At 47.4% G+C, this 115,343-nt stretch carries 118 protein-coding genes, 1 riboswitch and 2 other annotated features (2 of these 121 only partly in view); of the genes, 19 read left to right on the top strand and 99 right to left on the bottom strand.

All coding sequences use genetic code 11. From position 1 onward, the window contains the following. The 5 genes from E8L90_RS12435 to E8L90_RS12455 all read right to left on the bottom strand — a co-directional run. Positions 1-889, bottom strand: the 5' portion of a protein-coding gene (locus E8L90_RS12435) for an alkaline phosphatase family protein (RefSeq protein WP_167497599.1). The gene continues 596 nt to the left of window position 1, outside the view; the window shows 889 of its 1,485 coding nt (coding positions 1-889); it begins with the start codon at positions 887-889; its stop codon lies off the left edge, out of view. Positions 890-1,016: 127 nt separating this feature from the next. Continuing rightward, positions 1,017-2,513 carry a S41 family peptidase gene (locus E8L90_RS12440; protein ID WP_137029666.1) on the bottom strand — a complete coding sequence of 499 codons (1,497 nt, stop codon included), beginning with the start codon at positions 2,511-2,513 and terminating at the stop codon, positions 1,017-1,019. Beyond that, on the bottom strand, positions 2,510-4,510 hold the full coding sequence (locus tag E8L90_RS12445; protein WP_137029667.1) for an S-layer homology domain-containing protein: 2,001 nt from the start codon (positions 4,508-4,510) through the stop codon (positions 2,510-2,512). Before E8L90_RS12445 ends, E8L90_RS12440 begins: the two co-directional genes overlap by 4 nt. 55 nt (positions 4,511-4,565) lie before the next feature. Further along, the gene (locus E8L90_RS12450; RefSeq protein ID WP_137029668.1) at positions 4,566-5,681 is read right to left on the bottom strand and encodes a Nif3-like dinuclear metal center hexameric protein; all 1,116 of its coding nucleotides are present in this window, start codon (positions 5,679-5,681) and stop codon (positions 4,566-4,568) included. Next, complete coding sequence (locus tag E8L90_RS12455) at positions 5,657-6,391, bottom strand: tRNA (adenine(22)-N(1))-methyltransferase (RefSeq protein ID WP_137029669.1); 735 nt, start codon at positions 6,389-6,391, stop codon at positions 5,657-5,659. Before E8L90_RS12455 ends, E8L90_RS12450 begins: the two co-directional genes overlap by 25 nt. 384 nt (positions 6,392-6,775) lie before the next feature. Between E8L90_RS12455 and E8L90_RS12460 the strand changes: the two genes are divergently transcribed. Beyond that, positions 6,776-8,065 (top strand): S8 family peptidase, encoded by a 1,290-nt coding sequence (locus E8L90_RS12460; RefSeq protein WP_137029670.1) that lies wholly within the window; start codon positions 6,776-6,778, stop codon positions 8,063-8,065. 77 nt (positions 8,066-8,142) lie between these two features. On the opposite strand, the gene E8L90_RS12465 is transcribed toward E8L90_RS12460, so the two are convergent. From E8L90_RS12465 to E8L90_RS12580, 24 genes are all read right to left on the bottom strand, one after another. Beyond that, positions 8,143-9,282: an acyl-CoA dehydrogenase family protein gene (locus tag E8L90_RS12465; protein WP_137029671.1), complete on the bottom strand. Its 1,140-nt coding sequence runs from the start codon at positions 9,280-9,282 to the stop codon at positions 8,143-8,145. Positions 9,283-9,660: 378 nt separating this feature from the next. Then, positions 9,661-10,575: a hypothetical protein gene (locus E8L90_RS12470; RefSeq protein WP_137029672.1), complete on the bottom strand. Its 915-nt coding sequence runs from the start codon at positions 10,573-10,575 to the stop codon at positions 9,661-9,663. Positions 10,576-10,666: 91 nt separating this feature from the next. Beyond that, positions 10,667-11,797, bottom strand: coding sequence for an RNA polymerase sigma factor RpoD (rpoD, locus tag E8L90_RS12475; protein ID WP_007727582.1), 1,131 nt, complete (start codon positions 11,795-11,797; stop codon positions 10,667-10,669). Positions 11,798-11,831: 34 nt separating this feature from the next. Beyond that, complete coding sequence (dnaG, locus tag E8L90_RS12480) at positions 11,832-13,706, bottom strand: DNA primase (protein ID WP_137029673.1); 1,875 nt, start codon at positions 13,704-13,706, stop codon at positions 11,832-11,834. A gap of 203 nt (positions 13,707-13,909) precedes the next feature. After that, positions 13,910-14,746 (bottom strand): pyruvate, water dikinase regulatory protein, encoded by an 837-nt coding sequence (locus E8L90_RS12485; protein WP_137029674.1) that lies wholly within the window; start codon positions 14,744-14,746, stop codon positions 13,910-13,912. 11 nt (positions 14,747-14,757) lie between these two features. After that, a complete protein-coding gene (gene ccpN, locus E8L90_RS12490; RefSeq protein WP_137029675.1) occupies positions 14,758-15,402 on the bottom strand; it encodes a transcriptional regulator CcpN in 645 nt (214 codons plus the stop codon). Positions 15,403-15,524: 122 nt separating this feature from the next. Then, the gene (gene glyS / locus E8L90_RS12495; RefSeq protein ID WP_137029676.1) at positions 15,525-17,594 is read right to left on the bottom strand and encodes a glycine--tRNA ligase subunit beta; all 2,070 of its coding nucleotides are present in this window, start codon (positions 17,592-17,594) and stop codon (positions 15,525-15,527) included. Next, the gene (gene glyQ, locus E8L90_RS12500; protein WP_137029677.1) at positions 17,587-18,519 is read right to left on the bottom strand and encodes a glycine--tRNA ligase subunit alpha; all 933 of its coding nucleotides are present in this window, start codon (positions 18,517-18,519) and stop codon (positions 17,587-17,589) included. Before glyQ ends, glyS begins: the two co-directional genes overlap by 8 nt. Positions 18,520-18,605: 86 nt before the next feature. Continuing rightward, positions 18,606-18,781 (bottom strand) — a binding site (T-box leader). Positions 18,782-18,831: 50 nt separating this feature from the next. Further along, positions 18,832-19,605 carry a DNA repair protein RecO gene (recO, locus tag E8L90_RS12505; protein ID WP_137029678.1) on the bottom strand — a complete coding sequence of 258 codons (774 nt, stop codon included), beginning with the start codon at positions 19,603-19,605 and terminating at the stop codon, positions 18,832-18,834. After that, complete coding sequence (locus E8L90_RS12510) at positions 19,596-19,751, bottom strand: YqzL family protein (RefSeq protein ID WP_012685773.1); 156 nt, start codon at positions 19,749-19,751, stop codon at positions 19,596-19,598. Before E8L90_RS12510 ends, recO begins: the two co-directional genes overlap by 10 nt. Positions 19,752-19,855: 104 nt before the next feature. Beyond that, positions 19,856-20,773 (bottom strand): GTPase Era, encoded by a 918-nt coding sequence (era, locus tag E8L90_RS12515; protein WP_137029679.1) that lies wholly within the window; start codon positions 20,771-20,773, stop codon positions 19,856-19,858. Further along, on the bottom strand, positions 20,766-21,164 hold the full coding sequence (locus tag E8L90_RS12520) for a cytidine deaminase (protein WP_064202895.1): 399 nt from the start codon (positions 21,162-21,164) through the stop codon (positions 20,766-20,768). The genes era and E8L90_RS12520 overlap by 8 nt, the downstream gene beginning before the upstream one ends. A 117-nt stretch (positions 21,165-21,281) precedes the next feature. Next, entirely contained in the window at positions 21,282-21,653 is a 372-nt protein-coding gene (locus E8L90_RS12525; protein ID WP_137029680.1) for a diacylglycerol kinase family protein, read from the bottom strand. A 9-nt stretch (positions 21,654-21,662) separates the two neighbouring features. After that, on the bottom strand, positions 21,663-22,142 hold the full coding sequence (ybeY, locus tag E8L90_RS12530; protein WP_137029681.1) for an rRNA maturation RNase YbeY: 480 nt from the start codon (positions 22,140-22,142) through the stop codon (positions 21,663-21,665). Between the two features lie 33 nt (positions 22,143-22,175). After that, the gene (locus tag E8L90_RS12535; RefSeq protein WP_137029682.1) at positions 22,176-23,147 is read right to left on the bottom strand and encodes a PhoH family protein; all 972 of its coding nucleotides are present in this window, start codon (positions 23,145-23,147) and stop codon (positions 22,176-22,178) included. Positions 23,148-23,203: 56 nt separating this feature from the next. Continuing rightward, positions 23,204-24,388, bottom strand: a complete 1,185-nt coding sequence (yqfD, locus tag E8L90_RS12540) for a sporulation protein YqfD (RefSeq protein ID WP_137029683.1) — start codon at positions 24,386-24,388, stop codon at positions 23,204-23,206. Positions 24,389-24,416: 28 nt separating this feature from the next. After that, positions 24,417-24,713, bottom strand: coding sequence for a sporulation protein YqfC (gene yqfC / locus E8L90_RS12545; protein ID WP_137029684.1), 297 nt, complete (start codon positions 24,711-24,713; stop codon positions 24,417-24,419). 207 nt (positions 24,714-24,920) lie between these two features. Then, on the bottom strand, positions 24,921-25,118 hold the full coding sequence (locus E8L90_RS12550; protein WP_137029685.1) for a sigma-70 family RNA polymerase sigma factor: 198 nt from the start codon (positions 25,116-25,118) through the stop codon (positions 24,921-24,923). Positions 25,119-25,284: 166 nt separating this feature from the next. After that, positions 25,285-25,788: a hypothetical protein gene (locus E8L90_RS12555; RefSeq protein ID WP_137029686.1), complete on the bottom strand. Its 504-nt coding sequence runs from the start codon at positions 25,786-25,788 to the stop codon at positions 25,285-25,287. A gap of 11 nt (positions 25,789-25,799) precedes the next feature. Next, positions 25,800-26,804, bottom strand: a complete 1,005-nt coding sequence (floA, locus tag E8L90_RS12560; RefSeq protein WP_137029687.1) for a flotillin-like protein FloA — start codon at positions 26,802-26,804, stop codon at positions 25,800-25,802. Positions 26,805-26,811: 7 nt separating this feature from the next. Beyond that, on the bottom strand, positions 26,812-28,155 hold the full coding sequence (locus E8L90_RS12565) for an NfeD family protein (RefSeq protein ID WP_137029688.1): 1,344 nt from the start codon (positions 28,153-28,155) through the stop codon (positions 26,812-26,814). Positions 28,156-28,321: 166 nt separating this feature from the next. Beyond that, positions 28,322-28,768, bottom strand: a complete 447-nt coding sequence (locus E8L90_RS12570; protein WP_007727628.1) for a GatB/YqeY domain-containing protein — start codon at positions 28,766-28,768, stop codon at positions 28,322-28,324. Positions 28,769-28,785: 17 nt separating this feature from the next. Then, entirely contained in the window at positions 28,786-28,959 is a 174-nt protein-coding gene (gene rpsU / locus E8L90_RS12575; RefSeq protein ID WP_007727630.1) for a 30S ribosomal protein S21, read from the bottom strand. Positions 28,960-29,072: 113 nt separating this feature from the next. Next, positions 29,073-29,396, bottom strand: a complete 324-nt coding sequence (locus E8L90_RS12580) for a histidine triad nucleotide-binding protein (RefSeq protein WP_137029689.1) — start codon at positions 29,394-29,396, stop codon at positions 29,073-29,075. A 149-nt stretch (positions 29,397-29,545) separates the two neighbouring features. On the opposite strand from E8L90_RS12580, the gene E8L90_RS12585 reads away from it, so the two are divergent. Then, positions 29,546-30,928, top strand: a complete 1,383-nt coding sequence (locus E8L90_RS12585; protein ID WP_137029690.1) for a UDP-N-acetylmuramoyl-tripeptide--D-alanyl-D-alanine ligase — start codon at positions 29,546-29,548, stop codon at positions 30,926-30,928. A 49-nt stretch (positions 30,929-30,977) separates the two neighbouring features. On the opposite strand, the gene E8L90_RS12590 is transcribed toward E8L90_RS12585, so the two are convergent. The 9 genes from E8L90_RS12590 to E8L90_RS12630 form a co-directional block, all read right to left on the bottom strand. Beyond that, on the bottom strand, positions 30,978-31,556 hold the full coding sequence (locus tag E8L90_RS12590) for a histidine phosphatase family protein (RefSeq protein ID WP_137029691.1): 579 nt from the start codon (positions 31,554-31,556) through the stop codon (positions 30,978-30,980). Between the two features lie 40 nt (positions 31,557-31,596). Continuing rightward, positions 31,597-32,727 (bottom strand): TolB-like translocation protein, encoded by a 1,131-nt coding sequence (locus E8L90_RS12595; RefSeq protein WP_137029692.1) that lies wholly within the window; start codon positions 32,725-32,727, stop codon positions 31,597-31,599. A gap of 112 nt (positions 32,728-32,839) precedes the next feature. Beyond that, positions 32,840-33,676: a sugar phosphate isomerase/epimerase family protein gene (locus E8L90_RS12600; RefSeq protein WP_137029693.1), complete on the bottom strand. Its 837-nt coding sequence runs from the start codon at positions 33,674-33,676 to the stop codon at positions 32,840-32,842. A gap of 7 nt (positions 33,677-33,683) precedes the next feature. Continuing rightward, on the bottom strand, positions 33,684-34,667 hold the full coding sequence (locus E8L90_RS12605; RefSeq protein WP_137029694.1) for a DUF6005 family protein: 984 nt from the start codon (positions 34,665-34,667) through the stop codon (positions 33,684-33,686). Positions 34,668-34,700: 33 nt separating this feature from the next. Next, a complete protein-coding gene (asbD, locus tag E8L90_RS12610; protein WP_137029695.1) occupies positions 34,701-34,967 on the bottom strand; it encodes a petrobactin biosynthesis protein AsbD in 267 nt (88 codons plus the stop codon). Further along, the gene (locus tag E8L90_RS12615) at positions 34,964-36,208 is read right to left on the bottom strand and encodes an AMP-binding protein (RefSeq protein WP_137029696.1); all 1,245 of its coding nucleotides are present in this window, start codon (positions 36,206-36,208) and stop codon (positions 34,964-34,966) included. The genes asbD and E8L90_RS12615 overlap by 4 nt, the downstream gene beginning before the upstream one ends. Position 36,209: 1 nt before the next feature. Continuing rightward, on the bottom strand, positions 36,210-38,078 hold the full coding sequence (locus E8L90_RS12620; RefSeq protein ID WP_137029697.1) for an IucA/IucC family protein: 1,869 nt from the start codon (positions 38,076-38,078) through the stop codon (positions 36,210-36,212). Between the two features lie 39 nt (positions 38,079-38,117). After that, positions 38,118-39,923 carry an IucA/IucC family protein gene (locus E8L90_RS12625; protein ID WP_137029698.1) on the bottom strand — a complete coding sequence of 602 codons (1,806 nt, stop codon included), beginning with the start codon at positions 39,921-39,923 and terminating at the stop codon, positions 38,118-38,120. Positions 39,924-40,140: 217 nt separating this feature from the next. Continuing rightward, positions 40,141-41,220: a D-alanine--D-alanine ligase gene (locus tag E8L90_RS12630; protein WP_167497644.1), complete on the bottom strand. Its 1,080-nt coding sequence runs from the start codon at positions 41,218-41,220 to the stop codon at positions 40,141-40,143. Positions 41,221-41,454: 234 nt separating this feature from the next. Between E8L90_RS12630 and E8L90_RS12635 the strand changes: the two genes are divergently transcribed. Further along, positions 41,455-41,946, top strand: coding sequence for a hypothetical protein (locus tag E8L90_RS12635; protein WP_137029700.1), 492 nt, complete (start codon positions 41,455-41,457; stop codon positions 41,944-41,946). A gap of 102 nt (positions 41,947-42,048) precedes the next feature. Continuing rightward, positions 42,049-42,237 (top strand): DUF4177 domain-containing protein, encoded by a 189-nt coding sequence (locus tag E8L90_RS12640; RefSeq protein WP_016742618.1) that lies wholly within the window; start codon positions 42,049-42,051, stop codon positions 42,235-42,237. Positions 42,238-42,301: 64 nt separating this feature from the next. Here the strand turns inward: E8L90_RS12640 and E8L90_RS12645 are convergent, their stop codons facing one another. Then, a complete protein-coding gene (locus tag E8L90_RS12645) occupies positions 42,302-43,597 on the bottom strand; it encodes a class I SAM-dependent rRNA methyltransferase (protein WP_137029701.1) in 1,296 nt (431 codons plus the stop codon). Positions 43,598-43,687: 90 nt separating this feature from the next. Here E8L90_RS12645 and E8L90_RS12650 point away from each other — a divergent pair, with 90 nt between their 5' ends. Then, positions 43,688-44,671 carry a Na/Pi cotransporter family protein gene (locus E8L90_RS12650; RefSeq protein WP_137029702.1) on the top strand — a complete coding sequence of 328 codons (984 nt, stop codon included), beginning with the start codon at positions 43,688-43,690 and terminating at the stop codon, positions 44,669-44,671. Here E8L90_RS12650 and E8L90_RS12655 read toward each other — a convergent pair. From E8L90_RS12655 to E8L90_RS12725, 14 genes are all read right to left on the bottom strand, one after another. Further along, positions 44,637-45,302: an LrgB family protein gene (locus E8L90_RS12655; protein WP_137029703.1), complete on the bottom strand. Its 666-nt coding sequence runs from the start codon at positions 45,300-45,302 to the stop codon at positions 44,637-44,639. The genes E8L90_RS12650 and E8L90_RS12655 overlap by 35 nt on opposite strands. Next, positions 45,295-45,690, bottom strand: a complete 396-nt coding sequence (locus tag E8L90_RS12660) for a CidA/LrgA family protein (RefSeq protein ID WP_137029704.1) — start codon at positions 45,688-45,690, stop codon at positions 45,295-45,297. The genes E8L90_RS12655 and E8L90_RS12660 overlap by 8 nt, the downstream gene beginning before the upstream one ends. Positions 45,691-45,792: 102 nt before the next feature. Continuing rightward, complete coding sequence (gene deoC, locus E8L90_RS12665) at positions 45,793-46,458, bottom strand: deoxyribose-phosphate aldolase (RefSeq protein ID WP_012685746.1); 666 nt, start codon at positions 46,456-46,458, stop codon at positions 45,793-45,795. Positions 46,459-46,462: 4 nt separating this feature from the next. Continuing rightward, positions 46,463-46,891, bottom strand: a complete 429-nt coding sequence (locus E8L90_RS12670) for an NUDIX hydrolase (RefSeq protein ID WP_137029705.1) — start codon at positions 46,889-46,891, stop codon at positions 46,463-46,465. Further along, positions 46,888-48,246 carry a tRNA (N(6)-L-threonylcarbamoyladenosine(37)-C(2))-methylthiotransferase MtaB gene (mtaB, locus tag E8L90_RS12675; RefSeq protein WP_137029706.1) on the bottom strand — a complete coding sequence of 453 codons (1,359 nt, stop codon included), beginning with the start codon at positions 48,244-48,246 and terminating at the stop codon, positions 46,888-46,890. Before mtaB ends, E8L90_RS12670 begins: the two co-directional genes overlap by 4 nt. Positions 48,247-48,347: 101 nt before the next feature. Beyond that, complete coding sequence (locus E8L90_RS12680) at positions 48,348-49,106, bottom strand: 16S rRNA (uracil(1498)-N(3))-methyltransferase (protein WP_137029707.1); 759 nt, start codon at positions 49,104-49,106, stop codon at positions 48,348-48,350. 18 nt (positions 49,107-49,124) lie between these two features. Continuing rightward, the gene (prmA, locus tag E8L90_RS12685) at positions 49,125-50,066 is read right to left on the bottom strand and encodes a 50S ribosomal protein L11 methyltransferase (protein ID WP_137029708.1); all 942 of its coding nucleotides are present in this window, start codon (positions 50,064-50,066) and stop codon (positions 49,125-49,127) included. Between the two features lie 99 nt (positions 50,067-50,165). Further along, positions 50,166-51,293 (bottom strand): molecular chaperone DnaJ, encoded by a 1,128-nt coding sequence (dnaJ, locus tag E8L90_RS12690; RefSeq protein WP_137029709.1) that lies wholly within the window; start codon positions 51,291-51,293, stop codon positions 50,166-50,168. Positions 51,294-51,443: 150 nt separating this feature from the next. After that, positions 51,444-53,270: a molecular chaperone DnaK gene (gene dnaK / locus E8L90_RS12695; protein ID WP_137029710.1), complete on the bottom strand. Its 1,827-nt coding sequence runs from the start codon at positions 53,268-53,270 to the stop codon at positions 51,444-51,446. 50 nt (positions 53,271-53,320) lie between these two features. Next, positions 53,321-53,863, bottom strand: a complete 543-nt coding sequence (gene grpE, locus E8L90_RS12700; protein WP_137029711.1) for a nucleotide exchange factor GrpE — start codon at positions 53,861-53,863, stop codon at positions 53,321-53,323. A gap of 58 nt (positions 53,864-53,921) precedes the next feature. Further along, complete coding sequence (gene hrcA / locus E8L90_RS12705; RefSeq protein WP_137029712.1) at positions 53,922-54,947, bottom strand: heat-inducible transcriptional repressor HrcA; 1,026 nt, start codon at positions 54,945-54,947, stop codon at positions 53,922-53,924. Positions 54,948-55,100: 153 nt separating this feature from the next. Next, entirely contained in the window at positions 55,101-56,243 is a 1,143-nt protein-coding gene (gene hemW / locus E8L90_RS12710) for a radical SAM family heme chaperone HemW (RefSeq protein WP_137029713.1), read from the bottom strand. Between the two features lie 813 nt (positions 56,244-57,056). Beyond that, positions 57,057-57,317 (bottom strand): group-specific protein, encoded by a 261-nt coding sequence (locus E8L90_RS12720; protein ID WP_137033421.1) that lies wholly within the window; start codon positions 57,315-57,317, stop codon positions 57,057-57,059. 76 nt (positions 57,318-57,393) lie between these two features. Further along, positions 57,394-57,714, bottom strand: a complete 321-nt coding sequence (locus tag E8L90_RS12725) for a helix-turn-helix domain-containing protein (protein WP_162309075.1) — start codon at positions 57,712-57,714, stop codon at positions 57,394-57,396. A 414-nt stretch (positions 57,715-58,128) separates the two neighbouring features. On the opposite strand from E8L90_RS12725, the gene E8L90_RS12730 reads away from it, so the two are divergent. After that, a complete protein-coding gene (locus E8L90_RS12730) occupies positions 58,129-58,839 on the top strand; it encodes a hypothetical protein (RefSeq protein WP_137029716.1) in 711 nt (236 codons plus the stop codon). A gap of 88 nt (positions 58,840-58,927) precedes the next feature. Here the strand turns inward: E8L90_RS12730 and E8L90_RS12735 are convergent, their stop codons facing one another. The 4 genes from E8L90_RS12735 to lepA form a co-directional block, all read right to left on the bottom strand. Beyond that, positions 58,928-59,401: a cell wall hydrolase gene (locus tag E8L90_RS12735; protein WP_137029717.1), complete on the bottom strand. Its 474-nt coding sequence runs from the start codon at positions 59,399-59,401 to the stop codon at positions 58,928-58,930. Positions 59,402-59,523: 122 nt separating this feature from the next. Continuing rightward, positions 59,524-59,739, bottom strand: a complete 216-nt coding sequence (locus E8L90_RS12740) for a hypothetical protein (protein WP_137029718.1) — start codon at positions 59,737-59,739, stop codon at positions 59,524-59,526. Then, on the bottom strand, positions 59,682-60,014 hold the full coding sequence (locus E8L90_RS31375; protein ID WP_137029719.1) for an RNA polymerase sigma factor: 333 nt from the start codon (positions 60,012-60,014) through the stop codon (positions 59,682-59,684). Before E8L90_RS31375 ends, E8L90_RS12740 begins: the two co-directional genes overlap by 58 nt. Positions 60,015-60,658: 644 nt before the next feature. Then, a complete protein-coding gene (lepA, locus tag E8L90_RS12755; protein ID WP_137029720.1) occupies positions 60,659-62,476 on the bottom strand; it encodes a translation elongation factor 4 in 1,818 nt (605 codons plus the stop codon). A gap of 190 nt (positions 62,477-62,666) precedes the next feature. On the opposite strand from lepA, the gene E8L90_RS12760 reads away from it, so the two are divergent. Continuing rightward, positions 62,667-63,155: an HIT family protein gene (locus E8L90_RS12760; RefSeq protein ID WP_137029721.1), complete on the top strand. Its 489-nt coding sequence runs from the start codon at positions 62,667-62,669 to the stop codon at positions 63,153-63,155. Next, positions 63,133-64,011, top strand: a complete 879-nt coding sequence (locus tag E8L90_RS12765) for a GNAT family N-acetyltransferase (RefSeq protein ID WP_137029722.1) — start codon at positions 63,133-63,135, stop codon at positions 64,009-64,011. The genes E8L90_RS12760 and E8L90_RS12765 overlap by 23 nt, the downstream gene beginning before the upstream one ends. 53 nt (positions 64,012-64,064) lie before the next feature. Here E8L90_RS12765 and E8L90_RS12770 read toward each other — a convergent pair whose 3' ends face one another. From E8L90_RS12770 to E8L90_RS12810, 8 genes are all read right to left on the bottom strand, one after another. Beyond that, positions 64,065-65,069 (bottom strand): hypothetical protein, encoded by a 1,005-nt coding sequence (locus E8L90_RS12770; RefSeq protein ID WP_137029723.1) that lies wholly within the window; start codon positions 65,067-65,069, stop codon positions 64,065-64,067. Beyond that, complete coding sequence (locus E8L90_RS12775) at positions 65,039-65,587, bottom strand: sigma-70 family RNA polymerase sigma factor (RefSeq protein ID WP_137029724.1); 549 nt, start codon at positions 65,585-65,587, stop codon at positions 65,039-65,041. Before E8L90_RS12775 ends, E8L90_RS12770 begins: the two co-directional genes overlap by 31 nt. A gap of 57 nt (positions 65,588-65,644) precedes the next feature. Next, the gene (locus E8L90_RS12780) at positions 65,645-66,658 is read right to left on the bottom strand and encodes a methyltransferase domain-containing protein (RefSeq protein ID WP_137029725.1); all 1,014 of its coding nucleotides are present in this window, start codon (positions 66,656-66,658) and stop codon (positions 65,645-65,647) included. A gap of 186 nt (positions 66,659-66,844) precedes the next feature. Then, positions 66,845-67,357, bottom strand: a complete 513-nt coding sequence (locus tag E8L90_RS12785) for a GNAT family N-acetyltransferase (RefSeq protein ID WP_137029726.1) — start codon at positions 67,355-67,357, stop codon at positions 66,845-66,847. A 620-nt stretch (positions 67,358-67,977) separates the two neighbouring features. Continuing rightward, the gene (locus E8L90_RS12795; RefSeq protein WP_137029727.1) at positions 67,978-68,790 is read right to left on the bottom strand and encodes an ABC transporter ATP-binding protein; all 813 of its coding nucleotides are present in this window, start codon (positions 68,788-68,790) and stop codon (positions 67,978-67,980) included. Beyond that, entirely contained in the window at positions 68,787-69,845 is a 1,059-nt protein-coding gene (locus E8L90_RS12800; protein WP_482758297.1) for a FecCD family ABC transporter permease, read from the bottom strand. The genes E8L90_RS12795 and E8L90_RS12800 overlap by 4 nt, the downstream gene beginning before the upstream one ends. A gap of 24 nt (positions 69,846-69,869) precedes the next feature. After that, on the bottom strand, positions 69,870-70,889 hold the full coding sequence (locus E8L90_RS12805) for an ABC transporter substrate-binding protein (RefSeq protein WP_137029729.1): 1,020 nt from the start codon (positions 70,887-70,889) through the stop codon (positions 69,870-69,872). Between the two features lie 170 nt (positions 70,890-71,059). Next, positions 71,060-71,259, bottom strand: a riboswitch (cobalamin riboswitch). A gap of 16 nt (positions 71,260-71,275) precedes the next feature. After that, positions 71,276-72,367 carry a M24 family metallopeptidase gene (locus tag E8L90_RS12810; RefSeq protein WP_007727724.1) on the bottom strand — a complete coding sequence of 364 codons (1,092 nt, stop codon included), beginning with the start codon at positions 72,365-72,367 and terminating at the stop codon, positions 71,276-71,278. 124 nt (positions 72,368-72,491) lie between these two features. Between E8L90_RS12810 and E8L90_RS12815 the strand changes: the two genes are divergently transcribed. Then, positions 72,492-73,262 (top strand): alpha/beta fold hydrolase, encoded by a 771-nt coding sequence (locus E8L90_RS12815; protein ID WP_137033423.1) that lies wholly within the window; start codon positions 72,492-72,494, stop codon positions 73,260-73,262. Positions 73,263-73,320: 58 nt separating this feature from the next. On the opposite strand, the gene E8L90_RS12820 is transcribed toward E8L90_RS12815, so the two are convergent. From E8L90_RS12820 to gpr, 8 genes are all read right to left on the bottom strand, one after another. Continuing rightward, a complete protein-coding gene (locus E8L90_RS12820; RefSeq protein WP_137029730.1) occupies positions 73,321-74,220 on the bottom strand; it encodes an ABC transporter permease in 900 nt (299 codons plus the stop codon). 16 nt (positions 74,221-74,236) lie between these two features. After that, positions 74,237-75,247 carry an ABC transporter permease gene (locus tag E8L90_RS12825; RefSeq protein ID WP_137029731.1) on the bottom strand — a complete coding sequence of 337 codons (1,011 nt, stop codon included), beginning with the start codon at positions 75,245-75,247 and terminating at the stop codon, positions 74,237-74,239. 92 nt (positions 75,248-75,339) lie between these two features. Continuing rightward, entirely contained in the window at positions 75,340-76,995 is a 1,656-nt protein-coding gene (locus E8L90_RS12830; protein WP_137029732.1) for an ABC transporter substrate-binding protein, read from the bottom strand. A 135-nt stretch (positions 76,996-77,130) separates the two neighbouring features. After that, positions 77,131-78,102, bottom strand: coding sequence for an ABC transporter ATP-binding protein (locus E8L90_RS12835; RefSeq protein ID WP_137029733.1), 972 nt, complete (start codon positions 78,100-78,102; stop codon positions 77,131-77,133). Between the two features lie 18 nt (positions 78,103-78,120). Beyond that, on the bottom strand, positions 78,121-79,089 hold the full coding sequence (locus tag E8L90_RS12840; protein WP_137029734.1) for an ABC transporter ATP-binding protein: 969 nt from the start codon (positions 79,087-79,089) through the stop codon (positions 78,121-78,123). Between the two features lie 313 nt (positions 79,090-79,402). After that, positions 79,403-79,711, bottom strand: coding sequence for a YqxA family protein (locus E8L90_RS12845; RefSeq protein ID WP_137029735.1), 309 nt, complete (start codon positions 79,709-79,711; stop codon positions 79,403-79,405). A gap of 5 nt (positions 79,712-79,716) precedes the next feature. Continuing rightward, complete coding sequence (gene spoIIP, locus E8L90_RS12850; protein WP_137029736.1) at positions 79,717-80,895, bottom strand: stage II sporulation protein P; 1,179 nt, start codon at positions 80,893-80,895, stop codon at positions 79,717-79,719. 140 nt (positions 80,896-81,035) lie between these two features. Further along, a complete protein-coding gene (gpr, locus tag E8L90_RS12855) occupies positions 81,036-82,136 on the bottom strand; it encodes a GPR endopeptidase (protein WP_137029737.1) in 1,101 nt (366 codons plus the stop codon). A 178-nt stretch (positions 82,137-82,314) separates the two neighbouring features. On the opposite strand from gpr, the gene rpsT reads away from it, so the two are divergent. Continuing rightward, positions 82,315-82,590, top strand: a complete 276-nt coding sequence (gene rpsT, locus E8L90_RS12860) for a 30S ribosomal protein S20 (protein ID WP_005833151.1) — start codon at positions 82,315-82,317, stop codon at positions 82,588-82,590. 26 nt (positions 82,591-82,616) lie between these two features. Here the strand turns inward: rpsT and holA are convergent, their stop codons facing one another. From holA to E8L90_RS12880, 4 genes are all read right to left on the bottom strand, one after another. Further along, positions 82,617-83,657 carry a DNA polymerase III subunit delta gene (holA, locus tag E8L90_RS12865; protein ID WP_137029738.1) on the bottom strand — a complete coding sequence of 347 codons (1,041 nt, stop codon included), beginning with the start codon at positions 83,655-83,657 and terminating at the stop codon, positions 82,617-82,619. Between the two features lie 241 nt (positions 83,658-83,898). Next, complete coding sequence (locus tag E8L90_RS12870; protein WP_137029739.1) at positions 83,899-84,765, bottom strand: anti-sigma factor family protein; 867 nt, start codon at positions 84,763-84,765, stop codon at positions 83,899-83,901. Then, positions 84,765-85,310 carry an RNA polymerase sigma factor gene (locus E8L90_RS12875; RefSeq protein WP_137029740.1) on the bottom strand — a complete coding sequence of 182 codons (546 nt, stop codon included), beginning with the start codon at positions 85,308-85,310 and terminating at the stop codon, positions 84,765-84,767. Before E8L90_RS12875 ends, E8L90_RS12870 begins: the two co-directional genes overlap by 1 nt. Before the next feature lie 53 nt (positions 85,311-85,363). Next, positions 85,364-87,739 carry a DNA internalization-related competence protein ComEC/Rec2 gene (locus tag E8L90_RS12880; protein WP_244297211.1) on the bottom strand — a complete coding sequence of 792 codons (2,376 nt, stop codon included), beginning with the start codon at positions 87,737-87,739 and terminating at the stop codon, positions 85,364-85,366. 231 nt (positions 87,740-87,970) lie between these two features. On the opposite strand from E8L90_RS12880, the gene asnB reads away from it, so the two are divergent. The 3 genes from asnB to comER all read left to right on the top strand — a co-directional run bounded on the left by asnB (position 87,971) and on the right by comER (position 91,621). Then, on the top strand, positions 87,971-89,896 hold the full coding sequence (gene asnB, locus E8L90_RS12885; protein WP_137029741.1) for an asparagine synthase (glutamine-hydrolyzing): 1,926 nt from the start codon (positions 87,971-87,973) through the stop codon (positions 89,894-89,896). A gap of 118 nt (positions 89,897-90,014) precedes the next feature. Beyond that, the gene (locus tag E8L90_RS12890) at positions 90,015-90,713 is read left to right on the top strand and encodes a helix-hairpin-helix domain-containing protein (protein WP_137029742.1); all 699 of its coding nucleotides are present in this window, start codon (positions 90,015-90,017) and stop codon (positions 90,711-90,713) included. Positions 90,714-90,787: 74 nt separating this feature from the next. Beyond that, positions 90,788-91,621 carry a late competence protein ComER gene (gene comER / locus E8L90_RS12895; protein ID WP_137029743.1) on the top strand — a complete coding sequence of 278 codons (834 nt, stop codon included), beginning with the start codon at positions 90,788-90,790 and terminating at the stop codon, positions 91,619-91,621. 91 nt (positions 91,622-91,712) lie between these two features. On the opposite strand, the gene leuS is transcribed toward comER, so the two are convergent. The 9 genes from leuS to E8L90_RS12940 all read right to left on the bottom strand — a co-directional run bounded on the left by leuS (position 91,713) and on the right by E8L90_RS12940 (position 99,666). Then, positions 91,713-94,130 carry a leucine--tRNA ligase gene (gene leuS, locus E8L90_RS12900; protein ID WP_137029744.1) on the bottom strand — a complete coding sequence of 806 codons (2,418 nt, stop codon included), beginning with the start codon at positions 94,128-94,130 and terminating at the stop codon, positions 91,713-91,715. Positions 94,131-94,195: 65 nt separating this feature from the next. Further along, positions 94,196-94,441, bottom strand: a binding site (T-box leader). A gap of 39 nt (positions 94,442-94,480) precedes the next feature. Next, entirely contained in the window at positions 94,481-95,230 is a 750-nt protein-coding gene (locus E8L90_RS12905) for a class I SAM-dependent DNA methyltransferase (RefSeq protein WP_137029745.1), read from the bottom strand. A 6-nt stretch (positions 95,231-95,236) separates the two neighbouring features. Beyond that, positions 95,237-95,593: a ribosome silencing factor gene (rsfS, locus tag E8L90_RS12910; protein ID WP_137029746.1), complete on the bottom strand. Its 357-nt coding sequence runs from the start codon at positions 95,591-95,593 to the stop codon at positions 95,237-95,239. Then, a complete protein-coding gene (gene yqeK / locus E8L90_RS12915; protein ID WP_137029747.1) occupies positions 95,593-96,183 on the bottom strand; it encodes a bis(5'-nucleosyl)-tetraphosphatase (symmetrical) YqeK in 591 nt (196 codons plus the stop codon). The genes rsfS and yqeK overlap by 1 nt, the downstream gene beginning before the upstream one ends. Then, positions 96,167-96,760, bottom strand: coding sequence for a nicotinate-nucleotide adenylyltransferase (locus tag E8L90_RS12920; RefSeq protein ID WP_137029748.1), 594 nt, complete (start codon positions 96,758-96,760; stop codon positions 96,167-96,169). Before E8L90_RS12920 ends, yqeK begins: the two co-directional genes overlap by 17 nt. Positions 96,761-96,774: 14 nt before the next feature. Then, positions 96,775-97,065: a ribosome assembly RNA-binding protein YhbY gene (yhbY, locus tag E8L90_RS12925; RefSeq protein ID WP_007727776.1), complete on the bottom strand. Its 291-nt coding sequence runs from the start codon at positions 97,063-97,065 to the stop codon at positions 96,775-96,777. A gap of 30 nt (positions 97,066-97,095) precedes the next feature. Beyond that, positions 97,096-97,947: a shikimate dehydrogenase gene (locus tag E8L90_RS12930; RefSeq protein ID WP_137029749.1), complete on the bottom strand. Its 852-nt coding sequence runs from the start codon at positions 97,945-97,947 to the stop codon at positions 97,096-97,098. A 76-nt stretch (positions 97,948-98,023) separates the two neighbouring features. Continuing rightward, the gene (gene yqeH, locus E8L90_RS12935; RefSeq protein WP_137029750.1) at positions 98,024-99,145 is read right to left on the bottom strand and encodes a ribosome biogenesis GTPase YqeH; all 1,122 of its coding nucleotides are present in this window, start codon (positions 99,143-99,145) and stop codon (positions 98,024-98,026) included. Beyond that, entirely contained in the window at positions 99,142-99,666 is a 525-nt protein-coding gene (locus E8L90_RS12940; protein ID WP_137029751.1) for a YqeG family HAD IIIA-type phosphatase, read from the bottom strand. The genes yqeH and E8L90_RS12940 overlap by 4 nt, the downstream gene beginning before the upstream one ends. Positions 99,667-99,864: 198 nt before the next feature. Here E8L90_RS12940 and E8L90_RS12945 point away from each other — a divergent pair, with 198 nt between their 5' ends. The 3 genes from E8L90_RS12945 (at position 99,865) to E8L90_RS12955 (ending at position 102,195) form a co-directional block, all read left to right on the top strand. After that, on the top strand, positions 99,865-100,428 hold the full coding sequence (locus E8L90_RS12945) for a TetR/AcrR family transcriptional regulator (RefSeq protein WP_137029752.1): 564 nt from the start codon (positions 99,865-99,867) through the stop codon (positions 100,426-100,428). A gap of 106 nt (positions 100,429-100,534) precedes the next feature. Next, on the top strand, positions 100,535-101,752 hold the full coding sequence (locus E8L90_RS12950; protein ID WP_137029753.1) for an MFS transporter: 1,218 nt from the start codon (positions 100,535-100,537) through the stop codon (positions 101,750-101,752). Then, positions 101,749-102,195 (top strand): GNAT family N-acetyltransferase, encoded by a 447-nt coding sequence (locus tag E8L90_RS12955; RefSeq protein ID WP_137029754.1) that lies wholly within the window; start codon positions 101,749-101,751, stop codon positions 102,193-102,195. Before E8L90_RS12950 ends, E8L90_RS12955 begins: the two co-directional genes overlap by 4 nt. Before the next feature lie 50 nt (positions 102,196-102,245). Here E8L90_RS12955 and E8L90_RS12960 read toward each other — a convergent pair whose 3' ends face one another. The 7 genes from E8L90_RS12960 to E8L90_RS12990 all read right to left on the bottom strand — a co-directional run bounded on the left by E8L90_RS12960 (position 102,246) and on the right by E8L90_RS12990 (position 108,164). Beyond that, on the bottom strand, positions 102,246-102,434 hold the full coding sequence (locus E8L90_RS12960) for a hypothetical protein (RefSeq protein WP_137029755.1): 189 nt from the start codon (positions 102,432-102,434) through the stop codon (positions 102,246-102,248). 13 nt (positions 102,435-102,447) lie between these two features. Further along, on the bottom strand, positions 102,448-103,500 hold the full coding sequence (locus E8L90_RS12965; protein ID WP_137029756.1) for a DNA polymerase IV: 1,053 nt from the start codon (positions 103,498-103,500) through the stop codon (positions 102,448-102,450). Positions 103,501-103,573: 73 nt separating this feature from the next. Next, positions 103,574-104,014, bottom strand: a complete 441-nt coding sequence (locus tag E8L90_RS12970) for a peroxiredoxin (RefSeq protein WP_137029757.1) — start codon at positions 104,012-104,014, stop codon at positions 103,574-103,576. An 11-nt stretch (positions 104,015-104,025) separates the two neighbouring features. Further along, a complete protein-coding gene (locus E8L90_RS12975; protein ID WP_137029758.1) occupies positions 104,026-104,523 on the bottom strand; it encodes a hypothetical protein in 498 nt (165 codons plus the stop codon). Positions 104,524-104,883: 360 nt separating this feature from the next. Then, positions 104,884-105,141: a hypothetical protein gene (locus E8L90_RS12980; protein ID WP_162309076.1), complete on the bottom strand. Its 258-nt coding sequence runs from the start codon at positions 105,139-105,141 to the stop codon at positions 104,884-104,886. A gap of 632 nt (positions 105,142-105,773) precedes the next feature. Further along, the gene (locus E8L90_RS12985; RefSeq protein WP_137029760.1) at positions 105,774-106,511 is read right to left on the bottom strand and encodes a gamma-glutamyl-gamma-aminobutyrate hydrolase family protein; all 738 of its coding nucleotides are present in this window, start codon (positions 106,509-106,511) and stop codon (positions 105,774-105,776) included. A gap of 27 nt (positions 106,512-106,538) precedes the next feature. Then, on the bottom strand, positions 106,539-108,164 hold the full coding sequence (locus tag E8L90_RS12990; RefSeq protein WP_137029761.1) for a peptide ABC transporter substrate-binding protein: 1,626 nt from the start codon (positions 108,162-108,164) through the stop codon (positions 106,539-106,541). 111 nt (positions 108,165-108,275) lie between these two features. Here E8L90_RS12990 and E8L90_RS12995 point away from each other — a divergent pair, with 111 nt between their 5' ends. Then, positions 108,276-109,088 (top strand): serine hydrolase, encoded by an 813-nt coding sequence (locus tag E8L90_RS12995; protein ID WP_137029762.1) that lies wholly within the window; start codon positions 108,276-108,278, stop codon positions 109,086-109,088. A 107-nt stretch (positions 109,089-109,195) separates the two neighbouring features. Here the strand turns inward: E8L90_RS12995 and E8L90_RS13000 are convergent, their stop codons facing one another. The 4 genes from E8L90_RS13000 to E8L90_RS13015 form a co-directional block, all read right to left on the bottom strand. Continuing rightward, positions 109,196-110,491 carry a phytoene desaturase family protein gene (locus E8L90_RS13000; RefSeq protein WP_137029763.1) on the bottom strand — a complete coding sequence of 432 codons (1,296 nt, stop codon included), beginning with the start codon at positions 110,489-110,491 and terminating at the stop codon, positions 109,196-109,198. A 280-nt stretch (positions 110,492-110,771) separates the two neighbouring features. Beyond that, positions 110,772-111,902: a virulence factor gene (locus E8L90_RS13005; RefSeq protein ID WP_137029764.1), complete on the bottom strand. Its 1,131-nt coding sequence runs from the start codon at positions 111,900-111,902 to the stop codon at positions 110,772-110,774. Between the two features lie 83 nt (positions 111,903-111,985). Beyond that, positions 111,986-112,846: a GNAT family N-acetyltransferase gene (locus tag E8L90_RS13010; RefSeq protein ID WP_137029765.1), complete on the bottom strand. Its 861-nt coding sequence runs from the start codon at positions 112,844-112,846 to the stop codon at positions 111,986-111,988. A gap of 21 nt (positions 112,847-112,867) precedes the next feature. Continuing rightward, the gene (locus E8L90_RS13015) at positions 112,868-113,626 is read right to left on the bottom strand and encodes a DUF4931 domain-containing protein (protein WP_137029766.1); all 759 of its coding nucleotides are present in this window, start codon (positions 113,624-113,626) and stop codon (positions 112,868-112,870) included. Positions 113,627-113,827: 201 nt separating this feature from the next. Here E8L90_RS13015 and E8L90_RS13020 point away from each other — a divergent pair, with 201 nt between their 5' ends. Further along, positions 113,828-114,073: a hypothetical protein gene (locus E8L90_RS13020; RefSeq protein WP_007727802.1), complete on the top strand. Its 246-nt coding sequence runs from the start codon at positions 113,828-113,830 to the stop codon at positions 114,071-114,073. A gap of 77 nt (positions 114,074-114,150) precedes the next feature. Next, the gene (locus tag E8L90_RS13025) at positions 114,151-114,522 is read left to right on the top strand and encodes a L,D-transpeptidase (RefSeq protein WP_137029767.1); all 372 of its coding nucleotides are present in this window, start codon (positions 114,151-114,153) and stop codon (positions 114,520-114,522) included. Between the two features lie 48 nt (positions 114,523-114,570). Here the strand turns inward: E8L90_RS13025 and E8L90_RS13030 are convergent, their stop codons facing one another. Together E8L90_RS13030 and E8L90_RS13035 are read right to left on the bottom strand one after the other, a co-directional pair. Continuing rightward, a complete protein-coding gene (locus E8L90_RS13030) occupies positions 114,571-114,792 on the bottom strand; it encodes a hypothetical protein (protein ID WP_088906829.1) in 222 nt (73 codons plus the stop codon). A 90-nt stretch (positions 114,793-114,882) separates the two neighbouring features. Then, positions 114,883-115,343 carry the end of an ABC transporter ATP-binding protein gene (locus tag E8L90_RS13035; RefSeq protein ID WP_137029768.1) on the bottom strand. Its footprint extends 1,456 nt past the window's final position, so the window shows 461 of its 1,917 coding nt (coding positions 1,457-1,917); its start codon lies off the right edge, out of view; it ends in the stop codon at positions 114,883-114,885.

The following is a 115,343-nucleotide window of genomic DNA, read 5'->3' on the forward strand; positions in this document are numbered from 1 at the left end:
AAAAATTCGCCAGGAGATGATTCAACGGAATATTGTGGTCTTCACTTGACCCGATAACGGTTTGTCCATGATCACTAATCAAAATGCATACGTTTCTCTCCAGCATTTGCTCCCATGATGAGAAGCTATCCAGCAAACGGACCAATTGCTTGTCCACATCTGCCAAGTGCTGTACGGCGTCCTCCGGGGAATTGTGGAGTTTATGATCATTCTCTGGCAGATAGACCAGCGTAAAATGTGGCTGCTGACCGCTGCGTATCACCTCAATCATAACATCGATTGCATACGTATCATTAATTCCATAGCCTTCCAAAGCGGATTGGGAGAAATCCCACTGGACCGTTCGAAATAACGCCGGGCTCACCAGCGTCCCCATACTCATGATCGTTGGACCACTTACCTTTTCGCGCAGAGAAAAAGATGTAATTGTATCAAGCAAGGCTGGCATTTTCATCTTATGCTGCTTATGTCCTCGATGGGCGATAACATTGATGGAACCGGATACGAGATTGTTTTCTTCCAGCACCTCATGAATGGTTTTGACATCCTTGCTCATATGGCGTTCATTCAAATCAAAAAGGACATTTCCGGCACACCTCGAAATTCCTATTTTCCGGATAGAAGCAGCCCCGTTAATATAATTCACGATCTGTTTCTGCTCTGCATCATACCAAACTAACCCCGGTACCTTGTGCTGATCGGGGTAAACTCCCGTAATGAGGGAGCAATCTATCGAAGCCGTCATCGTAGGAAAAACGGTCACACAATCTGGTATGTACTGGCTATGCTCCATGAAAAACCGAAGCGCCGGTGCTTTTTTGGCAGCAATGCATCGCTCCAGAACATCAGGCATCATGGAGTCGATTAGGAAAAGTATGACCTTTTTCATCTGACTGCCACCCCTCTCGTCGTAATAGTCATAGTCGCACCTGATAGTGTTCGACTTTCCATTACCGATTATACGCCACCTGAAAAAGAAAAAGCCCCTGCTCGCCAAAAGCGAAAGGGGACCATGCTCACGATGTAAATGTGATGATGTTGACACCATTTTTCGTTTGCAGTTTGAGTGCAGGGTAATTCTTCAAATACGGAGCAAGTACCACATAATCTTTTTCTCCTATGGACGAATCACCCAACAAATGCGAAAGTACAGCAGCTCGGATTTGTAGCCCTTGAGGCGTTTGTTTAAAGAGAGGATCTACCGTAGGGAAAGGAATTCCATTGATGACCGTGTCGCCCTCTGCGTCACTCAGTTCCCACGTATTGACCTTCAAGGAATGGAGAGCTTCTACTACTTGTGCTCCATAATCCTCCACAACCATATCCGGTTGAAGCCCTACGTGATTCACGACGGTATGCTTAGGCGTAAAATATTCATTGAGCGTAAGCTTGAGTGCGTCACCGTCCGCCAACGGAATAACTTGTTGGGCACTCCCTTTTCCAAATGTTTTGGTACCCACAAGCTTGGCGATGCCATGATCACGCAGCGCACCTGACAACAGCTCCGATGCAGAAGCTGTTCCGCCGTTTACCAAAATCCGCACTGGAATGCCGATATCCTGCCCATTTCTTACCCACGTCTCTACCTCTACTCCATTGCGATTCGTGGTATACATGAGCAAGCCTTCTTCCATGAAGAGGCTCGCGATGTCCCGCGCTGTGGACAAGTACCCTCCGCCATTATCCCGCAGGTCTAACACCAGTCCGGACAAAGGTTTTTGCACACGGGAAAGTTCTGCGAGCTTATCTCTTACCTGGAAGGCTCCTTCTGATCCGAATGTTTCAAGACTGATATAGCCAATCGCGCCTTTCGTAAACATCTGCCCTTCCGCTTCCGGCAAGGTCATGGAGGCACGCTTCAGCTTTACTTGGTGCTCCTGTTTGTCAGATGGACGATATACAGTAAGAACGCCCTCCGTCCCTTCGTTGCCCTTCAAATAAGCATACGCTTCTTCAAAAGTCTTTCCGACCATCGAAGTCTCATTGACTTTGATCAATTGATCGCCTCGTTGCAAGGAAGATGCTGCTGCTGGAGAATTCGGAACGATTTCACGGATGATAATATGATCATTTTGCCGCCTCAGACGAAAGCCAAATCCAACAAATTGATTCTCAACGTCAGATTGGAACAAACGCAATTCATCTTGGGTAAAAAATACGCTGTGCGGGTCATTGAGCGTGGAGAGCATTCCATCAATCGCCCAAGTGTTCATCGTCGGCGTATCAAACCCGCCATTCTTCTGCCATTCTGCAAGTCTCAATTCCAACTCGTCCCAGGTGTCATCTTCTTCTGAAACTTTGAACTGAAGCTGTTTTTTCTGATTAGCCTGCTCACTGACAAACTCTAGAGCACCTTTTACCAATTGCTTGGCTGCCGGTTTGCTCAGGTGGCTCTCCATGACGTAGAGGAACACTTCTTCTGTTTCCTCATAAGGATACTCTGCCGCTTGCACGGGAAGAACAGTTGTGAGTAGCAGGACAGTTGCTACTGCCCATTGACTAATTCGCTTCATGGTGCCACCCCTTTTCGAACATCATCAGGTATCGAGAATGAAACATTGCTTGTAAAGTCGTAATGGTCGGTACCCGAATAGGCTACATATCCGTCGCCCTCATAAATTTCTTCATAACGCCACGTATGTTTGACAATTTGGTCGCTAGCTCGATCAATGTAATACTTGTTCATGAACAAGGGAACCTCTTTCACTTTTCCGTGCCCGAGTGTAACCTTCGTTGATTTCTCTACCAGCATAGCGCCCGGAATCCACTCCGTAATGACGTCGTACTTCCCGTATGATTGTTTGTAGTAACGCGCATGAAGCTCCTTAGCACGATCAGCTACCTTGATAGCACCAACCCACTCATGCAAAAAGTCAACTTTATCCGTTCTATTCTTGTCCCATGTTTGCCGATCCGTATCGTACGAGTATTGCGTGTTTGTTTTCCCATCTGTATAGGTGAGCAGCTTGTCTGATACTAGTTTTTGCGGAGATTGATAAAAGCCGGATATTCTGCTTATTTGTTTTGCCTTGTTAATATCCTGCGTGTATGAGAACGTCAATCCACTCAACACTGCTTCACCCTTTACTTGATAGGTATCGGCATTGTCCAAATGGCGCAATGAGTATCCCAAATCAGAAATAATAGCTGGCTGATCTTTTAAAGAGGCCAACTCTTGACGCAACATTTTGTGCAGCTGATTCATTCTGCTGTCTGACGATTTCGGTTTCATCGTAGCAAGAACTTCTTCAGCTTCCTGCATACGCCCTTCCTGCAAATAATAATAGGAAGTATTCAACAATGCTTCCGGACTCTTGTCGGCAAATCGCTGGTAACGTGCCAACGCCAGGTCTACCTGACCACTCCTGATCTCCAGTGCCCCCATATACATGGCGAGTGATTCCCACTCTTTGGAATCTTGCTTCACTTTTTGTTCATATGCACTGAGTCGGTCGAGCACTTTTTTGTATTGGCTTTGATCCTTATTCCCTAGCTGCAAAGAAATATCGTACACATTGGCACTCAATAGCCCGAGTGTGTCCGGCAGAATGATTTTGTCTTCGAAGTAAGCGTCGATAGCAAGAAAAGCTTCCTCCAAATTGGTTTCAATCGGTGTTTCAGAATTCCAGCTCAATAGATAGTGAACACCGACTTGATTGGGGAAGGAGGAATCCGCCAGCTTGCGTAACTGTTCAAATGTCTCTTCACTATCATTTCTACTGCGAATAGCGACAGCCGCATCTACATAAATTTGTTCTTCTGTTGTTTTGTGATCTGTATAGGTGGCGAATAGAGGCAATACGTCATCGACATCCGGGACCATCGGGAACTTTTTCCCGTCGTAATCCAACAAGGGCATGATTCCATCCTGTAGGAAATAATGCACCATGCGATCAGCTGCGACTGCAGCATCTCCCCGCTTCACCCGATCCGTTTTTTCTCCCTCTAGCCATCCCCAGGAATGCACTTCTTCCCAAGCGTTTTTACTATCTGGAGACATGGTGAACATTTGCAATATCTTAGCAGCTTCTTCGTTGGTAATCGGCTGATTTGGCTTCATCGTTTCACCAGGAAAAATATACTGAATCGCATTTGGACCGTACAGTCTATCCAAGATCGTGGAGATGCGCAACGTTGGTTTGTACATCCACGTCAAGCGATCAACATCTTTATACGGCAAATACGGTTCCTGAAAACCTTCTGCCCGCGCCCACTCCGAATGCTCGGATAAGAAAGTAAGCGGATAGATCTGGTATTGCCCACCTTTATAAAGACGATCGACCATGACGAGAAATTCCGCACGTGTCATATCACGATTTGGGTAAAACTTCGAAACATTTGGACCAGCCTCAAACAACCCAAGCTGCACACCTTGAATGATTGCTTTTCTCGCCCAGTGCTTGTTGATGTCATTGTATGGCAATAAGCCCCCAGCCGCTGATGCGACGCCGGGGGTGAGTAAGCTTACTGTCAGTAATCCACAAGAAATCGTCCGGATTAGTTTTTGCACATAAAATCCTCCTACACTTCATCTGGCAGGCAACAAAGGTTGGTCCTGCTACGTCTTAAACAAATTGGAACGGATCTGTGTGCACGCGCGAAGAAATAACCTCTGTTTCGTAACCATTTGCCTGCAATTGTTCAAGCAAGATGGCTGCTAGTTTTTCCTTCATGATTTTTTCGATATTGTGACCAGCATCTACGATCGACAAGCCTTCTGCTTGCGCATCGTGTGCGGTGTGATACCCAATGTCTCCGGTTAAATAAACATCTGCGCCTTTAAAAATGGCTTTGGAAACAAAAGAGCTGCCGTCTCCACCTACTACCGCTACTTTTTTGACCGTTGCATCCAAGTCACCAACTACGCGAAGGCCATGGAGGGAAAACCGTTCTTTGACGAGCAAAGCAAACTCACGCAGCGACAGTGGTGCAGGCAGAGTGCCAATACGCCCAATTCCGTATGCAGTACCGGACTGCTCCAAAGGAATGATGTCATAGGCGACTTCTTCGTAGGGATGGGCAGCAAGCATTGCTTTGACCACAGCCGATTGCCTTGAGACTGGAACAATCATCTCGATGCGAACTTCCTCTGCTTTTTCCAATTGGCCTGTCGAACCGATATGGGGATTCGTTCCTTCCCCTGGTAAAAAGGTTCCAGTGCCTTCTGTCTGAAAAGAACAGTGGCTATAGTTGCCTACATGCCCTGCACCCGCTTCAGCAAGTGCGGAAAATACCGCTTCCTTATGGGTAGCGGGCACGAATACGACGAGCTTCTTCCAAGCCTCCCGCGAAAGAACATCCAGTACATCTACATCAGTGAGTCCAACCGCTTCTGCAAGCCAATCGTTCATTCCCCCATACGCAACATCCAAATTGGTATGAGCTGTATATACTGCAATGTCGTGCTTGATCAGCTTTTCGAACACGCGTCCTGCGGCGAGATCTGTCCGGAGGTGTTTGAGCGGTCGATAAATGACGGCATGGTGAGCCACAATCAGGTCTACACCCTCTGCAATTGCTTCATCCACCACAGATTCCAGCACGTCTAGTGCGATCATTACTTTTTTTACCTTTTTTTGCAAGGTGCCTACATGAAGGCCAATCTTGTCGCCTTCCATCGCCAACGATTTTGGCGCCAGACGTTCTACATACTGGATTACTGTTTGTCCGTGCGCATGCATGCGATCACCTCATCGATCCATTTTACTTCTGCTTCGATTTCTTTAATTCGTTCTGCTGCTTCCGGCTTGTCCGAACGCTTTAATTGAATGATGACCTTTTGCCATTTTTCTTGCTCATGCAGCCACTTCTCTTGTAAAACCTCAGATTTGTTCTCCCAAAGAAATGGACCAATGCGCAGGAGCTCCTCCTGTGTGCGATCTTTGCCCTCATAAGGCACGGTAGGATTGCCTCGTTCTGCGACGAGAATCTCATAGATCACGCCGTCTTCTTGCAAAATGGACTCTGCGATTAACTGCCAACCATTCTCTATCATCCACAGGCGAACTGCTTCTTCCCCTACGTTTGGTTGCAGAATCAGGCGTTGCACACCTTCCAGTTTGTCTTTTCCTGCTTCCAAAATGGAAACGATCAATTGTCCGCCCATCCCCGCAATGCAGATCACATCTGCTTCGCCAGGATGTAATACCGCGAGCCCGTTTCCTTTACGCACCGAAGCGCGATCCTTTACCTGCAATGTATGTATTTGTTTTTGTGCCGCTTGAAAAGGCCCTTCATTCAATTCACCTGCGATTACGAAAGAAGCAATTCCTTTTACAAGCAAATAAGAAGCCAACAACGCATGATCCGACCCGATGTCGGCGACGCGGGCTCCTTCTGGACAATAGCGGGCAATTGTTTGTAGCCGCTTGGATATTGATACTGATGTCATCTGTATATTCACCTTCCGTTGCCTCTATTCTACCCTATTTGGCAGCAATTGCGAAATGCTAATTCCATAACAGATGATTAGCAAAGAACGACAAAATCCTCGCTGTTGCACCAAGAATAAGCAATGCAACGAAGGGGACTCTTGGGTGATAGTCAGGAGGCTTTATGGGTGGCCATTTGGTTGGATGTAATGTTCAGAATAACAAGTAAAGTTTTTAAATGCGGCGTTGGTTTAATGGCATTTTATATAATTCAATTTAATTTTTACTAAATTGTGAACTTTATTTTAATAAATAATTATTTACAACTTTTTTACAGATATGTATATTAACGCCATACACATCATGAACTACACAAACTAAATATCTTTAAGGAGGAGAACAGTTTGAAAAAAAGAACCGGCAAGTGGTGGGCAATGGGATTACTCTCTTCGGCGCTAGTGATGAGTGTCTTCACAGGCGTAGGGGCAGCTAGTAATGAGTCAACCAACGAATTCAGTGGATCAGGTACTGCACGGGTATTAATTCAGTCAGATTCGGATGTGAGAACCGGTTATTTTGCTGAACCTCTGGAAGTACGCCATGATTTTGGAGAAGAAGGCTTTACCCTCGATCTAAATAGCGATCAACTTAACCAACTGAAAAGCGATCCCAACGTAAAAATTACCGTTTTGAAAAAATTAAAGATCGCTGAGTATATAGAAGAAGATCAAGCAAGTGAGCCAGAGTTCTCTCCTGCGGCAGTCGTTCCGTGGGGAATTAAAGCCATCTACAAGAACCAGTCCCTCTCCGCTACGACTGGCGGTTCAGATGTTCGTGTTGCAGTCCTGGATACTGGCGTATATACGCAGCACGCGGACCTAACCGCTAACGCAGAGCAGTGCAACGATTTCTCGCAAGCTTCTTCTCCTGTTGTTACCGGAGCTTGCAATGATGCGCATGGTCATGGAACACACGTCGCTGGAACTGTCCTCGCTAACGGCGGCAGCGGTGCAGGTATTTATGGCGTAGCACCAGATGCAAAGCTATGGGCATATAAAGTATTGGATGACTCAGGCTCCGGCTATGAAGATGACATTGCCTATGCCATTCGTTACGCTGCTGACCAGTCCGCTCAATTAGGCGTAAAAACGATCATCTCTATGTCCCTTGGCTCTAGCAGTAAGAGTACCCTTATGGAAAGTGCCATCACTTATGCAAACCAAAAAGATGTATTAGTCGTCGCTGCGGCTGGTAACTCTGGACCGACAGCAAATAGCATTGGCTACCCTGGAGCATTAGTGAATACAGTAGCCGTAGCAGCGTTAGAGAATGTTCAGCAAAACGGGACCTTCCGCGTGGCTGACTTCTCTTCTCGTGGCAAGAGCGGGCAAGCGGGAGACTACGTGATTCAAGAGCGCGATGTGGAAGTATCAGCACCAGGACGCGCTATTCAGTCTACATGGAATAACGGAGGCTATAATTCTATCAGCGGAACCTCCATGGCAACACCGCACATTTCTGGTTTGGCTGCAAAAATCTGGGCATCCAATCCATCTTGGAGCCCTCAAGATGTTCGCGTAGAATTGCAAAAACGTGCGAAAGGTAATGACATCAAAGGTGGCTCAAACGCTGCTGTAGGGGACGATATCGCTAGTGGTTTTGGATTCCCAACTGTACAATCTGGCGATCAATAAAAAGTAAAAAATAAAAAGAGCCATGGCTGTCAGTTTACGCTGGCAGTCATGCTCTTTCGTTGTCAAACACGGAAAGGCTAGCAACCGATTTCTCTTGCGATGATATTACGTAAAATCTCTGAAGTACCTTCGCCGATCTCTAACAGTCGGGCATCGCGGAAAAATCGTTCTACTTGATACTCCCGCATATAACCATAGCCACCGTGAATCTGAATAGCCTGATGAGTAGCAGACATGGCAATCTCCGAAGCATATAATTTTGCCATTGCTGCTTCTTTCGTAAATTTGCGACCATGATCCTTCAGCCACGCTGCTTTATACACCATCGTTCTCGCCAACTCTATTTGCATCGCCATATCCGCCAGCTTGTGCTGGATCGCTTGAAAATGACTCAAGGAATTACCAAAAGCCGTACGCTGCTTGGAGTATTGTAGCGCCTTGTCGTAGGCGGCCTGTGCTATTCCTACTGCCATAGCTCCGATCCCAATTCTCCCACCATCAAGTGTAATGAGGAACTGCTTGAAGCCTTCGCCCCGCTTTCCAAGGACGTTTTCCTCTGGTACGCGGACATTTTCAAGAACGAGCTCGGTCGTATTGGAGCTGTGCAAGCCGAGCTTTTCATAGTTCGCCAGCACCTGAAAACCAGGTGCATCTGTAGGAACGATAAAAGCAGTAATACCGCGTGAGCCCTGCTCTTTGTCAGTCACAGCCGACAAGGCGAGAAACGAAGCATAGGAGGCATTGGTAATGAAGCATTTGGAGCCGTTAATCGTCCACTCCCCGTCTGCAAGGACCGCATTCGTCCTCGTACCACCTGCGTCAGACCCTGCATTCGGTTCCGTCAAGCCAAACGCCCCAAAGCTCTCGCCAGAACAGATTTTGCTTAAATAGTTCATCTTTTGCTCTTCCGTTCCAAACAAAGCCAGTGGAGCGCCACCTAACGAGATATGCGCCGAATACGTGATACCTGTAGAACCACATACACGACTAAGCTCTTCTACAACGATCGCAAAACTCGTGGAATCAGCTCCCGCACCCCCGTATTTCTCAGAGAAGGGAAGACCCATCAAGTTCAGTTCGCTCATCTGCTTGAATATTTCGACAGGAAATTGTTTCGTTTGATCGCGTTCATCTGCTCCTGGTGCCACTACCTCATCAGCGAATTCGCGAATCATTCTTTTCAACATTTGTTGTTCGGAAGTCAAATCGAAGTTCATAATCGTTGCCCCCTTGAAAACGCTTTAATAAAGAACTATCAAGAAACACACTGTTTTGACTGAGCGTTTGTTCAGAATACTCTTACCATTATACACCACGATTTTGGATTCATGTGGTAATTTTTCAAAAAAAACACGCCTATGATCGGCGTGCTCCTAATAAAATCGCTCCCAAAAAAGATACAGATGCAGCTATGAATCCTGCTGTATGTATTTACACCCATAAACTTGGCTACTGTTTCTGTACCCAGAAAAAAAGCCGCCAGCAAAATACCGACTAATACTTTCCACTTGTTGTTCATCTATTCACCCCGTTCGCGCTCTTCTGAAATTGTACCAGATAAGCAGCGAGAGGAACACGAGAAGTCAGGCAGAGTCTTAGAGCCGCAACCACGCGTACCAATATCCACGCGTGAAGAAAAACAAAGTTGACGCGATGAACACCTTAATGAACAACAGCAATTGAATCATATCCCGCTTCGCCGCTGGAATATACAAAGCCTGTATCTCTGCACCAAAGAAAAAGGCAAGTCCACATACAGCAAATACTCCCGCCCATTTCGCATTGGCCTTATTCATCAAGAAGCCCATTCCTGTGAGCAAACACGCAAGCGGTACCCAGTACAACTCCGATGTCCACCATGTATAGTCCATCTCTACCCGCTGAACGGTTGTAATACCATACAAGATGGCCAAACCCAGTAACCCTGCATAGAGCAAATAAGCATAGCCGAAAACTATTGCACTGATGCACAATAGCATGCAAACGAAGCCTAAATAAAACAGGACAAACGGCAAGCTTCCATCCAATTTTTGAATACAATAAACGCCTCCCGCGATCAAGATCACAAAAGACAAAGCCAGGAATAAATGCGTCAATGGCGGAGCCGATTTTCGATAAACCAGTCCCAGAATATAGAAAACCAGAGCAAAACAGGCAAAGATGGCAATTTGCATTGGGGTTTGAAAACGGTTAAAATGAAAAGCAAGTAAGATCAAACCAGCAATGACAAAGGCACCAAGGAGCCATGCCACTACCATTTTCCCCGTCACTGGAGAGACAGTTCTAGGTGCATATGTATTTGTGACAGATGATGTTGAATTGACTTTTCCTGACAGCACACCCGGTGCCGTTCCCATTCGCTCATTCCCGCCTGCGGACGCCGGTGTATTTGGCCGATCCCCTTCTGTATACAGATTTAACAAGAAGATGCAGTAATGTTCAGGCAGCAAATGGTTGCGCCGCCAGTTTTCAATTTCGGCGATGATCGTTCGCTTGCGCTGGTCGTCCAACGCGGCCCCTCCTAACTACGACAAAAAGTGTTTACTTCATGAACAAGAAAAGCCTACGTCGCTAACGTAGGCCACATACTTCTTATATCGGTTATTCCAAGAAATCTTTTAAGCGTTTACTTCTACTCGGATGACGCAATTTGCGAAGAGCTTTTGCTTCGATCTGACGAATCCGTTCACGCGTTACGCCAAACACTTTGCCTACTTCTTCTAACGTCCGTGTACGACCGTCATCTAAACCAAAACGCAGACGCAGTACATTTTCTTCCCGGTCTGTTAATGTATCCAAAACGTCTTCCAACTGTTCTTTCAAAAGTTCATAGGCAGCTGCATCAGATGGCTCCAATGCATCCTGATCCTCAATGAAATCACCTAAATGGGAGTCGTCTTCTTCCCCAATTGGAGTCTCCAGGGATACTGGTTCTTGAGCAATCTTCATGATTTCCCGAACTTTTTCCGGAGTGAGATCCATTTTTTCAGCGATTTCTTCTGGCATAGGTTCACGACCTAGCTCTTGCAAAAGCTGACGGGAAACGCGAATTAATTTATTAATCGTTTCCACCATATGAACCGGAATTCGGATCGTTCTAGCCTGGTCTGCAATGGCACGGGTAATCGCTTGGCGAATCCACCAGGTCGCATACGTACTGAACTTGTAGCCTTTGCGATAGTCAAACTTTTCCACCGCTTTAATCAGACCCATGTTCCCTTCTTGAATCAAGTCGAGGAATAGCATCCCACGTCCTACATAACGCTTCGCAATCGATACAACCAATCGCAAGTTCGCCTCAGCCAAACGTCTTTTGGCTTCCTCATCACCTTGTTCAATTCGCTGTGCCAGTTTAATCTCCTCTTCTGCGGAGAGCAGAGGAACTCGACCAATTTCCTTCAGATACATCCGTACAGGGTCATTGATCTTAATTCCAGGCGGAACGGAGAGATCGTCATAATCAAATTCTTCGTTGTCCTCGTCCTTGATGATCATTTGATCGACTTCATCGTCGTCATCTTCATTCTCATTGTTGTTAATCTCAATGCCTTGATCACCAAGATATTCAAAAAACTCATCCATTTGATCAGAATCCTGTTCGAAACCTGCCAGGCGAGCAGTAATCTCCTTATACGACAGTGCGCCACGTTTCTTACCTAATTCGACCAGCTGTTCCTTCACTTGTTCGATGGACGTTGCTTCCATGTCGGAAGTGATATTTTGTTTGTTCATCTACTTTCCCTCCTTCCCCGGGAATGATCTGAAGCTACCCTTCTTTTAAAGCATTTTCCAATTCAAGAATCTTCATCCCTGTAACGGCTGCTTGAAGTTCAAGTTGTTTGCGCGCATCCTCGCTGTCCGCTGCGGCCGCTTGGAGGTGTAAGCTCCGCTGCTCATCGCGCAATCGTTCCAACTCGGCACGCTTCGGGTAGTTATTCACTTGTTTGATGTAGTCACCGATCTCTAATTCAGATACGTCGTTGTTGCACTCCATCATGGCCAATCCCGAGGCTAATTGCTTTAACAAATCGTCTTGCACGTAATGTATAAACTTTCCAGGGTCTTCCGGGTTTCCCTCTGCATAGTAGGCGTACAGGTAGGCAGCCAGCGCATCGTGTTCATCCACCTGAAAGTGGGCGCTACATTCCTGTTGGACGCGGGCAGCTATTTCTTCGTTCCGCATCATGTAGTAAAGCAGCATGCGCTCAGCCGTGTGATAAGCGGGTGGCAGTGTTTTCGCGAGCGTAACTTTGCCATTATTTATACTATTATTCCATGCTGGCGTCACTTTATCCCTTTGGCGCTCACTTTTTTGCTGATTGTAGGCGCGTTTGGATTCCCATTTGAGATCTCCGAGAGTAAGGGAGTATTCTTCAGCCAATTGCCGCTGGTACATGTCCCGTTCAACCGGGCTGCTGAGCTCGTTGATGATCTCGACCGCCTTCGCAATTAAGCGAGCTTTGTCCGTCTCATCTTTTATTACGAACTGACTGCGTAAATGTTTCAGACGGAAAGCCGTAATTGGCATCGCCTGTAACAATACCTGCTGGGAAAATGCTTCAGCCCCATGCTGGCGGATGTAATCATCCGGGTCCACTCCTTGTGGAAGTGGAGCTACTCGAACGATCAAACCGGCTTGCTGCAAAACGTGAATCGCTTTGCTCGTTGCTTCTTGTCCTGCAGCATCTCCGTCATAACAGAGTACGACTGACTCTGTATTGCGACGAAGAATTCTGGCCTGCTGCTCCGTCAAGGCTGTTCCCAAAGTGGCAATGCCTTGCATAAAACCCGCCTGCCCTGCCGATATGACATCGACATATCCTTCAAACAATAGCGCCTCTTTTCTCTTTCTGATAATGGGGCGCGCACGATGAAGATTAAACAGCGTAGCACTTTTGTTGAACAAAAGGCTTTCCGGGCTATTCAGATACTTGGGTTGAGACTTTTGGTTGGAATTAGGCTTCGATCCTTGCAGTAAGCGCCCACCAAATCCGATGACGTTACCTTGGGAATCTTGGATCGGAAACATGATACGACCTCGAAAGCGATCAAAGATTTTTCCTGCATCACTTCTGGCCAAAAGCCCTGCTTCCACCATCAATTCCTGTGAAAATCCCCGCTTTGTCAACTGCTGCGTCACGAAATCCCAGGAATCTGGAGCGAATCCGATTTGGTATTCGGCTATTGTCGCCTCAGACATTCCGCGCTTTGCGAGATACTTCATCGCTTCTGCGCCATAAGGGGTTTTCGTAAGCACGTAGTGGTAGAGGCGTGAAACGAACGTATGCGCTTCCTGCATCGCATGTTTCATCCGTTTTTCAGGTGATTCCTCTACTTGCTGCGGCTGGGGCACAGCTATCCCGGCACGCTCCGCCAATTTGTGCAGTGCCTCTGGAAAAGTCAATTGCTCCAGTTTCATTAAAAAGGAAAAGATATCCCCACCTGCTCCACAGCCAAAGCAATGAAAAAACTGTCGCTCTGCATTTACGTTGAAGGAAGGGCTCTTTTCAGAGTGAAACGGACATAGACCGAGAAAGGCACGACCGCTTTTTCTCAGTTGAACGTACTCTCCTACAACGTCTACGATGTCGACAGCGGCACGCACTTGATTTACAAATTCATCTGAAGTGGGACCAGTCATGTCTTTCCACCTTTATAAGGAGAATCGCACGTGAGAATATTTAGTTCGTCAAAATTCGTCAATTTCCTTCTTTGCATCAAACTTCTTTTCTTCTTTTCTACTTTTCCACATTTCTACGTGCAATAAACGCTAAGAAACTCACCTAAGATAAGTACCTCGGATAATTGATTTTCTACAAAAAACGTCAAAATCCTTCTTTCGGCCTATTTCCTTTCAGTTCGGAGATTATTTTTTCGAATCATCTCCAAAATGATGTTCGCCGTTTCCTCTACTGCCTTGTTGGATACATCGATAACGGTACATCCGAGGCGCTCAATAATGCGCTTGGAATAAGCCAGTTCTTCGGCAATCCGTTCGAGATTCGCGTAATTTGCTTGTGCAGTCAATCCCAGGGCCTTCAGACGCTCTGTCCGAATGCCGTTCAGTTGCTCCGGATTAATGGTAAGCCCAATGCACCGTTCTATTGGCAGTTGGAACAATTCTTCTGGTGGCTCTACCTCCGGGACAAGCGGAACATTGGCAACCTTAAGTCGTTTGTTAGCCAAATACATGGAAAGAGGCGTCTTGGAAGTACGCGAAACGCCGATCAAAACCACATCAGCACGCAACAGGCCGCGTGGGTCCCGACCATCGTCGTATTTGACAGCAAACTCGATGGCGTCTACTTTCCGGAAATACTCCTCATCCAGTCGGCGTACCAAGCCCGGTTTTCCAGTTGGTGGCTCTTTTAACATGCCCTGCAATGTATTCATCAAAGGCCCCATAACATCAAGAGCCGGAATTCCGTGAAGAGCAGCTTGTTTTGTAATATACGCATTCAACTCCGGAATGACCAGAGTAAATACGATCATTGCCCGCGATTCTTTTGCCGAAGCAATGATTTCGTCAATCGATTCCTTGTCTTCTATATACGGATACTTTTGTACATCAAACAAAAAACGATCAAACTGACTAGCTCCTGCGCGAACGACAAGTTCGGCCGTTTCGCCGATGGAGTCTGAGACTACATAGATGAGCTGTCCTTGCTGATTACCTTGCATCGCTTCTCCTCCTACACTTTCGGTTCGCTGCCCAATTCTACAAATGCTTTCGCGATCGTCGTCTTGGTGACGCGCCCCAACAGCTCCATTTGCTTCGGATCCTCCTCGCTAGGCCTTACGACAGGCAGAGAATCGATTTGAAAATCAATCAGCTTTTTGGCGGCTGCGTACAAGGTCTCATCAGGTGCGCATGTAATGATATTCGGCATCCTAGACATGATAATGCTGACTGGCACATCCTCCAGCGTCTTATTACCTAAAGAAGCCCGCAGGAGGTCTTTTCGTGAGATCACGCCAGCCAAGTATCCTTTTTGATTAACAACGAATAACGTGCCAACATCCTCCAAAAAGAGGGTAACGATGGCGTCGTAAGCCGAGGCGGATTCGGAAACCACGATCGGTACGGCCTTGTAGTCATTGACGAGAAGCTTGTGAAGCCGTTCACTTATGACTGAGCTTGCGGGTCTGCCGGAATAAAAATACCCGACCCGAGGTCTGGCTTCTAGATATCCTGACATCGTGAGGATGGACAAATCAGGGCGCAGCGTCGCGCGAGTCAAATTCAGTCGCTCTGCGATATGCTCTCCTGTTATCGGTCCGTCATCCTTCACTATCTGTAAGATGTGCTCTTGTCGTTTGGTAAGCTCGATGACCAATCACCCCGGTTCTGTCTTTACCTCTTCCTAGTATTACTCTATTCGACGGGATATTCCTTCTTTCACGGGGAAAAAAGGTGCCCCCGCCTGATTTTCAGACGAAGGCACCGGTTTTATTTTGTTTACGCAAAAACAATTTTGGAAAAATCTGCATAGCGGTATAGCACACGAGAAAGCTGCAAGAGAAGGCCCAGACGATTCGCACGAACTGCCTGATCTTCTGCCATCACCATGACTTTATCAAAGAATGCGTTGATCGGCTGGCGCAAGGTTGACAAGGTTGCGAGTACCTTCTCTTGATCCTTCAGACCTTCTACATCCTTCTGAACAGCTTGGAATGCCTGATACAAGGCACGTTCCACATCTTCTGCGAACAGAGCTTCGCTGACTTGGTCTGCTTCCGCTTTTTGTGCCAGATTGTTCACCCGGTTAAACTGCTCCACAATCAGCTTGAATTCTTCTGATTGTACCGCTCCCATCAATGCTTTTGCTTTTGCCAGCACCTCTGGAACCAGTGTCAGGTCGGTAGCAAGAACAGCGTCGATGACATCGTAACGAACGCCATGATCCTGCAAGACGTTTTTCAGACGGAGTGCGAAGAAGTCTACGAGATCTTTTTTCACGTCTTCTGCCGCTCTCTTGTTTACTCCTTGTGCGACATAGCCTTCCAGTGCGGCATTCCACAGGTCAGCAAGAGAAATTTGCCAGTCGCGCTCCACCAAAATCGTAACAATCCCCGCTGCCATACGGCGCAGACCATACGGGTCCTGAGAGCCAGTAGGCACAATCCCAATCGAGAAGCAGCCTACGATTGTGTCCATCTTGTCAGCCAGACTGACAATAGCACCTTGGGCGGAAGCAGGCATTTTGTCCCCTGCAAAACGCGGGAGGTAATGCTCGAATACGCCACTTGCAACGAGGTCCGACTCACCCGCTTTACGCGCGTAATCCTCACCCATAATCCCTTGCAGTTCAGGGAATTCACCTACCATGTTAGTAACGAGGTCAAATTTTGCGATTTCTGCAATGCGGTCTACTTGTTTCGTCTCTTCCGCGCTCACAGTAAGCTTGCTTGCAATTTGAGCAGCTGTTTTGCGTACACGGCGAACTTTATCACCGATTGTTCCCAGCTCTTCATGGTAAACGATTGTCTCCAAACGCTTCAGGCAGCTCTCAATGGACAGCTTTTGGTCTTCTACATAGAAGAAACGAGCATCAGACAGGCGTGCGCGAAGAACTTTCTCATTCCCTTTCGCTACGTTTTCCAGAGCGCGACTGTCTCCGTTACGCACGGTCACAAAATGATTCAGCAATTGACCCTGTGCGTTTTCAACAGGGAAATAACGCTGGTGCTCACGCATGGAGGTAACCAAAACCTCGCGTGGAATGGAAAGGAATTCTTGCTCGAACGTACCGTAAAGAGCGGTTGGATATTCTACCAGATGGACTACCTCATCCAGAAGTCCTTCGTCCATTGGAATTGTCCAGCCATTTTCTTTCTCCAAGCGATGAATTTGTTCTACGATAGCTGCTCTGCGCTCGTCGGGATTCACCATGACATACTGACTATCCAGCTTGCTCACGTATTCGCTTGGGTGATTCAACGTAACCTCTGTTCCCAAGAAGCGGTGTCCACGAGAAACACGTCCGCTTTTTACGCCTGCAATCTCCAGATCGATCAATTCGTCGCCGAACAAAGCAACCATCCAACGAATCGGACGAACGTATTTCAAATCGCGCGCGCCCCAACGCATATTTTTCGGGAAGCTCATACCGGTGATCACTTCAGCCAGTTGCGGCAACAGCTCGGTAGTCGGTTTTCCCGCTTCGGATTTGCGAGCATGAACATACTCGATCCCGTTTACTTCTTTATAATACAGTTGGTCAGGCTCAACATTGTTGCTTCGTGCAAATCCGAGTGCTGCCTTGGACCAGTTCCCCGCTTCATCTTGTGCGATTTTTCGTGCAGGACCTTTCGCTTCATCATTGCGGTCAGGCTGCTTTTCTGCTAATCCATCGATCAACAGAGCAAAACGACGAGGTGTCTCCAATGCCGTAATTTGATCAAACGGCACTCGCTCAGCAGTCAGCCACTTTTCTACTTTTTCTTTGAATTGTGCCGCTGCTTGTGCGACAAAACGAGCAGGCATTTCTTCCAAACCAACCTCTACAAGTAGATCGCGCTTACTCATTTGTATCCTCTCCCTTCACCTGATTCACTTGATCCGCAGTGTTTGCGTTGCCTTTTTGCAAAAGCGGGAAACCGAGGCGTTCACGCTCTTTATAGTAGGTTTGTGCTACTTCACGAGACAGATTGCGTACACGAGCGATATAGCCAGTACGCTCCGTCACACTGATGGCTCCACGCGCATCAAGCAAGTTGAAGGTGTGAGAGCATTTCAGTACGTAGTCATACGCCGGGTAAACCAGTCGCTCCGCCATTAGTCTTTTTGCTTCTGCCTCATACGTATTGTAGAGAGAGAACAGCATGTCGACATCTGACAGCTCGAATGTGTATTTGGAATGCTCGTATTCTGGTTGCAGGAATACATCTCCGTACGTATACCCGTTGCACCATTCCAGATCGAACACATTTTCTTTTTCCTGAATATAGGAAGCCAAACGCTCCAGTCCATAAGTCAGCTCGACTGCCACTGGTTTACATTCCAAACCGCCCACTTGCTGGAAGTATGTGAACTGTGTGATCTCCATTCCGTCCAGCCAAACTTCCCAGCCTAAGCCCCATGCTCCGAGACCAGGGTGCTCCCAGTTGTCCTCTACAAATCGGATATCATGCTCCAGTGGCTCGATTCCGAGTTCGCGCAAGCTCTCCAGGTACAGCTCCTGAATGTTGTCGGGCGATGGCTTCATGATCACTTGGAACTGGTGATGCTGATACAAACGGTTCGGGTTTTCCCCATAGCGTCCGTCAGCCGGGCGACGGGAAGGCTCTACATATGCCACATTCCACGGCTCAGGTCCAATGGAACGAAGGAAGGTCATTGGGTTTAGCGTACCTGCCCCTTTTTCAACGTCATACGGCTGGACAATAAGACAGTTTTGCTTTGCCCAAAAGTTTTGCAGCGTCAAAATGATGTCTTGAAATGTCATTTTCATGCTTTTTCCTCCTCTAAAATTATTCGAACTTGGCTTTAAGTCGAAACTAAAAAAACCTCCCGCCTCTACACTGCCAGATGCGACAGTGTAGGGACGAGAGGATTCTCGCGGTTCCACCCTACTTGGCGAATGACTTCTTCGCCCACCTTACAATTAAATTGCTCCAGAACGCCCTTCATCAGCATGGTGACCGGGCTTCCACTATCCCCGATTCGCTATTCACAACCAGTAGCTGACTACTCTTTTCCTTCACGGCAACATTCGGTATACAAGTTTGGTTCTTATCATAACGAAAACAAATTCGTATGTCAATTAGTCCGCATCTGATTGCGTCATTCTTTCCATTCGCTCAAGCTGTTCCAGAAATGCTCGACTTTTCAGCCTGAGATCCAGATACTCGTCCATGAAGCTACGCAGCACATGCTTGAGCTGGTTGCGTGTAGCCGGTTTTACTTCAATGTCACCAAGCCGCTCCAAATCAAATACCTGGAACAGCCGTAACAGCTTCCAGGTAGAGGGTGTAACAGCCATGGCATACGGATCGGAAGGCTGGCAAACTGGGCACAACAGGCCGCCCTGTCCCACACTGATTGCATAGGGCTCGCGTTGTTCGCCACAGTTTACACACGCCGTGAGCTGCGGGGAGATCCCCGCTACAATTAGCATCTTGGTCTCAAAAATTCGACACAGGATCTCAGCATCTCGTCCTTCATCCAAATAACGGAACGTATGGAGGAGTAGCTGAAACAAGTAGGGATTCGGCTCTTTTTCCTGCGTCAGTCGATCCAAAAGTTCTGCTATGTATGCGGCATAAGCCGTAGCAGTCAGGCTTTGCCGCATATCCCGGAACGAATCCAGCATATCTCCCTGTGAGAGATCCGGCATTCCCGTACCGGGTCCTGCCTTGCATAGATAATAACTATGCGAAAACAGCTGGGAGACGGCGGCAATGCGGCTTTTGGTCTTTTTGGCACCACGGGCCATCACGCCTAATTTGCCGTTCTCCCGGGTAAACAATGTCACCACTTTGCTGGACTCACCATAGTCCACACTGCGAATGACAATTCCTTCCCACTTTACAAGCATGCCTGCGTGTCACCCAATTCTTCCTGGGCGAGATCAAACGAGGTTTCCTCGCTGGAAACATCCGTTTGATGGTGATCACGGTAGAGAAGGTAAGCATGGATGTCACCGGTTGAAGCGAAAACTCTCCAAGAAAAGTCACGAAGCATGGAGCATCATCCTTTCCTATATCGGGTCTATCCACTTCCTTCTTAGAATCACCTTTGCCCGTTTTTCTATGCCTTGGAAAAATTAACACATTGCGCTGGGAATATTATTGCTCGTCGTAGAAACCGAAGTTACGCAGCATCCGCTCTTGGTTGCGCCAATCCTTTTTCACTTTGATCCAGAGCTCCAAAAATACTTGGTCCCCCATCAGTCGCTCGATATCCTTGCGCGCACGTTGACCGATTTCTTTGAGCATCTGACCTTTTTGCCCGATCAAAATACCGCGCTGGGAATCCCGCTCTACGTAAATAGCCGCGTATATGTAAAGCGTTTTACCATTTTCGCCTCGCTTCATCTCTTCAATCACAACAGCGATGGAGTGAGGTACTTCTTCTCTCGTCAAATGCAGAACTTTTTCCCTTATCAACTCGGCTGCAACAAAGCGTTCAGGATGATCCGTCACTTGATCCGCAGGATAATACATTGGGCCTTCTTCCATTTCACCCAAAATTGCCTCCTGCAATGATCCTGTGTTGTTTCCTGCTAGCGCAGAGATTGGAACGATCTGCTTGAAATCATACAATTTGCGGTAATCGTCAATAATCGGAAGTAGTGCTTCCGGGTGCACCTTGTCAATTTTGTTGATGACCAAAAATACTGGCGTTTTGACCTGCTTCAGACGCTCGATGATGTAGTCGTCCCCGGCTCCGCGTTTCTCTGTTGCGTCGACAACAAACAGAACAAGGTCTACTTCGTTCAATGTATTTTCGGCAACGGAAACCATGTAGTTTCCGAGTTTGGACTGCGGCTTATGAATACCAGGGGTATCCAAGAAAATGATTTGACCCTCTTCTGTCGTATGAACAGCCGTAATTTTGTTGCGTGTCGTTTGCGGCTTATTCGACATGATGGCGATTTTATGTCCTACAATATGATTCAACAGTGTTGATTTTCCAACATTTGGCCGTCCCACAATGGAAACAAAGCCCGATTTAAACGATTGCTTGGTCTTGCGATTATCCACGTAAATCCTCCTTGGTGAATGCGCCTGGAAGCAGGGCAGATACTGTCGTTTCCCAAATGTCGCCTTTGAGATTCGTCAAAAATACAGGCATGTCCGGCGGGCACAGCTCCGCGATGACTTGTCGGCAAGCCCCGCACGGTGATACAGCTTGCGGTGTATCGGCAGCGACGGCTAATGCCTTGTACGTCCGATCGCCTTCCGAATACGCTTTAAAAAGAGCCGTACGCTCTGCGCAGTTGCACAGCGAGTACGCTGCATTTTCAATATTACCTCCCAAATAAACCTTGCCACTCTCAGCTAAAAGCGCTGCTCCTACCTGAAACTTGGAGTACGGTACATAAGCGAGCTTTCTTGCTTCGATTGCTTGTGCTAATAATGATTGTTTATCCATACTCATCATTCCTCATATGATTGATCTTTACCATCATTTCACAACAGAATGTGTCCAATGGGACACGAAGAAACCAGACTGAAAGGTCAACGAGACGAGAATGACCCGTCCGGTAAATTATCCCCATACTTTTTGTAACAGTGGCTGTCCAAATACGAGGACTCCGATGATAAAAGACAGGATCGCCGCCACAAGCACAGCTCCTGCTCCCACATCTTTGGCAATCTTCGCCTTGGCGTGCCATTCCGGGGAAGCTAAATCAACGACTGCTTCGATCGAAGTATTTACCAGCTCTAGCGAGAAGACCAGACCGATAGAAAAAAGGACCAGCAAAACATCGCTGCGGGGTATCTGCAGCCAACACGCTACCGCCAGCACCAAAACGGCTGCGGCTACGTGGATTTGCATGTTTCGCTGTGTCCGTACGGTATAGGAAATTCCTTGCAGAGCGTAGGTGAAGCTACGAGTCAAACGTCGCCATTCCTTCAACGTAATCTCCTACCTCGTCAAGCCGATTTGTTTCAGCACCTTTTCTTGACGTGAAAACATTTCCTTCTCTTCTTCTGGCGTTCCATGATCATAGCCCAGAAGGTGCAGAAAACCATGAACCGTGAGAAACCCGAGTTCGCGCTCGAATGAATGGCCATAGTCTTCGGCCTGCTCATGTGCTTTTGGCAACGAGATAATGATATCTCCAAGCATATTCGGAAACTCGCTGGCCTCATCCTCATCAATGAAGATTTCCATTTCTCCTTCACCCGGCTCGTTCATCGCAAAGGACAGAACATCCGTAGGTCGATCAACACCACGATAATCGCGATTCAGCTCGTGGATGCGCTCGTTGTTCACCAGCGTGACCACTACTTCTCCTTGTACGTCTTCCAGCGCTGCCGCTGCTTCCAGGCAACGAACAAGCAGGTTTTGCAAATTCTCATCGATCGCATCGATTTCTTCATGAAGGATTTCTACAGATAACACAGGTAAACGATCTCCTTTTTGTGACGCCATTTATTAATAGCCGTGTTCTACTTCTTCCTTGGCATAGGCAGCGATGATTTTTTGTACCAGACTGTGACGAACGACGTCTCCCTCTTGGAAATGAATAAAGGCTACATCGGAAATCGGATTTAAGATGCGCTGTGCTTCGCGCAATCCGGATTTCTTGCCTTTTGGCAAATCCACCTGGGTCACATCACCCGTAATGACCATTTTGGAACCAAAGCCAAGCCTGGTCAAAAACATTTTCATTTGCTCAGGAGTCGTGTTCTGGGCTTCATCCAATATGACGAAGGAATCCTCGAGCGTACGACCACGCATGTACGCCAAAGGGGCAACCTCAATGAGTCCACGTTCCATCATTTTGGCGACTTGTTCATTGCCCAGCATGTCGTACAAGGCATCATAGAGCGGACGCAGGTAAGGGTCTACCTTTTCCTGCAAATCACCTGGCAAAAATCCAAGGCTCTCCCCCGCTTCTACGGCTGGTCTGGTAAGAACGATCCGTTTGACACGCCCATTTTTCAACGCATTTACTGCTGTGACAACAGCCAAATACGTTTTTCCGGTACCAGCTGGTCCAATTCCAAACACAATGTCATGCTTCTTGATCGCAGACAAGTAGTGTCGCTGGCCCAAAGTCTTTGCCCTGATTACTTTGCCACGTTGGGTACGAGCGACTTCTTCATCATACACATCGAGCAGTTGGGCAACTTCTCCCCGTTCAATCAACGACATCGCATAAGAGATGTCTCTCTCGGACAGGGCAATCCCTCTGCGAATCAACTGTAGCAGAATTTCAATCAACGCTGTCAGTTTGTCCACTTCCGGCTTATCCCCGCTAATAACCAGTTCGCCTTCTCGGGTCATAATTTTGGCGGAACTTCTTTGCTCGATCAGTGTTAGGTACGCGTCATGTGGTCCGAACAACAGCAAGGCCTCAGATGCGTCTGAAAACGGGATTCTTACCTCATCTTGTACGTGCAACAGGCTTCCATCTCCTTGCAACGGTAATCAGCAATGCGTCATTTGCTTGCCATCCCTCACTGCCCAACGAAAGGTTGTTCAATGGCAATATCTTCAATGACGGAAAAATGAATGCTTACGTAAACTTTACCATTCTCTGTTGTGACGTGCAAAACTTTTTCGTCCTGAATGAACGCATCTTTTCCAGCTTTTTTCAAGATATCCTCCCTGGCGAATTTTTCAGCCAGTTCCGTCGCTTCCTCTACACTCATTTCTGTTTGAACCGGTTCTGTTTGCGCGTACGTTACTGTCTTCCATCCAAGTGGTGACGCATATCCCGCATACGAGGGCAAAAACCGTTGTTCTGCCATTTCGGCTTGCGCAAAGGACTGTTTTTCAAATGGCCACACGTATACCGCATAGGGGCCTACGAGCAGGTATTGATGCTGCAGCTTTTCTCCCGTCAAACGGTGCACCGTTTGTTTTAGCGGGACCGATGTGTTACTCATATACCACACTTCCCCTTGTACCTTGCCTCGTGCTGATACGGCTTGTTGACGGGCGTCATTCCCAATGATCCCGGAAATGAGCACTTGGCCTTTTTCTACCAATTGATTGCTCACGACCTGACTGCGACCAACCTCTGGGAGAATTTTATGGACTACAGCCCTCTTTTTCGCTACAAGATGACGTGGACCTGTTGCAAGCGGCTTTACGGGAGCCTCTTTTTCAACCACTTGAAGCATGACCTTGGTCCCTTGAATCTCGATTCCAACCCAGGACGCTTCAGGCAGCAGACTCAACAGCTCTTTTTGCAAAACTAACGGTTCTTTTAGTTTGACCTTCCATGCCCCTTCTTTAATCCCCACTTGTTCGGCAGCTTGAATCACTCGTCGCGGATCAACCATTTTTGTCCCGCTTACTTCAACACTCCAAACAAAAGAGGAGAGCATGTACAATCCGATGAAAAAAAGAGCAACCCCAATTGCCAATCCAGAACGTCTGCGTAACCGCAGCAGCCAGAAAGGTAGCCCGTCTCTTCCCTCGACGTGACTACGACAGCCTGTCTCTTTTAAAAGCGGCCGCAAACGAAAATAATCCCGAATCAAAATATCGCAGCGAGTCACCTCTTCTCCTACCCTGCGAATATTCCAGATTCGAATTCCATCCCGTACGGCCATATTCAGCATCCGCTCAAACCGTTTACCCCGAACGGTAATGGTTACATGTCCATCCACCCACTCCTTGATTCCATACCGCATACGTGCCGCCCCCTCCCTCTAACAAAGATTACGAGCTCTGTGATCCCGTCTCCAAAAATTTCACGCCACCGATTCTGCCTTCTAACAAAACCTCCTCTGGCAAAATGGCTCGGATGACAAGCTGTTCACCTGAAACAATCAGTTGACCGTTCGTCAACAACAGGCGAAGTTCTTTTTCGCTAAAATGCAAAACTCCTCGATGATTCTCTATATACATTTGCAAATGACCGATCATCGTAATGCGCGGGACTTCCAGGACTACATCTTGCGGCAGATCCAACACCCCTCCGGCCAGCTGGCGCAGACGGCGGCTCCAACGCTTCATGGATTAGCCCCCCTTCTCGTTCTATATATTGGCGAATATGACAATCTCATCTGTTTGCAGGTATAAAACCATTCTTATCTATGCGTATGCGCGAGCATAAAGTGGCATTCATCAAAAACAGTCACAAAAAAAGAGCCCTCCTCGCTCGCGATTTAGCAAGCAGATGAGAACTCCCTCTTTGAAATTACTTTCCACAAAATCCATTGATTATTTGCTTTCTTTTGCAGTAGAAACCCGATCTTTTTCTTTTGTAAGCGCCTTCCACTTTTTCATGACTCGTTTTACTTTCTCAGCTGAACAGCCGCATGCGATCGCTGTTTCATATACTGATTTGTCTTCGAAGATGGCAAGCCGAATCACTTTTTGACGGAACCGCCCCATTTGTTCAAAAATTTGTTGATTCATCGCTTGACCTCTACCCCTTCTTCTATTTGGAAGAATTTTCTCTACATTCAGGATAGTCAACCGGGATACGAGAAACAAGACAAGTTATTCGAGATATTTCGACATGAACACCTTGCGTATCAAGAAAAACAGGCGAACCGAGGTTCACCTGTTTGACTAGCTGCTATTATACAATCTTTCTTTGCCGAACCTGCTGGGCGTACGGAGCTTTTGAGCGCGGCTCTCCAAAAATGAGCGCCCATTTCATCCCATCACGCGGATTGCCGTGTTTCGATGTGAGTGTTCTCGCTCGCTCCGAATCAGCGACCTTCTTCGTTTCCGATTCCTTCACTGTGATGGTTGGACCCGTCGAAGCACGAGCCATACTGGAAAATGCCCATTCCTGCTCAACTCCAACCCCTTCCATCGATTCTTGCTGAAGTGGCTCGTATTTGGAGGATGCTCTCACCGTCTCTCTGCCGTACTCCTCCGTTTCCAGAGGGAAATTCGACGTGCTGGCCGGGGTAAGCGGAGGCATTTTCTTGCCTTGAGACATCTTCTTCTTTCCAGCTTTGCCAAGAGCTTTATATCCTACGTAACCAAGGATGACAACCCAGAACTTGCCGATGAGCGGGATGATCCACTCGACTACGTCCAGTAAATTTGCGACGAGATCCATGAGATCTTCCATGGCAATCGCCCTTATTCTTTCTCGTCTGGCATAGCAGGATCTTGTTTGTCACCTGCATACCCGAAAGATTGACGCATTTGCGTATCAGCAGCAATGTTTTGCATGTTGTAATAATCCATTACACCCATTTTGCCGCTTTTTAATGCTTCAGACAACGCGAGTGGTACTTGCGCTTCGGCTTCTACTACTTTTGCCTTCATTTCTTGTACGCGCGCGATCATTTCCTGCTCTTGGGCTACTGCCATGGCACGACGCTCTTCCGCTTTCGCTTGGGCAATACGTTTATCTGCTTCTGCTTGGTCGGTTTGCAATTGTGCCCCGATGTTCTTCCCTACATCCACGTCCGCAATATCAATCGAGAGAATTTCAAAAGCGGTTCCGGCATCCAGGCCTTTGTTTAATACCGTTTTGGAGATCAGATCCGGATTTTCCAATACGTCCTTATGTCCTTTTGACGAACCAATTGTCGATACGATCCCCTCACCTACGCGGGCGATAATTGTTTCTTCACCAGCACCACCGACCAATCGATCGATGTTGGCACGAACCGTTACTTTTGCACGAGTGCGCAGCTCGATACCGTCCTTTGCCATTGCTGCTACCACAGGTGTTTCAATCACTTTCGGGTTAACGCTCATTTGTACCGCTTCCAATACATCACGACCAGCCAGATCAATTGCTGCTGCTCGTTCGAAGCCAAGTGGAATATCTGCGCGTTGTGCTGCTACGAGCGCATCTACTACACGGTCTACGTTACCGCCTGAGAGATAATGGCTCTCCAATTGGTTTGTATCCAGCTGCAAGCCCGCTTTACGTGCTTTAATCAACGGATTCACGATACGAGATGGTACGACGCGACGCAAGCGCATAGCGACGAGGGTAATAATCCCGATATTCACACCGGAAGCCAGTGCAGAAATCCAGAGCATAACTGGTACGAACGAGAAGAAAACTGAAAGTACGACGATGGCTACTGCCACCATAAAAATAAGGGGAATCAATCCGCCTTCAACCATGAAGTGCTCACTCCTTTTGTTCTAGTTCAGCAACGACGATACGCGTGCCTTCTACTTGTACCACGGTGATGGCGGTACCCGCTTCAATGAAACCACCAACCGATACGGCATCCACACGTTTTCCTTCCACCTTGACGACCCCTGCCGGGCGCAATGGTGTAAGGGCGATGCCTGACGCACCTTCCAGCTCACGCTGATCACGCGGAGCAACGTAGCCTTCTTCATTGCTTTGCGTGTCACCCAAGACAAACTTGTTGAATAAACCTTTGACCCCGTATTTCTTCACCAACAGGAACGTTACAATTGCCGTGATCAAAGCGGCCACACCCAGGGAGGCGAGCCCTTGCTTCGTGTCATAAGCTGCCATCACGAGACCTGTCACAATGCTCAGGAAGCCAATCGCACCGACAATACCGCCCGGAAGAAAAATTTCCAGAAGCATCAGTAAGATTCCGATGGCAAACAGTCCAATGTGCAACCAGTTGGCAAATCCCGCTACATAATGTCCGAAGAAATACAGACTGAACGCGACGAGCGAAATCGTCCCAGCAACACCAAAGCCAGGGGCAAACAGTTCTACAACAATCCCTCCCAATCCTATGACGAGCAAAAGACTCATCACAATGGGACTCGTCACCCATCTAGCTACCAGCTCGCCACCAGTTGGCTCAATGGCCTGAAGGGAATCTGGTTGAATGCCGAGCTTTTTGAGCAGTTCTTCCTTATTGGACACCACATCATCCGCATAACCCAACCGCTTCGCTTGTTGGGCATCGAGAGAAAGCACCGTGCCTTTTGGCTTTAATCCCGGGAATTCTGTATCGATTTCCACCATCGCGCGAGCAACGTCAGGATTGCGATTGTTCAGCTCAGCTGCCGCCTTCATTTTATTGCTCCAACCGGAAATGAACTTGATATCTGCTGCATTTCCTGCCAAGTCAATCGGTGCGGCTGCCCCCATGCTACTACCTGGAGTCATAATAATTTCATTTGCATTCAGGGCGATGTACGTTCCCGCTGAAAAAGCCTGGTTATCAACGTAGGCTATCACATGCATGGGAGCCTGACGGATTAACTGCCCAATCTGGTCGGCAGCGTTCACTTCTCCACCTGGCGTATTGATATGCAAGATAACAACGTCTGCCTGCTGATTCTGCGCGTCAGCAAATGCTCTTTCTAAAAAGCTCTCCAGCCCTCGCTCGATCGTGCTATCTACTGGAATCCAAACTGCTTTTTGATAGGTCTTGGCTGTTGTGGACGCGGGAGCAAGAAGCATCGTCATTCCCATGATCAGGCAAAGAAGTGAAAAAAGCAATCGCACGCGGCTTTTTACTAGCCTTGTTGCACTCATTGCATGTACCTCCTTCCTTCTATCAGCTTCAACGTGTGTGCAATAAGGTATACGAAAGAGGCTGGCAATCGTTTCATATTTCTTTCACATCGTGGAAAAAAAGAAAAAACCCAACCTTTACAGGTTGAGTTTTTCTGTTCGTATCTATATGAGGTGTTACTCGCGTCTACGATGGTAGTTCCTCAGATACAATCTTTTGCACGAGGTTTCCGTCTGCTCTGCCTTTCACTTTCGGCATGATCGCACCCATCACTTTGCCCATCTCCTTTTTGGAGGAGGCATTGGTAGCTGCGATACCTTCCCGAACGATATCACGAATTTCATCTTCGCTAAGCTGAGCGGGTAAGTAAGCGGAGAGCACGTCGATCTCTTCGCGCGTTTTCGAGGCAAGTTCCACGCGGCCTGCCTTCTCAAATTCGTGGAGGGATTCACGGCGTTGTTTTAACTCACGAGTCAAGATGGTCAGCACTTCGTCTTCAGACAAAAGTCTGCCCTTGTTAATCTCTTCGTTCTTTAGTGCGGCTTTCACCATGCGAATAACAGAGAGTTTTAGAGCAGCTCTGTCCTTCATTGCTTGCTTCATATCTTGATCGAGTCGCTCCATTACACTCATGATGAGCCCTCCGTCAATTAAAACTTGCGTTTGCGAGCTGCTTCGGATTTCTTCTTGCGCTTAATGCTAGGCTTCTCAAAGTGGCGACGTTTACGCAGTTCCGCCATCACCCCGGATTTTGCGCTTTCACGCTTGAAGCGGCGAAGTGCGCTATCCAAAGACTCGTTTTTCTTGACTCGAATTTCTGCCATTTGTCTTCCCTCCCTCCGCTAAAACCGTGGGACGCCTGAGTCGAACGTACGAACAGACTGTCACACTTCATTATAGGATAATTGACTAAAGAAGGTCAACCTTTAGTTCAATTTTATTCGTAAAAACCGGACAACAGGTGATAATGAATGTGGAAAACCTCTTGTCCACCCTCTTTGCCGCAGTTGTTAATCAGGCGAAAACCTGACAACTCCAGCTTTTTCGCCAAGAGTTGTGCTACATGGTGGATATGACCGATCAGAGGCAGGTCCTCGGCGCTTACATCCATGAGCGTGGGAATTGGCTTTCGCGGGATAATCAACAAGTGAACACGTGCTTTTGGGGCAATATCATGGATGACAATAACGTGCTCGTCCTCATACTCGATACGAGCAGGAATTTCACCGTCCATGATTTTGGTAAAAATACTTTTTTCCATAGGAGACTCCTTTCTTCCTTTGTATGTGGATCGTTATGTACGTAAGAATTGATCGTATCACATTCCCTCACTTTTGTCTTGCGGCGCTACCTCACGCATGGTAGCATGACTTCGAGGTTGAAACTGGATTACAAAAGGAGTTCGTGCAGATGAAACCAATTGCACTGGATCAGGCAGCAATCAACGCAGAAGGGATTCTGCTCACTGGTTCCCCAGGGCTTGCCTTGTCATCCGTTCACTTTGATACCCGCGAGCTGACTGCGGGATCTTTGTTTGTAGCGCTGACAGGTGGCGCACGGGATGGACATGATTTTTTGTTACAAGCAGCTGAGCAAGGAGCCGTAGCTGCTCTCGTTTCGAATCAGGAGAAGATTCCTGCGGACTTGCCAAATGATTTTGGGTTAATTCTCGTTAATGATACTCTCCGTGGCTTTCAAAAGCTGGCTGCCGCTTATCGGAAAAGCTTTTCGTTCCCTCGCATCGCCATTACCGGAAGTATCGGGAAAACAACCGTGAAAGACATCGTGGCACACGTACTTGCGAGCCGTTCGCCTGTATACAAGACATATAAAAACTTCAACAACCACATTGGTGTACCTTTGTCGTTATTGCAGATGGAAGAAAAACATCAAGCTGCTGTACTGGAGCTCGGGATGAACCACGCTGGGGAAATTGATCTGCTCGCTTCGCTGGTCCAGCCTGATATTAGCGTGATTACATTTATTGGAGAGTCTCATATTGAGTATTTTGGCACGCGTGAAAAAATCGCTCTCGCTAAGGCGGAACTGCTTCCTCATACCGCTCTTGACGGGCTCGTGCTGCTCAATAAGGATTCGGAGTATCTACGGTTGATAGCCCATCTGTATCCGGGTGAACTCATGTACTACTCTGTTAATGAGAAAGCGGATATTTGGGCAGAGCAAATCGAAACGGTTGAAGGTGGGACTCGTTTCAAAGTATACCTTGCCTCCGGAGAGCATTTCGAGGCATTCCTTCCGCTCCACGGCCGCCATAGTGTCCTGAATGCACTGCCTGCTGTCGCGATTGCCAAGAAGCTCGGAATGGATACGGAGCAAATCGCTTACGCCTTGTCCACGGTTCAGCTCTCCGCCATGCGGTTTGAGCAAATCAACGGGAAACACGGTACTGTGTATATTAGTGATGCGTACAATGCCAGCCCCGTCTCCATGGAGGCTGCCGTTCGGACATTTGCTGAGCTGTACCCTGAGCGCGCAAGAGTCGTCGTGTTAGGTGACATGTACGAGCTCGGACCAGATAGCAAGGCTATGCACGCGGGCGTTGGAGCCTCGATTCAAGACATTGCTGAGCGCTTCGAGCTGCTCGTGACAATCGGTGAGGATTCACGTCATCTCCATGACGCTTATTCGGGGAAAAAGCTGCACTTCGCGACCAAAGCAGAGGCAATGGCTGCTCTACTGCCGCTACGGGATGAAAAACATGCATTTTTGTTCAAGGCTTCCAAAGGTATGTCATTATGGACACTTATTACTGATCTGGAAGGTCACGAATAAACGAAAGAGAACAGCCGCCTCTCGTATGAAACGGGAGACGGCTTCTTTTTTAATGCTTGTCCTTGTCATTCCACAGTCGTTCTACCTGGATCAATTGATCTTCCTCAAAGCTTAGTTTATAAATATCGGGCATCGAGGTCTTTTTCCAAAAGGAGAAATCGTATGATGGATCGTAGAGATTCATGATGATCGTCATGATGTTTCCGTGGATGCCAATCGCGACTTTTTGGCCTCGATGGTGATCCAAAACTTCCTGCAAGGCAGCGAGTCCTCTTTCCCCCGCTACTGCATTCGATTCTCCCCCTGCGAAAGCGAACTCACGGTTTGCAAATGCATGCTCGACAGCCTGAACAAAATGCTCAAAGCACTCTACCCAAGCACCTAAATCGCGCTCGCGAAAATCCGGTTCCAGTTTGATTTCCCGATTCGCTTGCTTCGCAGCAGTTTCAATTGTCTGGACGGCTCTTGCATAAGGACTGGAGACAAACACGTCAATTTGTTCCGCTCGCAAGATTTCTGCTACACATTGCGCATCTTGCCAGCCCTTTTCAGACAATCCGCGCGTTTTCTCCTGATCCTGAATGTACAGCGATTCTGCGTGGCGGATCATGTACACATGTGTGATCATCCTTGCACCTCTTCTGTTTTGGCGGATTTCGATTGAGAAATCATCGCAGTTCTATGACATTGTTGGAAGGACCCAGCTTTTCAGGCGAAAAATCGCTATAGTGGATCGATGCGAGATCAGCTACATAATACGACTTCCCATCCTTTGCCCAGCCGATGATGCGCTGATTGTCACTTAAGTCGTAATAGCCAGGCATTCCCTTGTCAGGAGAACCGAATGGATAGCCGCATTTCGTGACTTCTTTGCATGATTGCATGTACATATACGAGTCTTGAGAATTGGAAGTACGAGCGTGCTGTTCTACTGCCATCTGATGCCCTGCTGGCGACCAAACAATCTTGTCCAGGTAGCTCTCAGTGAACACGGAATCCTTCAAATTGACCTTTTTCCCTGTCTGCAAATCCAGCATGTATTCCTCTGTATTGGTTCGCATATAACGGTACTTCATATCGTTGGAGTAAGAAGGGAATGTCGTCATGTTATGGTCATATTTCAGGCCAGTCGGTAAGTCTAACTCCTTGTATGCGATTTGCGTTTTGTAAAACAGCTTTTTCGAATTCGGCACCCAGTAATACCTTTCTTCTTCTGTTCCACTCGGCCATTCATACTGGTCATTCTTTTTCATTTTGAGTGTAGGCAGGTGCTGCAAGATCAGGTGACCGCTTACTTTGGAATTGGAAGAGAGCATGTCCATACGAGTGAACACCATGTACTGTTCATCCGGTGAAACGGAAAAATCAAGGACGGGATACTGAGCTGCTGCCGGGACGAGTACCGTTTTTTTCCCATCTGGAAGACTGAGCTTTACGATACCGCCGTTTTCACGAACGTAGAGTGCGTCTTGCTTCGGCGACCATTTGCCATAGCCGGATAGCTGCGTCATCTTTTTGGTTTGCATATCGTACAGGTACGGTATGGTTCGGTCTGTCTTCCCGTATCCGATCCGTTCCCCGTATACAAACCTGCCCGATGGCGACATACTCGCCCGGTGAATCAAGGACATGTTCGTCACGGTTTTTGTCACTTTTCCAGCTACCGGTACTTGATAGATGACGACCGGCTCTGGCTTACGAGGGTCTGCCTGCACAGGAGCAGAAGCATTGAGTTGTCCAGGGACAAGGATACCCAGCAAGGAAATCAGCAAGCATGAGAGCAATAGGTGTTTTTTCATCAAGGGTCCTCCCGAATAAGTACTCAATACGTAGACGCTCACTGGAAGCACTTGGTTTCCTTTTACACGAAAAAAGGATCGGAAGCACCCCTGCGCCTCCGACCTTTTTTACTTATGCACGAACCATCATGGCCTTCCGCAACCACTCTACCTCTTCAGCTAATACGCGTTGTGGACTCTGACCGAACCATTCAATAGATGCAAAATAATCCGTATCCGCAATCTTTTCTAAAATGGGCCCATAATCTACAGCACCCTCACCGAGCAGTACCATTCCCTCACGATCGCCGTTAGGGGCATATACATTGTGCGGAGCGAATACCGGCAAATGATTCGATGAAGAAATATTTTTCAAATGATAATGAGCTACCCACGGTCTCAATTGCTCGTACGCATCGATCGGATCAGCACCTGATTCCCAGACATGAAGAAAATCAAGATTCACTTTTAGTGCAGGATGATTGACTTCCTGCAACAAAGCAAGTGTAGAACTCATAGAATCTGTAAGCGTGTTCGGATGTGTTTCGACCAAGAGCTGAATCCCGTGCTCTTGACACATCTTACATAAGATTTGCAGATGATGCACATAGCGTGCCCGCTCTTCTTGCCTAACTTCCTTACTCGCCTTCTGTCCAGCGAACGTCCTGATTTGCTTTACATGTAGCCATTTCGCCAGTGAAATGAGTCTTTTTGCTTTTTCCAGTGTACGCTGAAATCCGGTAGAAGTAGCAATATCCAGATAATCGCTAAGCATGGAGATACTCATGCCTTGATCCCTGACCAACCTTACCTGCTCCTCCATCTCTAATCGATCATGATCGTACAGATGTTGGGCGTGGGTTCCCCATAATTCGATTCCATCAAAATGATGACGATGAGCAAACCGAACAATCTGTGCAAACGAAATCAACTGGTGGCGAAAAGTAATTGTGCACAATGAGAGTTTCATTTGACCTTTACCTCCACCCTTTTTCGTCTACAGTGACAAGACTTTTATCCATTTGGGTCCACAGGACAAACTGACGTTCCAACTCTTTTTTTACTTCAAGTTCAATCAGATCAATCTCTTCTAGCGCCTCGATAATCGGAGGTAACAACGCCATATTCTTGGTCATAGCCATTTTGACACACAAGTACTGTGCTGTCGTAAACCCTTGGTAGATGTCCTCCACTTTATAGGCAATACGCAAAAACTCATCACGATGGTATTGCAAGTAGTCTTGCAGATAGAGAAATGCATACTCGTAGCTGTATTTCCGGATCGCAATCACCTTCACCTGAGTCACTGCCGCAAGCAACATGTCCAAATTGTATCCATTGCGCCCTTCTGCCATGTCTGTAATCAATCGCTTCAACTCAGTGGTAAACGGATTATGATCACGTTTGAGTGCTGCATAGAAATAATCGTGGATCATGTCATAGGTTGGTTCCTTAATTTCACTCGCATCCACCATAAAGCCGCCACCAAACGGATTTTCTAAGAAGGCTTTGATCACCGTCTCCTTCTTCACATTGCCCTCCCAACGAAAATCCGGGTCAAACATAAACCACTCATCTTCGTTCTCTGTCTTTGAGATCATCAAAAAATGCGGGAATGGCTTCAACGCAAATTTATTATCTCGTTCTGGAACCAGCGACATGTCTATCTGAACAAGGACATACTGATCCTCGGTACGCTTCTCAATTAGCTCTAAGAACATGTCCAGATTGGAGGCTTTATCTTGGGAATGATCATACCATTCCGTTACTTTCGCTCGGAAAAGTCGTTCATATCCCTTGATAATCTCCTCATGATTATCAATGTAATACGTGACTACACCTTGATCCGTAATGGAGTACTCGGCATCCCATATACCAAAATAATAAGGACGGTAATCAATCTTTGTGCGGCGCTTAATCACTTCGCATAGGCATGAAATTATGCAATGAACTTTAACCATTCTGTATCCCCCCACTCGATGTTTGTATAGACGCTAATTCGATACATGCTGCGGTTCTAGCTGTTCGACAAAAGTAAGCAGTGATCCAACCGTTTGGAAGATTCGTGGATCTAATTCATGAGCAGGTACTACCAATTTCAAATCTTCCTCGATATAAACGATCAGTTGCAATAGCATAATCGAGTCAATATGCAGATCCTCATTCAATCGCATGGACTCCTCCAGCGCGAGGATATGCGATAAGTTTAATTTTTCAGTCATAATCGTATGGATTTGCTCGATTCTTTCATTTCGTGTCATTTACTGATCGTCTCCATTTCTACGAATCGACGGCTGATTTTTCCTGTGGCTGTCTTAGGAATGCTCGTCACACATTGGATTTCGAATGGGACTTTATAGCCTGGCAAACGATCTTGGCACCATTCCCTGATTTGTTCAGGAGTAGTTCCTCCCTCTGTAATCACCTGCGCCTTCACAATCTCTCCCATGACCGGATGACGTCCACGATACACGACTACTTCTTTTGTCCCACTCATTTTCAAAATGACGTCCTCGACCTCTAAAGGAAATACCTTTAAGCCTGAGACGTTTATTACATCATCCATCCTTGAGACAAATTGGATATGTCCTTCTCCTGTCCAGAAACCTAAATCCTGCGTCGCTATTTCGTTCTGTCCAATCCCTATCTTAATTTCATCAGGGTGTTCTTCATTTTCACCTGTTGTCATGGCCACATGGGAAAGGGGAACCCCCAGATCTGTATGTGTTCTCATCTGTTTACTCATACTGACGCACCCCGCCTCGGAGCATCCATATTGTTGCATCAAAATGTCACTCATGCCTTGTAGCTTTAGAAACAAACCTTCTGGCATGGGAGCGCCAGATGTCATTAACCGGTGAAAGCGTACCTGCTCTCGCGAAAAGCTGGATAGGATGTGATAAAAGACTGGGAGACCATAAACAATATGCTGGGGAGTATCTTGAATCACTTGTAAAGCAAACTTGGGATTTTTGTGCGTCACAATCGAAGGCTTACTTCCCCGTTCTAGTGCTGCTAAAACGCCGCATATCAATCCATAAGAATGTGTCACGGATGCCAGCACGATCGGGGTTAATACTTCCTCGCCTTGGAACAACTGGTTGTAGGCATGAATTTCTGTTTGGATATCCTCCCAGCTTCTCCCGATTAGCTTCGCGTCCCCCGTCGTACCAGAGCTATATTGGTAGAGCGATGGTTTTTCACTCTCGTGTTTATCCGTGATGGACAAGAAATGCTTCGTATCCTGATAAACAAGTCCAAAGCATCTTGCCTTTACTGCCATTTGATAGGCGGTTTCCTTCGGGGTTTCCCCATGAATTAATAGCACCGAGCCATTATGCTCACGTAAATATTGAACAAGACTAATCACGTCAAGTGGGTCAGCTATGCAGACGGCGTACCTCTTTCCTTCTGGCTGTCGAAAATGATCCATGCTTTCGAACCCTTGCTTATGTCTCTGCCATTCATGCACTGAAATCTCATTTTGATTCACAATGAACATGCTAGTGACCTCCCACAGCCATGGAATGAAGCCTCTTCCTTGCCGCAAACAAAGGATTGGGAACTTCATGTAAATGATAGTTCTCGTTCGTTGTATATAGCTTTTTCTTGGTCAATTTCTCTACCTGCACGCTTGGAACAAACAGATCAAATCGCTTAAATCGCTCCGCCAATTCCGGGAATCGTTGTTGGTGACCCTCCAATACCTGAACGGCCATCTCCCAGAAGCGCGCTTCGGCATATCCGTAATGCTCTTCTAAAAGCCGTGCGAGTTGCCCCAGATTGATCAGAAATAAAGTCTCTAATGTCAAATCTCTGACTGTTGCTGTGTCATTCATGTGAAACATCACATCATCGGGCTTCGTTGCGTAATATTCATGCACTTCCGCGAAGTTGGGGCATTTGTCTGGCTCACTCAAGAACGGTTGACAAAAAATCAAATCTTCATGAAAATCCTTCAATGCTACTCGAGTAGGGACACCATCCCGGTGCACCAAGATCATATTCTGCGCATGGGTTTCCATCGCAATCCCGTGTTTCACAAGTATATGAACGACCGGCACCACACTGCTTTCCAATAATCGCACAAGCCAATTCTCTAGCCCTTGCTCTCTTAGCCAACGATCAATGAATGGCACCCCATCCACCTCAACTGCCGCTAATACGTTGTAAGGAGCCGCCTCCTCTCCCGCTTCGAGATGAGGGATGAGACTTTCTCTCCACATGCACCCAATTACTCCGAATGTAACCATTTCCACCAGGTCAGAAGCAGGGGGAGGATCGTATGCCACTGCTGCAAACTCTTGGAGCATGATCACCTTTTGCACGTCTCGTAAATACGAATCTGCGTCCGTAATCCCCTTGAGCCATCTCGAAACAATAGGGGCACTTGCCAGTGAATGAGGAGTGAGATGACGTGCCGCCGAGGTATTCACCACGTTGATCGAGAGTTTCAGATACGGTTTATGCGGATTACTTTTGTTCGCAAAGGTGCGGATGGATTGTTGTGGACGATGACCGTCAGAGCCTACGCCAAGCACAATGATCTCTTTGCGATGGATATCGTCCAGGAATCCAGGCACGATATGATTACGCCATTGCCAAGGATGAACAGGCACGAAGGCATACTGATCAGGATCGCATCCATGATTGACGATGATTTGCTGAAAGGCCTCTTTTGGTTCCCTGCCTATTTCCTCTATGAGAAGATCATCAAAATTTCTCCCTTGATCAATGGACACTTGAGAATATTGCTTATGTATCGCTAGCCAAAGAAAATGAACTTCCTGCTTAAATTCAGGACCATAGGCAAAATGATCCGCATAAGTAAATCCAATGCGTGATTTGTAACTGGGGTGGTAAGGGTGACCGTCCATCAGATCACCTTCCAGCTCATCATACGATTTGCCCTGCATCCGAATATCATTTTGTACCCGATAGTATTGGGACAAAGTATCCTTCAACAACGTTTGTTCCAAATCATTGGCAAATAGCTTCAGTCTTTGTTCATCTACCGTATTCATTCGGAAGACTTCCACTAAAAAACGAGTGAGGGATATCGCTTCTGACTCTTGCTGGGCAACTCCGCTTTGATCGTAAACAATACGAGTAACGGGGTCCTTCCCTAGACGAACAAGCCCAAAACTAGCGCTCTTCCGCCCTTGGCAACGATAGCGAACAGGCAGATCACCCTCATCAAGCCCATGTAGCGTATAAATCGTCTGATCACCCTCTTGCAGGGTCCCAGGAGTCACAATTCCCTCATATAACAAAGACTCGATGCATTGTCGAAACACCCTTTTTCTCACCTGCACATACTGTGTCGAGTGAAGTGCCTCTTCAATCGAGAAATCTTGTATTGTTACCTCCATACCTTATCCTCCAAGTCTCTTCAAGCTAGATGCAATAAGCTATCCAAAAGCATGCAGCCCTGCCTTTTCGGTCTGCTTTACTTTTGCTAAAGGATTATCTATGTAAACAAAAACCGATGAGCTCTCTTCCGGTTGGGTTAATTCATCCAGATCATAGAAGCGCGTGAGCAGATTCGCCTTACACGGAAGCTGTTCGCGCGTAAGTAGATTCTCTAGAAAATTTGATGTCTCTCGATTCATAGGTAAAAACTCCGTCAAAACCTCATGCATCTCTGCCAATAAGATTTGTTCATCAATTAATCCTTCCGTTCCAAATCCATTAATGAGCCCAAACATATGGTTAAAAATCATGTAATAGGTGATTCGCTCGTCTACAAGATGGTCTTTGTAGATGTTTCTGCTCACCTTGCCAATCCCAGGCAATTCTGCCTCTAATATTTCTTGCATCGATTCTGAGAAATAATAGCCTTGATTATCACGATAAAAGAACTGATCGGGGTATCCGTCTTTGAGAGTGACCACACTATTCTGTTGATGGGCTTCCAAGCCGATTCCGTACGTTAGATAGAGCCATACCATTGGTTTCAATGAAATGTCTACATACCGCTTAAACCATTTCAAACTAACTACTTCCAGTGCCTTTCCTTCCTTTTGTGCCAGATGATGAATGATCATTGCCAACCTACTCTTATACCCAGGAAGTGGATCTTGCACGAGTGCAGCGATTTGTGTGACTTGCCCTGCATGACTCCCCATAAAGGGATTATCACGCAGGATCACTTCAAATCCCGATTCTTTCGCTTGATCCAACGTGATCGTGATGTAAGCTGGATCAGAGATAAAGCCAAAACCCGGATACTTGCGACTCACTTCACCGATCCCTGTTTCAAAAAGTTGCTTCGCCTCTAAACCAATCTCCATCTCACTTAACTTGTTAATGCGTAAAGAATTCGTCACTTTGATTGGGACAGACAGCTTGAGCATGTATTTCTTCTCAGGATGATAAACCGTTCGAAGGGATGATGTCGCCATATACTCCTCACCCTCTGGCCCCAGGTATAGAAGCAACCCTTTCTCGATCAAGGATTGTACGGCTACCTGTTCAAGCAACCATTCTGCTTGTAGCGGATGAATCGGGACGATTGAAAACGATGGATCGACATCAGATATCGAAGGAAACTCATCCTTCAGTAATTGCGTAGCGGAATCTTTTAGCCCAGAATTTTCGTGAACAATCGACGGATGGGCAGCAAATAAGTGGAGTTGAAACTTCCCGCAACACTCCGGTGCATACTGCGCTTGCTTGGCCTCAGGAATTCCTTGCTGACTCTTCGGGGTTGGATGGAACAAGTGACCGAACAAAAGTGCCTGCTCTGCTTCGATGAAACTTTGTTCCACACCATATAAATTTTCGGCGTTACTTTGGCGCGTCCGAACAAATTTCTCAATGCTTTGGCAGCTTTGAATCATACGCAAGACTAATTCATCTGGAACTGCACCTTCCCCATGCTGAAGCGTCAGTTCTTTAATCAAAAGAACGGCTAATGTCAAATAGTCCGCCTGAACGAAACGAGTACAGTCACCACTTCGGTAGCAAGCTGGATAATGAAACAGATGCCTGCCTGTCACCGAATGATATTTGACACCGACATAGAGAGAAATCCCCTGATGCGGGAGTTCGTAATGAAGGTATTTACCTGTTGAACTCGGCTGTATGATTTTCGTTAGCTGCTTCGTAATCTCGTCTGTCCGATTGATCCACTCGCCTCTACCTGTTTCTCGGAGATAACAATTGAGAAAGCTCTGCATCGTTGCATGCTCTGCGATATGCTTGACTACAAACATGTTACCTCTCCTCTTGCTTGATCCATTTTTTATCCAAGCATTGCGACTTACATAATTGGTAAAACGTCCCATAAATAATGTAAACGATTATCATTCTCATTTCAAGTGATAATATTTATCTTGTACAGTTAGGAGAGATAGACTGACAGAAATTCGTTCCATCATCCTACGCAAAAAGAAAAAAGATGCCGATTCATCAGCATCTTTTTTCTCATGATTAGTCCAACTCTTCCGCATCTACGACATTGCGACCTTTATCCGCATGTCGCTCGATAGCGAGTTGCACCAGACGATCGATCAGCTCGCTGTAGCTCACACCCGCAGCTTGGAAAAGCATTGGATACATGCTAAACGGCGTAAAGCCAGGCATCGTATTCACTTCGTTGATATAGAGCTTATCGTTTTTCTCATCCCAGAAAAAGTCTATGCGGGAAAGGCCAGAGCCATCGAGTGCTTGGAAGGCCTGCTTGGCTATATCCGCGATTTGTTTGGATACATGCTCGGGAACGATCGCAGGAATGGAGAGCTCTGTTCCCGCTCCTTTGTACTTGGCTTCGTAATCGTAAAATTCTTTAGCGGCAATGACTTCCCCAACGACAGATGTCAGCAGCTCTTCATTCCCCAAAACGCCGATCTCCAATTCACGTGCTTGAACGAACTCTTCCACAATTAATCTGCGGTCGAATTTGGCAGCTACCTCTAATGCGTGCTTGAGCTCTTCACGATTTTTCGCTTTGTTAATCCCTACGCTAGAACCCATATTCGCCGGTTTGACGAAACACGGATAGCCGAGTTCACGCTCGATCCGATCCATGACATCGTCCTGGCCTTTTTCCCATTGCGAGCGCAGAAAGCCTACATATTTCACTTGCGGAAGTCCAGCTTGTGCAAAGACGGTCTTCATCATCCATTTATCCATTCCGATAGCGGAAGCCATTACTCCGGTTCCCACGTACGGGATATTCGCCAATTCCAACAGTCCCTGAATGGTCCCATCTTCACCAAATGGTCCGTGAACCACAGGGAAAACAACATCCATTTGCTCATTCATGGCAAACAGCGACCCTGACTTTGGTGTTTTTGCCGATAAGCGCAATGCTTCGATCTTATCCGGCAGTTGACCTGCCAGTGTTTCTCCAGTCACCCAAGCGCCATCCAATTGAACGTACACTGGGGTTACCTCATATTTATTTGCATCTACAGCCTGCATAATGGACATGGCCGTACGCAATGAAACTTCATGCTCTGAGGATTTTCCTCCATAAATAATACCCAATCGAATCTTTTGATTTCCCATCTGTGTCATGCTCCTTTCCCCTCCGTACGAAACCGGAGAGTCTACCCAGTTTCTACTCTCTCCTATGCTATGCAAAAGCCCAACATCTGCTCTATTTACCGGGCCGAGCCCGTCATTTAGCATACACAAACCAAACACCAAAAACAAGAGAAGCAAGTATCACCTGCTCACGTTTTTTCTCATACCATATAAATAAAATTCCTGTCATGGAGCTATTTTTCTGGAGGGATTTCCATGAGAGATTATTTGTTGTACTGCACGTACTGCTCTTCTTACACATTATTGCACAGCTATGATAAGGAAAGCGGTTCTTTCCTAGGGGAATATTCCCTGCTGCATAACAACTACACCCGTGACGCAATCGTCTTGAGCAAATTTCTCCTCGCTCATCTCGGTCACACCATCCGTACCATTCCCTCTAAGACGGATGACTATCGCCATATCATCTGCAATGCCTCCCACTTTTTGGAGGATGATATTGACAAGTACGTAGAGGAAAGTCAGCAGCGGGCTAAGTTCAAGGAGCGTGATCGGAAAAGCGAACGGGAAATTGGTCAGGTACAGCTATATCTGGTCGAGCATCTCTTGACCCACGAGCTTCAGAACTTGAGTCAGGCCCGCGCTTCTACCCCCGCCGAAGGACAAGTCTTTTTAGGCAAGGAGCTGGGGTTCAAGCAGGCTCTCGATCTCGTCAGGCGTGTAAAAAATGACAAACAATTGTCATGAGCACTTATTTCTTTATTCGAAATGATTCACATTCTTTTGCAACTCTTTCCGCTTATCGCGCGTATAAAAAGAGAGACGATGATACAAGCGGGGGGAAAGAACATGTTTGAATACAAATTCGTCCGAGTTGAGCTGTCCTCTTTTCGACGCCAACCAAAAGAAGATTATCAGACCGTTGTCCACGAGCACGCCAAGGAAGGCTGGCGTTTGGTGCAAATCTTTGCTCCAAGCATCGGGGGCGACGGTATCGCCAAATACTTCGAATTGATTTTTGAAAAACCAACTTCTTAAATCAGACAAAAAGCCGAAAAGAAAAACAGCGCCGTTTTAATGCGGACGCTGTTTTTCTTTTTCTCTATCGACGATCTCTTACTTCAAAGATGGCAAATTTCAAGTAATGAGCCTCATCAGCCCCACTGATTTGCGGATGATCCTTGCCCGCACCTCGCCATTCAATCAGGCGCAATATCTTTTTCGCATCGACCGCTGCCTCTTGAATCGTTTGCAGGAACAGCTCAGGAGACATATGGTACGAGCAAGACGCGGTAACGAGAAATCCGCCAGAACGAACAAGCTTCATCCCATTTAAGTTAATATCTTTATAGCCGCGGCAAGCGCCTTTCACTGCTCCACGCGATTTCGCGAATGCTGGCGGGTCAAGAATGACCACATCCCAGCTCTTACCTGCCTCTACATTTTCACGCAAGTAATCAAATGCATTGGCCACCACAAAATCAACGCGATGCAAAAAGCCATTGAGTGTAATGTTACGCTTCGCTGTTTCGATGGCGTGATCCGAAATGTCGAGGGCTGTTACTTTTTTCGCACCGTGCTTGCAAGCATTCAGGGTGAAGGAACCAGTATGTGTAAAGCATTCCAATACCTCAGCGCCATCCCAAAACGGATTTTTAACCACTTTACCGCGCTTGTCTACAGGCACCTGCTTTGTCTCGCCTTCTACTTCCATGCTCGTCAGGGTAATGCCGTGCTTTTCACCCCAGCCTTTCATCAATGGCGCGATGGAGGCACGATTTTCCCGCTGATCATAGAAAAAGCCGGTCTTTTGCCCCTCAACGATATCCACATAATATTTCAATCCGTTTTCTTCGATCAATACCTCACGAGGACACTCTCCGTACAGGACTTCTTTGCCCTGTGTCAGCCCTTCCAGTTCACGGACATGTACATCATTGCGCAAATAAATACCGGTCGGTGCAAATACCTCTACGAGTGCATCCCGAATCCAATCGATGCGCTTCTCCATACCCAATGAGAGGACTTGGACAACCAATGTGTCTTCGTAGCGATCGACGATCAGTCCTGGTAAAAAATCGGCTTCCCCGTAAATGACACGGCAAGCCCGTGGGTTGTCCACAAATCTCGTCCGGAATTCTGCCGCCTGCTTGATTTTGCGCAAGAAAAAGTCGTAGTCGATCTCTTCCTTTTGATCGTAGCTCAAAATGCGCACGATCATTTGTGAAGCTGGGTTGATATAGCCCTTTGCCAAAAAATATCCTTTGTGATTGGTGACCTCGACGATTTCACCTGGTTCTACATCCCCTTGAATTTCTAAAACCTCTGACTGAAAAATCCACGGATGTCCAACTTCTAGCCGCTTTTTCCGATGTTGATTCAATAGCACACGTGCCATGCAGCTATTCCTCCTCTTTGTCATGCTTGCCCTTGTACAGGCATAGCGTTATAGTAACTTGCTAAAAATGGACAGGGAGGAACGTATCTTGTGATAGTCTCCATCCTCGCCCCTTTTACCTTTGGGCTCACGTTTTTTCTTTTCGGTATGTACGCCATGCGCTCCGGCTTTCAAAACCTTGCCGGCAAAAAAATGGAAGAATGGATGGGGCGATTTACACGCACCCCGCTCCATAGCTTCTGGATTGGTCTTTTCGCTACTTTTGTCTTGCAAAGCTCCAGTGCGGTAACCGTCCTGACGATTGGGCTAACGAACGCAGGGATCATCCAGTTCACACAAACCGTCGGCATCATTTTGGGAACCAATTTGGGCACGACCGTCACAACGGAGCTAGTTGCGCTCAAGCTCGAGTCCTTTGCCATTCCCATGCTTCTCATCGGAGTCGCGCTTTGGCTGATGCCGCGCCGTAACATTCGTTGCATTGGTCTCGTCGTCGCCGGCTTCGGACTGATCTTCCTCGGAATCGATACATTGAAAGTCATGGCGAAGCCTTTGGAGCAGTCTGAGACGTTTCGTTCGCTTTTTCTGGAGAGCAGCCATTCCATCTGGATCGGTTTGATTACCGGGATCATTTTCACCGCTCTCATTCATAGCGGTTCCGCTACGACCGTGATCACGATGGGCTTGCTCAGTCATCAAATTCTTTCGATGGAAACGGCACTCGCCATCGTGTTGGGCGCAAATGTCGGAACTTGCTTTACCGCTGTCATCGCTGCTATTGGTACGAATACGGCATCCAAGCAGGTCGCATGGTGCCATACACTCTTCAACGTCGCAGGCGCGATTGTTTTTTTACCGTTTCTTTCCCAGCTTGCCCTCGTCAGTGCCTTTTTAACGGATAGTCCTTCTATGCAGATCGCCCATTCACAGACGATCTTCAATCTCGTCTGCTCTCTGGTCGCGCTGCCATTCGTCCCGCAGATAGCCAAGTTTATTCAATGGCTGATCCCTGATAAGCGTCGTCCTACTTACCTCACCTTCAGAAAGAAAATGGTATCAAGTAGATGGAAGTAATGACGCCTGCCACGATCATTGCGACACTGGACGCTGCTGTTTGAACAGGGGAAACGCGGTTCAAGCTGGCCGTACCAATGGCGTGTGCACTCGTACCAATGGCGATCCCGATTGCCCAATCATCCGTGATCTTACCCCATTTGAGAACAGGACGGGCAATCATGACACCAACCATCCCTGTCAATGCAGTAAAAAAGGCTGCAAGCGCAGGTTCCCCACCTATGGAACGACTCAGTTCCAACGCAATCGGGGTGGTCACAGACTTGCTAAGCATGCTTTTGTATACGAGCTCATCGGAACCCAGACACCAATGAACCGCGATAACGACGAAGATCGCAATTGCACAGCCTGCACCTACACCAAGCAAAACACCGCGCCAAATATGAGCAAACTCCTTAATCTGTTTAGCCAGCGGAATAGCGAGTGCCACAGTTGCAGGGCCGAGCCAAAAGGAAATCCACGATCCTCCGGTAGCAAACGCCTGCCAATCGCCGCTAAACGCCCACCATATGGTCCAGACCAAGATCACAGCTACCAAAAGAGGCTGCAACCGTTGGAATCGAGCATTGATCATGGTTGCGCCTTTGTACCCTGCTATCGATACCAAAATAGCAAAAAATGGACTAAGCATCCAAAGTCCTCCCCTCTTGCGGCAAGGACGATTCTGATTTTTGTTTTTGATGCTTCAAATACCATTGCACAACCAGGCCAGTCACAAGCATGACTAACAATGGACCGAGCACCATCGATAGTATGATTGGCAATGGGTTTTGCGTGAATACGTTTAAATAGGAAGCGACTCCGACGATGATCGGTACAAAAAAGAGCAACATGTGCCTAATTAAAAAAGTACCCGCTTGTTCCACCCAATCCATTCGTATCCATCCCATACACAATCCCAGTGTTAACAGCAGCATTCCCACCAGATTCCCTGGCAGGGGAATGTGTAGCCATTTGCTCGCAGCTACGCCGACTCCATAAAAAGCCAACAGGATGATGATTCCTTTAACAAATTTCATTTTTGCTAATCTCCTCCCTGCTCCCTATCCTCTCTCTATAGGAACATCAGCATGCAGGACGGAAAAAGCCCGGCCTTACCTCGGCCAGGCTTTTCTTTCGTATTAGTATCCGCTGCCTGTTGTTTTTGCTCCAGTTACAATGGAAACACCGGAGCTCGTACCGATACGGCTCGCGCCTGCTTCGATCATCGCAACCGCTGTTTCGCCGTCACGAACGCCACCAGACGCTTTTACGCCAACATTTGGTCCTACGGTTTTACGCATCAGGGCGATATCTTCAACCGTTGCTCCACCTGTTGAAAACCCTGTTGAGGTTTTTACGTAATCAGCACCAGCCTCTACGGAGAGCTTGCACGCTACTACTTTTTCTTCTTCGGTCAAGAGGCAAGTTTCCAGAATCACTTTCAAGAGAATATCGCCAGCAGCTTGCTTCACAGCAGCGATGTCTTTTTTGACTGTTTCCAGGTCGCCGGATTTCAGGGCACCTACGTTCAGTACCATATCTACCTCCGTCGCTCCGTTTGCAATCGCATCGCGGGTTTCAGCTGCTTTGGACTCGATTGTGCTCGCTCCCAGAGGGAATCCGATAACCGTGCACACTTTCACATCAGAGCCTGCCAGGAGCTCAGCAGAGCGTTTTACCCAATAAGGGTTTACGCATACAGACATGAAGTCGTGCTCTCTTGCTTCTTGGCACAGCTTGTCAATCATCTCTTGTGTAGCATCAGGCTTCAACAGCGTGTGGTCGATATATTTGTTCATGTTCATAGAACTACACCTCTATCCCTAATTGTTCGAATGCAAGGCGAAAAATGCTGTCATTGTTACGGTACCCTCGTTGCAGTTGCAATTCCCATGCTTCCTTTGCTGTATGCCAATGAACATCATTGATTTCTTCTAGCTGTACGGTGATCTCTGTGTTGTAAGCTTCCACCAAATAATAATGGACTTCTTTGTCGATGGATTCGCCTGTCACCGGATGCGTATAAACATAGGTGATCATGTCGAGCTTGGAACCCAATCGTCCGGCTACGCCTGTTTCTTCCAAAACTTCGCGTAGAGCCGTTTCTTCGATGGTTTCGCCCATCTCCTGCTTCCCTTTTGCGAGTGTTACTTTGCCATATCGGTCTTCAATCAATAGGAGCATGTACTCTGTGTCTTGCTTCTCGTATACGACGCCTCCTGCCGATATCTCCCTCATATAGCTCGCTCCTTCAGGTAAGGCAGCGCCTCTGTTTCCACTACGCGAACAAAAGTCCCTTTGCAGTATTCCGAGCCTGGTTCATCCAGTCTGACCTTGCAAATCTTGCCGATCATGCTCTCATCGCCAGGGAAGACGACGTTCAGGTAGTTGTCCGAATAGCCCATCAGAAGACCGCTATCAGGTGCTTCTTTAAATGGACGCTCCGGAATGACTTCCAGTACATCCCCTACGAATTTCTTGGAGTACGCCAAGGTCAATTCCTGATTGAGCTCCAGAAGCTTCGCGACGCGCTCGTTCTTTTCCTCATCAGGAATTTGATCCGTCATACGTGCTGCTGGTGTACCTGTGCGCATGGAGTACGGGAATACGTGCATTTCGGCAAAACCGATTTTCTTCATAAACTCGTATCCAGTCCAGAATTGCTCTTCGGTCTCACCTGGGAAGCCTACGATGACGTCTGTTGTAATCGCTGCTCCTGGTAATGCTTCGCGTACTTTGACCATTCTCTCGTAAAACTCAGCTGTCGTATACTTGCGGCGCATGCGTTTCAATACTTCGTCATCGCCCGCTTGCAGCGGTACATGCAGATGGCGCACGACACGATCAGAGTTGTTGATGACCTCGATCACTTCATCAGTGATTTGGCTCGCCTCGATCGAACTAATGCGGATGCGCTTGAGCCCTTCCACTTGGTGAAGGTCAATCAACAGCTTCGCCAAATTGTAGTCTTCCAAATCCTCGCCGTATCCACCTGTATGAATCCCAGTCAAAACGATTTCCAGATAGCCCGCTTCCACCAGCTTTTGGGCCTGCTCGACAACGCTCTCCGGTTTGCGGGAACGCATCAGACCGCGCGCCCACGGAATAATACAAAACGTACAAAAGTTGTTGCAGCCCTCTTGAATCTTGAGGGAAGCACGTGTGCGATCCGTGAAGTTAGGAACATCCAGCTCTTCGAATTCGCGAGCTTTCATAATGTTGCCTACTGCATTGATCGGCTGGCGCTCTGTCCGAATTTGATCCACGTACTCGATCAGCTTCTCGCGCCCTTGTGTACCTACTACGATATCTACACCGGGAATTTGCGCAATCTCACTTGGAGAAGTTTGCGCATAGCAGCCAGTTACGGCAACGATCGCCTCAGGATTGCGGCGAATCGCACGACGAATGACTTGACGGCTCTTCTTATCCCCGGTGTTCGTCACGGTACAAGTATTAATCACGTAAACATCTGCATCATCTTGTTCAAAGTCGACCCTCTCATAGCCGTCTGCCTTGAACAATTGCCAGATGGCCTCTGTCTCATAGCTGTTTACTTTGCAGCCCAATGTATGAAAAGCAACGGTAGACATTGCCATTCCTCCTTTTCCGTGAAAAACGACTCGACGTTTTTCATAAAAGTGGATGTGACCGCTTGCGGTCAACCAAACGGTCATGACCGTTTAGTTCCTGCTCATCCTTTGCGAAGTGATGAAGCCTTGCGTTCAAACTGATAGGAAGCGCAGGCCAAAACATACTGGCTTGCCGTTTCCGTGCGCAAAATGCGCGGGCCGAGGGAAACCGTCAGGAACCCTTTACTCTCTGCTTGAGCCACTTCCTCAGGAGAGAAGCCTCCTTCTGGCCCGACGAGGACGAGAAGTGAATCACCCACAGTCATCTCTTCTAGCACTTGATGAATCGTGGTACTGCCCTCTTTTTCATAGGCAATGGCGCAATGCGTATACGACTGGTCAGCTTGAAGCATCTCACGAAAGGAAACAGGAGATAAAAGCTCTGGCAAAACAGCACGATGAGACTGCTCAGCAGCCTCCTTGACAATTTTGCGCCAACGCTCCAGTTTTTTCGCTTCTTTTTTGGCGTCCAGTTTTACAATGGTTCGCTCAGAAGAAAACGGAAAAAAAGAGTACGCCCCAAGTTCCGTCCCCTTTTGCAAAATCCACTCCAGCTTCTCGCCTTTTGGAAGCCCCTGCCCAATTGTGACCCGGATCGGCAGTTCTCGTTCTTCTTGAAGCATTTCTATTACTTCTGCCCTTACTTCCTTGGCAGAAAGATAGACCAGCTTGGCCCTTGCCGACCTGCCGGCTCCATCAGAAACGATGATTTCTTCGCCTTCCCGAGCACGCATTACATTTACGATGTGGTGTACATCGTCTCCGACAATCGTTAGCTCATTCTCAGTAAAGGAATGTGGCTCGACAAAATATCGTTGCATCTCGTCAACCCCACTATTCTATCGTTTTTTTGCTACAATTGCTACCCAGTCATCGATGAAAATGGTTTCCACGACCTCAAGACCTGAAGCCGCCAACGCCGCTTTCACATCCGCTTCACGTGCAGCAATAATACCTGACGAGATAAAGGTGCCACCTGGCTTCAAGACGCGGAATACATCATCGGTGAAACGAACGATGACTTCTGCCAAAATGTTAGCCACGACCACTTCCACCTGCTCCTCGATGTCGTCAAGCAAGTTGTTTTGTCTTACGTTAATATGCTCATGCACACCATTCAGTTCGGTATTGGCCTGTGCAGAGCGTACAGCTACTTCATCCAAGTCCATCGCCAGCACATCTTTTGCCCCGAGCTTGATAGCAGCAATACTCAAAATAGCTGTGCCTGTCCCAACATCATACACTTGATCGCCTTTCGCCATATACTTCTCAAGTGCACGCAGACAAAGAATGGTCGTCGGATGTGTACCTGTTCCAAATGCCATGCCTGGGTCCATCTCGATAATGATCTCATCTGGATTCTTCGGCTCGTACTCTTCCCATACTGGCTTGATGGTCATGCGATCAGACACATGAACCGGTTTGTAGTATTTTTTCCAGGCGTGGGCCCATTCATCTTCGTGGACATCGTTTACAGCAATCGATGCCTTGCCGATATCCAGACCGTACTCGATCAACTGCGCCAATTGCTCTTTCAGCTCTTCTACAACGTCTAGCAGTTCGCTGCTGTCAACCGGCAGGTATGCTTTAACGAATACGCCCTCGGCCGGAAAATCATCAGGAGAAAGCTGGTAGATTTCGCCAAAGGGGGTATCCCACTCACGATAGAGCACCTCCGGGTCTTCAATTACGACACCATTGGCACCCAATTCATACAAGAGGCTTGACACCGCCTCCGTAGCCTCCGCTGTAGTATGGATACTGATTTCTGACCATTTCACGAATCTACCACTCCCCACATTAGCTCCCAATTGGGCTTTTCATTTAATCGACTTCGCTACAAGAAACTTTAGGCAAAAAGCGGACAAAACCGCGGCGGATTACTCGCCGCGGAATGCCCGTTTCATTTTTTCGAAAAAGCTTTCGTCTTCTCCTCCATGCTGTCCTGGCTTTTCTCCAGACAGCTCGGCGAGCTCACGCAACAATTCCTTTTGTTTATCGGTCAGCTTGGTCGGCGTAATGACACGTATTTTCACATGCTGATCGCCACGGCCGTTTCCACGCAAATGCGGAACACCTTTTCCACGCAAGCGGAAGAATGTTTCTGTTTGGGTACCCGCCGGGATCTTTAACTTCACGCGACCATCGACAGTCGGCACTTCGATCTCATCTCCAAGGGCTGCCTGTGCGTAAGTAAGCGGAACCTCACAGTAAATATCATTTCCTTCACGCTCAAAAAACTCATGACTCTTCACACGCAATACGACGTACAAATCTCCAGCGGGTCCACCGTTTGCGCCCGGTTCTCCCTCACCTGTTACGCGCAATTGTGCTCCATCGTCCACACCTGCTGGGATGTTGAGATGAATTTTGCGACGTACCTTAACACGTCCACTGCCACGGCAAGTTGAACATTTTTCTTTGATAACTTTCCCTTTACCTTCGCAAGTCGAACAAACACGGCGATTGACGATTCGGCCGAATGGCGTGTTCGCCACCACTTCTTGCTGTCCTGTACCACTACAAGTCTTACATGTATCGACACCGGAACCAGGCTTCGCGCCAGAACCCAGACACGTATCGCATTCTGCTTCTTTTGGAATTTCCACGTCGGTTTCTTTTCCAAAAATCGCGTCGATAAAGTCAATGCTGAGGCCAAATTGCAGATCAGATCCTTTGCGAGGCGCATTTGGATTCGCACGTCTGCCGTTGCCACCGAAGAACATGTCAAAAATATCTCCGAAGCCGCCCATGCCTGATCCGTCAAAGCCTCCGCCACCGAAGCCCTGATTCGGGTCTTGGTGACCAAAACGGTCATACTGCGCACGCTTTTGTGGCTCGGACAGGATGTCATACGCATCCTTTACTTCTTTGAACTTTTCTTCCGCATCAGCTTCTTTATTTACATCGGGATGGTACTGACGTGCCAGCTTGCGATACGCTTTTTTGATTTCATCCGCGTCCGCGTCCTTTGCTACGCCCAGAACCTCGTATAAATCACGTTTCATCTCCTACATCACTCCCATGACAGTCAACTGTTATCATAGCATGTGACAGACTTGAAAAAAAGTCAAAGTCAGCATTCCGTGACTTTGACTTTCATGGGTCACATCGTGGGAAGTGAGGGAAGAAACCTCTCCCCTCACAGTTCCAGCGTGTTACTTTTTATCGTCTACCACTTCGTAGTCAGCATCAACAACATTGTCTTTCTTCGGCTCTTGACCTTCAGCGCCGCCTTGTGCTGCTTGCGCTTGAGCAGCTTGCTCATAGAGCTTTACCGAAATTTGTTGGATGATCTCGGACAGTTCATCTTTCGCTGTCTTGATCTCTTCGATGTTGCCGCCTTCCAGAGCAGCTTTCACTTTATCTTTCGCAGCGTTAGCGCGATCGATTTCAGCTTGGTCGATCTTGCCTTCTACTTCTTTCAGCGTTTTCTCAGTCGTGAATACGAGTTGATCAGCTTCGTTGCGCACTTCTACTTGCTCTTTGCGTTGTTTGTCCGCCTCTGCATTCAACTCAGCATCTTTAACCATGCGATCGATATCATCGTCGGACAGGCCGGAGTTGGAAGTGATCGTGATGCGTTGCTCTTTTCCGGTACCCAAGTCTTTTGCACGTACGTTTACGATACCGTTCGCGTCAATATCGAAGGAAACTTCGATTTGCGGGATGCCGCGTGGCGCTGGCGGGATATCGGACAGGTTGAAGCGACCGAGAGATTTATTGTCGTTCGCCATTTGACGCTCACCTTGGAGAACGTGGATTTCTACAGATGTTTGGTTGTCAGCAGCTGTAGAGAACACTTGGGATTTGCTTGTTGGGATCGTCGTGTTACGATCGATCAGCTTGGTGAATACGCCACCCAATGTTTCGATACCGAGGGACAGTGGAGTTACGTCGAGAAGAACGACGTCTTTCACGTCACCAGTCAGTACGCCCGCTTGAACAGCCGCTCCCAGTGCTACTACTTCGTCTGGATTTACACCTTTATGTGGTTCTTTCCCTGTAAACTTCTTGATTGCTTCTTGTACCGCTGGAATACGGGTAGAACCACCAACCAGGATAACGCGATCCAGTTCGCTTGGAGTCAGACCAGCATCTTTCAGCGCTTGACGAGTTGGGCCCATCGTACGCTCTACCAAATCAGCGGAGATCTCTTCGAATTTTGCGCGAGTCAGGTTCATCTCCAAGTGTTTTGGACCGGTTGCATCTGCTGTAATGAACGGCAGAGAAATGGTCGTAGTCAGAACACCGGACAGGTCTTTCTTCGCTTTTTCCGCAGCGTCTTTCAAACGCTGTTGAGCCATACGATCCTTGGATAGATCGATGCCATGTTCTTTTTTGAATTCACTCACCAGGTAGTTCATAACAACATCGTCAAAGTCGTCTCCACCCAGCTTGTTGTCACCGGAAGTCGCTTTTACTTCGAAGAAGCCGTCGGACAATTCGAGAATAGATACGTCAAAGGTACCGCCGCCCAAGTCGAATACGAGAATGGTTTGATCTTCTGTTTTCTCCATACCGTATGCAAGAGCAGCTGCCGTTGGTTCGTTCACGATACGCAGTACTTCCAGACCAGCGATTTTACCAGCGTCTTTTGTCGCTTGGCGTTGGCTGTCATTGAAGTATGCTGGAACCGTAATCACTGCCTGCGTCACAGTTTGACCAAGGTAGCTTTCCGCGTCTGCTTTCAGCTTTTGCAGAATCATAGCAGAAATCTGCTCAGGAGAATATGCATTACCTTCAAGCGTTTCTTTATGAGCAGTACCCATGTGGCGCTTGATGGAGATTACGGTATTGTCTGGATTAGTGATCGCTTGGCGTTTTGCCGCTTCCCCAACGATACGCTCGCCGTTTTTGAATGCTACTACAGATGGTGTAGTGCGGTTACCTTCCGCATTGGCAATAACGACTGGCTCTCCGCCTTCCATTACTGCTACACAAGAGTTGGTTGTTCCCAAGTCAATACCGATTACGCGACTCATATAAAATGTCCTCCTAACACTATACGTCTAGTGAATTTACTTTTTTGAGATTACTCGTTTACTTGAACCATCGCCGGACGAACGACGCGGTCTTTGAACATATATCCTTTTTGCAGTTCGGCTACCACAACACCTGATTCAAACTCAGGGTCTTGTGTTTGCATAACTGCCTGGTGGATGTGAGGGTCAAATGGTTTTCCTTGAGCCTCGATTGCGGCCAAGCCTTCTTTGTCGAAAACTTGGACCATCTGACGATATACCATGTTTACACCCTCCAAGAGGGAGTCTACTGTCATGGATTCCTTGTCAGCGGCAAGTGCTCGCTCGAAGTTATCGAGAACTGGCAGAAGCTCTTCCACGATCTTAAGAGAAGCGTATTTAGCCAGATCTTCCTGCTCTTTGCGAACACGGCGGCGGAGGTTATCCATATCGGCCATGGCACGCAGCATGCGGTTTTGATGCTCTTCGGCCTGAGCCTTCCAGTGAGCAGCTTCCTGCTCCCCGTCCATTTCGGTTGCAGTCGTTTGGTCTGCATCCTGTGCTACTTGTTCTTCTTCGAGAGTTGGGTCTTGCGTTACTTTTTCCTCGCTCAACGTCACTACCTCCTGGCGGCTTTTTCCAGTCAAACGACTGTTTAGCCATTCACTCCATTTATTTCTCAAACTGCGAAGTCAGCATGCGCGATAGGTCTTCCGCCAAATGGTTGAGCACAGTAATGACCTTGCCGTATTCCATTCGCGTCGGACCAAGTATCCCCACCATTCCTACCGGCTTGCCTCCAAGCGAATAAGAAGTGGTAATAATACTGCATTGCTTAATCGCGTCTAGCTGATTTTCCTGTCCGATGCGTACCGTTAAACCATCACCCTGCATGCCGATCACATTCAGTAATTGATCGTGCTGCTCCAATAGCTCCAGTATATCCTTGACTTTATCCACGTCTCGGAATTCCGGCTGGTTCAAGATCTTGGTCGCACCGCGTAAGTATACTCGTTCTTCTTCTTGTGTCAGTGAGTTGTTGAGGAGCTGAAGAATTTCTTCATACTGCTCCGTATGACGTTGCATTTCACCGGAAATCTCTTGATAAAGACGTTGCCGAAGCTGCCATAGCGGAACATCGGTCAGCTTTGCATTCAACAGATTGACGAGTTTCTCGATTTCCCCGGCACCAATGCCTTCTGGAAGATCAATCAGCTTGTTCTCCACTCGTCCGGTATGCGTCACCACAATCGCGACAGCCTGTGAAGCGTTGAGAGGAACGATTTGAATATGTTTTAACCGATGCTCAAAAATCTCTGGACCCAAGACAATCGCCGTGTAGTTTGTCAGCTGAGAGAGAATTTGGGCAGTGTACTCTACCACTTGTTCTGCGTGGAGAATACGTTCGGCAAACAACTGTTTTAGTTTACCCAACTCAGCTTCCTCCAAAAGTTGAGGCTGAATCAGGTTATCGACGTAGAAGCGGTATCCTTTTGTAGAAGGAACACGTCCCGCCGATGTGTGGGGCTGTTCTAAGTATCCCAGCTCCTCCAAGTCAGACATCTCGTTGCGTATCGTTGCCGAAGAGAATCCGATGTCGTCCCGTTTGGAAATGGTTCGGGAGCCAACAGGTTCGGCAGAATGAATGTAATTATCGACAATCGCATTTAAAATCATTTGTTGACGGTCTGATAACATGGATGTCGCTCGCCTCCTGTTGGATTGTTAGCACTCATGCTTATCGAGTGCTAAATCTATATACTAAGGTATCAATAGTAGAAGGATTTGTCAACGAACTTGCGCTAGTTCTACAGACAAAAAATCTCATTTTTCGCGAGTTTCGCTTTATCCTTAACGCAGAAAGCGCGCAAATACCTCATTTCCGAGCGGAAGCCCCTGTTTCGTCAGCTTCAAAAACCCGCCCTGTTCTTCCAGCATTCCTTTGGCAATCTCATCTTCTATTATTGTCCCAAAAACGTCATGAACAGTTGCGCCAAAGCGGGAGGCAAACGCTGAAAGGTCAACTCCTTCTCTCAAACGCAGTCCCAAAATCATTTGTTCCTCCATAGCATCCTCGCGCGGTACCTCGAATTGTTCTACACGCGGCAGCCCTTCCTTGCACTTCTGCATGTAAATGGCAAGCGGGCCAGCATTCACGTGTCGATGGCCGCACACATAGCCGTGGGCACCTGCACCCACCCCATAGTATTCACGATTGAGCCAATAGGTTTTATTATGTTTGCTCTCGAAGCCCGGTTTTGCAAAATTGCTGATTTCATACTGCTTGTACCCGTGACGCTCCATCTCTTCTATTAATACCATGTACATCTCAAGCTCTGTCTCTTCAGATGGCAGTGGCAGCTGATCCTTCTGGTAGAGCGTGTGGAACAGCGTGTTCTCCTCCACCTTGAGACTGTAGGCAGAGAAATGGGTGGTACCTAGCCCAAACGCCTTGTCCAACGTCTGACGGAAAATGTCTAGTGTCTGATCCGGCAATCCAAACATCAGGTCGATGCTAAAGTTGTCGAAGCCTACTTTTTTCGCATTATCGATACTGCGGTACACAGCTTCCTGGTCGTGGATTCGTCCCAGTCGCTTTAAGAGCGCGTCGTCAAAGGACTGCACACCAAAGCTCAGACGATTGACACCCAGCTCACGCATAATTCGCAGCTTTTCCACGTCTGTCGTTCCCGGATTCGCTTCCATCGAAAATTCGATATCATCCACCCAGTACTTGCCCAATTGCTTTTGTACGATTTCCAAAAACGCGCGCATTTGGGCATGATCGAGAAACGTAGGCGTCCCTCCGCCGACAAAAATTGTTTTCACCTGCTCGATCGGTTGCTGGCTAAAGGTAATCTCCATTTCGCTTTTCAATGCGTCTAAATAATCCCAAATGAGCTGAGGATTGTTCGTCACAAATGAGTTAAAGTCACAGTAGTAGCATTTATTCGTACAAAAGGGAATGTGAATGTAAACCGATTGTGGCATCATGTCCCTTTCCCTCCTTATAATGACGACTTTTGGATTCCTTTTTCAATAAAAGTCAAAAAACCGGCTTTTCAGCACCGAGAAAGTGGCGAGAACCTGAAGAAGGAGGAGCGGAGTGTAGGGGACCTACATGAGCACCGGACTCCGAAGGTGAACGCCAGTTTCGATGTCGAATCAACTTTCATAACGACTTCGTGATCAAAAGCCGACTTTTTGACCACCTTTTTCAATAAAAGTCAAAAAACCAGCTTTTCAGCACCGAGAAAGTGGCGAGAACCTGAAGAAGGAGGAGCGGAGTGTAGGGGACCTACATGAGCACCGGACTCCGAAGGTGAACGCCAGTTTCGATGTCGAATCAACTTTCATAACGACTTCGTGATCAAAAGCCGACTTTTTGACCACCGCTTTTAATGGAAAAGACCTGACACAAGGTCAGGCCTACTTCTTATCATCCATGCGCAATACAGCCATAAACGCCTCTTGTTGACCCAACGCATCTTAATGCATCGTATCAAATCAGAGCGTATTCTGTAAACGTTGGTATGACAAGAATTTGTTAAGGCTCCAATATCATAGTGTATTTTTGCATATCGAGTCAATGCGGCAACTATCCACCAGAATCGGTGGCTGTAGGGTGGCTATGTTAAATTAGTAAAACAAGCTATATAAATGAAGCGATAAAAACTCGGACAACTATCCGAGTTTTTATCGCTTCATTTTATTACAAAAATAGAGCACCCTCCTGTGCAAAGAAAACTCCAAGGAGGGCTTCATCTTTACGTTTTCAATTTGGTTGTCAAACGGATACTAATTTCGTCACTGCTCGTGCAACCACTTAATCAGAAACTCTTTCGTCTCTCTTGCAGGGAAGTACCATTTCCCACCAACTTTAAATTTCGGAAATCTTGGATCAAAGAAGAACCTATCCTGTATGGTGTTCCAACACATACACGTATGCTTTTTTAGTTCCGTCGTATCCCAGAACACTTTTTCTGCATCAAATTCTTTAATCAATTCATGAATTCTATCGCGGATGATTTCTCTTACTTCATTCTCATTCATCTCGATTCTAAGAATCCTTTGTTTATTATCGACAGACACCACCCACCAACTATCCCGTGTTCATTCGTTTATTGACTGTTGCAACTCCCGTTCACACTTTTGATCCACTAACCCCTCCAGCTTCCATCCAAGCATTCAATTTACTTAGTTGAAAGCGAATTGCTGGTTTTCGAGAGCTTATTGATCCGAGTCGTGCCGCTTGTAATGTGCCTTCTCGTACAATAAGGTAGATCATGTCAGATGAAATATTCAGGATTTTGGCTGCTTCATTAACAGTTAACCACTTTTCAATTGTAGGCTCGCCTCTCGTCCCCAACCGTTCTAGTAATCTCGGTATCAACATCTTTACCAGCCTATCATCCTCTAATAGTTGCTGAACTATTACTTCGAGAATATCTACTGATTTGTTCAATTATATTCGCCTTTTAAAATTATGTAACTGACCTTATTTGCAGTTTAGACAAGGGATCTAAAGATTATTCAAGCCCTCATTAAATGTAGTCTCGTACGCATGATTGATCAGCGCCGCGACATGCTCCGGCAGCTTGAAGCCCATTCCGATCGAGTCGTTAATTTTTTGGACAATTTGTACCCCTCCAAAATCGAACGTTTGCTCCTATTTTATACGAACACTTTGCGAACGTGCAAATAAAAAATGCCCTCTCGGGAATCCGGAGGAGGGCTTCGTTTACCAAGCTATTGTCTTGTATTTGTCAACCCGATTTGAGGAAATATTACTTATTTTAGGTAGAAAGAGGCATTTCCATCATGACTGTAAAATGATACCATAAATTTACAAAATTCAAATGCTCGTGAGGTGTTCATTTTGTTTAGTAAAAAAATCATTTCTGGTTTAGTAATAGGCTTTGCAGCTCTTATCCCTATTTCCTCACTATCGTATAGCAGTAATGAGCAAGTTATTGCCCAAGAGAAGTCTTCTGTTCCAACCAGCATTGATAAAGCTAAAATTGTTCAATGGATTAAACAGCAGGGAAAAGAAAAAGAATACTTTCTCGATAAGCTTACCTATAAATTAGTGAATCTCGACGAAGACAATGATTTAGAGCTTGTTGCATCTGCGACTGGTGGGACTCATTTAGGAAATTTCTTTATTTTTGACAAGCAACAAGAGAACTTCAAACTAATCGTTGAAAAAAAATGGCACGTTACTAGTGAAAGCCTTAATAATTTGGTAAGTTCAGATAAAAGCCCTTATGAGACAAAGAACAAAAAAATTCTCTTTGAAACTATCGAACAGACTGGTGGATCAGGAGTCCATGAAGAAAATACTCACCTTTGGTATTTAGATAATGGGAAATTCGTTGAAGCATGGGAAGGAAATTTAAAAACGTTGACCTCATTCCAGAATATTAACTCGGCCACTATTGCTACCTATCACCTAGATGAGGACAGGTTATTCTATTTTTCCAATTCATACAAACATCCCGAAGAAGATACCAATACCCCACCCGAAGTTACTCAAAAAACATTTATATTTAGATTTGACGGAGCAAAGTTCGTCGAAGAAACTCGCTAGTTGATTATTGAAAAACAAACCACTCCTTCGCAAAAGAGTGATTGCGTAATGGAGTGGTTTGTTCTTAGCCTTTTCGGTTTAGATAAATTTAATAACCTTTCACACGGAAAAACACATGTTTACCGATTTCATGCATTTCTACTACTCGATGTACCTTGGATCCATCAGGGAAAGTATAGGTATTTTCAACCCTATCATACTGGTCTTCCCACATCCAATCAGCATTAAACCACAAACAATCGCCAATAGGGTTATCTTTTTTCGACATGTTTTTTGCAATATCCAAAGAATCTTTCCAAGATCGGCTGCTTGTGTCCGGTTGTAACATTTCATCCCGGTCTACAGCGGAAAATTGACTTTTCTTGAGGATTACTCCCTTATAGGTATTGCCTCCAAATTCTCGACTATCTCTATCTTTTCGATTTTTAATTACAAATGCTACTCCTCGTTTGCCTTCTTCGGACTCTCCTTCTGCTTCTGCGTAAATAATTCGTGCAAGAAGATCAGTACTACTGCAGTCCTCAAGTTGACTTTTACGTTTTAAAGGTTCACCATATGCCATGTTAACGTCTCCCTTTTTTGATGATAAGCGATATTTTGACCGGTCTTCGTCGCTTTCACCTATCTAGGTAAAAAATAGGGACAAAACGGAACAGCTTTTCTAAAAAATTTTAAAAAAGATTTTCAACCCCTGATTTTCTCAATAAACTGCGTCGTAATTTCTTGAATTCCCTCTTCTTTCGGTAGCTTGAGAAAACCAGCTAGGTAGTCAATTTCAGGTTGCATTTCCTCCAAGACTTTGAGTAACGCCTCGTTATCACCATTTTTTGCTTGCTCAGCTATTAGACTGAATGCGTGGTTAGATAATTGTGCAGTTTCTTCAGGCTCCGATTTTTGCATTGATTCACCCCTCTTTCTCCCATGTGTAGGTCTTCTCCGACTTCTCTTGCTGTGAAGCCTTCCAATACGATCTTGCGAATGACGTGCCTTTCCTTTTCATTAGGGAGTTGCTGTAATAGCTCTTCTACAAAAAGGTTATCATCTCTTCCGATCGTACTCTGCTGCCTGCCAAAGTCGTCCAGGATCGGGCATTCATTACGCAGCCTCTTTCTCTCTCGATTGTTCAGGTTCCAAGCAATGCGTCTTAGAATTGTCCTGCATTCCTCTTTCGTCAAACGCTAACCTACTTTCCATTTAGTTGAGAATCAAAACCTCAAAATTACCCCAAACAAGAGCGTACGTTCGTTTTTTAGAAAAAAAAAAACGTGCCAGTGTGAATTGGCACGTCCCGAACCACTCTATCCATTTTACTAAACACTCCAGTTTGTTTGCTTAATAATCCTGTAGTGTAAACTTTTGTAAGGAAGTGTAATGCACACGCTCTGGGGCTGTTCTTTTTAAAACGCAGCTAGAAGTAACTCAAAAGCCTGCTGGATCGCCTGAACTTGCTCATCAGACAGTAACCCGTCCCCTGCTCCATAGAAGATATTGGTCAATGTTAACAAAAAATGAGTCTTTGGTACACCAAAAACTGCATCATCTTACAGAACCATTCACATAGGGGCTACATTGATTCGAGTACTCAAGGAGCATAAAGTTCGTCAAAAAGAAAACAAACTGAAGTATGGCGAGTTTTACCAAACGAGCGACTTTGTATGTACCAAAGAAAACGGTGAGAATGTTACCCCATCGACATCTTCGAGAGACTCATGGGCGAAGTAAAATAAAATCCCCCACCATTTTGCCAATCCGGTGGCTGTACGGTGGGGGAAAGCAACTTTTGCCTTACATGCAAATCGTTAAATCCTTAATACGACTGCTACTTCTTATCATCCATGCGCAATACAGCCATAAACGCCTCTTGTGGTACCTCTACGGAACCGACAGACTTCATGCGCTTCTTTCCTTCTTTTTGCTTTTCGAGCAGTTTGCGCTTACGCGAGATGTCCCCGCCGTAACATTTAGCAAGAACGTTTTTACGCAACGCACTGATCGTTTCACGAGCGACAACCTTTTGTCCGATGGTCGCTTGAATCGGCACCTCGAATTGCTGACGTGGAATCAGTTCCTTCAGCTTTTCGCAGATGACTTTTCCACGAGGATAAGCCGTGTCTTTGTGTACGATAAACGACAGAGCATCCACCACTTCGCTGTTGAGGAGAATATCCATTTTCACCAGCTTGGAAGCTTTGTACCCAGCGAGCTCGTAGTCAAAGGATGCGTAGCCTTTTGTACCCGACTTCAGCATGTCAAAGAAATCGTAAACGATCTCCGACAAAGGCATGTCGTACTTCAGCTGCACACGGGTCTCACCCATATACTGCATGTCAAGAAACTCACCGCGTTTACCTTGGCACAACTGCATAACATCACCGACGTATTCTTTCGGCACCATAACTGTCGCTGTAACGTAAGGTTCCTCGATCATCTCGATCTTTTGTGCTTCCGGCATTTTGGACGGGTTGTCGATTTCGAATACTTCGCCGTTCGTTTTGGTAATGCGGTAAATAACGCTCGGCGCGGTCGTAATCAAGTTAATGTTGAATTCCCGTTCGATCCGCTCCTGGATGATCTCCATGTGCAGAAGTCCCAAGAATCCACAACGGAAACCAAAGCCAAGTGCTTGGGAAGTCTCCGGTTCAAACTGCAAAGACGCATCGTTTAGCTGGAGCTTTTCCAATGCATCGCGTAGATCGTTGTACTCGTTCGTTTCGATTGGATACAATCCGCAGAAAACCATCGGGTTGATCTTGCGGTAACCAGGTAACGGTTCAGAAGCAGGGCGATTCGCATCTGTAATGGTATCCCCCACACTGGTGTCTCCCACTGTTTTAATGGAAGCAGCTACGTAGCCTACATCGCCAACCGTTAATTCTTCTACTTGCGTTTGACGTGGAGTCGATGTACCGATTTCGGTTACCTCGAAAGACTTTCCAGTCGCCATCATTTTGATTTTCATACCCTTTTTCAAGGTTCCGTTGATGACACGGATGGAGGCAATAACGCCGCGGTACGCATCAAAATAGGAGTCGAAAATCAAAGCTTGGAGAGGTGCATCCGGGTCTCCCTCTGGAGCAGGTACTTTTTGCACAACGGCTTCCAGTACTTCTTTAATCCCGATACCCGCTTTGGCAGAAGTCAGAACCGCATCGCTGGCATCCAGACCAATCACGTCCTCAACCTCTTGCTTCACGCGCTCAGGCTCTGCACTCGGCAGGTCGATTTTGTTGACAACCGGGATGATCTCCAGGTTGCTGTCCAACGCTAAATACACGTTAGCCAATGTCTGGGCTTCGATCCCTTGTGCCGCATCCACGACGAGAATAGCCCCTTCACAGGCAGCCAAGCTGCGGGATACTTCATACGTAAAGTCGACGTGTCCAGGGGTGTCAATCAGGTGGAGAATGTATTCCTCACCGTCATCTGCTTTATAGTTCAAACGCACGGCATTGAGCTTAATCGTAATCCCGCGCTCTTTTTCCAGCTCCATCGTGTCAAGAAACTGGGCTTCCATCTCACGTGCAGTCAAAGCACCGGTCAGCTCCAAAATGCGGTCTGCCAGCGTCGACTTTCCATGGTCAATGTGGGCGATGATGGAAAAATTTCGTATCCTTTTTTGTCTTTCACGACGATCCATGTGTTGTTCGTTCCCTCCCACGCGAATCCATTCAAACGTTCAGATTGCGCCTCGCAAAAAATACACTAACAGTAATTATAACAAACCGATGATATAAAGAGCAACAAAAGAGAATCAGGCATTTGCCTTCTTTTTCTCGTATCCAAACTTTTCCTGTGCTACAGTGGTAATAGTATGGAGGTGGCTAGGCATGAATCCACAACAAGCCGATTGTTTGGGCTGTCGATTGGCCCATGGAATCGAAGAAACGCATATCGTGTATGAAAACGAATGGGTGGCGTGCCTCTTGGATATCGATCCGTTTTCGGAAGGTCATATGCTCATCCTCCCGAAGCAGCATTTCGTAGATTGGACAGACTCGGATGAACCAACGATGAAAAAGGTATGCGAAGCAGCCACATCTCTGTCCCACGCCCTTAATAAGTTGTACAAGCCCGATGGCATTACCATTTGTCAAAACGGCGGTGCTTTCAACGAGCTGACTCATTTTCACATGCACGTCATCCCTCGTTTCCATCGTGACGGCTTCGCGTGGAGTGATCCGCTGCATGAGCATGGAGCAGCGAACCGCCTGGCCGCTACACGTACAAAGGTTGCGGAAGTATTAAACGATTTCTTAGGTGATACCGCCGCGAACACAAAGAAAGAAACGGAGAATGATCAAAGTGAACAGCGTTGACTCTTGCTTGCATCCCTTAACGATATCGGATATTCCTGGACTCATTGCCTTATCTGATTCCGTAGGCTGGGATTACGACGAAGCGGAAATTCACACAATTCTGTCTATCGGCACCGTATTCGGTCACAAAGACGCAAATGGTACCCTACTTTCATGTGCGGCTATCATCCCGTATGATGATAAGCTTGCGAGTATCGGTATGGTGATTGTCCATCCCTCGTCACAAGGTAATGGATTTGGACGCCAACTCATGCAGGCGTGCATGACGTCTGTTTCTACCGATACAACGATCATGCTCATTGCAACTCCAGAAGGAGAGCCTTTGTACAAAAATCTCAGGTTCCAAACAGTGGATCGTATTCGAAAGTTTATAGCTGAACGCTTTGTACCTGTAGCACCTCTGCAAAACGAAACCAATGACGAGTTCGTAATCATGCCAATGGAGTTAGGTGATTTCCCGAGCGTGGTTGAATTGGACAATGCAGCATTAGGCAGCAGACGCTCTCATTTTCTCGAAACACGCATGAGACAAGCAACTACTTGTTTGGTAGCCAAAAATCGCTCTGGCAACATCATCGGATATGGCTTCGCCGTTCAAGGCCCGGTCAACCTTATCGCGGGACCAATCGTCGCTGAAAACGACATTATGGCTGAACACCTCCTGTACATGCTGACACAACATCATACCGGACGTGTGCGGATAGACGTACCGGATGAGCAAGCAGCATTTCACACTTATTTGGAGCATAACGGCTTCACACAGGTTTCTCATCCGCCGGTGATGGTTGCAAATACGGATAGCCTGCCACGCCGCGCTGGGACGTACTGGGCGATTGGCGCCCAAATATACGGATAAGCATGAAAGCGAAAAACGGACCTCCTGCCAGGAAAAGGTCCGTTTTGTCATTCTTACTTTGCTTTTGATCGATGGTTAACCTGCTCGAGCACTTTCGGGGGAAACAGTTTTTGCAGGCTGCTTTGGTAGTTGCTACCGTCCTCGGGCATTTGGAAGTCAGTTACCCGATAAGCATTTCCATTGTAGACGATTTGAAAGACCATCGGTGCACTGAGCGCGGAAGAATGGCTTCCCGTTATTTTCACCCAAGCGTATACCGTTCGTTTTGCAGCATCTGGCGCTTCTACTGCGAGAAGCTCGACATTTATCTCTCGAAATTTTCCCAGCCACTCCAGCTTATCACTTTCCTTCTCCAAAAACTGCTGAATGACAGGTCCAACCAATTGACGGTTCGCAGGTGCTATCCCTTTTTTCACCACGACAAAAATTTGTCCGAGATGTTTGCCTCCCGATCTTATTTCCAGCTTCCATTTTCCCGGTTCAGGTAACACGATCCCTGATGGAAAATGACCTTCTGCATCGTATAACGGGTCCATGACCTCATAGCTGCCTAGAGACAAGCGGGTCCCCTCGGTGTTGTAAGCAGCGATCTCTACTTTGGAAGCATAGTCCCCATTCAACAGCCATATCACTCGCTGCGTCTGCCCTTCGAAGAAACCGTCCTGATCTGTCATGATACGGACAGGCTTTTCTCCCAAATAAGAAAAGGACTGATTGTCATAAGTGGATGACAAATAAGGCGACAGCTTCCACAAATCCGCTTCGACGATTTGACCCCCTGGCAACAGAGAGGGGACTTGTGTCTGTCCATGTGGAGGTCTCATCTCGTGCTGTGCAGATTGTCTCTCCTCCTGAATGGGGAGCCCAAACCACAATAGCAAGCCCATCGTCAGCACAACGCTCGGCATGGCTAGCTTCCTCCAGCCAGTCATCCACCGTGTCCCAGGCCTCACCCTCTGCCGCACTCCCTCTTCCATCGATGCAGTGAATTGCACATCACGAAAAATGGTCTGATCTGCCCGTTCTTTTAAGTCCGTGAGCCATCGGTTTTCGTCCATTCCCAGCCCCTCCCCTCTCCCATACTCTCCCGAAGGTGCTGTCTGGCCCTATGCAACCGGGTTCTGACTGTTCCTTCCGTTACCCCAAGCACATCCGCCACCTCTCCGATGGATAAATCCGCATAGTAATGAAGGGCAATCACGTGGCGATAGAGCGGAGGAAGCTGCAACACTTCTGCTACGAGCTGGTCCCTCTCGGCTTGATCGAGCACAAGACTTTCTGTAGAAAGCTCCCCATCCTGTCTAATCCACGAGCGGGGAAGGATATGACGGAACGACCAAGAACGCAAATAACCTTTGCACTCATTAACCGCGATTCGATATAACCACGTGTGTACACTGCTCTCCTGCCGAAAGCGGGGAAGATGCCGATACACCTTAACAAATACATCTTGGGTAATATCCTCTGCCAAGCTACGATCTTTGACCAGAAAAGTGACGAGTCGAAGCACGCGTGTCCCATATTCCCTCATGATTTGTTCAAATGCAGCATCTATCGTTGGCTGCAATTTTTCCAAGGGCGCGACCTCCTTCACTCGCATTCATACTGGTTAGATGCAGCAGCAGACGTTTTGTTACAAAGTCGTTGAAGAAATTTTTTTCGCCAATATTGTCCAGCGAGTAGCTTCACCCGGTGTTCCTGCAGGTTCCGCGAATGGATACCCACCATGCTGCCAACGATCCATATCATAGCCTTCGTCCGCTTGACTCGGCTCGAAGTCTTGCTTGTGGAATACATTCTCTCTGCTATAGATGACCCGAAAGCCTGATCCTTCCAATAACAGCTCAAGCTCTGTAGGCAAAAGCAATGCCATCTCGCGCTCTACGCGATACCTCGGCTGCTCAATCTGGTCAAGAAAAGTCTCATAAGTAAGCGTGTATCGGAACTTTTGATCCAAGAGTGAGGTTTCCCCCTCCACCTTTTGATACACCATGCGATCCGGGAAAACGAATTTGCGTTGCATCGTTTCCCATTGATTTTTGACTGGCGGCAACAGTAAGTCAATTGCCACTGTTCCGTCCTCCGTTATGTAATCGTGGATGATCGAAAGCAATTGACGTTGCTTGTCTCTACAGGTGGCCTGCTGAAAAATCCCTTCCGGAAGTAGCACATGCGTAAATGGCCGATCTAGCTCCAGCTCCCACATATTTTGTTCTACTAGCTCCAGCAGTTCTTCTTTCCCTTTTAATATGCGCCGTTTCTTTTTGGTGGCCATCGCAAGCATATCCGGGCTCCAATCGATCCCGCAGACGGACAAGCCATTCCGTGCCAGCTCAATGGCAATTCTCCCTGTTCCAACACCCAGCTCTAGCACGGAGACAGGTGATTGCTCCACTTCTCTTAGCAACCAGTTTCGATAAAAAGCGATGCTGGCCTTCCCGGCAAACTGATCGTAATACGTAGCTTCTACGTTCGTGTACTTGGTTTCAGGAAGCGGCAAGTGCCGTCCTTCTGCGTTCATCCCACAATCGGTACACACAGAACCCGCTAAATGAGGAAAAGGCACTCCGGGCGGGACGCCATTTTTCGTATCACCTAGCCACTCGTCGTAACGGAACTTGCATTGTTTGCAACTGTAAATTGTCATAATGCTTTAGATACCTCCTGAAGATTGCTTGCTTCCCCCAGAACGAAAGAGAGGGAGCTTGATATGACTTGGATACTGGCTGTCATGATAGACACGTTGCGAGGCGATAACAGTTGTTCTTTGGAAATAAAGTCTTAGACTCGCCGATGTTTTATTCAGCTATCGTTATCCGATAGTTGAAGACCGTTAGTTCCACTCTTCCCTCAAAATAGCGTAGTAATATTCATCCCACCATTCATTTTCATGGGGAATACATTTCTTGAAATAACCTTCTCGTCTCATTCCAATCTTCTCCATAACCCGATATGATGGAAAATTCTCTGGCTGACAAGTTGCAATTATTCGATGTAAATTTAGTTCCTCGAATCCATATTTCAATATGGCTAATGCTGCTTCAGAAGCGTAACCTTGATTGTGAAAGCTGGGATTGAACACCCACCCAATTTCATATGTATGCTCACCAAAATATTTATGAAAAACAATATGACCTATAAGCTTTCCATTATCCTTTAATACAACAGGGAAATTTTGGGCTTGTTCGCCGATGTTTTTCTTTATTAATTCTTTGACTGTCTCTTTGTTATAAACCCCTTCAGGTATATATTTCATAACACTTATGTTCGCAGTATATTCTAGAACTGTTGACCAATCCTCTAATTCAAAACTTCGGATTATCAATCTATCCGTAGTTACATACATTGCTTTCCCTCCAACCTTCATTAGCGCTATACTGCCCGTTCGTATTATGTGATCAACCAGAACTTCCTGGTTGATCCTTTTTGCATTTGCTTCGAGGATTAAGGTAGCCGGGTCGAACGTTCCTTCCCGTGGGACTTGATCCCGAGCGCTATATTGTTCATCCCTACTTGTCATTACTATGATTGAGGCTGGTCGGGACAAAGATCCCGTATCAAATGCGGGCAACTCTACATTGAATACTGTAAAGCCATCCATTCTGACTAGTTAAGTTAACCGCGTTTTACTGGCGGTTCCACTCTTAGCTCAATAACTCTTCCTCAGTCTAATATTTTATTTTTCGGTCTAGCACTTTATTTTACAGTCTAAAACTTTATTTTCACAGAACAACAGTCTCGGTTTCCATTGCCAGATCGTGCCTGTATTCGGATTTGGGAACGAAAAGTTCTTGGCGCCAGAAGTAACCGAGACGCGAATGCGGTTCGATTTGTCCTGGAACAAGTAGCTCGGGCTCCTCGAATGAGTGACGGTAATTTGTTCTATTTTCGCTGTCAGCTTAACAAAAAAGGACGCCGACTGGGCATCCCCTCTTATGAAAATCAAAGAAACTCACTTGCCCCCTATCAATTAGCTCCACTCATTACTTTCTGGATAGGTGGCTTCACACGGATCGCTTCTGAGTAGAAATACACATGCTTTTTTCCTGTAATGGGATGGGTCGTCACTTCTGTCTCTACTCCGAAAACATCTCGGATCAGATTGGGTGTCAAGACTTCCTCTGGCGTCCCCGAAGTAACGATTTCCCCCTCACAGATCACGTACAGCCGATCACAGTACATCGCTGCGATATTGAGATCATGCAACGAGGACAACACCGTAATTCCCAACGTTTTGAGCAGATCCATGACCTGCAACTGGTATCGAACATCCAAATGATTCGTCGGCTCATCAAGGACAAGAAACTGGGCTTGCTGCACCAAAGCTCTGGCAATCAGCACCCGCTGCTTCTCCCCGCCCGATAGACTGAAAAAGCTACGATCAGCGTACGTATGCATCCCTACCCGCTGTAGTGCATCTTCACAAATTCGAACGTCTTCTGCGTTATCGGACTGAAACAGCCGTTTATGCGGAGCACGTCCCATATTCACAATTTCGATCACCGAAAAATCGAATTCGACAGAGGTCTCCTGCCGTACTGCCGCCATTCGCTGAGCGTTTTGACGCGAGGTTAGCTTGTATACGTCGTCGCCATCGAGTGAGATCCATCCCGAACGCGGTTTCAGTACGCGATAAATGCTTTTTAGCAACGTGGACTTCCCACTGCCATTCGGCCCGATCAGCCCCACAAACTCTCCAGAGCGCACCTCCAGACTGACGTTGCGCAGGATCCCCTTTTTCTCCAGTTCGACCGATATATTCTCAACCTGCAAATTCATCGTCCGTTACCTCCAAAGGAATAAGAACTCCGCAACATCAACCAGATAAAGAATGGACCTCCACACAGCGCCGTCAAAATACCAATCGGCAGCTCTTCCGGTGCAAAGGCAAGCCTGGCGACTACATCAACCCAGATGAGAAATATCGCGCCAAATAAAGCGCTAACAGGCAGGACACGTCTGTGATCTGATCCGACCATCACACGGACGATATGGGGCATCATTAATCCGACAAAACCGATTGATCCCGCAATAGACACGATCACCCCCGTGAGCAGTGCCGTAATCACCAGAAGTAGCTTGCGGAATTGTACCGTATTAACCCCCAATGTCCCCGCTGACTCCTCGCCCATCAACATCGCATTGAGCGAGCGGTATTGGGCCATTAAGACGATAAGACAGATGACGACAATCAATGCAGGGATCGTCAGGTACTCCCATTTCCCGCCAGCCAGACTTCCTTTTAACCAAAACAGGACCGTCCCAATTCCATGCTCATTCGGCGCTGAAAAAACAAGGAGACTGGTAATGGCCGACAAGATCGCAGATATCGCAATTCCAGCCATGAGCAGGCGTACCGTCGAGTTTTGTCCTCCGATACGAGATAGCGTAAAAATGAGAATGATTGACACGAGCGAGCCTGTAAAAGCACCAAAGGTTAACGCATACTGCCCGTACATGCTGAATGCTCCGAAAATAATGACCGAGGTAGCTCCAACCGAAGCACCTGAAGATACACCTAACACATACGGATCAGCCAGGGAGTTGCGAACCAACGCCTGGATCGCTACTCCCACGACAGACAGACCTGCGCCGACGATCGCCCCCAAGAGTACACGTGGAAAGCGAATATCCCAAATAATTGTTTGCTCCCCACTGGACCAATCCACGTCAATCCATTGGGTCAACATCGGAATTTTTGATAAGGCGATTTTCCATACCGTTGTCGGCTTAATCTCCACAGAGCCATACGTAACCGCGAATGTAATCGAGAGAAGAAGTCCAACCAGTAAAGTGATAATGATATAAGGTAACTTGATCTGTTGCAGTGCTATTCCCTCCCTTAAAAGGGGCGTACTCTATTTGAATTGATCCGGGTAGAGTCCTTCCGCCAAAATTTTTAGCGCAATCGGTGCTCGAACGCCTTCAGAAGCAGCAGACAGTGGCAATACAACCAGTCGTTGATTTTTAATCGCTGGAATATCCGCCAGTTCTTTTTTGGTCAAAAGGAAATTGCGTTTTTGATCAACAGTTCTGTCACCGTAGTCTACGGCAATAATCACGTCTGGATTGCGACTCACTACTTGTTCCCAACTGACCTCTGCCCAACCCTTTTGAATATCGTCAAAAATGTTCTTGCCGCCAGCAGTCTTGATTAAGGAAGTCATGTAGTTGTTGGCTGCTGTGAACGGCTTATCTTCCCCGTTGTCGTACACGAACACTTTAAGCGGCTCGTCCACCTTGCCGATTTTGCTAATCGTTTGATCCATTTCACTCTTCATTTTATTGATCAAATCATTGGCTTTGTCCTCCACACGGAAAATGCGTCCGATGTTTGTAATATCCGCGAACACATCGTCGATCGTTGGACCAGGCTTGCTAGACGATTCTTGCAGGTACGATTTGATGCCGACCTTTTCCAAATCCTGCATCGATCCTACGCCCTTTTCGCCAAATCCGCTTTTCCATCCGGCGTATACGAAGTCTGGGTTCGCTGCCAGCAGCACTTCCTTGGTTGGATACTTGTCAGACAGTACCGGAACCTTGTCGTAATCTGCTTTTAACTCTGGAAGGATTTGATCGTCTAGGTAAGCGGTTCCGACCATTTTATCAGCTAGGCCCAATGCCAGCATGATTTCGGTGACGTGTTGGTTCAATGTCACGGCACGCTCAGGTGCTTTTGGATACGTCATTTCAATGCCATTATTGGTTAGTGTTACAGACTTGCTCTCTGCAGCTGGTGTAGCTGTTTGTTCTGTTTTGGCTGGAGCTTGTGTTGTTGTAGTGGAGCCGCATGCCGAAACCAAAAACATGGCAGCTGTCATGATACCGAAAGCTAGTCTTTTCATTACTGTATGTGTTTTGTTTGCCTTAAACATCTGTAATCCCCTTTTCTGTATGTATATAATGAATTGAACCAAATCCTCCACAAAAAAAGCACCCCCCATTCCAATCGGGAGGTGCATGACAAACGTAGAAATAGTTAAATGCAGGCACAAAGGCGCCCTTTCATAGACTACTTCCACATCTGCCCCATCCTCGTGGGTCGATTGTACATGATCGCATGGCAGGTCTCCTGGCTTACGGATCAACACCCCCAGCTTCCTTCCCATTTTTTGTCTCACAAAAAACAGTGGCTATTCGCTAGGCGCTCCTCGTTACAGTGGCGGGACCGCGCCGGTTTCTCACCGGACTTCCCTTTTAAGCTGACGGCATAGGCCATCCAGCACCATTCGATACTTATTCAATTTTTGCGATTTATTCATTAGTTGATAGAAGTCAGTTTTTTCGGGAACTGCGTGAGAATTTCAACGCCCGTTTCCGTCACCAATACATCGTCTTCAATCCGCACGCCGCCAACACCTGGCAAATAGATGCCCGGTTCGATCGTAAAGACCATTCCTGGACGAAGCACTTCTTGATTCTGGCTATGAACAGACGGATATTCATGTACATCCATCCCAAGTCCATGCCCAAGACGATGCATGAAGTATTCTCCGTAGCCTTTTGCAGTAATGACATCGCGTGCGGTTTTATCCAAATGCGCAAAGGTCACACCCGGACGAATCTCAGCAATAGCCGCTTCATTGGCAGCCAATACTGTCTCGTAAATTTCTTGTAGCTGGGCACTGATCTCGCCTACAGCAAAGGTACGAGTAATGTCGGATACATATCCGTTCGCGGCTACCCCGATATCAAACAAAAGCAAGTCGCCTTCTTGCACCTGGCGCGTTCCTGGTTTCCCGTGTGGCAGTGCCGATTTCTCCCCTGCTAATACCATGGACGTAAAGGACGGACCTTCCGCACCCAAGCGCTTCATCTGGAATTCCAGCTCAGCTACGATTTCTGTCTCGGTCATGCCTGTCTTGACTTTTTTCAGGGTCTCCCGCAAGGAATCCTCGACCAACTGAACAGCGTGCTTTAGCCGATCCACTTCATCCGCGGATTTGATCAAACGCATTTCACGCAGTGGCTCTTCCACATCCACATAGCTCGACGCCAAAACAACTTGTCCAAGTGCTTCGTAGCGTTCGACAGTCATATGACTTTTCTCAATGCCGAGCTTCGTCAAGTTCGCTGGCAACACTTGCTTGAGGATTTCATACGGGTTTTGGATATCCGTATGTGTATGGATATCTTGAACGAACGAAGCCTCTGCCGCTGCCTCACGATCAAGAGCAGGTACAATCAAAGAAGGTTTTCCTTCAGCAGGAATTACAAGACCCATAAACCGTTCATGCGGGTCTGTAAAAAAACCGGTCAAATAGTAGACGTGCTTGGGAGAGGTAATCAACACCGCGTTCAGCTCTTGCTCTGTCAAAAACGTGTGGAGCTTCGAAATGCGCTCTTGAAACAACTTCTTCACCCTGCTTTCACCAATTATTCTATTGCGAGAATACCACTACTCCATCAAAAAAAGAAGAGTTCAATTGAAAAATCTACTTCGGATCGGACAACATAAGGGTGGGGTGAAAACGAAAATGGAACAAATACTCGTCCATCAGGATGGCAAGCAGTTTGCTTTTCACATATCGGGAAAAGGCCAGCCGTTATTGTGTATCCATGCACCATGCATCGGCTCTATCAATTTTGTTTATCAACAAACACTCGCGGATACGTATCAGCTCATTGTCCCTGATCTGCCCGGACACGGTGACAGTTCGCCGATGGAGAAGCCCTATTCTATTGGGGAACTGGCAGAACGGCTCCACAGGCTGATCCCGTCACTCGGCATTGAGCGTCCCTTTATTTTGGGATACTCCCAAGGTGCTTCTATCGCCCTTGAATATTGTCTTCGCTATCCTGATCACGCACAAGGCGGTATACTCGTGAGCGGTTTTTCCGAAGTGAATGACCTGTATTTACATGGCCGTTTCTGGATGGCACAGGCATTGTCGATGCTTCACGGAGTTCCTCTTCTTGCCCGTTCGATTACTTCCTCACATATCACTGACCCAGAAATGCGGGAAAAATGGACGGCGCACGCCTCCAAAACAGATTCCACAAGCCTGAAATATCTTTACGCTGCCGGACATCGTTATCAATGTACGGAGCGCCTGGGCAACATCCAGCTTCCGATTTTACTTGCCTATGGCGAACAAGATCAACGGATGCACCATTATGCGCAGATGCTTTCCATGAAATTGCCAAAAGCAAAACTCGAGATGATCCCTAACACAAAGCATCAGGTCATCACGAAAGCTGCACCTGCTTTCAATCAGTTGTGCCGTACCTTCATGGAAGAAGGATAAATAAGAAAAGACAGAAGGACGGGTACCTACAGCCCCTTCTGTCTTTTTTCCATTTTGACTAGCTCTTCATCCGCGGGTCGAGTGCATCACGCAAGCCGTCCCCGATTAAGTTAAAGCCGAGAACTGTCAGCATGATAGAGAGCCCCGGAAAAATAACGGTCCATGGTGCTTTCTGAATGTACTGACGTGAATCAGCGAGCATTTTTCCCCATTCCGGTTCTGGCGCTTGTGCTCCCAGTCCGAGAAAGCCAAGTGCTGCTGCTTCGATAATCGCCGTTGCGATCCCCATCGTCCCGGTCACAATGATTGGCGCGAGGCTGTTCGGCAAAATATGCTGCATGATGATCCGTGAATTTTTCATTCCGATTGCTCGTGCCGCCATGACGAATTCTTCTTCCTTTAAGCTCAATACGCGAGCGCGTACCAAGCGACCAAATGTCGGAATGTTAATAATGGCAATCGCAATCAAGGCGTTTTGCAAAGAAGGTCCCAAGATGGCAACAACAGCGATTGCCAAAAGAATGCTTGGAAAGGCAAGCATAATATCAAAGAGACGCGAAATGATCGTATCAATCCATCTGCCATAGTATCCTGCCAAAAGCCCGAGCAAGGTCCCTGCGAGAACAGAGCCAATGACAGAGAATGTCCCTACCCACAAGGAGATTTGTGCCCCATAAATAACGCGACTAAACACATCGCGCCCATTGTAATCTGTTCCAAACCAATGCTCTTCGGAAGGTGGTTTGTTTTTCATTACGAGCTGACCTTCGTCGTACGGATACGGAGCAATCCATGGAGCTAGTACCGCCATAACAATGAAAAACAAAATAATCCCGAAGCCCACCAGCGCCAGCTTGTTTTTTCGTAGCGTCCTCCATGCATCCTTCCAAGGAGAGACGACTTCTTCTTGCTTCACTTTTAAAGGTACTACCTGTGGTTGTAATTGTGGTTGTGCCATGTCTCTTCGTCCCTCCTTAGCGATATTTGATGCGTGGATCGATATAGGCGTACAGAAGGTCGACCAAGAGATTGATCAGGACAAAAATCGTCGCGATCACGAGGATACCGGATTGGATAACCGGATAGTCACGGTTTCCAATGGCGGTCACAATGTAACGACCGACACCTGGCCATCCGAAGATCGTTTCTGTCAAAACGGCTCCACCCAACAGCAGCCCTGTTTGCAAACCAATTACTGTCAAGACAGGAATCATCGCATTTTTCAGCGCATGCTTGTACACGACCCAAAACTGTGCCAGCCCTTTTGCACGAGCGGTTCTGACATAGTCGGCACGCATGACTTCCAGCATGCTCGAACGTGTAATGCGCGCAATGATCGCCATCGGGATCGTACCTAACGCGATTCCTGGCAGGATCAAGTGCTTGATGACTTCCCACAGCTGATCCCAACGACCAGCGACCATCGTATCCAGTATATAAAAGTGCGTAATAGCCTCTACGGGATTACGCGAATCGTCGCGACCAACTGATGGCAGCCACTTCAGTTCTTGGGCAAACACCCACTGCTCCATCAAACCTAGCCAAAAAATTGGAATGGATACACCAACCAAGGCGATCAACATCGCACAGTAGTCAAACCAGGAGTTTTGCTTCCACGCAGAAAGAATCCCTGCATTCACACCGATAAACACCGCAATCAACATACTCACAATCGTAAGTTCAGTCGTCGCCGCCAAATAAGGCATAATTTCATCTGAGATCGGCGCATTCGTTTGCAACGATTCCCCGAGATTTCCGCTCAAAACATCTTTCATATAATCGAAATACTGTATGTACCAAGGATTATTCAAACCCAATGCCTCTCGTATGTCTGCAAGCGCTTGTGGTGTTGCCTTTTCTCCCAAAATCGTCAAAGCCGGATCACCAGGGATGGCACGAATAATGGAAAAAACGATGATTGACATGCCCACTAAGACAGGAATGAGCATTAATATTCTTCGAATGCTGTAAGCTAGCAATGCCATCTCCTCGCCTTCCTGCATAAAATAATCGCTAAATAATGAAAGAAGGGTAAGAAGAGGTATGCACTCCTCTTACCCTTTTCCTATGAATTAGCTCACTTGAAATCTACCTTTTCTAAACTTTCAGATCCTTTTGGATGCGGGTTGTAGTCTACGATATTCGCTTTTCCTGCCAATGCTGGTGTAGAGTGTGCCAGCGGAACCATTGGAACATCTTTGAAGATGATCTCTTGTACTTGTTTGTACATTTTTTCGCGCTCTGCCTGGTCTGGAGTAGACTGTGCTTTCATCATCAATTGATGTGCTTCTTCGTTTGCCCAGCGTGAATAGTTATTGCTACCGATGCTGTTTTTGTCGAGCAACACAGTCAGGAAGTTGTCAGGGTCACCATTGTCACCTGTCCAACCAAGCATGAACATTTCTTGCTCACCCAAGCGAGTCTTTTCCAAATACGTTGCCCATTCCATCGTAACGATCTCAGCATCAACCCCGATTTTCTTCAGGTCTTGCTGGATTGCTTCTGCAATCTTCACACCTTCTGGCATGTACGGACGTGGAACTGGCATTGCCCAAAACTTGATTTTAAAGCCGTTTGGATGTCCTGCTTCAGCAAGCAATTGCTTTGCTTTATCGAGGTTGAACTCACGATCTTTAATATCGTTGTTATGTCCCCACATCGTTTTTGGCATTGGGTTGACTGCTGGTTCTCCAACCCCATCGAAGAAGGCGGTTACGATTTCAGGTTTGTTAATCGCATAAGCAATAGCTTCACGAACTTTTGGATTGTCGAGTGGCTTCTTCTCTACGTTAAAGCCGATGTATCCAATGTTATTGGTAGGACGGAGGAATAGTTGCAAGTCTTTGTTGCCTTTTACTGCCGGGATATCATCTGTGTTCAGACCATCCATCAAGTCGATCTCACCAGATGTCAAAGCAGTCAGACGTGCCGTATTTTCCGGAATGACCTTGAACACCAGCTTATCCAGCTTCGGATATCCTTGGACCCAGTAATCAGGGTTTTTCTCAAGCGTGATTGTGTCGTTGTGCTTCCACTCTACGAATTTGAAAGGCCCTGTACCGATTGGGTGCTCATTGAATTTCTTAACATTCTTTTTCAATGCCTCAGGCGAACCAATCGCGAAAGGAGACATTGCCAAGTTGGCAAGGAATGGAGCCAACGGACGATTCAACGTGAATTTTACTGTGGTTGGGTCGACTGCTTCCACGGATTTGATGATGTGAGTCGCGTCACCCTTGTAACCACCAAATTGGCTCACGTAGTACTCAAAGCCCTCTGGTGCATGCTGTGGATGGCTCTTGTCACTCCAGCGCTCAAAGTTGTATTTGACCGCCTCTGCATTGAAATCAGTTCCATCGTGGAATTTCACGCCTGATCTCAGTTTCAGCGTATAAACGAGACCATCAGGAGTTACTTCCCATTTCTCAGCCAAAGATGGCGCGAGCTCTGTTGAGCCATCCGCGAAGCCAACCAATGTATCCATAATGTTCTCGGTTACCTTAAATGTCTCACCGTCTGTTTGCGTGATTGGGTCAAGCCCTTTTGTATCTGCACCGCGACCGACGATTAATTGCTTCGGTCCAGTTTTTGCAGGCTCAGTTGTAGTTGCCGGAGTTTCTGTCTTTGATTGTTCTGCCGGCGCTTTTGTCGTTGGAGTGCTAGAGCATCCAGCAATCAGCATGGCCAGCGCCACTAGGCTGGTCATGGTTGCGGAGAGAACTCTCTTCTTCATGAAAACATCCCCCTTTTTCTAATAATGGTCGCATGTTCCTTTTTGGTAGATGGTCGATGGTCGATACAATACCTATTGCTTTGCATCCCCCCTTTACAAGACTTCCTATTCGGCAGGCAAACTCCCTTTTGTCGATTAGGACTTGTATAAGTGACAAGCAACAAAGTGACCGTCGCCTGTGTCCGCAAATTCTGGTCGCACAGTACGACACTCCTCTGTCACATGGGGACACCTCGTATGGAATGTACAGCCACTTGGAGGTTTTGCAGGGCTCGGCACATCTCCCTGGAGGATAACTCTTTCTCGTACCGCATCAGGGTCTGGCGAAGGTACCGCCGACAGTAATGCTTTCGTGTACGGATGGAGCGGATTGGAATACAATTGGCTACTCGTCGTGAGCTCGACAATTCTGCCAAGGTACATCACACCTACCCGATCACTGATATGACGCACTACACTCAAATCGTGGGCAATGAACAAGTATGTAAGGCCGAATTCGCGTTGCAAATCCTGCATGAGATTGAGCACCTGCGACTGAATGGACACGTCCAGTGCAGACACAGGCTCATCCGCAACGATCAATTTGGGTTTGAGCATCAGTGCTCTCGCAATGCCGATCCGCTGCCTCTGTCCTCCGCTGAATTGATGCGGATAGCGGCTCGCGTGATAACTGCTCAGACCGACGATCTCCAGCATTTCCTGCACGCGCTTTTTTCGCTCTGCCGAAGAACCCAGACCATGTACAATCAAAGGCTCTTCCAAAATCTTCTCAATATTATGTCTAGGGTTGAGCGAAGCAAATGGGTCCTGAAAGACAATTTGCATGTCACGTCGCATTTTTCTCATTGCATCTGTGGAAAGTGACATGACATCTGTTCCGTCAAAGGTGATTTCACCGGAGGTCGGTTCAATCAGTCGCAGCAAGGAACGCCCTGTCGTGGACTTTCCACAGCCGCTCTCACCTACAAGCCCCAAAGTTTCGCCACTCTTAACGGTAAACGATACGTCATCTACCGCCTTTACTACACCTACTTCCCCTCCAAGAACGCCGCCTGTGATTGGGTAGTACTTTTTCAAATTTTTTACGATCAGAAGATCTTCTGCCACCTGCATGCTCCTCTCGGGTTATTCGGTCAGCCAGCAGCGGGAAAGGTGATTGTCCCCTACCACTTTTAATTCTGGCATCTCACTGCGGCATCGGTCCGATACCTTATCGCATCTAGGTGCAAAACGGCATCCGACAGTAAGCGAACCCGGAATCGGGACGTTGCCCGGAATTGAATAGAGACGCTCCTGTGATTCTTCCAGCTTCGGTAACGAATTCAACAAGCCGATCGTATAAGGATGCTTCGGATTTTTTAAGATCGTACGAACATCGCCTTGTTCAATCACGTTGCCTGCGTACATCACAACGACGCGGTGACACATTTCTGCAACGACCCCTAGATCGTGGGTAATGAGGAGAATAGCTGTGTCTGCTTCCTGGTTGAGTTGGCGCATCAGGTCCAAAATCTGCGCTTGAATCGTCACATCTAGCGCAGTAGTAGGCTCGTCTGCAATCAAAAGCGCTGGATTGCAAGCCATTGCCATCGCAATCATGACGCGCTGCCGCATACCCCCGGAAAGCTGGTGCGGGTATTCATCGACGATGGCTTCCGCACGAGGAATTCCGACTTTTTTCAACATCTCAATGGCTCGTGCTCTTGCGTCCTTTTTGCTCGCCTTCGTATGTAATCGGACTGATTCTCCTATCTGGTCTCCAATCGTAAACACTGGATTTAACGACGTCATCGGCTCCTGAAAGATCATCGCAATTTCATTTCCGCGGATATCTCTCATTCGCTTTTCGTCGACAGATACGAGGTCCTCCCCCTTGAATTTAATCGAGCCTCCCACGATTCTCCCTGGGGGATTGGGTACTAGCTTCATAACGGAAAGGGAGGTAACGCTTTTTCCGCAGCCGGATTCGCCTACGATGCCGACTACTTCTCCTTTTTGTACCGTGATCGTCACGCCATCAACGGCAGGGATTTGGCCGCGGTCCGTGAAAAAGTGCGTTTGCAGGTTTTCGATTTGTAGGACAGGATGTGACACGTGGCTCACCTCTCTCACCGATATATACTTCCAAAATAGACCTATCCATAGACATTATGCCATTTATTCAATTTTTTCGCAACACAATAAATTCTAACTATTAACTCTTTACTGATTAAAAAGAATATTCGATTCACTTTTAAAAATTATGTAATTTTTTTTTATGATAGCCCTTTCATTGTTGATGTAGCCTCACTTACACTGTTTAAGCAGATCCTATGAAACATCTGTGGTCACACACAAAAGACCCGCCTGTACGGGTCTTTTGTCACTGGGGCTTTCTGCACCTCTTCTTTTTGCGCGTAAACCATTTTTACGGTTCAAAAAAATCCCCTACCCAATCGACAAAACTCTGCGCTCCACTTTTAATGCTTCCTCCCAAAGTCAAACCGATTCGACTGACATAGTTGACCATTTCCTTTGGGTTGGCAGTTTGAACCTGCTTGCCCATTACCGCGATCTCTACTTGCCCTTGATCGACTTTTTTGATAGAAAAGGTTTGAGCCTGTCCCTCAGGCACTCCACTCACCTTGGATATTCCACGCTCAGCCGTTTGCAATCCCAAAACTACCCCGACCAGCAAGATGATTAACAGTCCAGTCAGCTTCATCGTCACGTTCATGCCCGTCACCTCTTTGCAGGCTCGTCAGAAACTGTTTTGCCTACTTTTTCAGCTTGCCGATAATAGGTTGCGAAAACATCAGCCAATGCCTCTGCCGTATTCTTGCTTTCCTGCACGCTGTTTTCCGTACCACCTATTTCTATTAACAGACTTCCCGGGGAGAGGGACTGATTATACTCGCCATGATCCGTTTTTGCGCCTTTTTCCATCACGCCACGCGAAAGCTCTGGGTACATTTTTTCCATCAACTCATGCAGCTCTGTTGCAAACGCCTCATTTTTCTCGTAGCTTTTGTTTCTTTTTCCGATGACGAACAATACTCTTCCATACGTTTTTCCTTTGATCGTGACCGTCGTACGCTCTCGTGGTGCTGTGTCTCGATGCAGATCGAAAAAGTAGAACAATTCCTTGTTTTTCTCTGTTGCCGCTTTGACCACTTGCAAAGATTCAGCGTAGGAGAAGGAGTAATGCATTTTTTTGTTCAACAGCTGCTGATAGATGTCGTCTGTGCTCACATCCGAACCAATTCCTTTGTCATTCAACGCTTCTGATAAATACTTGCTGATTAACGATATATTTCTTGTAGGATGATCGACCGAGGTTCCCACTGACTTCGTCTCACTAAACCACGATTCCCGATTGTGCGAGTTGTAGATGTAAACGATTTTTCTACCTTCCGTGATTGAGTTTGGCACAGGAGCTGGCTTCGTCTTACCCGACTTCGTGGTATCCTCCGGTTTTGGCTCTACGATTGGAACTACTTGCGATTGATCTGCTACCTGTCTAGGATGGGCGGGATACTCCAAATAAAAATCTGCGAGAGAAGCTCCTTTTCCCTGTACGACAAACCTGGCATCCTCTGTCGTCACCATTCCTGGGAGCTCTCTGCCTAGCAAGCTGCGCAAGTCTCCCGGCTGTATATTAGTTGCCAAGCGAAAGAGAAAACCCGTTACGCTATTCGTACGATCATCAGCCTGTGCTTGCACAGTTTCGGACAAAACCGGAATTTCCTGCCCCATCCACCCCAAAATCGCCAGACTGGAAATATGAGAAGCAGCCTGTTGAATGGCGGAGGAGGAAATTGCGATTCGGTTCCCACCGAGCGAAAGCACTCCTGTCATGACGAACAGGAAGGCGGTTATAAAGGAAAGAACAACGAATTGGCGTTGAATGAGCGTCGCCATCTGTCTCACTCCTCTAGCTGTAGCATGGTTGCGCGTCGAGAGAACTTTCCCTCGCGCTTGTCTATGCTTTAGCTTATGAGGCTCATAGAGACGATAGAACCCTTTTCTAGCTCTTCTCTCTCACTCTAGCTTTTCATGACTTAATGGGTATACGAGCCGCTATTTTCTTCATTTACGGCACTGTGCAAGGCACGATTCAGGCCTGTTGCGATCACATTCGCTACGCCTTCAATAAATTCGTCCACTTCTTTTGGAGTGACGACCAGATCCTGTCCCAGCGGTCGGAGGACCTCATGAATCAGTTGCCGTTTCTCTTCTTCCGGCAGTGAACCTACCAATCCCAAAAATGTCTTACGGGATTCCAAGTCAGGCAAATCCTCTTCTGTATACGGTTCCTTACGCTCCGGCAGCGTACTCAATGCCAGTTTGTTAAACGCCCGCTTACTCTCCACCATCGATTGTCCAAAATGCCCCAGCAGGTACGTAATCGCATCATTTACAATCGTGGAAGCAAAAACGACCGTGGGGACTCCTATCGCAATCACAGGTACACCAAGTGTCTCCCGATCAATCGCTTTGCGCTTGTTTCCGACCCCTGATCCTGGATGAATCCCTGTATCCGATATTTGAATCGTCGTGTTGACCCGGTGCAGCGCACGGGACGCAAGAGCATCGATACAGATGACAAAATCGGGTTTGCTTTTTTCCACGACACCAAAAATAATCTCACTCGTTTCTATACCGGTAATCCCAAGGACCCCCGGTGATAACGCACTGACCTCCCGATACCCTTCTCCGACGGTTTCAGGCGCCAGCGTGTACAGATGGCGTGTAATCAATAAATTTTCCACAACCATTGGTCCAAGCGCATCCGGGGTCACATTCCAGTTGCCGAGACCAACGACGAGAGCCTTTTTGTCCTCGGTGATTCCCAGTTGCTCGAGAAACATCGCAAATTCGACGGCGAATCGCTTGGCCACCTGCTCCTCAATGGATGTATCATTATCCCGTAGCTTTGGCACTTCAAGCGTCAGGTAATGCCCTGGAAGCTTGCCGATTTCCTTCCCCGCTTCCTCCGTTTCCACATGTAATCTCGTTACTTTTACATTAGGCTCGCTGTCGTCAGCTTGCAGCCAAATGCCCTCAAAATCACTCTGGTTTTGCTGCTGGGCAAGCTCGTGGGCCTCCACTGCAAGATCCGTTCGAATGGAATAACCGGACAAATCAATGTTATGTGCCATATTCATCAGCTCCTTTGATCCAAAGTGAAAAAATCACTGACTATTTTGCTCCTGCTACTAGCTTGCTTGAATCCTTCATTTTTATTCCGAATCCTTTCTTGCAAATGGGTTCGCCCCATGCTAGAATTACTTTGTTGTATGACTGTATGTCTATGGTCGTATTAAGGAGGTGACACACATGCCAAACATTAAATCCGCGATTAAACGCACCAAAACAATCGAAAAGCGTCGCGCACACCGTGCTTCTCAAAAGTCTGATCTGCGCACTTCGATCAAGAGCTTTGAGAAAGCTGTCGCTGCTTCCGATGTAGCATTGGCGAAATCTACTCTTCTGGTGGCTGTGAAAAAGCTGGACAAGGCCGCTTCGAAAGGTCTCATTCATAAAAACGCAGCAAACCGTCAAAAGTCTCGTTTGATGAAAAAGCTTAACGTTCTGAGCGCTCCTGTAGCGTAAGAGACCAAGCGCAAAAAAACCCCTTTCTAGGGGTTTTTTTTCATGCGTTCGTCGTGCGCACGTGCAATGAATAATTCGAGGGCGAGACGCTTATCCACCTGCCCTGACTTCATTCGAAAATCATCTTCCGCCAGAATGCCCAGCAGTTTTTTCAACGACTCCTCAGAAAAATGACGCGCTTGCTCCATTGCTTTTTTTACCGCGTAGGGATGCATTTTAATCATGCCTGCCACCTGTTGCTGTGAATAACCGCGCGGAGCCAATTGTTTGACATGCAACAGCATGCGGAACTGCCTCGCCAAGAGAGCCAGTAGCTTGATCGGCTCCTCTCCTGTTTTCATACAGTCGTACATCATCCTGAGTGCCTTGTCCAATCTCCCAGAAGCGACCTGTTCAATCAGCGCGAATACATCCTGCTCCAGCGTACGTGCTCCGAGCAGCTCGATGACGTCGTCCGTGATGCTTTCACCCACCCCGACAAACAAAGCCATCTTTTCGATTTCCTTGTCCAGAAGACGCAGTTCGGCCCCCACTCGCTCCACAAGCTTCATGCTTTGCTGACGATCGATTTTCGCCTCGTATTTACCCACTTGCCGCTCTATCCAGCCGTACAAATCTCCGTCTTTTAGCAACGGAAAAGAGATCACTTTCGTCTTTTGCTGCAGCGTCTTAACCAGCTTTTTTCTTTCATCGAGCTTTTCAGCTTCTGTATGTAGAATAAGCGTGGTATAGGGAGGCGGGTTTTGCAAATAATCGAGCAGAGCATCCGGGTCGCTTTCTACCTTCGTCGAAGGCTTACTTCCTGTTAAAAAGTAGGCTTGTCTGGCAATCACCAATCGATGCTCGCCCATAAACGGCAAGGTTTCCGCATCCTGCAAAATTTCACTCAATCCTATTTCGGTACAATCATACACACTCATATTCAAATCCATAAATTCTGGATCAATCATTTCTTTACGGGCCAACGCCAGAAAGTCTTCGGCCAGAAAAGACTCCGGACCGTATAAAACGTAGATCGGCGAGAATTGTTTTTGCCGTATTTCGCGAATAGCCGATAGGAGTGGCATACGTTTTCTCCCCTTTCCTTCTTCTTACCTGCGTTATTATAGCACATGTTGCTCAGGGCAAAGCGAAAAAAAACCGCCACCAATGAATCGGTAGCGGTTTTTTCATCCGTTGGCACCTCTATGTAAACGTTTAGGGAAAAGCCCCGGGATTCCTCCTCCCTAAACGGTAAGCAGGGGGTGCTTGATAATGTACTATACGCAGAATCCCCGCAAGCGGTGCCGGTCCATACGCGGAAAAATGTTAGTCATTATCATCTTTATTTTTTTTCTTCTCTTTATTTTTCCCCTTGTCTTTCTCCTCGTGCTTATCCCCACCGTCGTCCTTATGGTCATTAGCAGGTTCTTTGTCTTCTCTGTCCGGATTCTCGTCCAGTCCGATCGGCCAGCTCGATGGTTGATCATCCGTTATTACCGGCGTTGGAGGTACAGCTTTCTTTGGTGGCGGTGGCGGTGTCGGATTCGATTTCTTCGGTGGCGGTGTTTGCTTTTGAACGGTCTTTGCTGGTGGCCTTTTACTTTTCGTCTGAGTAGCCGTTCTAGTCGTCTTTTTTGTCTTGTCCTTTTCCTCTTTGGAATTCGAAGATATTGGATTATTGCTTGGAGGAGTGGGAGCATCTGGCCCAACGATTTTGGGTTGTTCCATGACCGCTGGCGTCATGTCCGTTCCGTTCTGGAACGAATCGACTTCTTCCTTCTTACCATCACCGCCCGAGAAAAGCATGCCAACCAATAAGCAAGCAGCCACGGCCGTACTACCAAGACTGGCCATCCACACTTTCATCCGCTTCCACTTTTTTGATTCCGGCAGCGAAGACGATTCGCGCTTAACTTCCAGAGTGGGCAGGATTTCCTCGTTCATCGTAGATTTCACCGCAGCAGGCTTTGCGGCAGCTAACTCCAGCTTGGGCAGGATTGAATCTACGATGCTGAACGGAGGTACGACAGGGGGCAGATGTTCTAATTGTTGTGACACATCTTTCAAACGGTTGTACATAAGCTGCAGTTGAGCATCTTTTTGAATCAAACGATGGAGCAATTGCTGCTCTGACTCCAACAGATCTCCATCCAGATCCCGCTGCATAAGTTCAAAAATCTCTTCGTTGGTCATCAACCGATCCCCCCTTTCTGGTAGTCGTACAACAGCTCCTGTAACTGTTGCCTAGCCCGAAATAAATACGACTTTACCGTGTTAAGCGGCAAATCTAGTGTCTCCGCTATTTCTTGATAGGACAAATCCTCCAGATAGCGGAGTACTACAACCATCCGGTATTGCTTTGGCAATCTTCCGATGGCTTCCTGGATGTCATTCGACAGCCCGGTGAGAAGGATTTCTTCTTCTACGTTGTTACGATCAGGAATGATCAACTCGTGCTCGTCAATTGAGACCGTTTCCTTCTTCGCGCGAAATTTATCCATACAGACGTTGCTGACAATGCGTTGTACCCAGGTAGAGAACTTTGCTTTTTCCTGATAAGTGTCCAACTTCCGATAAATTCGAATGAGGACTTCCTGAGAAGCATCAAGCGCGTCTTGTTCGTTCCCTAGAATGTAATAAGCGCTTCGGTAAACGGAGGTCTCAATAGATCGAAGCAGTTCGACTAGCGCGTCATGATCCCCGGATTGCGCCATCCTGATCAGCTCTGCTTCTTGCATATTCTCTTCTCCCCCCTACAGACGGTTCGCTCATTGAAAAAGTTGCAAACAGATTATGTATCCAATATTTGGGCCTGCCAATACAATCCCGCAGGTGTAATAACCAGCGTAATCGCTCCATGAACATCAGTCCTGTACACGGCGGAACCCGATTTTTTTAAGCGATGCAGCACTTCGGACGAAGGATGTCCGTACCGATTTTTCACCCCGGCAGAGATGACAGCAGCTTTTGGTGCCGTGACTGCAAGGAGCTCTTCAGTACTCGAGGTATTGCTTCCATGATGGGCTACTTTCAAAACATCCACAGAAGTCAAACCGTTTTGAACAAGCTGACTTTCCCCATCCTTTTCAATGTCACCCGTCAACAATACAGTCTTGTTGAAAGCAGTCAACTGGAGTACTACAGATGCATCATTTCCTGAGAAGGTCGATTCACCCGGGTGCAGCCACTTCCACTCGATTCCCGGTCCATCTGACCACGATTGACTCGGGAGCCCGGTTCGTATCGGAACTCCTTCTTGTTGGAAAAGCTGGACAATCTCGCCCTCCAATTTCGAAGGTTCTGTTCCATTCACCAATACCTCTCCAAAAGAAAAATGAGGAATGAGCGATTTGAATCCCCCTATGTGATCCAGATCGCCATGCGTCATGATGACACGATCGATTTTCTCGATTCCTCTAGCCATCAGAAACGGTAGAACGACGTCTTTCCCCACCTCAAATGGGTCACGCTTTTCCATCCATCGTTCAGCAGCGGGGAACCGCATTGTCCCACCCGCATCCATTAAGTATACCTTCTGATCACCAATTTCGACAACGATGGAATCCCCTTGTCCGACATCTAGGAAGGTAATTCGCACTTCTTCGACGCCTGAAAACGGCTGTCTGGCCACTACAATGAACGTGAGAAATATAACGAAAGTAAGCATTATATCACGCTTTCGATGATAGCCCAACCTCCATGAAATGGGCAGAACACACAAAAAACAGGTATACAAAGCAAGCCACCACCACGAAGGATGCGGCCAATAGGTGAAGGGGAGCCTCATTTTTTCAATAGCAAACAGCGGGAGATGAATCCATTTCAGCATAGCTGTCGATAACCAAACAGGGATCACCGCCAAAAACGGGTGGACGAAATCGAGGACAACCGCAATATACCCGAGTGGTAGCGCTATGGCCGAGAGAATCGGTGTCACTACCAAATTGACCAACCAAGACACAGGTGAAAACAAATGAAAATGGTAGATGAGAAACGGAAAAGAAACGAGCTGGGCTGACAAAGTAACCGCCAGAAGTGTACGAATCCAGACAGGCACCCGAACAAACACATGCAAACTATATGGAACAAAAATAATCAGACCAAGTGTCACTGCAAAAGAAAGCTGAAAACCGACATGCCACAGCTGATACGGATTTAGCATTAGCATCAGAATAAGCGCCCCAGCCCAGACGTCCTTGCCGTCCAACTTCTTTCCAAATACCTGACAGAGAAGACCCACACTTCCCATCAGCCCAGATCGGATCGCGGACGCGCTGGCCCCCACCAAAAGCACATATCCGATCAAGAACAAAATCGTTACAACAAATGCCAGTCTACTTCTGATTCCAATCCGTTCCAAACACCACATAAACATGGAGCTGACCAATGTCACATGCAAACCGGAAATCGCGAGGATATGACTTAAGCCCAAATTCGAATACATCGCCGCAAGCTCAGGGTTCACCTCTTGTCCAAGACCAAGCAGGAGCGACTTCATGTAACCCGCTGTTTCTGGATCCGTAAATAATGATTCAATTCGCCTTGCACCCGAGTCCTGCCATTCTTGAAAGCTCGCCCACACGGAAAAAGCAGGTGTCATCTCAACCGCTTGATAGCTTGTTTCCCCTGTGACATGGACACCTTGCCGATACAGATAGCTGGCGTAGTCGAAGGCATGCGGATTGCGCGCAGTAGCTGGTAAGGAGAGTCGGATCGGAGCCACGATAACACTCCCGCATCTCCACTGCTCTATTTGTGCTGCTTCCTGGAAAGAGGCAAGTTTAACACGAAGCGCGATTTTTTCGAGAGACCGATGCTCGTGCTGATCACGCTGGTTTTCACCCCAGGATGTTATCGTGACAAAAAATCGTGCTACATCTCCGTCCCGTCTCACAGGTGAATCAATGATACCTTCTATCCAGATGCTCTGCTCTCTTTCTGCCAATGGTTTCACTTCAGAGCTGTGGAGATTCTCGTACCCATAAAAAAAGAGACCTGCTAGTATAGAAATCAGTGAGTAGCATGCAACGTATTTGCGGTATGGTAACGGGATACATGCTACGAATGCCCATGATACGCCTGCAGCCAACAGCAGCCAAGCAGGATGCAAATAGGCGGACAAAATGAGGCCGATCATCATCGCTAGGCTTGCTATCCATACTGACACTGTAATCCCCCCGTCCCTGTTCTTTCATGAACCGTTTTGTCGAACGATTCATGGCTTCTATGGGAGTATAACTAACCGACTGGGGACAAAAATAGAAAAGAAGAAAGGCTAATTTCCTTGTAGAATCAGCGTTTTCGAGGTCAATCACTGGCACTTATAAGAGATTGCGCTGATGGTCGATACATGATAGAGTTAGCAGGAGCAATCCAGTGAGAGGAAGAGTCATTTCTTATGTGCGGAATCGTATCACTCTATAACAAGCGGCAAAAGCCTGTTCAACAAGAAGCGATTAGTGCAATGACGGGTGTCATCCTGCACCGTGGTCCAGATGACGATGGTTTTCACCTTGAAGACAACATCGCCCTGGGCTTTCGTCGTTTAAGCATCATTGACGTGGAAGGCGGACATCAACCGCTGTTTAACGAAACACGTGACATCTGGATTATTGGTAACGGCGAAATCTACAATTACAAAGAGTTACAGCAATGGTTAAAGGACATCGGTCACGTTTTCCATACCGATTCTGATATTGAAACCATCCTTCACCTTTATGAAGAGGTAGGAACAGATGCACCTAAGCATTTGCGCGGGATGTTTGGCTTTACGATCTACGACTCCCGTAAAAAACGTCTGTTTGGGGCACGCGACCATTTCGGAATCAAGCCTCTCTATTATGTCGAGACGAATGATTCGATCGGGGTTGCCAGCGAGCTTAAGAGCTTGCTCGAGCTGCCAGGATTCAAGCGTGAAGTGAATCCAACCGCTTTTTATCACTATTTGACGTTCCAATATGTACCTGATCCTGACACGATGTTTGCTGGCATTTACCGTATACCGCCTGCGCACTCGTTCGTGATTGAAAACGACCAGATCAAGCTGGAAAGGTACTGGGATGTAGAATTCAAGCCCGACGAAAGCAAGCCGTTCTCCTATTTTGTTGAGGGTACGCGCAGTGTTATGCTCGAATCTGTCGACAAACACCGGATTAGTGAAGTTTCTCGTGGAGCCTTCTTGTCTAGTGGTGTTGACTCTAGCAGTATCGTTGGGATGCTGCGTACATTCGAGCCAGTCAAATCTTTTTCTGTCGGCTCAGATATTCCTGGTTACAGCGAGCTCGATTATGCGAAGCGAACCGCAGCGTATTTGGGATCGGAGCATTTCGAGCGCGTGATAAACGCCAAGCAGTACATGGATGAATTGCCGCGACTTATCTGGCATCAGGACGAACCGGTAGCGGACCCGTCTGCCATCCTGCTCTATTTCGTAGCACAGATGGCGAGTGAACACGTAACCGTCGTATTGTCCGGTGAAGGTGCAGATGAGTTTTTTGGCGGATACAATATTTACAGAGAACCTCATTCTCTCAAAATGTTTTCCGGGATGCCTGGCTGGATGCGCCAATCCATCGGATACATGGCAGAACGCCTCCCCGATCAGGTAAAAGGGAAAAACTTCCTCATCCGCGGATCGAAAACAGTTGAGCAACGCTTCTTCGGAAACGCACTGATTTTCAGCGAAGAGATGAAAAAGCGTGTCGTCATGGAAGATATTACCCGTTCGGAATCGTATGTATCTCCTTTCACCATTACAGAAGAGATTTACAAACGCGCTTCCGAATATGACGATGTGACCAAGATGCAATACTTGGACATTCACACTTGGCTCAGAGGCAATATTTTGATGAAGGCCGACAAGATGACGATGGCCAATTCTTTGGAGTTGCGAGTGCCTTTCATTGATCTGAAGGTATTTGAATTTGCTGCTACCATCCCTACGAAGTACAAAATTGCCAACGGCACGACCAAGCACGTGCTTCGTGAAGCGATGAAAGACTTCTTACCACCTGAGATCCAAATGAGAAAGAAGCTGGGCTTCCCTGTTCCGACTCGTCATTGGCTCAAAAACGAATTTTACAAATGGGCAAAAGAGATCATTTTCGAATCCAAGGTGGATAATTTGATCAATAAGGCCTATGTGCTGTACATGCTCGATGAACACCGCGAAGGCAATGCGGATTACAGCCGCAAAATCTGGACGATTCTGGTCTTCATGCTGTGGCATCAAATCTTCATTGAGCAAAAGCACAATTTCGAGCCTTATGTCAGCCCGAATGTAGACCTTCGCCGCCAAAAAAATTCGCTGCAGCATATCGGATAACAGCGAAAACACATTAAATAGATTTGCAGACCCTCTCTTACTTTTTGTAGCATCGTTGATAGAGAACAAGTTCTCTCTATGAATGTATCGCTATGTGAAGACGGGAGGGTTTTTTGTTATGCTGCTGGAGTGGTGGGAGCGTTATCGTCGTATCATCTTGCTGACTGCGGCTGTTCTGTTTGTCGGTTGTAGCTATTGGCTCTATCAACGCGACCAATCACACAAGACTGACGAACTACCGTTGCATTCTCCTGCTTATGTAGCATCGGATCTTGAAACAAAAGAACTGACAGATGATTCAACAACCGCTCAACCTGCCAAGCCTGGAAAAGCGCCAAGGGAAAAAGATAAGGAACCACTCCCCCCTCCTCTCTATGTCGATGTGAAGGGACAAGTGAAGAATCCCGGTTTATACCAATTTGAACCAGGTACGCGTGTCGCAAATGCCATCGAAAAAGCAGGAGGAGCACTGCCTGATGCTGACCTGGTACAGATCAATTTGGCAGCGCCGCTCACAGATGGAGCTGCTCTTGTCATCCCGGCTAAAGGGGCACCCGCGCCAGCCTCCGCATCCATTGGTCTTGTACAGTCTGTTCCCAGCGTATCCACCACTGGTACCTCCACAGTCATAAACCTCAACACAGCAACGATCGAAGAGCTCATGAGCCTTCCCGGAATTGGAGAAGCTCGTGCCAAGGCAATCGTGGATTACCGGTCAAAACAAGGGCCGTTTGGTTCAGCGAGTGACCTGAAACAGATTGGTGGAATTGGTGAGAAGATGTTTGCACGGATAAAGGATCGACTGGTGGTACAATAAGTGCTCAGTATCCGGTCATGATCATAGGTACTCCTACATAGAATGGGAAAAGAATATCGGAGGGAGGTATGCCCATGAATAGAATTGGGTTCATTGGTACGGGCAGCATGGGCAGTATCTTGATTGAATCATTGCTGTCAGCCAAGGCGCTGACGCCTGGTCATGTCATTATCAGCAACAGAACCCCTGCTAAGGCGCAGCAACTGGCAAAAAAACATCCCGGGCTCATTGTCGCACATAGTAATGCCGAACTGGTTAAAGAAGCTGCAACGATCGTGCTGTGCGTCAAGCCACTGGAATATAGCGTGATGCTCGAACAAATTGCTCCTGCCTTAACGCCAGACCACCTATTGATTACGATCACCAGTCCGATCAAGCTTGCGGATTTGGAGTCTCAAGTTCCATGCGCGGTTGCCAGAGTCGTTCCTTCTATAACAAATGCCGTCATGAGTGGTGTCAGCTTATGTGAATTCGGATCACGAATCCACGAGGAACAACGTCATTTTATACGGAGTCTGTTTGCCCACATTAGCTCGCCTATTGAGATTTCCGAGCCTTTTTTACGAATTACTTCTGACATTGTCAGTTGTGGGCCAGCGTTTATCAGTTATATTTTGCAGCAAATGATTCAAGAAGCTGTTGAAGAAACAGGCATTTCCGCAGAAGCTGCTACCTACATGACCACGGAAATGTTAATTGGGATGGCAGATCTTTTACGTGAAGAAGTATTCACGCTTCCTACTCTGCAAAAGAGGGTTTGCGTGCCCGGAGGAATTACTGGGGAAGGACTGATTCCTTTGCAAGACGGTATTCCCGGTCTTTTCGCCCAAGTATTTCGCCGCACACAAGCGAAGTTTGCCGAGGATCAGGAACTCGTTGCACGAAATTTGAGTAACCAGCCGCATTAACACAAAACGAAGAAGCGATATTTTTGAAAAAAGGAGTGGATACCTGTCACTCACAGGTTCCACTCCTCTTCTTATTCTTACCGTCCTTTTCTTAACGAACGACGATATTCACCAGTTTTCCTGGAACAGCGATGACTTTGACGATCATTTTTCCTTCGATCAGTTCGTTGATCATCTCGTTGTTTTTCGCCATCTCTTCCATCTGTTCTTTCGTCGAATCAGAAGCGATGAGCAGCTTTTCTTTGTTTTTCCCGTTAATTTGCAGGACGATTTCTACCTCGTCTTCAACCAGCTTCGCTTCGTCATACGTAGGCCATGCCGCGTATGCCAGACTCTCGCTGTGTCCCAGTTTTTCCCACAGCTCTTCACCCAAGTGCGGAGCGATTGGAGACAGCATTTTTACAAAGTCCTCCATGAATTTCTTCGGCAGAACTTCTGCTTTGTACGCTTCGTTAACGAATACCATCAACTGAGAGATACCTGTATTGAAACGCAGGCCTTCGTAGTCTTCTGTTACTTTTTTGACCGTTTGGTGGTACACGCGCTCCATGCCAGCCACGTTGGAGGTTTCCACGATTTTTTCGTTCAGCTCACCATTGTCACCCACAAACAGACGATATACGCGATCCAGGAAGCGGCGTGCGCCATCCAAGCCTTTTGTCGACCAAGCGATCGAAGCATCCAGTGGTCCCATGAACATTTCGTACATGCGCAGTGTGTCGGCACCATGGCTGTCGATGATATCGTCAGGGTTTACGACGTTGCCTTTGGACTTACTCATTTTCTCGTTGTTTTCACCCAGGATCATCCCTTGGTTAAACAGCTTTTGGAATGGTTCCTTAGTTGGTACGACACCGATATCGTACAGGAACTTGTGCCAGAAACGAGAGTAGAGCAAGTGCAGTACCGCATGCTCTGCACCACCAATGTAAATGTCGATTGGCAGCCATTCTTTCAGTTTGTCTGGATCAGCCAATGCCTTGTCATTGTGTGGATCGATGAAGCGCAGGAAGTACCAGCAGCTACCCGCCCATTGTGGCATTGTATTTGTCTCACGGCGTGCTTTCATGCCTGTTTCCGGATCGACAGTGTTTACCCACTCCGCGATGTTTGCCAATGGCGATTCACCTGTACCGGATGGTTTGATTTCTTTTGTTTTTGGCAACATGATTGGCAGTTCGGATTCTGGAACGACTTTCATCGTGCCGTCTTCCAGATGGAGAATTGGAATTGGTTCACCCCAGTAGCGTTGACGGCTGAACAGCCAGTCGCGCAGACGGTACGTTACCTTGCGATTTCCTTTGCCTTCCGCTTCCAGCCACTCGATCATTTTGCTGATCGCCTGTTCTTTGTTCAAACCATCGACCATGCCGGAGTTAATGTGCTCTCCGTCGCCTGTATACGCTTCTTTGGAGATATCTCCACCCGCGATTACTTGCTTGATTGGCAGATCGAATGTTTTCGCGAACTCATAGTCGCGTTCATCATGCGCTGGAACCGCCATGATGGAGCCTGTTCCGTAGCTGATCAATACGTAATCTGCAATCCAGATTGGCAGACGCTCGCCGTTAACCGGGTTGATCGCATACGCCCCGGTAAATACTCCTGTCTTATCTTTCGCCAGATCAGTACGCTCCAGATCGCTCTTTCGCTTCGCTTGATCCAGGTACGCTTCCACTGCTTCTTTTTGGGCTGGTACAGTAATTTGCTCAACCAGCTTGTGCTCAGGAGCCAGTACTGCATAGGTTGCTCCGTAGAGTGTGTCTGGACGAGTCGTAAAGACGGTAAAGGATTCGTCATGACCTTCGATACCAAAGGTTACTTCTGCCCCTTCAGAACGGCCGATCCAGTTGCGTTGCATTTCCTTGATGCTCTCTGGCCAATCCAGTTCATCCAAGTCAGCGAGCAATCTTTCTGCATACGCAGTAATTTTCAAGACCCATTGCTTCATTGGGCGGCGTTCTACTGGGTGTCCGCCACGCTCACTTTTTCCGTCAATGACTTCTTCGTTCGCCAAAACGGTTCCCAAAGCAGGGCACCAGTTTACAGCTACCTCGTCAATATAAGCCAAGCCGTGCTCATACAGCTTCGTAAAAATCCATTGTGTCCACTTGTAGTATTGCGGATCAGTTGTGTTGATTTCGCGATCCCAGTCGTAGGAAAATCCGAGTGACTTAATTTGGCGACGGAAGGTGTTGATATTGTGCTCGGTGAATTCCGCCGGATCGTTTCCTGTATCGAGCGCGTATTGCTCCGCTGGCAAACCAAACGCATCCCAGCCCATTGGATGGAGAACGTTATATCCTTGCATCCGCTTCATGCGGGACAAAATATCAGTAGCCGTATAGCCTTCCGGATGTCCTACGTGCAGACCAGCTCCAGATGGATACGGGAACATGTCGAGTGCGTAAAACTTTTTCTTGCCTTCATCCTCGGAGGTTTTGAAGGTCTTGTTCTGCTCCCAATATTGCTGCCACTTCTTTTCGACATTGCGATGACTGAATACCATGGTAAAGCACTCCCATCTTAAAATAGGTAAAAAAAAGAAAACCCCACATCCCAGATCGCTCTTGCGAAAGGGACGAGAGGTTATTTAACATTCCCGCGGTACCACCCAGATTGGCAAATGACAAACATTCACCCACTTGTTTCATCCGTAACGGGGATAAGCCGCTCACCCTTACGCAATCATTGCTTGAATGACCTTGGGGGCAAGTGCTGGGAGGTGAGTTCAGATAGATTCGGGTTGACTTGCACCATCCGTCAACTCTCTGTGAATGCTCGAATCCGATTCCTACTATTCCTCTTAAACGCGTCGAAATCTGTAGTTATAACGCCATTATAGTCAATCGCAACCAATCATGTCAAACTTTTCGGCTTGCGAGCTGAAAAAAATAGGCGCTCACTCGCTTCTTCTGGCGGCATATCCGAGTAATCAGCAGTGATGACAATGTCTGTGAAGCCGGCATCTGTCAGCCAGCGCATCAGTTGGACAGGCTGGTAAGCCCGTTGCCAATGCTCTTCTTCCATCCGCTCGTACAATCCGTTTGGCTGACGAATGAAAAACGTTAACTGATGCTCTACCTCCAGTCGCAGCGGGTCGCAAAAACATTGCCAAATGTACGAAACTTCCTCTTCTACATGTGTGAACGTCTCGTCTCCGAAAATGTGCAGCATCTTGTACGGACTGTGCACATCAAACAGAAAACTCCCACCGGGCGCGAGATGAGCGAAAACACGCTTGAACGTTTCCTGCACATCCGCTTCCTCTGTAAGATAGCTCAATGAATCACACAAAGAGATAACCGCGTCCGCTTCAGGTAAGGACAGCTCGCGCATATCCTGCTCCACCCACGCTACATCCACTTGCTCCTGCCTCATTTTGTCATAGGCGATCGCAAGCATTTCTGTTGAGAGATCCACTCCCGTAACACGGTATCCCCGCTTGGCGAGTGGGATCGCAATCGTGCCAGTCCCACAGCCAAGATCAATGACCCGCACAGGCTTCTCTCCCTTTGTCCAATGACGCTCGACCCAATCGAGCCACTGGTCATAAGGAGTATCCGCCATCAGCCTGTCATATACTGCGGCCATATGTGCGTATGCCATCTGTCCTTACCCTTGCACGCTGAAGGAAGCTTCCTCTGCGTCCTTCCACAGGCGCTCCAGATTGTAAAACTCGCGATCTTCGCGATGGAAAACGTGAATAACGATATCGCCCAGATCAACCAGTACCCAGCGACCTTCATCCGCTCCCTCAATACCGCGGACGTCAAAGCCGTTTTTGTGGGCTTGATCACGGATTTCGCGAACAATTGCCTGTACTTGACGCTCGTTGTTTCCGTGGCAAATCATGAAATAGTCTGCGATCACGGACAGCTTTCTAATATCGAGCACCTTTAAGTTCTCTGCTTTCTTGTCCTCTACTGCCTTCACAACCAACTGCGCCAAATCTTCTACTGTTTTAACCATCAAAACCCTCCTTCTCCCCCTTTGCGGGAAACCAAATCGTTATATGCAGTCAATGTCAACGGGAAAACCGTCTTTTGCTTCTCTATCAAAAATTGAATCGTGCCTCCCAAGGCGAGTGCCAAGGCGGCATCCAAATCATGCATGGCTTTGGCGCGAATAAAATCGACACCAGGGTAAACCCGGTTTGGTTCTATATAGTCTGCCACACAGACGACTTTTTCTAACAGGGACATGCCAGCCCGACCCGTTGTATGGTAGCGAACAGCTTGTAAAATATCTGCATCCGTTACACCTAAGTCAGTCTGAATCACAATGGCTGCTGCAAAGGCGTGCCACAGTTCTTTTTCCCCTTCCAAAAGCTCTGTAGGCATATCGTGGCGAACGAGAATCTCGAACATTTTTTCCACAGGCCAGCACTTACAGTAATCGTGCAATAGTCCAGCAAGCTCGGCTTTGTCAGGATCAGCCCCGAATCTCACTGCCAGCTCGCGAGCTGACGCAGCCACCCCAAGCGTATGCTTGTAGCGTTTTTCATGCATTTGTTGCCGTACGCGAACGAGAAGCTCTTCCCGATTATCCAAAAGTCTCATAGATTCGGTTCTCCTTTATATAGCGCTCCACGGCATCAGGTACAAGATAACGAATGCTTTTCCTGGCAGCTGCCTTCTCGCGAATCATCGTGGAGGAAATGTCCCAAACAGGCATCTCCACAAATGTGACGGCCTCGCTCGATTTCAGGTCTAGTTCGGTTCCAGGCCTCGCTAGACCTATAAAGCGTACCATATGAATCAGCTCTTGGTACTGGTACCATTTGGGCAAGATTTTTACCATGTCTCCTCCCATGATAAAGGAAAACCGGCAATCCGGGAACTGCCTGATGAGCTGAATCATCGTGTCATAGGTGTACGATGGACCTTTTCTGTCAAACTCCACATCTGTTACACGAAACACCTCGTGATCAGACACAGCAAGCTGAACCATTTGCAAGCGGTGATTCGCCAGCGTCAGACTCTCTCTCTTTTTGTGCGGTGGAATGTGTGTAGGCATAAACCAGACTTCATCCAGGCCCGCTTGCTCTCTGGCTTGTTCAGCCGCCAGCAAGTGCCCGCAATGAATCGGGTCAAACGTACCTCCCATGATCCCTACTTGCTTGATTGGCTGTCTCATCGCATGCAGGTCACTTATGGCAGCTTGATCGTCTTGTTCTCCCGGGACTCTTTGTACAAGACAACCGTATGGCCGATCAACTGCACGAGCTCTGCCCCTGCACCTGCCGCCAGATCTTCTGCTACTTGATGTTTATCGTCATTATTGTTTTGCAAAATCGCTACCTTGATCAATTCACGTACTTCCAACGCTTCCTTGATCTGAGTAATCATATTTTCGTTTACGCCGCCTTTTCCAACTTGGAAAATAGGGGTGAGATGATGTGCTTCTGCGCGCAAAAAGCGCTTTTGCTTGCCGGTCAACATTGGCAATGCCTCCTTTTACATCCTGCAAAATCAGGTTGTTTTCTTTAATTGTTGCAAGACGACCTCACGCATAACCCCAGTTGGTGCTCGTTCGCCCGTCCACAGCTCAAAAGCCAGTGCACCTTGATTCACGAACATGCCGATTCCGGAATGAACAGCGGCACCGATGGCACGCGCTTCTTTGAGCAGACGAGTTTCGAGCGGGTTATAGATCAGATCGCTAACGGTTAAACCAGAATGAAGCCATTCCGCTGGCACAGGGGTCTCCTGTACGTTTGGCAGCATTCCGATCGATGTCGTATTAATCAACAGCGAAGAGTCTGCGATGGCAGCTGACCCTTCGCCCTGTTCTACGATTTTCGTAGGTACAATCGTTCCGACATGCTCAGCCAATACCGCTGCTCTTTCCCGGGAACGATTGATGATGCGAATTTCCTTGACTCCTTGTTCAGCCAAGGTAAACGCCACTGCACGCGCAGCGCCTCCAGCCCCTACCATGGTGACCACTTGCTTTTCAAGAACGATTCCCGTCTCTTCCACAAGCGAACGAACATAGCCCATACCATCTGTGTTGTAGCCGATCAAGCGTCCATCACGAGAAACAACGGTATTGACTGCCCCGATTCGCTTGGCAAGCGGGTCGATTTCATCCAGCATCGGCATGATAGCGACCTTGTGGGGGATCGTGACGTTAATCCCTTTCAATCCTAACGCACGAATACCCGCGACTGCATCTTCCAGATTTTCCGGTTCAACATCGAACGCAGCATAGGCAAATCCCAACCCGATCTCTGAAAAAGCGGTATTGTGCATCATCGGTGATTGCGAGTGGGAAACTGGATGCCCAAATAGGCCAACCAGTTGTGTTTTGCTTGTAATCATGGAGCTTTTCCTCCCCGGACGTCTCTCTCTAGCATATGGGCAAGGGGCAAGGCTAACTCGACTTTTCTTGTTTAAGCTAGATCAGCCCTTTGCGCATCCCAACACTTACGCCTTTAGGTGCATGCACGACAACGCTCGCTTCGTGTTTCCCTTGGATGCTGACCCAGCCCAAACCGGAAATTACGATGTCAGTCGTCATGGTGGACTTGTTGATTTTAAAGGTGTGCTTCACAAATGGTGGAAGTGCTTTCGCAGCTTCCTCCCCTGTTGGCGGTACCAGCAAGGTTCCATGGTGCTTTTGCATCACTTCGTCTGCTTTCTCCAGCTTCGTACGGTGGATATACAGGTCATTGTCGACATAGATGATCAACGGCTGTCTCTCTCCCCGTACGAAGTCGATACGGGCTAAACCACCCAAAAAGAGTGATTGTCCAGCATCGAGCTGATACACCTTGGAGTTGATCCGGCTAGTCGGGGTAATCTTTCTCAGATCAGTCGGGGATACCATATGTCCGATCTGGTCGCGATTAATGATTCCCGGCGTATCAAAAATGGAGCGGCCATCCTCGAGCGGAATCTCGATCTTGTCCAGCGTCGTACCCGGGAACGGCGAAGTCGTGATCTCCAGCTCAGCCGCACCGTAGTCATGCAAGATGCGGTTGATCATGGTCGATTTTCCTACGTTGGTCACACCGACAATGTAAACATCTCGCCCTTTGCGCAGTTCTCCAATGCGATTCAACAGTTCATCGATATGAAGCCCTTTTTGCGCGCTGATCAGTACGACATCCTCCGGGCGCAGTCCGCGTTCTTTTGCTTCGTGCTGCATCCAGTTACGCACGCGGTTCAGGTTGATGTTTCTCGGCAGCAGATCGACCTTGTTACCCACGAGCAAAATTGGATTTTTCCCGACAAATCGTGGCAAACCCTTGAGCCAGGAGCCTTGGAAGTCAAAGATATCGACTACCATTACCACAAGAGACTCCGTAGAACCGATGCCATCCAAAATTTTGAGGAAGTCATCATCGCCCATTCCTACCGGAGCCACTTCATTATAATGTTTGATGCGATAACAACGCTGGCAAATGACTACCTTTCTGCCAAGCGCGGATTCAGGTGCATAGCCAGGCTTTTTTGCATCTGCTGTCTGAATGGCAATCCCACATCCAGCACAAGAGCCATGCATTTGTTCCGTCATGCTTTTCTCCTCCACGAAACCATTCCTTTCCTCTCCATCCAAATAAGGGCCACACGCTCCATCTGACGATTAAAGCGCGTCCAAAAACCATCCGTCTGGGCTACAGGAACAACCAGGATCGTATGAAATCCTAATCGATTTCCTCCCAGCACATCGGTAAACAATTGATCGCCAATGACAACAGTCTCAGCGATGGTTACATTCATCTGCCGCACTGCCTGCAAAAAGGCACGGTTTGTCGGCTTTTTGGCCGCATAAATAAACCCGAGATTTAATGGGGCACAGAAGCGGTCTACACGCTCCTTGTTGTTGTTGGAGACAACAGTGACCTGTATGCCTGCCTCATGCATTTGAGCAAGCCAGTTGATGACTTCCTCAGTTGCATGTGGCCTGTCCCATTCCACCAAGGTATTATCCAAGTCTGTAATCACCGCACGGATGTTATTTCGTTTCAATTGATCTATGTCAATGTGATGGATTGATTCGACGAACTGACTAGGCATCAGCTTCTCTAAAAACACGGGGCACCTCCAAATGATGTGAAGCAATCAACCGCGATTTCGGCACCTACTATACCATAATCGACCACTTGGTTGCAAAACAAAAAGCATGATCACCACTTGCATTGCTCTGTCATCCTGTGTAAAATAACGTTACCAAGAAAACTGTTTTTGTTTTTATAGTTTTCAGTTATGCTTTTTTGGCTGGGGGCGATTGCAATGAAAAACCGGATCATGAAAGGTTTTATAGAAGAGATTCGTGATAAAGGCATGAAATTCTCCATGGATGATTTGGCGAAGCGGCTTGGGATCAGCAAACGCACGTTGTACGAGCACTTCTCATCCAAGGTGGAAATTCTGGAAACAATCATTCAACAGTCCTTTGATGAGGGCGATGAAAAAACACAGCAAATTCTCGCAGACAACAGTCTCTCTCTTATCGATAAGATCAAAGGTGTCATGATGGTTTTACCGACACACTATGAATTTTATGATTTGCGCATCCTCGAACAGATGAAGCGATATTATCCTGAGCAATATGCCCAAGTCGAGGCATCTCTATCCGAGGATTGGCAGACGCTTCGCGTCCTTCTCGAGCAAGCGATTCGAGAAGGACTCATCGTCAACATGGACGTCACGCTCATGCTGAAGGTTATTGTCGATGCGCTGAATTCTACACTCGATCAGCGCTTTTACATGAAAAACCAAATTACAGTTTCAGAGGCGCTTTCCGCTATTGTAGATGTCCTCTTGTTTGGATTGGTACTAGCGGATAAAAGGTAACAAATGACTCGTGGTCACCACACCTACTTTGGAAGACCACGATATCGTTTTTTGCAAGAAAACCAATAAAACAAAAATAGTTTTTATAGTTAAGAGGTGTTCCATCATGTCCATTTTTACACAAATGACCAAACAACAACGAATAGGACTCTTGTTTGTCATCCTGATCCTTTTTATCGACATGCTGCTGTACAGCTTGTTGATTCCGATTGTTCCTTATTTTACGGAAATGCTTGCGCCCTCCTCTACCATGATGGGCGTGCTGTTTAGCAGCTATGCGATAGCGATGCTCCTCGCCACGCCGATTTTCGGACCGATATCTGATCGGGTCGGCAGACGTACCATGCTTTTGATCGGCTTGCTCGGCCTCGCCGCTTCCACATTATTATTTGCTTTCTCTGAAACAATGGCCTTGTTGATTACCGCGCGTTTCGTTCAAGGGATAGCTGCTGCGGCTACATGGCCAACTGCCCTTGCCCTCTTGGCGGATTTGTTCCCATCCAAAATGCGCGGAACTGTTATGGGAATTGCATTGACGGCGATTTCGACCGGTACATTGCTCGGAGCGCCGATTGGCGGATGGTTGTTTGAAATCAGTGGCCATCGCATGCCTTTCCTGGCAGCAGCAGCCTTTACCGTAATCAACATTGTGCTAGTCTACTTGTTCTTGAAGGAAGACGCGACGAGAACTGTCAGTGAAAAGCTTCATGTCGGTGGATTCATTCGCAATCCGCAAGTCATCTTTATCGCTGGAATCGTCCTGTTGGCTGAGATTTCCCTTTGTTTGCTGGAACCGACGTTGCCCGTATTTTTTACAGAGAAACTCAGTATGACACCGACAACGATTGGTCTTTTGTTTGGGGTTATGACACTCGCCTACGGACTGATCGCCCCCGTTGCCGGCTCCCTTTCTAGCCGCATGAATCCGTATAAGCTCATGTTTGGCGGAATCATGACGCTGGCTGTGTTTCTGCCATTTTTAGCGTGGGCGGACGCCCTCTGGCAGGCAATGCTCGCAATGGCCCTGATTGGAGCCAGCATTGGTTTCACCTTATCGCCTACCTTGGCTACGTTGGGGGCCATCATTGACCAAGGAGGAAGCGGTGCATACGGCACAGCCTACTCTCTTTTTAATATGTTTCACGGGATCGGAATGGTTGCAGGCCCACTGGCAGGGGGAATTTTGACGGATTTACTTCCTGTATCGTCTGCCCTCCTAATCGTCGCAGCATCCATCCTTGGCTTCGGCATTTTACTTTTTGTCCAATTAAAAGCAAGCAAATCCACCAGCCTCAATATCAAGGAAAGCGAGATGAAATTTTGAGCTTGTCTATTTGTGAAATTACGAAAGAAAACTGGCGGCAAATTGCCTGTTTGACCGTAAAGGAAGGCCAACACGCCTTCATCGAGAGCAACGCTTTTTCCATCGCCCAATCAGGTTTTGAACCGGAATGGATATCATGCGGTCTGTATGACAAGGACATCGCTGTCGGTTATGCCATGCACGGAATCGAAGTAGAGAATGGCCGAATTTGGCTGGATCGCTTTATGATTGATGGTCGCCATCAGGGTAAGGGGTACGCCAAAAAATTCCTGAACATGCTCGTTGAAGAAATGGGCAGACGCTACAGCTGTACGCGCATTTACTTGAGTATTCATCCTGAAAACGAGTTCGCTCGCAAGCTGTATGAGTCGTTCGGCTTTACCACAAATGGCGAGATGGATGGTCCGGAGGAAGTGATGATCCTCGACCTGACAACTGAATAGAAAAGGCACCTCCTCTGTCGAAACTGACGAAGGGGTGCCTCTTTTTGTCGCTATCTTTGATTATTACGTGCTTCCATCAGTCGCTTGACCTTCTCTGTCGGAGTCCAGCATTGAAATCGATAGTCCGGACGCGTCTCATAGGTTAGACGAGAACATCGATAGCTGACTCCCCCTGTCACTTTCTCCACGCGAAAATGAATACAGGTCGCACAGCAATGAAAGGCATTCTCTGTCTCCACCGTTCTCCCTCCCTTACTTCCCCAGCTTCCACGAAAACATCGAGAGCTGTTCGTACCGCTCCCCTTGCTGCTCGGCAAAATTCGAAAAGCCTACGCCCACCAATCGAACCCCTGCTGTATAGTCAAAGGCGTCGAGTAGATCGTCCAACAGCTCCTGCCAATTGGCCCCGGCTACAGCCTTAAGCTGCTTGGTCCGTTCGGTAAAGTCCGCGTACTTGATTTTCAGTGTAATCGTTTGGGGCTCGACGCCTTCTTCGCGGATGTCCTCTTCGACCTCACGCAAGAGGGAGGTGGCAATCGGAGCAATCGCATCCCTGTCAAACAAATCAAAGGGCAGTGTCGTTTCGCGGCTCAATGATTTCGGCGCGCGGTCCATTTCGATTTCGCGATTGTCTTCTCCTCTCGCCCGGTAATAGAGGGAACGACCGAACTTCCCAAATAAGGTAGTGGCCTCCTCGAGTGAAAGCCGCCAAAAATCTTCTACCGTCTCAATCCCCTTTTTCGCAAGCAGCTCTTGTGACTTTTTGCCGACTCCATGCAAGGTGCCAATTGGCAGAGACCGCAGCACATCCAATGCCTGCTCAGGTCGGATGATTACAAAAGCATCTGGCTTTTTTAAATCACTGGCAATCTTAGCTAACGACATATTGTAGGAAAGTCCGATGCTGCAAGTAAGTCCGGTCTCCCGCTTGATTCGCCTCTTGATATCGTGGGCGATGGGGACCGCATTTTCATAATGGGACACGTCTAAATAAGCCTCGTCTAGACCCACTGTTTGATAACGCTCTGTATAAGAAGTAAAGATCTGTCTGATTTCAGCAGATTTTTCGATATAACGGCTATAGCGGACAGGTAAATAATAGCCTTGCGGACATTTTTTCCTCGCCATGGCGACGGGCATTGCGGAGCGAACACCGTATTTGCGCGCCTCGTAGCTACAGGTCGATACGACACCTCGATTGCCAGTTCCCCCGACAATGACCGGCTTCCCTCGCAGTTCGGGGCGATCTAACTGCTCTACACTCGCAAAAAATGCGTCAATATCCAAGTGAAGAATTTTTTTCATAGGGATACCCACCAAACATACATTCTCATCCCTATTATCCCTGTTTTGTTCCATTGACGCAAGCGAGAACGTCCTAGGCTTGGTTTTCGATTACCTGTAGCAATTCTGATACTGGAGGATTTCCTTTTTTGGCATATAAGATCGTTCCGTTTTTTCCGATGATGTATACGATGCGTTGCTGGAAAAACAACCCGAGAACTTTTCCAACATTGTACGCTTTTCGAATGAATTCATCTTCATCCATGATCAACGGAAATTCATAACGGAACTTATTAGCAAACGAGCGTTTCTTGTCCATGCCACCTGGATTGACGCCAAAAACAACGGTGTTTGCTTGTTCGATTTTGGTGTAGTGATCCTGCACTACACATAGCTGTTTCGTACAAATCGGGGTATCATCTCCGGGATAGAAGATGAGGACGATAGTTTCCTTTCCGATGTGTGCTGCAAGATCAATGGTTCCTTTCGTGCTCATCGCCGTAAAGACGGGAGCAAAATCTCCGACCTTTAACATTTCTCTCACCTCTATGCTCCGTTTACAGGGGCTATTGGAATGTCAACATTCATTCTCCCATCCCGATACTTTGTGAACGGATCTTTCTCCTCCCCCATAATCCATACCTTTCCTTCCCATACATGTACGGTTTCAGCATATTCAAATCTTTGTCCACTCTGCTCAACTTCAACCTTCATTTCAAGAAAGGCAGTATGCCCATCTTCGTATCTAATCTTTGTGATCTCAAAGTCTTTCATTTTATACTGTTGAGCTTGTAAGAAGGCGACCTTTTTCATATAAAATTCTTTCGCTTCCTGGTTACTTAACGTTGTCCCATCAACTGGGTGCCTGCCGTTTGCATCATAAAGATAAAGCATCTCAAAAGCGGTTAGGTAGTCTTCATCAATTAGCGCTTGATAATAATTTGTGGTTATCATTTTCATTTCACGTTCAGCAAAATACTCTGTGAAGAGGAACCTCGGAAAAACGAGTAGAAAAAGCAAAATAACAACAATTATTTTCTTCAAAAACTCACCTCACAAAAATCCATTCTCTTACGTGAAATTCGATTCTGCCTGTCATTTATCCTTGTTTCACTACTGTGCAGAGATAATAGTGATTTAGACTAATTAATAAAGTATTAGACTGGATAATAAAGTTCTAGACTGGCGGCCAAGTTAAACGAACGGGCAGTTTAACCCGAATATGGACTAAAGGAAAGGCGTTGCAAATAGAGAATCAATAGATGACAAGAGAAGTGGGACGAGGCGAAGCCAAGATGCATCTGCTCTAAGCGGAGAGGGCTAGCATTTCCTGCAAACATCTCTCCATTCGCACAGACAAACCTCCCCCCATTTTCATATGGTAATGCTGTAATACCATAACTGTTAATGGAGGTGTTGAGGTGTGAGTTCAATAAAGGGAACAAAACGAAAAAAAGCTACGATGACCATGATCGCCGTACCAACCATAATCGTAGCCGGGGAAACATCGAATCTCTCGGGACAAGTCAAGGTGAACGGACGTCCTAAAGCAGGGATCGTAGTCGTTTTTGCAACCGAAAATACTTTTGGTGTCGTAATTCCTGCCTTTACTATTACAGACGCCAAAGGAAATTTTACGGCAAAATTTAGATCGTTTATCAACCCTGATCAACCTGGATTCAGAGCAGTTATCGTCACCGCTGCACTCCCTTCTTTTCCTGGAGTCTCCGCTTCAAGTGTAATTGCAATCCTTCGAGGGCCGGGGTCTCGGAATAGGGTAAAACGACGGAAGACAGTCCAACGGAATTCAGCAAAGGTAAGATCGGTTGGTAAAACAAAGCTCGCCTTACGAAAATGAAGCCCAATCCATCCACTCATGTGGAGTGTTACTCACTGTTAGTGCGTAAGGACAATTAAATCGTAATGACGGAACAAGTGGAAGCTAAGCAACTGCTGGAAGAGTAACTGCTAAAGTAGATTGAGAAACTGCTGTATTCACGAATGGGAAGGGAAATGATTCCAGTTGGAACAGATCAATGGAGCAGTCTAAGTCTGTATTATTTCGTTTAAATCCATGGATTGTTTCATTCTGACGTATAGTCTAAAACTTTTTTCAATTACCTGGTGATTTAGAAGACCGAGACCTCTTGCACCATAAGGGGTTCCGGTCTAAAACTCTATTATCACTGAACAATTACGCTTCTACCATTGACATGTGCAACCGCACGGGGAAGCCTTCCCGCATGCAAAAAACCGCTCTAGGCAATCCCAGAACGGTTTCTCTTATTTCTATTCTAGTTAGTCGCTTGCAGCTTCAACTGCTTTACCCGAGCAACAAATGCCTCGGCAATCTTCAACATGTCGTCGTCGTGTGCCCACATCCGTTCTGGATGCCACTGTACGCCTACATGTAGCCCGTCGAGGCTTTCCATCGCCTCAATCACACCATCAGCCGCGCATCCTGTGACTTTGAAGCCCGGTGCTATGTCTTTGACCGCTTGGTGGTGAGAGGTGTTCACGAGCACCTCTGTCATTCCGAGGGCATCCGCTACAAAGCCAGGTTGCAGCGTAATTTTGTGCGCCCCATATTGCCGTGAACCCTTCTGCGCATGCTGTAATGCTCCTGGTACTTGGCTCGGGATATCTTGAATGAGGGTGCCGCCACACGCCACATTCAAAATTTGCATCCCGCGGCAAATGCCCAGGATTGGCTTTTTTTGCTCCAGCGCAATCTTGATAATCTCCAGCTCTGTGATGTCTCTCTCGTAATTGATATCGCCCAGCCCTTGCAGCGGGTCTTCTCCGTACAAATGCGGCGATGGATCTTCACCACCGGACAAAATCAAGCCGTCCAGGGATTCGATCATGTCACGAAACGGAGCATCCTGAATCGTCAGCAGTGGCAAGATCAGTGGAGTACCGCCACAGCGCGCAATTCCGTTCACATAGCCTGAACCTACATAGAAAAACTGGTCGAGATCATTCTTCGGAAAATACATTTTCGTACATGCCACACCAATGATCGGACGCACGCCAGTCACTCCCTCATAGACTTATGATTACTTTTGATTGGAAGCGTACTTGAAGTCGATGAACCCGAGTGCATCTACTCCCACATCTTTTACGCTATCCTGCTTCACCCACGCATAGGTGAAATAGTAGATTGGCAACGCAGGCATTTCATCCATGACGATTTGTTCCGCTTTTTTGAGGATTTCCTTGCGCTTCGCTACATCCCCTTCTTTGGCAGATTGCGCGAGCAAATCGAGGAACTCCTTGTTTTCCCATTTAGATGTATTCAGTCCACCCTTGAAGACTTCCAGGAAGTTAATCGGATCGTTGAAATCGCCAATCCAGCTACCACGACCGATGGTGAAGTTTCCTTGCTTCATGTCCTCACGGTGAACCTTGTTCTCTTTGTTAACCAGTTTGACTTCAATGCCAAATGCTTTGCGCCATTGATCCTGGATGACTATCGCAATACGTGAATTGACCTCTGACGTATTGTATGCAATCGTGATCGGTGGCAACTGTTTGATCCCCGCTTCTTTCATACCTTCCGCCAAGAGCTTCTTCGCAGTCTCTACATCACCGTCTTTGATGTAGCCCTCTGGCGTAAGTGCCATGGTCGGCGGGAGAATCCCCGTCGCTGGCGTGCTCTTGTATGGTACGACATTATCGGAGATTTCCTGACGACCCACTGCCGAAGCAAATGCCTGACGAATCTTTCTGTTGTCAAACGGCTTTTGCTTCGTATTGAAAATGTACCAGTACGTACCCGCTGTCGCTTGAGCTTGCATCTTTCCGGATTCTTTCAGAGCGTCCAGCGCATCCAGTGGCAAATCGCCAAGTGGTGAACCTGCCCAATCCAGATCACCTTTTTCAAACATCGACAGCTCCGTATTGGCATCCTCGATCATGTTCAACGTCAGCTTGGACAATTTGACAGCGTCCTTATCCCAGTATGAATCGCTCTTTTCGAAATCGATCTTTGATTTGTGCTCCCAATTTTTCAAGCTGAAAGGTCCGTTTGTTATGTACGTCTCTGGCTTAGAAGCCCACTCTTTGTTGCCCTCAACCGCTTTTTTGTTTACCGGGAAATAGGTGACAGATGCAACCAGTTCCGGGAAAAACGGTGCCGGGTTTTCCAGCGTAACAACCAATGTCTTGTCGTCAGTTGCCTTCACGCCGACATCTTCGGCTTTTGCCTTGTTAGAGTTAAAAGCTTGCCCATTTTTCAAATAGTACATCTGGTATGCGTAACCAGATGCGGTTTTTGGGTCGAGAACTCGTTTCCATGCGTATTCGAAGTCATGAGCCGTAACCGAATCTCCATTGGTCCATTTGGACTCCCGCAGATGGAAGGTGTACGTGAGACCATCAGCGGAAACCTCGTACTTCTCTGCGACCGCCTCTTTCAGCTCGCCTTTTTCATTCAAGCGCAGGAGGCCATCAAATGCTGCACGGGCAACAGATATCGAAGGGATATCTTCTGCCAGTCCAGGGTCGATCGTGCTTGGCTCACCAGAATTCAGGTTGACCTGCATCGTTTGAGGGGCGCTACTCTGCTCCTGCTTTCCACCTGTCGTCTCCACCGTGGTGCTTGCTTGCGGTGTTCCACAACCAGCGAACGCTACACTGGTTAACAGAACAGCACAAAATGATAGTTTCTTCCACTTACGCAACAGCAAAACCCCCATCTTCGGAATAATTCTTCTTGATTGTTAGGAGCATGACTAAATAATATTATCTTGAGAAAATTTTGTCTACATCGAAACAAAAGGAGATGGGTCTACATGTTATCCAGCCTTTTTGCCCAAATTTCCAGTCTGACCAAGGACGCCGGAGGGGAATGGGGAATCTTTTTCGAAGATTTGCAAACCGGTGAAACCTTATCCATCAACGAGGATCAACGCTTTTATGCAGCCAGTGTAATCAAAGTCCCGATCATGACTGCTGTTTTTGCAGAGGCGTACGCAGGCAAGTTTGCCTTAGAGGACAAAATCAAGCTGCGTACAGAGGATCTCGTTGGCGGTGCAGGTGTTCTTCAGCATATGACTCCCGGTACTGAATTTACGATTCGCGATCTGGTTACCCTGATGATCATCCAAAGTGACAATACAGCGACGAACATGATGATTGATCTCGTCGGAACAGAGAGTATTCGCAACGCGATGCAAAAAACCGAAATGACAAACAGTCACTTCTACAACAAGCTCATGGTCATTCCAGCTGAATTGGAAGGCTACAATGAGGTGACGGCACAAGACATGGGAAGCCACCTCCGATACTTGGCAACAGGAAAAGTCATCTCCTACGACAGCTGTTTAAAAATGGTCGTAATCTTGAAGGCTCAGCAGCACCGTGACCGCATCCCTTTTCTCTTGCCCGATCCGGACGGTGATGTGATCGGGATGATTCCGAAATGGGAATTCGCCAACAAGACTGGCTCTGTGACCAAAATCACGCATGATGTCGGCATTCTTTACATCGGTTCTCATGCTATCACCTTGTCCATTTTAAACAAGGGACTTGAACAGAAAGATGCTGCCAACGTCATGGCGCAAATCGGCAATCTCGTTTATCACGGATATAGTCAGAAAGCGTAATCCATGTGGCCTGCCATCTCCATTGGCGGGCTTTTTTCTTTGAACCGTTGCATGAGAAAAAACAAGCAGGCATTCCTTTCGCAAAGGAACACCCGCTCGTCATCGACTTATTCTTTTTCCAAAATCAGCTTGGCGACGTTCATCGCGCTAGAGAAAGACAGTTCAGAAAGCTGGCCTTGTCCTTCACACCAGTCACCCGCGAAGAACAGGTTGCGGTAATCCGGCATGAAAACTGGCATTGGCTTCTGATTCATGGTCCATTTGATCTCCTGTACGACTGCACGAGCAGAAACGCGCGGCACAACCAGTTGCTCACGCCAGCCTGGGAAATGCTTGTCATACAGGTTTTCAATCTCTTGTTTGCGGATTTCGGCCGCTTCCTTGTTCCCTACTTCATCCTGACGCATGTAAGCAGTCGCCTGCAGCAACTGCCCGCCTTCAGGTACACAAGTACGGTCATAATACGAAATATCGGTAATGAAAATATTGTTTGCTTTTTCGTAGATGTAGGAGTACGGTACGTCAATGCGCTCTTTTAAGCCAATGTCATACACCATAACAACTGTTGGCTCGTATTCAGCATGCTGGGCAACCGCATGTTCCAGGCGCGTCTCCGCAAAGACCTTCGCCATCTCCTTCGGCGGAATACAGCAAATAAATTCATCCGCCGTAAATTCGCCCTCCGGTGTCACCACTCCAACCACACGATCATTCTCTACTCGGAACTTTTCTACTTTGGTTTTGATCAGAATCGTACCCTGATTGGCTTCAATCACACGCACGAATTCATTGATCAATGCTTGCCAGCCACCACCGATATACGCTACCGGTTTATTCGTTGTAAACAAACGGCTGTAGTAGGAAAAGAAAACGTCAGAAGGAATCTTTTCAGGCTCACGTGTGAAGAAGTTAGAAGAAGCAAGCGTCAACATCATTTCTCGTACTTCTTCGTTGACTTGCTTTTTCTCCATCCACTTTTGAATCGACATATGTGGATGGCCTTTCTCCATTTTTAGCATCGTTTTCAAAATCTCAAACGTGAACAATACTTTGTCCAAGCCTTTTAAGAGCTTCGTTTGGAAAAGTCCTTGTACATTCGCCGGAACTGCAGTCAGATCGCTACCAATATCGTACTTGGCTTTTGTCGGATTGAAATCCTGCCAATCGATGTTCAGACCCAATTCTTTTTCAAACGTTCTCAAAACGGAGCTGTCGCGAGCATAAATGGCGTGGGCACCGAAGTTGAAGTTAAATCCTTTGATCTTCAGTGTAACGGCACGTCCACCCAATTGACCGCGTTCCAAAACTGCAACTTTTTTGCCTTTCGACGACAGGTAGGCGGCACTGGAAAGACCAGCAAGTCCCCCACCTACAATAACAACGTCATAGTGATTGGTTGTCATACACAATCTCCCCTACGCACTAGCGATGTTGAATACATAAGCTAAACCCTATCCTAGTCTAAGGGATGGATAAGGTGGAAGTCAACTATTATTGAACTGTGTCTATTTTTATACTGACTTATACCAATATTTACCTAATAAACCAACTTGTTTATCGCTCTTCTTGAAGCAGTATGCCCTGCTATTCGCCGTATATCCAACCAACGAAAATACGACAAAAAAGCCCTCTCAAGCAGTAATCTGCTCGATTGAGGGCTCTTACGCAACTGGAAGCAGCGAACTAATCGTTTCGGCGAGTCATTTGCTGCCAAACGGTACCACTAGCCGCCTCGCCGCTTTCAATGCGCTGCACGGCCATTTGGACTTGCAAGCTGACCTCGAACTCAGGATCGTTCTGTGCGGCACGCAAAGCATCCAAGGCAGTGTCATCCCCCACCTCAAACAAGTAGCGAGCAGCGCGCCAGCGTACCAGCTTGTTTTTATCCTTCAGCGCTTCACACATCGGCAGAATTGCGCGCGTGTCACCTAAGTCAGACAAGGTATCCCCCGCTGTGCGTCGTACAGAGACGGAATCATCGCGGAGCGCTTCAAACAGCAGCGAGAAAACATCATCGCCACCGATCATGCCCAGATACACAACGGCCAGCCTGCGAATCGACGGTTTGCCATCACGAAGCGCTTTTTCCAAAACAGGCAAATCCTCTTCAGTAGGCTCCATTCGATCCAGCGCTTCATATCTTTTTTGCCAATCCGGATCATCGAGCATCTCTAGCGTAACGACTTTCTTTTCACGCACGACTGGCTCTGGGGTTTCCCCGGGACCAAGCGCCATGGCCTGTTCCACGATTTCTTCCACGCGGCTCTCCGGATAGGAGGCATCGACTTCCAATGCGACCTCCTCGCCAATCTCACGCAAATCGCCGTAACGCACACCATGCTCGACCCATTTTCGCTCCATGATGAGGTTGGGCGAAGCAGATCCTGCACGTACGGCTGCCTGTCCAAAACGCTCTGGCAGCGCTGCACGGATCTGTTCCGTTCCCATGGTCACCTTGACCTGCATCGGTACACCGCGGAACATTTGAACGTACACTTGCGCCTCTCCAAATGCCCCCGCATCCTCCGCAGACATGTCAGGAACAGCCGCTCCTCCACCTGCTTGCAATACCTCGCGCGCGGCAGTCAAAATACGCTGCCAATCTGCATTGGACTTTCGCTCCAGCGCGAGAAAATCTGCCGTATGAAAAATGGAGGTGACCCCTTCGATCTCCAAGAGCTTATTCATGCGTTCTGGTGCTTTACTCGCATCTTTCTTTGTATAGACATGTTGGACCCCATCCGGCAAACGCTCGTCTACATTCAGCTTCATGACGTTTGGACTCGGCGTCGGTTCGATGGACAACAATTTCATATTAAGTCACTCCTTCCCTTCTATCGTAGCATGGAACCCGATTCGTTTTCCAACCCGCGAGCTGTACAAATGCAGTTTGACAATTACAACTCCAGCTTATAGTAATCGTTCGCTGATTTCACAGAAAAACCGCATGATTCATACAAGCCCAATGCCTTGCTGTTTTCACAGGCTACCTCAAGTGACACGTGCGGATACCCTTCCTCCTCCAGGAGTTGGATTGTTTGGGCCAAAGCCTCACGTCCGTAGCCTTTCCCCTGATGATCCGGGTGGACACAAAATCCATAAATGAATGCCTTGCCTTCATTTTTCCTGACACTTATTTTGCCAATCGCCTGTTCGTCAACTACCATCAGATATGTACGGGATTTCGGGTCTCCTGCCATATTCTCTGACATCTCTCTGGCGCGTTCTTCCTCTAATTGAAAGCCATGGACATTCAGCCAGATCAATTTTTCGAGATCATTGGCAGTCTCCGCGCGGAGGTGTACATTTCCCAAGAGGTTTCCTGGTTGCCTCTCCCCCAATTCCATCCAATATTCCGAGAATTGATAATCCCCACTGATGCGCTCCATGTATGACTTGCCGCTCTGCGAATCCCGCTGAACGATATATAAATGCGAGGGGATGCCTCTTCTTCTGCATTCGTCTACGGCTTTTGCTTGCATTGCTGTAAAGATGCCATTTCTTCTAAAAGCTGGATGGACCATTCCGCTCACTTCTGCCTCGCCACTGTGAAACACATAGAGTCCAAGAAACCCGACCAGCTTTTCGTTCACATAACAAAGGAAATCTTCTTCATGCTCCCCCGAACGCTTTTCCAGCATACTCGGGTTCACTTTGAGATCAATGCCATCCTGCTCGTTACATATTGCAACCAGTTCTTTAATGTGTGCCAGTTCCTCTGAGGTGAGTGTTTTTCTTGCCATGATCGTATACGTCAAAGCGAAGCACCCTTTCTACTGTTAGAAGTAACGTCTCTGCATTTCAGCAATGGTTTCTTCCAAATTATTGGCGACCTGCGGAATCGAATAGCCTACGTAAAGAGGCGAGGTAACAAACCTCGGAACCACTTTGGCGATCAGCTTTTCTCCCCAATGGTAAAAGAAAAAATTGTAGCTTTGGTTACGAGGATTGACATGAGTCAGTATCCAATGTGCTAAAATTTGTAAGTAGTCTGCCATTTTCGGCAATCGATCAAAGTCCGATAGAATGACATTGTATTCAAAAAAACCTGCACGCGGATGCGTAGACAGATTGCATTCAATCCCTCCCTCTTGATCGATGGTCATGCCAATAAAATCACTGTCTTTTACCTGATCCAGATAGTTGTAATCATGTAATCCCACGATCTGCATGTGCGGATGACGAATGCTCCCTCCGGAATACGGGCCGTGGTTTTTGAAAAACAGAACGGAACGATAAGATTTGCTTTGCTCCATTTCCAGCCACTTCTCTACCCCGAATGCCAGTAATGCTCGTACATGCTCTATGGAATAGACAGACCAATCTCCTTGGCAATCATCCGTCTCAATCAAAACAGTTTGATGTGTTTCCTCCAGAACAGGGAATTTGTTCATGAGCCAGATCATGGAGCCCCGCTGCTCCAAAACATCGGTGAGACTGTTCCGATCACAAAAAGGACAAGCCGTTTCTGTGTTGTTTACACTCACTGGCTTTTTTCTGCCTATTTGCATGTTAAAGTGCAAGTGCGTACGCTTCATTCCCTTGTCCCTCCACTTTTTGCTTACTTCCACTTTACACGTATTTCCTGGGAAAATCATGACGTTTTTGCCCAGACAACACTTTTGAAACCTCAATTGGACTGCCTATTTTTCAATATCTGTGGCGTTTGTTTCTTTTTTTATCTCAAATGTTTTACATACAATGGAAAGCAGTGAAACCTGGAAAGGTGTTGGAATTAGATGGAAAAATCATTTTATTATCCTGTTAGCTGGAGCGAGGCCCAACATTACAAAACGTTGCTTGATCAAGAAGGAGTCCCTTATGAAATTCAATCCCCGCTCGATTTGCCTGTCTTGGAAGAAGGTAAGCTTGCTATCGTCTTTCCTTCCATCCCTTTACGGATGTACGTCTGGGTGCGAACCTTGTTCTATCGTGACGGCCTGCGCTATCCAGATACGTTTTCGTTAGATTTCAAACTACATTAATCAAGAGGGGAAAGGTACCGGTTTCGTCGGTTTTCATAACATAGTAACAGCGGCATTTCGTATCGTTTGTGGAGGAGGTGAAGAAGCTGCCGTCCTACAACATCCGCATCTCGATTGCGAAGCTACGTCTCGATCTGTTCGATGGAAATAGACTCATCCGCTCCTTTCCTGTTGCCTTGGGCAAAATTGCCACATCGACGCCACGAGGGGATTTTACCATCGTCAGCAAAGTCCCCTATCCGAATTCCTATCCGGGAGGTCCTCTGAGTGTATTCGGAACCATCTGGATGGGACTAAGTAAGCCACACTACGGCATTCACGGCACAAACGATCCTTCCTCTATCGGCAAGTATGTATCTCATGGCTGTATTCGCATGTTCAATGAGGACGTGAATGCTTTGGCAAAAATCGTGCCCATTGGTACGCCCGTTCGAATCAGACAGCAATAAACGTAAACATGCAAAGACCCGCCTCTCTAATTCTAAGGCGGGTCTTCTTTACATAAGATGAGTCTTTTTCGTTCTTTCTGCTTCCGTCTCATCCGATTCCAAGTATACAAGAAATCTTCTTGCTTGCTTGTACATGATCGATAACGTCATTTCCCTGATCTTATTCATGATCACTTCTTTATCCTCTGGATGCACTTCGGAAGAGAGCTGTTGTTCTTGCAGCTCTAGGTAAGACATCACCCATTCCGGGTCTAACTTATAGGCAGGCAACGACAGCGACTCCTCTACTCTAGTAATCTTCTCTAGTCTACAGGTGGAAGCGTCGCATTCCCAGCCCTCAATTACTGGCTACACCACTAATTATTTCCCTTGCTCCAATTCCTCTACCATTGCAGATAATTCCGCCCAACGCTCAATGGTTGCTTCCAGCTCTGTCGCCACTTGCTGTTCTTCTGCATAGAGCTTTTCAATTTTGCCATAATCGCTGCCAGACGCTGCAATCTCTTGCTTTAGCTTGACGCTGCGCTCTTCCAAAGCCGCGATCTTGCCTTCAATCGCATCCCATTCCTTCTGATCTTTGTAGGACAGCTTGCGCGTGCGGTTGTTGCCGCGATTAGTCCCGCTGTTGCTTTGCGCCTTTTCTGCCTGTTGATCCGCTTCTTGTACCTGTGTTGCCTTTTCCTGACGTCTATCTTCCAGGTACTCGGAGTAGTTGCCGTAGTACTGACGAATATTTCCTTGCCCCTCAAAAGCAAACAAATGGTCAACGGTACGATCGAGGAAATAGCGGTCATGCGATACCGTGATGACTGCGCCAGGGA

It is taken from the genome of Brevibacillus antibioticus (assembly GCF_005217615.1).
GTDB lineage: Bacteria > Bacillota > Bacilli > Brevibacillales > Brevibacillaceae > Brevibacillus > Brevibacillus antibioticus.

Excerpts from the sequence above, each read along its gene's own strand:
- E8L90_RS12970 (WP_137029757.1), bottom strand. The coding sequence starts at position 104,014 with ATGTTAAAGGTCGGAGATTTTGCTCCCGTCTTTACGGCGATGAGCACG.
- E8L90_RS12830 (WP_137029732.1), bottom strand. The coding sequence starts at position 76,995 with ATGAAGAAGAGAGTTCTCTCCGCAACCATGACCAGCCTAGTGGCGCTG.
- E8L90_RS12615 (WP_137029696.1), bottom strand. The coding sequence starts at position 36,208 with ATGTTCATTGTGAATCAAAATGAGATTTCAGTGCATGAATGGCAGAGA.
- E8L90_RS12760 (WP_137029721.1), top strand. The coding sequence starts at position 62,667 with ATGAATCCACAACAAGCCGATTGTTTGGGCTGTCGATTGGCCCATGGA.
- E8L90_RS12825 (WP_137029731.1), bottom strand. The coding sequence starts at position 75,247 with ATGGCATTGCTAGCTTACAGCATTCGAAGAATATTAATGCTCATTCCT.
- glyQ (WP_137029677.1), bottom strand. The coding sequence starts at position 18,519 with ATGAAAATGACATTTCAAGACATCATTTTGACGCTGCAAAACTTTTGG.
- hemW (WP_137029713.1), bottom strand. The coding sequence starts at position 56,243 with ATGATGCCACAATCGGTTTACATTCACATTCCCTTTTGTACGAATAAA.
- E8L90_RS12585 (WP_137029690.1), top strand. The coding sequence starts at position 29,546 with ATGAAACCAATTGCACTGGATCAGGCAGCAATCAACGCAGAAGGGATT.
- E8L90_RS13000 (WP_137029763.1), bottom strand. The coding sequence starts at position 110,491 with ATGACAACCAATCACTATGACGTTGTTATTGTAGGTGGGGGACTTGCT.
- lepA (WP_137029720.1), bottom strand. The coding sequence starts at position 62,476 with ATGGATCGTCGTGAAAGACAAAAAAGGATACGAAATTTTTCCATCATC.
- E8L90_RS12740 (WP_137029718.1), bottom strand. The coding sequence starts at position 59,739 with ATGCAAAAATCGGAGCCTGAAGAAACTGCACAATTATCTAACCACGCA.
- gpr (WP_137029737.1), bottom strand. The coding sequence starts at position 82,136 with ATGGCACATAACATTGATTTGTCCGGTTATTCCATTCGAACGGATCTT.
- E8L90_RS12620 (WP_137029697.1), bottom strand. The coding sequence starts at position 38,078 with ATGGAGGTAACAATACAAGATTTCTCGATTGAAGAGGCACTTCACTCG.
- rpsT (WP_005833151.1), top strand. The coding sequence starts at position 82,315 with ATGCCAAACATTAAATCCGCGATTAAACGCACCAAAACAATCGAAAAG.
- E8L90_RS12485 (WP_137029674.1), bottom strand. The coding sequence starts at position 14,746 with ATGCAAGGTAATCAGCAAGGACAGCTCATCTATGTAGTCTCAGACTCC.
- mtaB (WP_137029706.1), bottom strand. The coding sequence starts at position 48,246 with ATGTCTACCGTTGCTTTTCATACATTGGGCTGCAAAGTAAACAGCTAT.
- E8L90_RS12815 (WP_137033423.1), top strand. The coding sequence starts at position 72,492 with ATGGAACAAATACTCGTCCATCAGGATGGCAAGCAGTTTGCTTTTCAC.
- glyS (WP_137029676.1), bottom strand. The coding sequence starts at position 17,594 with ATGAGTAAGCGCGATCTACTTGTAGAGGTTGGTTTGGAAGAAATGCCT.
- recO (WP_137029678.1), bottom strand. The coding sequence starts at position 19,605 with ATGCTTGTAAAGTGGGAAGGAATTGTCATTCGCAGTGTGGACTATGGT.
- E8L90_RS13015 (WP_137029766.1), bottom strand. The coding sequence starts at position 113,626 with ATGAAGCGTACGCACTTGCACTTTAACATGCAAATAGGCAGAAAAAAG.
- E8L90_RS12930 (WP_137029749.1), bottom strand. The coding sequence starts at position 97,947 with ATGATTACAAGCAAAACACAACTGGTTGGCCTATTTGGGCATCCAGTT.
- E8L90_RS12655 (WP_137029703.1), bottom strand. The coding sequence starts at position 45,302 with ATGCTTAGTCCATTTTTTGCTATTTTGGTATCGATAGCAGGGTACAAA.
- yqfC (WP_137029684.1), bottom strand. The coding sequence starts at position 24,713 with ATGAAGCGTTGGAGCCGCCGTCTGCGCCAGCTGGCCGGAGGGGTGTTG.
- E8L90_RS12795 (WP_137029727.1), bottom strand. The coding sequence starts at position 68,790 with ATGAATTTGCAGGTTGAGAATATATCGGTCGAACTGGAGAAAAAGGGG.
- E8L90_RS12550 (WP_137029685.1), bottom strand. The coding sequence starts at position 25,118 with ATGAATCAACAAATTTTTGAACAAATGGGGCGGTTCCGTCAAAAAGTG.
- E8L90_RS12870 (WP_137029739.1), bottom strand. The coding sequence starts at position 84,765 with ATGACCAACGAAGAGATTTTTGAACTTATGCAGCGGGATCTGGATGGA.
- E8L90_RS12660 (WP_137029704.1), bottom strand. The coding sequence starts at position 45,690 with ATGAAATTTGTTAAAGGAATCATCATCCTGTTGGCTTTTTATGGAGTC.
- leuS (WP_137029744.1), bottom strand. The coding sequence starts at position 94,130 with ATGGTATTCAGTCATCGCAATGTCGAAAAGAAGTGGCAGCAATATTGG.
- E8L90_RS12520 (WP_064202895.1), bottom strand. The coding sequence starts at position 21,164 with ATGGATAAACAATCATTATTAGCACAAGCAATCGAAGCAAGAAAGCTC.
- E8L90_RS12625 (WP_137029698.1), bottom strand. The coding sequence starts at position 39,923 with ATGTTTGTAGTCAAGCATATCGCAGAGCATGCAACGATGCAGAGCTTT.
- E8L90_RS12890 (WP_137029742.1), top strand. The coding sequence starts at position 90,015 with ATGCTGCTGGAGTGGTGGGAGCGTTATCGTCGTATCATCTTGCTGACT.
- yqeH (WP_137029750.1), bottom strand. The coding sequence starts at position 99,145 with ATGACGGAACAAATGCATGGCTCTTGTGCTGGATGTGGGATTGCCATT.
- E8L90_RS13020 (WP_007727802.1), top strand. The coding sequence starts at position 113,828 with ATGGAAAAATCATTTTATTATCCTGTTAGCTGGAGCGAGGCCCAACAT.
- E8L90_RS12605 (WP_137029694.1), bottom strand. The coding sequence starts at position 34,667 with ATGGTTAAAGTTCATTGCATAATTTCATGCCTATGCGAAGTGATTAAG.
- E8L90_RS12450 (WP_137029668.1), bottom strand. The coding sequence starts at position 5,681 with ATGCATGCGCACGGACAAACAGTAATCCAGTATGTAGAACGTCTGGCG.
- E8L90_RS12455 (WP_137029669.1), bottom strand. The coding sequence starts at position 6,391 with ATGACATCAGTATCAATATCCAAGCGGCTACAAACAATTGCCCGCTAT.
- E8L90_RS12595 (WP_137029692.1), bottom strand. The coding sequence starts at position 32,727 with ATGAAAAAACACCTATTGCTCTCATGCTTGCTGATTTCCTTGCTGGGT.
- asnB (WP_137029741.1), top strand. The coding sequence starts at position 87,971 with ATGTGCGGAATCGTATCACTCTATAACAAGCGGCAAAAGCCTGTTCAA.
- E8L90_RS12440 (WP_137029666.1), bottom strand. The coding sequence starts at position 2,513 with ATGAAGCGAATTAGTCAATGGGCAGTAGCAACTGTCCTGCTACTCACA.
- spoIIP (WP_137029736.1), bottom strand. The coding sequence starts at position 80,895 with ATGGCGACGCTCATTCAACGCCAATTCGTTGTTCTTTCCTTTATAACC.
- E8L90_RS12965 (WP_137029756.1), bottom strand. The coding sequence starts at position 103,500 with ATGAAAAAAATTCTTCACTTGGATATTGACGCATTTTTTGCGAGTGTA.
- E8L90_RS12765 (WP_137029722.1), top strand. The coding sequence starts at position 63,133 with ATGATCAAAGTGAACAGCGTTGACTCTTGCTTGCATCCCTTAACGATA.
- E8L90_RS13005 (WP_137029764.1), bottom strand. The coding sequence starts at position 111,902 with ATGAAATTGTTGTCCATCGAACCGACGCCGAGTCCAAACGTCATGAAG.
- dnaJ (WP_137029709.1), bottom strand. The coding sequence starts at position 51,293 with ATGAAACGTGATTTATACGAGGTTCTGGGCGTAGCAAAGGACGCGGAC.
- E8L90_RS12645 (WP_137029701.1), bottom strand. The coding sequence starts at position 43,597 with ATGGCACGTGTGCTATTGAATCAACATCGGAAAAAGCGGCTAGAAGTT.
- E8L90_RS12820 (WP_137029730.1), bottom strand. The coding sequence starts at position 74,220 with ATGGCACAACCACAATTACAACCACAGGTAGTACCTTTAAAAGTGAAG.
- E8L90_RS12640 (WP_016742618.1), top strand. The coding sequence starts at position 42,049 with ATGTTTGAATACAAATTCGTCCGAGTTGAGCTGTCCTCTTTTCGACGC.
- E8L90_RS12945 (WP_137029752.1), top strand. The coding sequence starts at position 99,865 with ATGAAAAACCGGATCATGAAAGGTTTTATAGAAGAGATTCGTGATAAA.
- E8L90_RS12680 (WP_137029707.1), bottom strand. The coding sequence starts at position 49,106 with ATGCAACGATATTTTGTCGAGCCACATTCCTTTACTGAGAATGAGCTA.
- E8L90_RS12950 (WP_137029753.1), top strand. The coding sequence starts at position 100,535 with ATGTCCATTTTTACACAAATGACCAAACAACAACGAATAGGACTCTTG.
- E8L90_RS12905 (WP_137029745.1), bottom strand. The coding sequence starts at position 95,230 with ATGGCATACGCACATATGGCCGCAGTATATGACAGGCTGATGGCGGAT.
- E8L90_RS12635 (WP_137029700.1), top strand. The coding sequence starts at position 41,455 with ATGAGAGATTATTTGTTGTACTGCACGTACTGCTCTTCTTACACATTA.
- dnaK (WP_137029710.1), bottom strand. The coding sequence starts at position 53,270 with ATGAGTCGCGTAATCGGTATTGACTTGGGAACAACCAACTCTTGTGTA.
- E8L90_RS12580 (WP_137029689.1), bottom strand. The coding sequence starts at position 29,396 with ATGGAAAAAAGTATTTTTACCAAAATCATGGACGGTGAAATTCCTGCT.
- deoC (WP_012685746.1), bottom strand. The coding sequence starts at position 46,458 with ATGAACATGAACAAATATATCGACCACACGCTGTTGAAGCCTGATGCT.
- E8L90_RS12995 (WP_137029762.1), top strand. The coding sequence starts at position 108,276 with ATGTTATCCAGCCTTTTTGCCCAAATTTCCAGTCTGACCAAGGACGCC.
- comER (WP_137029743.1), top strand. The coding sequence starts at position 90,788 with ATGAATAGAATTGGGTTCATTGGTACGGGCAGCATGGGCAGTATCTTG.
- E8L90_RS12630 (WP_167497644.1), bottom strand. The coding sequence starts at position 41,220 with ATGGGAAATCAAAAGATTCGATTGGGTATTATTTATGGAGGAAAATCC.
- rpsU (WP_007727630.1), bottom strand. The coding sequence starts at position 28,959 with ATGGCAGAAATTCGAGTCAAGAAAAACGAGTCTTTGGATAGCGCACTT.
- yqfD (WP_137029683.1), bottom strand. The coding sequence starts at position 24,388 with ATGCGGTATGGAATCAAGGAGTGGGTGGATGGACATGTAACCATTACC.
- E8L90_RS12555 (WP_137029686.1), bottom strand. The coding sequence starts at position 25,788 with ATGGAAGATCTCATGGATCTCGTCGCAAATTTACTGGACGTAGTCGAG.
- E8L90_RS12670 (WP_137029705.1), bottom strand. The coding sequence starts at position 46,891 with ATGAGGGAGATATCGGCAGGAGGCGTCGTATACGAGAAGCAAGACACA.
- E8L90_RS12590 (WP_137029691.1), bottom strand. The coding sequence starts at position 31,556 with ATGATCACACATGTGTACATGATCCGCCACGCAGAATCGCTGTACATT.
- hrcA (WP_137029712.1), bottom strand. The coding sequence starts at position 54,947 with ATGTTATCAGACCGTCAACAAATGATTTTAAATGCGATTGTCGATAAT.
- floA (WP_137029687.1), bottom strand. The coding sequence starts at position 26,804 with ATGGTTGAAGGCGGATTGATTCCCCTTATTTTTATGGTGGCAGTAGCC.
- E8L90_RS12785 (WP_137029726.1), bottom strand. The coding sequence starts at position 67,357 with ATGTATGTAACTACGGATAGATTGATAATCCGAAGTTTTGAATTAGAG.
- E8L90_RS12920 (WP_137029748.1), bottom strand. The coding sequence starts at position 96,760 with ATGAGACAGCCAATCAAGCAAGTAGGGATCATGGGAGGTACGTTTGAC.
- E8L90_RS12875 (WP_137029740.1), bottom strand. The coding sequence starts at position 85,310 with ATGCAAGAAGCAGAGCTGATCAGGATGGCGCAATCCGGGGATCATGAC.
- dnaG (WP_137029673.1), bottom strand. The coding sequence starts at position 13,706 with ATGACTGGTCCCACTTCAGATGAATTTGTAAATCAAGTGCGTGCCGCT.
- E8L90_RS12465 (WP_137029671.1), bottom strand. The coding sequence starts at position 9,282 with ATGAACTTCGATTTGACTTCCGAACAACAAATGTTGAAAAGAATGATT.
- holA (WP_137029738.1), bottom strand. The coding sequence starts at position 83,657 with ATGCCACTCCTATCGGCTATTCGCGAAATACGGCAAAAACAATTCTCG.
- E8L90_RS12570 (WP_007727628.1), bottom strand. The coding sequence starts at position 28,768 with ATGAGTGTAATGGAGCGACTCGATCAAGATATGAAGCAAGCAATGAAG.
- asbD (WP_137029695.1), bottom strand. The coding sequence starts at position 34,967 with ATGACACGAAATGAAAGAATCGAGCAAATCCATACGATTATGACTGAA.
- yhbY (WP_007727776.1), bottom strand. The coding sequence starts at position 97,065 with ATGTTGACCGGCAAGCAAAAGCGCTTTTTGCGCGCAGAAGCACATCAT.
- E8L90_RS12805 (WP_137029729.1), bottom strand. The coding sequence starts at position 70,889 with ATGTTTAAGGCAAACAAAACACATACAGTAATGAAAAGACTAGCTTTC.
- E8L90_RS12565 (WP_137029688.1), bottom strand. The coding sequence starts at position 28,155 with ATGAGTGCAACAAGGCTAGTAAAAAGCCGCGTGCGATTGCTTTTTTCA.
- yqeK (WP_137029747.1), bottom strand. The coding sequence starts at position 96,183 with ATGAGACTTTTGGATAATCGGGAAGAGCTTCTCGTTCGCGTACGGCAA.
- E8L90_RS12770 (WP_137029723.1), bottom strand. The coding sequence starts at position 65,069 with ATGGACGAAAACCGATGGCTCACGGACTTAAAAGAACGGGCAGATCAG.
- E8L90_RS12510 (WP_012685773.1), bottom strand. The coding sequence starts at position 19,751 with ATGCTTCGTGACTTTTCTTGGAGAGTTTTCGCTTCAACCGGTGACATC.
- rpoD (WP_007727582.1), bottom strand. The coding sequence starts at position 11,797 with ATGAACAAACAAAATATCACTTCCGACATGGAAGCAACGTCCATCGAA.
- E8L90_RS12735 (WP_137029717.1), bottom strand. The coding sequence starts at position 59,401 with ATGGCATATGGTGAACCTTTAAAACGTAAAAGTCAACTTGAGGACTGC.
- rsfS (WP_137029746.1), bottom strand. The coding sequence starts at position 95,593 with ATGGTTAAAACAGTAGAAGATTTGGCGCAGTTGGTTGTGAAGGCAGTA.
- E8L90_RS12845 (WP_137029735.1), bottom strand. The coding sequence starts at position 79,711 with ATGAACGTGACGATGAAGCTGACTGGACTGTTAATCATCTTGCTGGTC.
- E8L90_RS12600 (WP_137029693.1), bottom strand. The coding sequence starts at position 33,676 with ATGAAACTCTCATTGTGCACAATTACTTTTCGCCACCAGTTGATTTCG.
- E8L90_RS12780 (WP_137029725.1), bottom strand. The coding sequence starts at position 66,658 with ATGACAATTTACAGTTGCAAACAATGCAAGTTCCGTTACGACGAGTGG.